At 73.1% G+C, this 115,343-nt stretch carries 97 protein-coding genes, 2 tRNA genes and 1 riboswitch (2 of these 100 only partly in view); of the genes, 31 read left to right on the plus strand and 68 right to left on the minus strand.

Going from position 1 to position 115,343, the window contains the following annotated elements; genetic code table 11:
- Both Q6349_RS09935 and Q6349_RS09940 read right to left on the minus strand, forming a co-directional pair.
- Positions 1–981, minus strand: the 5' portion of a protein-coding gene (locus tag Q6349_RS09935) for an NAD(P)/FAD-dependent oxidoreductase (protein ID WP_304603953.1). Its footprint begins 141 nt before the window's first position; 981 of the gene's 1,122 nt are visible here — the first part of the coding sequence; the start codon lies at positions 979–981; its stop codon lies beyond the left edge, outside the window.
- A gap of 93 nt (positions 982–1,074) precedes the next feature.
- Complete coding sequence (locus tag Q6349_RS09940) at positions 1,075–1,443, minus strand: DUF2200 domain-containing protein (RefSeq protein WP_304603954.1); 369 nt, start codon at positions 1,441–1,443, stop codon at positions 1,075–1,077.
- 161 nt (positions 1,444–1,604) lie between these two features.
- On the opposite strand from Q6349_RS09940, the gene Q6349_RS09945 reads away from it, so the two are divergent.
- Positions 1,605–2,573, plus strand: a complete 969-nt coding sequence (locus Q6349_RS09945; protein WP_304604449.1) for a peptidoglycan-binding protein — start codon at positions 1,605–1,607, stop codon at positions 2,571–2,573.
- Between the two features lie 3 nt (positions 2,574–2,576).
- A complete protein-coding gene (locus Q6349_RS09950) occupies positions 2,577–2,951 on the plus strand; it encodes a hypothetical protein (RefSeq protein WP_304603955.1) in 375 nt (124 codons plus the stop codon).
- On the opposite strand, the gene Q6349_RS09955 is transcribed toward Q6349_RS09950, so the two are convergent.
- On the minus strand, positions 2,931–3,719 hold the full coding sequence (locus Q6349_RS09955; protein WP_304603956.1) for a BTAD domain-containing putative transcriptional regulator: 789 nt from the start codon (positions 3,717–3,719) through the stop codon (positions 2,931–2,933). The two genes, Q6349_RS09950 and Q6349_RS09955, sit on opposite strands and share 21 nt — an antisense overlap.
- Before the next feature lie 199 nt (positions 3,720–3,918).
- Between Q6349_RS09955 and Q6349_RS09960 the strand changes: the two genes are divergently transcribed.
- Genes Q6349_RS09960 through Q6349_RS10020 form a run of 13 tightly spaced genes read left to right on the plus strand, consistent with a single transcriptional unit; the run spans position 3,919 to position 22,033 of the window.
- The gene (locus tag Q6349_RS09960; protein WP_304603957.1) at positions 3,919–4,563 is read left to right on the plus strand and encodes a hypothetical protein; all 645 of its coding nucleotides are present in this window, start codon (positions 3,919–3,921) and stop codon (positions 4,561–4,563) included.
- 1 nt (position 4,564) lies between these two features.
- Positions 4,565–4,861, plus strand: a complete 297-nt coding sequence (locus tag Q6349_RS09965; protein WP_304603958.1) for a hypothetical protein — start codon at positions 4,565–4,567, stop codon at positions 4,859–4,861.
- Positions 4,858–6,009, plus strand: a complete 1,152-nt coding sequence (locus Q6349_RS09970) for a hypothetical protein (protein ID WP_304603959.1) — start codon at positions 4,858–4,860, stop codon at positions 6,007–6,009. The genes Q6349_RS09965 and Q6349_RS09970 overlap by 4 nt, the downstream gene beginning before the upstream one ends.
- Positions 6,006–6,524: a phage baseplate assembly protein V gene (locus tag Q6349_RS09975; protein WP_304603960.1), complete on the plus strand. Its 519-nt coding sequence runs from the start codon at positions 6,006–6,008 to the stop codon at positions 6,522–6,524. Before Q6349_RS09970 ends, Q6349_RS09975 begins: the two co-directional genes overlap by 4 nt.
- A complete protein-coding gene (locus tag Q6349_RS09980) occupies positions 6,524–6,847 on the plus strand; it encodes a hypothetical protein (RefSeq protein ID WP_304603961.1) in 324 nt (107 codons plus the stop codon). The genes Q6349_RS09975 and Q6349_RS09980 overlap by 1 nt, the downstream gene beginning before the upstream one ends.
- Positions 6,844–7,248: a GPW/gp25 family protein gene (locus Q6349_RS09985; protein WP_304603962.1), complete on the plus strand. Its 405-nt coding sequence runs from the start codon at positions 6,844–6,846 to the stop codon at positions 7,246–7,248. Before Q6349_RS09980 ends, Q6349_RS09985 begins: the two co-directional genes overlap by 4 nt.
- Positions 7,245–9,797: a hypothetical protein gene (locus tag Q6349_RS09990; RefSeq protein WP_304603963.1), complete on the plus strand. Its 2,553-nt coding sequence runs from the start codon at positions 7,245–7,247 to the stop codon at positions 9,795–9,797. Before Q6349_RS09985 ends, Q6349_RS09990 begins: the two co-directional genes overlap by 4 nt.
- On the plus strand, positions 9,794–12,244 hold the full coding sequence (locus Q6349_RS09995; RefSeq protein ID WP_304603964.1) for a baseplate J/gp47 family protein: 2,451 nt from the start codon (positions 9,794–9,796) through the stop codon (positions 12,242–12,244). Before Q6349_RS09990 ends, Q6349_RS09995 begins: the two co-directional genes overlap by 4 nt.
- Positions 12,241–14,469 (plus strand): phage tail protein, encoded by a 2,229-nt coding sequence (locus tag Q6349_RS10000; protein ID WP_304603965.1) that lies wholly within the window; start codon positions 12,241–12,243, stop codon positions 14,467–14,469. Before Q6349_RS09995 ends, Q6349_RS10000 begins: the two co-directional genes overlap by 4 nt.
- Before the next feature lies 1 nt (position 14,470).
- Positions 14,471–17,458, plus strand: coding sequence for a DUF6519 domain-containing protein (locus tag Q6349_RS10005; protein WP_304603966.1), 2,988 nt, complete (start codon positions 14,471–14,473; stop codon positions 17,456–17,458).
- Positions 17,459–17,465: 7 nt separating this feature from the next.
- A complete protein-coding gene (locus tag Q6349_RS10010) occupies positions 17,466–18,836 on the plus strand; it encodes a DUF4157 domain-containing protein (protein ID WP_304603967.1) in 1,371 nt (456 codons plus the stop codon).
- Positions 18,837–18,845: 9 nt separating this feature from the next.
- Positions 18,846–20,033, plus strand: a complete 1,188-nt coding sequence (locus tag Q6349_RS10015; protein WP_304603968.1) for a DUF4157 domain-containing protein — start codon at positions 18,846–18,848, stop codon at positions 20,031–20,033.
- The gene (locus tag Q6349_RS10020; RefSeq protein ID WP_304603969.1) at positions 20,030–22,033 is read left to right on the plus strand and encodes a DUF4157 domain-containing protein; all 2,004 of its coding nucleotides are present in this window, start codon (positions 20,030–20,032) and stop codon (positions 22,031–22,033) included. Before Q6349_RS10015 ends, Q6349_RS10020 begins: the two co-directional genes overlap by 4 nt.
- Positions 22,034–22,075: 42 nt before the next feature.
- Here Q6349_RS10020 and Q6349_RS10025 read toward each other — a convergent pair whose 3' ends face one another.
- Genes Q6349_RS10025 through Q6349_RS10050 form a run of 6 tightly spaced genes read right to left on the minus strand, consistent with a single transcriptional unit; the run spans position 22,076 to position 29,086 of the window.
- On the minus strand, positions 22,076–23,992 hold the full coding sequence (locus Q6349_RS10025) for an ATP-binding protein (RefSeq protein WP_304603970.1): 1,917 nt from the start codon (positions 23,990–23,992) through the stop codon (positions 22,076–22,078).
- Positions 23,989–25,248: a DUF4255 domain-containing protein gene (locus tag Q6349_RS10030; protein ID WP_304603971.1), complete on the minus strand. Its 1,260-nt coding sequence runs from the start codon at positions 25,246–25,248 to the stop codon at positions 23,989–23,991. Before Q6349_RS10030 ends, Q6349_RS10025 begins: the two co-directional genes overlap by 4 nt.
- Positions 25,245–26,255, minus strand: coding sequence for a hypothetical protein (locus tag Q6349_RS10035; RefSeq protein WP_304603972.1), 1,011 nt, complete (start codon positions 26,253–26,255; stop codon positions 25,245–25,247). Before Q6349_RS10035 ends, Q6349_RS10030 begins: the two co-directional genes overlap by 4 nt.
- 6 nt (positions 26,256–26,261) lie before the next feature.
- Complete coding sequence (locus tag Q6349_RS10040) at positions 26,262–26,999, minus strand: hypothetical protein (RefSeq protein ID WP_304603973.1); 738 nt, start codon at positions 26,997–26,999, stop codon at positions 26,262–26,264.
- Positions 27,000–27,006: 7 nt separating this feature from the next.
- The gene (locus tag Q6349_RS10045; RefSeq protein WP_304603974.1) at positions 27,007–27,528 is read right to left on the minus strand and encodes a phage tail protein; all 522 of its coding nucleotides are present in this window, start codon (positions 27,526–27,528) and stop codon (positions 27,007–27,009) included.
- A 28-nt stretch (positions 27,529–27,556) separates the two neighbouring features.
- Entirely contained in the window at positions 27,557–29,086 is a 1,530-nt protein-coding gene (locus tag Q6349_RS10050; RefSeq protein WP_304603975.1) for a phage tail sheath subtilisin-like domain-containing protein, read from the minus strand.
- A gap of 197 nt (positions 29,087–29,283) precedes the next feature.
- On the opposite strand from Q6349_RS10050, the gene Q6349_RS10055 reads away from it, so the two are divergent.
- Together Q6349_RS10055 and Q6349_RS10060 are read left to right on the plus strand one after the other, a co-directional pair.
- A complete protein-coding gene (locus Q6349_RS10055; protein WP_304603976.1) occupies positions 29,284–29,697 on the plus strand; it encodes a hypothetical protein in 414 nt (137 codons plus the stop codon).
- A 44-nt stretch (positions 29,698–29,741) separates the two neighbouring features.
- Entirely contained in the window at positions 29,742–30,311 is a 570-nt protein-coding gene (locus Q6349_RS10060; RefSeq protein WP_304603977.1) for a dienelactone hydrolase family protein, read from the plus strand.
- Positions 30,312–30,348: 37 nt separating this feature from the next.
- Here Q6349_RS10060 and Q6349_RS10065 read toward each other — a convergent pair whose 3' ends face one another.
- The 3 genes from Q6349_RS10065 to Q6349_RS10075 all read right to left on the minus strand — a co-directional run bounded on the left by Q6349_RS10065 (position 30,349) and on the right by Q6349_RS10075 (position 32,066).
- Positions 30,349–30,639, minus strand: coding sequence for a DUF1905 domain-containing protein (locus Q6349_RS10065; RefSeq protein WP_304603978.1), 291 nt, complete (start codon positions 30,637–30,639; stop codon positions 30,349–30,351).
- Between the two features lie 74 nt (positions 30,640–30,713).
- The gene (locus Q6349_RS10070) at positions 30,714–31,388 is read right to left on the minus strand and encodes an SDR family oxidoreductase (protein WP_304603979.1); all 675 of its coding nucleotides are present in this window, start codon (positions 31,386–31,388) and stop codon (positions 30,714–30,716) included.
- Between the two features lie 195 nt (positions 31,389–31,583).
- Positions 31,584–32,066 carry an SRPBCC family protein gene (locus Q6349_RS10075; protein WP_304603980.1) on the minus strand — a complete coding sequence of 161 codons (483 nt, stop codon included), beginning with the start codon at positions 32,064–32,066 and terminating at the stop codon, positions 31,584–31,586.
- A gap of 291 nt (positions 32,067–32,357) precedes the next feature.
- Here Q6349_RS10075 and Q6349_RS10080 point away from each other — a divergent pair, with 291 nt between their 5' ends.
- From Q6349_RS10080 to Q6349_RS10090, 3 genes are all read left to right on the plus strand, one after another.
- A complete protein-coding gene (locus tag Q6349_RS10080; protein ID WP_304603981.1) occupies positions 32,358–32,825 on the plus strand; it encodes a hypothetical protein in 468 nt (155 codons plus the stop codon).
- A gap of 237 nt (positions 32,826–33,062) precedes the next feature.
- Positions 33,063–35,615 carry a VCBS repeat-containing protein gene (locus tag Q6349_RS10085; protein ID WP_304603982.1) on the plus strand — a complete coding sequence of 851 codons (2,553 nt, stop codon included), beginning with the start codon at positions 33,063–33,065 and terminating at the stop codon, positions 35,613–35,615.
- A 182-nt stretch (positions 35,616–35,797) separates the two neighbouring features.
- Entirely contained in the window at positions 35,798–36,478 is a 681-nt protein-coding gene (locus Q6349_RS10090) for an HNH endonuclease family protein (RefSeq protein ID WP_304603983.1), read from the plus strand.
- Positions 36,479–37,483: 1,005 nt separating this feature from the next.
- On the opposite strand, the gene Q6349_RS10095 is transcribed toward Q6349_RS10090, so the two are convergent.
- From Q6349_RS10095 to Q6349_RS10175, 17 genes are all read right to left on the minus strand, one after another.
- Complete coding sequence (locus Q6349_RS10095; protein WP_304603984.1) at positions 37,484–38,281, minus strand: hypothetical protein; 798 nt, start codon at positions 38,279–38,281, stop codon at positions 37,484–37,486.
- A gap of 211 nt (positions 38,282–38,492) precedes the next feature.
- Complete coding sequence (locus tag Q6349_RS10100) at positions 38,493–40,697, minus strand: hypothetical protein (protein WP_304603985.1); 2,205 nt, start codon at positions 40,695–40,697, stop codon at positions 38,493–38,495.
- Between the two features lie 200 nt (positions 40,698–40,897).
- Positions 40,898–41,596 (minus strand): DUF6308 family protein, encoded by a 699-nt coding sequence (locus tag Q6349_RS10105; RefSeq protein ID WP_304603986.1) that lies wholly within the window; start codon positions 41,594–41,596, stop codon positions 40,898–40,900.
- A 199-nt stretch (positions 41,597–41,795) separates the two neighbouring features.
- Positions 41,796–42,848: a hypothetical protein gene (locus Q6349_RS10110; protein WP_304603987.1), complete on the minus strand. Its 1,053-nt coding sequence runs from the start codon at positions 42,846–42,848 to the stop codon at positions 41,796–41,798.
- Positions 42,849–43,182: 334 nt separating this feature from the next.
- Positions 43,183–43,256 (minus strand) — tRNA-Pro (locus tag Q6349_RS10115).
- A 131-nt stretch (positions 43,257–43,387) separates the two neighbouring features.
- A complete protein-coding gene (gene ribH / locus Q6349_RS10120) occupies positions 43,388–43,882 on the minus strand; it encodes a 6,7-dimethyl-8-ribityllumazine synthase (protein ID WP_304603988.1) in 495 nt (164 codons plus the stop codon).
- Positions 43,879–45,213, minus strand: coding sequence for a bifunctional 3,4-dihydroxy-2-butanone-4-phosphate synthase/GTP cyclohydrolase II (locus Q6349_RS10125; RefSeq protein ID WP_304603989.1), 1,335 nt, complete (start codon positions 45,211–45,213; stop codon positions 43,879–43,881). Before Q6349_RS10125 ends, ribH begins: the two co-directional genes overlap by 4 nt.
- The gene (locus tag Q6349_RS10130) at positions 45,210–45,848 is read right to left on the minus strand and encodes a riboflavin synthase (protein WP_304603990.1); all 639 of its coding nucleotides are present in this window, start codon (positions 45,846–45,848) and stop codon (positions 45,210–45,212) included. The genes Q6349_RS10125 and Q6349_RS10130 overlap by 4 nt, the downstream gene beginning before the upstream one ends.
- Entirely contained in the window at positions 45,848–46,960 is a 1,113-nt protein-coding gene (gene ribD, locus Q6349_RS10135) for a bifunctional diaminohydroxyphosphoribosylaminopyrimidine deaminase/5-amino-6-(5-phosphoribosylamino)uracil reductase RibD (protein ID WP_304603991.1), read from the minus strand. The genes Q6349_RS10130 and ribD overlap by 1 nt, the downstream gene beginning before the upstream one ends.
- A gap of 130 nt (positions 46,961–47,090) precedes the next feature.
- Positions 47,091–47,221: riboswitch (FMN riboswitch) on the minus strand.
- A 76-nt stretch (positions 47,222–47,297) separates the two neighbouring features.
- The gene (der, locus tag Q6349_RS10140) at positions 47,298–48,857 is read right to left on the minus strand and encodes a ribosome biogenesis GTPase Der (RefSeq protein ID WP_304603992.1); all 1,560 of its coding nucleotides are present in this window, start codon (positions 48,855–48,857) and stop codon (positions 47,298–47,300) included.
- Positions 48,854–49,552: a (d)CMP kinase gene (cmk, locus tag Q6349_RS10145; RefSeq protein WP_304603993.1), complete on the minus strand. Its 699-nt coding sequence runs from the start codon at positions 49,550–49,552 to the stop codon at positions 48,854–48,856. The genes der and cmk overlap by 4 nt, the downstream gene beginning before the upstream one ends.
- A 50-nt stretch (positions 49,553–49,602) precedes the next feature.
- On the minus strand, positions 49,603–50,412 hold the full coding sequence (locus Q6349_RS10150) for a pseudouridine synthase (RefSeq protein ID WP_171245711.1): 810 nt from the start codon (positions 50,410–50,412) through the stop codon (positions 49,603–49,605).
- 38 nt (positions 50,413–50,450) lie between these two features.
- Positions 50,451–51,110 (minus strand): SMC-Scp complex subunit ScpB, encoded by a 660-nt coding sequence (gene scpB, locus Q6349_RS10155; protein WP_304603994.1) that lies wholly within the window; start codon positions 51,108–51,110, stop codon positions 50,451–50,453.
- Positions 51,107–51,988: a ScpA family protein gene (locus tag Q6349_RS10160; RefSeq protein ID WP_304603995.1), complete on the minus strand. Its 882-nt coding sequence runs from the start codon at positions 51,986–51,988 to the stop codon at positions 51,107–51,109. Before Q6349_RS10160 ends, scpB begins: the two co-directional genes overlap by 4 nt.
- Positions 51,972–52,883 carry a ParA family protein gene (locus Q6349_RS10165; RefSeq protein WP_304603996.1) on the minus strand — a complete coding sequence of 304 codons (912 nt, stop codon included), beginning with the start codon at positions 52,881–52,883 and terminating at the stop codon, positions 51,972–51,974. The genes Q6349_RS10160 and Q6349_RS10165 overlap by 17 nt, the downstream gene beginning before the upstream one ends.
- A gap of 109 nt (positions 52,884–52,992) precedes the next feature.
- Positions 52,993–53,949, minus strand: a complete 957-nt coding sequence (xerD, locus tag Q6349_RS10170) for a site-specific tyrosine recombinase XerD (protein WP_304603997.1) — start codon at positions 53,947–53,949, stop codon at positions 52,993–52,995.
- A gap of 91 nt (positions 53,950–54,040) precedes the next feature.
- The gene (locus Q6349_RS10175; RefSeq protein WP_304604451.1) at positions 54,041–54,955 is read right to left on the minus strand and encodes a heme o synthase; all 915 of its coding nucleotides are present in this window, start codon (positions 54,953–54,955) and stop codon (positions 54,041–54,043) included.
- 403 nt (positions 54,956–55,358) lie between these two features.
- On the opposite strand from Q6349_RS10175, the gene tkt reads away from it, so the two are divergent.
- The 5 genes from tkt (at position 55,359) to pgl (ending at position 62,011) form a co-directional block, all read left to right on the plus strand.
- Positions 55,359–57,530 (plus strand): transketolase, encoded by a 2,172-nt coding sequence (gene tkt / locus Q6349_RS10180; RefSeq protein ID WP_304603998.1) that lies wholly within the window; start codon positions 55,359–55,361, stop codon positions 57,528–57,530.
- 34 nt (positions 57,531–57,564) lie between these two features.
- Positions 57,565–58,686: a transaldolase gene (gene tal, locus Q6349_RS10185; RefSeq protein ID WP_304603999.1), complete on the plus strand. Its 1,122-nt coding sequence runs from the start codon at positions 57,565–57,567 to the stop codon at positions 58,684–58,686.
- A gap of 61 nt (positions 58,687–58,747) precedes the next feature.
- The gene (gene zwf / locus Q6349_RS10190; protein ID WP_304604000.1) at positions 58,748–60,289 is read left to right on the plus strand and encodes a glucose-6-phosphate dehydrogenase; all 1,542 of its coding nucleotides are present in this window, start codon (positions 58,748–58,750) and stop codon (positions 60,287–60,289) included.
- Positions 60,290–60,317: 28 nt separating this feature from the next.
- A complete protein-coding gene (gene opcA / locus Q6349_RS10195) occupies positions 60,318–61,253 on the plus strand; it encodes a glucose-6-phosphate dehydrogenase assembly protein OpcA (RefSeq protein ID WP_304604001.1) in 936 nt (311 codons plus the stop codon).
- The gene (pgl, locus tag Q6349_RS10200; RefSeq protein WP_304604002.1) at positions 61,250–62,011 is read left to right on the plus strand and encodes a 6-phosphogluconolactonase; all 762 of its coding nucleotides are present in this window, start codon (positions 61,250–61,252) and stop codon (positions 62,009–62,011) included. Before opcA ends, pgl begins: the two co-directional genes overlap by 4 nt.
- 87 nt (positions 62,012–62,098) lie before the next feature.
- Here the strand turns inward: pgl and Q6349_RS10205 are convergent, their stop codons facing one another.
- From Q6349_RS10205 to uvrA, 11 genes are all read right to left on the minus strand, one after another.
- Entirely contained in the window at positions 62,099–62,464 is a 366-nt protein-coding gene (locus Q6349_RS10205; RefSeq protein ID WP_171245701.1) for an RNA polymerase-binding protein RbpA, read from the minus strand.
- A 106-nt stretch (positions 62,465–62,570) separates the two neighbouring features.
- On the minus strand, positions 62,571–62,816 hold the full coding sequence (secG, locus tag Q6349_RS10210; RefSeq protein WP_171245700.1) for a preprotein translocase subunit SecG: 246 nt from the start codon (positions 62,814–62,816) through the stop codon (positions 62,571–62,573).
- A 169-nt stretch (positions 62,817–62,985) separates the two neighbouring features.
- On the minus strand, positions 62,986–63,753 hold the full coding sequence (gene tpiA / locus Q6349_RS10215) for a triose-phosphate isomerase (protein ID WP_304604452.1): 768 nt from the start codon (positions 63,751–63,753) through the stop codon (positions 62,986–62,988).
- Between the two features lie 88 nt (positions 63,754–63,841).
- Positions 63,842–65,041, minus strand: coding sequence for a phosphoglycerate kinase (gene pgk / locus Q6349_RS10220; RefSeq protein ID WP_304604003.1), 1,200 nt, complete (start codon positions 65,039–65,041; stop codon positions 63,842–63,844).
- Between the two features lie 140 nt (positions 65,042–65,181).
- Positions 65,182–66,186 carry a type I glyceraldehyde-3-phosphate dehydrogenase gene (gene gap / locus Q6349_RS10225; protein ID WP_171245697.1) on the minus strand — a complete coding sequence of 335 codons (1,005 nt, stop codon included), beginning with the start codon at positions 66,184–66,186 and terminating at the stop codon, positions 65,182–65,184.
- Positions 66,187–66,428: 242 nt separating this feature from the next.
- Positions 66,429–67,409, minus strand: a complete 981-nt coding sequence (whiA, locus tag Q6349_RS10230; protein ID WP_304604004.1) for a DNA-binding protein WhiA — start codon at positions 67,407–67,409, stop codon at positions 66,429–66,431.
- Positions 67,410–67,413: 4 nt separating this feature from the next.
- The gene (gene yvcK / locus Q6349_RS10235; RefSeq protein ID WP_304604005.1) at positions 67,414–68,373 is read right to left on the minus strand and encodes a uridine diphosphate-N-acetylglucosamine-binding protein YvcK; all 960 of its coding nucleotides are present in this window, start codon (positions 68,371–68,373) and stop codon (positions 67,414–67,416) included.
- Positions 68,374–68,403: 30 nt separating this feature from the next.
- Positions 68,404–69,339 carry an RNase adapter RapZ gene (gene rapZ / locus Q6349_RS10240; RefSeq protein WP_171245694.1) on the minus strand — a complete coding sequence of 312 codons (936 nt, stop codon included), beginning with the start codon at positions 69,337–69,339 and terminating at the stop codon, positions 68,404–68,406.
- Between the two features lie 16 nt (positions 69,340–69,355).
- Entirely contained in the window at positions 69,356–71,377 is a 2,022-nt protein-coding gene (uvrC, locus tag Q6349_RS10245) for an excinuclease ABC subunit UvrC (protein WP_304604006.1), read from the minus strand.
- Between the two features lie 34 nt (positions 71,378–71,411).
- The gene (locus Q6349_RS10250) at positions 71,412–71,921 is read right to left on the minus strand and encodes an OsmC family protein (protein WP_171245692.1); all 510 of its coding nucleotides are present in this window, start codon (positions 71,919–71,921) and stop codon (positions 71,412–71,414) included.
- Positions 71,922–71,938: 17 nt separating this feature from the next.
- Positions 71,939–74,887: an excinuclease ABC subunit UvrA gene (gene uvrA / locus Q6349_RS10255; protein ID WP_304604007.1), complete on the minus strand. Its 2,949-nt coding sequence runs from the start codon at positions 74,885–74,887 to the stop codon at positions 71,939–71,941.
- A gap of 82 nt (positions 74,888–74,969) precedes the next feature.
- On the opposite strand from uvrA, the gene Q6349_RS10260 reads away from it, so the two are divergent.
- Complete coding sequence (locus Q6349_RS10260; protein ID WP_304604008.1) at positions 74,970–75,599, plus strand: MBL fold metallo-hydrolase; 630 nt, start codon at positions 74,970–74,972, stop codon at positions 75,597–75,599.
- A gap of 53 nt (positions 75,600–75,652) precedes the next feature.
- A complete protein-coding gene (locus Q6349_RS10265) occupies positions 75,653–75,946 on the plus strand; it encodes a YciI family protein (protein ID WP_304604009.1) in 294 nt (97 codons plus the stop codon).
- 38 nt (positions 75,947–75,984) lie between these two features.
- Here the strand turns inward: Q6349_RS10265 and Q6349_RS10270 are convergent, their stop codons facing one another.
- From Q6349_RS10270 to coaE, 5 genes are all read right to left on the minus strand, one after another.
- Positions 75,985–76,998 carry a TerC family protein gene (locus Q6349_RS10270; RefSeq protein ID WP_370375612.1) on the minus strand — a complete coding sequence of 338 codons (1,014 nt, stop codon included), beginning with the start codon at positions 76,996–76,998 and terminating at the stop codon, positions 75,985–75,987.
- Complete coding sequence (locus tag Q6349_RS10275) at positions 76,995–77,996, minus strand: TerC family protein (protein ID WP_304604010.1); 1,002 nt, start codon at positions 77,994–77,996, stop codon at positions 76,995–76,997. Before Q6349_RS10275 ends, Q6349_RS10270 begins: the two co-directional genes overlap by 4 nt.
- Before the next feature lie 188 nt (positions 77,997–78,184).
- Positions 78,185–80,296 (minus strand): excinuclease ABC subunit UvrB, encoded by a 2,112-nt coding sequence (gene uvrB, locus Q6349_RS10280; RefSeq protein ID WP_304604011.1) that lies wholly within the window; start codon positions 80,294–80,296, stop codon positions 78,185–78,187.
- A gap of 45 nt (positions 80,297–80,341) precedes the next feature.
- Complete coding sequence (locus tag Q6349_RS10285) at positions 80,342–80,974, minus strand: pyroglutamyl-peptidase I (RefSeq protein WP_304604012.1); 633 nt, start codon at positions 80,972–80,974, stop codon at positions 80,342–80,344.
- Between the two features lie 43 nt (positions 80,975–81,017).
- Complete coding sequence (gene coaE / locus Q6349_RS10290; protein WP_304604013.1) at positions 81,018–81,653, minus strand: dephospho-CoA kinase; 636 nt, start codon at positions 81,651–81,653, stop codon at positions 81,018–81,020.
- A 35-nt stretch (positions 81,654–81,688) separates the two neighbouring features.
- On the opposite strand from coaE, the gene Q6349_RS10295 reads away from it, so the two are divergent.
- Positions 81,689–83,608 carry an ABC transporter ATP-binding protein gene (locus tag Q6349_RS10295; protein WP_304604014.1) on the plus strand — a complete coding sequence of 640 codons (1,920 nt, stop codon included), beginning with the start codon at positions 81,689–81,691 and terminating at the stop codon, positions 83,606–83,608.
- A 160-nt stretch (positions 83,609–83,768) separates the two neighbouring features.
- Here the strand turns inward: Q6349_RS10295 and rpsA are convergent, their stop codons facing one another.
- Together rpsA and Q6349_RS10305 are read right to left on the minus strand one after the other, a co-directional pair.
- Complete coding sequence (gene rpsA, locus Q6349_RS10300; protein ID WP_304604015.1) at positions 83,769–85,253, minus strand: 30S ribosomal protein S1; 1,485 nt, start codon at positions 85,251–85,253, stop codon at positions 83,769–83,771.
- Positions 85,254–85,486: 233 nt separating this feature from the next.
- Positions 85,487–86,512, minus strand: a complete 1,026-nt coding sequence (locus tag Q6349_RS10305; RefSeq protein WP_171245682.1) for a 6-phosphofructokinase — start codon at positions 86,510–86,512, stop codon at positions 85,487–85,489.
- Between the two features lie 87 nt (positions 86,513–86,599).
- Here Q6349_RS10305 and Q6349_RS10310 point away from each other — a divergent pair, with 87 nt between their 5' ends.
- Complete coding sequence (locus Q6349_RS10310; RefSeq protein WP_370375384.1) at positions 86,600–87,388, plus strand: class I SAM-dependent methyltransferase; 789 nt, start codon at positions 86,600–86,602, stop codon at positions 87,386–87,388.
- A 28-nt stretch (positions 87,389–87,416) separates the two neighbouring features.
- Here Q6349_RS10310 and polA read toward each other — a convergent pair whose 3' ends face one another.
- Complete coding sequence (polA, locus tag Q6349_RS10315; protein WP_304604017.1) at positions 87,417–90,134, minus strand: DNA polymerase I; 2,718 nt, start codon at positions 90,132–90,134, stop codon at positions 87,417–87,419.
- Here polA and Q6349_RS10320 point away from each other — a divergent pair.
- Positions 90,133–90,552 carry a PaaI family thioesterase gene (locus Q6349_RS10320; RefSeq protein ID WP_304604018.1) on the plus strand — a complete coding sequence of 140 codons (420 nt, stop codon included), beginning with the start codon at positions 90,133–90,135 and terminating at the stop codon, positions 90,550–90,552. The two genes, polA and Q6349_RS10320, sit on opposite strands and share 2 nt — an antisense overlap.
- A gap of 1 nt (position 90,553) precedes the next feature.
- Here Q6349_RS10320 and Q6349_RS10325 read toward each other — a convergent pair whose 3' ends face one another.
- Both Q6349_RS10325 and Q6349_RS10330 read right to left on the minus strand, forming a co-directional pair.
- Complete coding sequence (locus Q6349_RS10325; RefSeq protein WP_304604019.1) at positions 90,554–91,252, minus strand: GNAT family N-acetyltransferase; 699 nt, start codon at positions 91,250–91,252, stop codon at positions 90,554–90,556.
- A 106-nt stretch (positions 91,253–91,358) separates the two neighbouring features.
- Positions 91,359–91,988, minus strand: coding sequence for an ANTAR domain-containing response regulator (locus tag Q6349_RS10330; protein WP_246246285.1), 630 nt, complete (start codon positions 91,986–91,988; stop codon positions 91,359–91,361).
- A 178-nt stretch (positions 91,989–92,166) separates the two neighbouring features.
- On the opposite strand from Q6349_RS10330, the gene Q6349_RS10335 reads away from it, so the two are divergent.
- Positions 92,167–92,240 (plus strand) — tRNA-Leu (locus tag Q6349_RS10335).
- A 60-nt stretch (positions 92,241–92,300) separates the two neighbouring features.
- Here Q6349_RS10335 and pyk read toward each other — a convergent pair.
- From pyk to prcB, 18 genes are all read right to left on the minus strand, one after another.
- Positions 92,301–93,740, minus strand: coding sequence for a pyruvate kinase (pyk, locus tag Q6349_RS10340; RefSeq protein WP_171248301.1), 1,440 nt, complete (start codon positions 93,738–93,740; stop codon positions 92,301–92,303).
- Positions 93,741–93,817: 77 nt separating this feature from the next.
- A complete protein-coding gene (locus Q6349_RS10345) occupies positions 93,818–95,284 on the minus strand; it encodes a glutamate synthase subunit beta (RefSeq protein WP_304604020.1) in 1,467 nt (488 codons plus the stop codon).
- A complete protein-coding gene (gltB, locus tag Q6349_RS10350) occupies positions 95,277–99,845 on the minus strand; it encodes a glutamate synthase large subunit (protein WP_304604021.1) in 4,569 nt (1,522 codons plus the stop codon). Before gltB ends, Q6349_RS10345 begins: the two co-directional genes overlap by 8 nt.
- A 123-nt stretch (positions 99,846–99,968) precedes the next feature.
- Positions 99,969–100,991 carry a prolipoprotein diacylglyceryl transferase gene (gene lgt / locus Q6349_RS10355; protein ID WP_304604022.1) on the minus strand — a complete coding sequence of 341 codons (1,023 nt, stop codon included), beginning with the start codon at positions 100,989–100,991 and terminating at the stop codon, positions 99,969–99,971.
- On the minus strand, positions 100,988–101,833 hold the full coding sequence (gene trpA / locus Q6349_RS10360; RefSeq protein WP_304604023.1) for a tryptophan synthase subunit alpha: 846 nt from the start codon (positions 101,831–101,833) through the stop codon (positions 100,988–100,990). The genes lgt and trpA overlap by 4 nt, the downstream gene beginning before the upstream one ends.
- On the minus strand, positions 101,830–103,098 hold the full coding sequence (gene trpB / locus Q6349_RS10365) for a tryptophan synthase subunit beta (protein WP_216077834.1): 1,269 nt from the start codon (positions 103,096–103,098) through the stop codon (positions 101,830–101,832). The genes trpA and trpB overlap by 4 nt, the downstream gene beginning before the upstream one ends.
- Positions 103,099–103,196: 98 nt before the next feature.
- A complete protein-coding gene (gene trpC, locus Q6349_RS10370; RefSeq protein ID WP_171248296.1) occupies positions 103,197–104,021 on the minus strand; it encodes an indole-3-glycerol phosphate synthase TrpC in 825 nt (274 codons plus the stop codon).
- A gap of 237 nt (positions 104,022–104,258) precedes the next feature.
- Positions 104,259–104,537, minus strand: coding sequence for an HGxxPAAW family protein (locus tag Q6349_RS10375; protein WP_304604024.1), 279 nt, complete (start codon positions 104,535–104,537; stop codon positions 104,259–104,261).
- A gap of 40 nt (positions 104,538–104,577) precedes the next feature.
- The gene (locus Q6349_RS10380; RefSeq protein ID WP_304604025.1) at positions 104,578–105,177 is read right to left on the minus strand and encodes a Trp biosynthesis-associated membrane protein; all 600 of its coding nucleotides are present in this window, start codon (positions 105,175–105,177) and stop codon (positions 104,578–104,580) included.
- Positions 105,174–106,775, minus strand: a complete 1,602-nt coding sequence (locus tag Q6349_RS10385) for an anthranilate synthase component I (protein ID WP_304604026.1) — start codon at positions 106,773–106,775, stop codon at positions 105,174–105,176. Before Q6349_RS10385 ends, Q6349_RS10380 begins: the two co-directional genes overlap by 4 nt.
- Entirely contained in the window at positions 106,772–107,167 is a 396-nt protein-coding gene (gene hisI, locus Q6349_RS10390; protein ID WP_171248292.1) for a phosphoribosyl-AMP cyclohydrolase, read from the minus strand. The genes Q6349_RS10385 and hisI overlap by 4 nt, the downstream gene beginning before the upstream one ends.
- Positions 107,168–107,210: 43 nt before the next feature.
- On the minus strand, positions 107,211–109,010 hold the full coding sequence (locus Q6349_RS10395) for an ABC transporter ATP-binding protein (protein WP_304604027.1): 1,800 nt from the start codon (positions 109,008–109,010) through the stop codon (positions 107,211–107,213).
- A complete protein-coding gene (locus Q6349_RS10400; RefSeq protein ID WP_304604028.1) occupies positions 109,007–110,905 on the minus strand; it encodes an ABC transporter ATP-binding protein in 1,899 nt (632 codons plus the stop codon). Before Q6349_RS10400 ends, Q6349_RS10395 begins: the two co-directional genes overlap by 4 nt.
- Before the next feature lie 92 nt (positions 110,906–110,997).
- Positions 110,998–111,768: an imidazole glycerol phosphate synthase subunit HisF gene (gene hisF, locus Q6349_RS10405; protein ID WP_304604029.1), complete on the minus strand. Its 771-nt coding sequence runs from the start codon at positions 111,766–111,768 to the stop codon at positions 110,998–111,000.
- A 7-nt stretch (positions 111,769–111,775) separates the two neighbouring features.
- Positions 111,776–112,765 (minus strand): FKBP-type peptidyl-prolyl cis-trans isomerase, encoded by a 990-nt coding sequence (locus Q6349_RS10410; protein WP_304604030.1) that lies wholly within the window; start codon positions 112,763–112,765, stop codon positions 111,776–111,778.
- 63 nt (positions 112,766–112,828) lie between these two features.
- The gene (gene pafA / locus Q6349_RS10415) at positions 112,829–114,190 is read right to left on the minus strand and encodes a Pup--protein ligase (protein WP_171248288.1); all 1,362 of its coding nucleotides are present in this window, start codon (positions 114,188–114,190) and stop codon (positions 112,829–112,831) included.
- 10 nt (positions 114,191–114,200) lie between these two features.
- Positions 114,201–114,920: a proteasome subunit alpha gene (gene prcA / locus Q6349_RS10420; RefSeq protein ID WP_171248287.1), complete on the minus strand. Its 720-nt coding sequence runs from the start codon at positions 114,918–114,920 to the stop codon at positions 114,201–114,203.
- A protein-coding gene (gene prcB / locus Q6349_RS10425; RefSeq protein WP_304604031.1) for a proteasome subunit beta crosses the window boundary here: on the minus strand, positions 114,917–115,343 show its 3' portion. 425 nt of this gene lie beyond the right edge of the window; only the last 427 of its 852 coding nucleotides appear in the window; its start codon lies off the right edge, out of view; its stop codon occupies positions 114,917–114,919. Before prcB ends, prcA begins: the two co-directional genes overlap by 4 nt.

Here is a 115,343-nt window from a genome sequence, read left to right on the forward strand (position 1 = left end):
GCCCGGGACGTCGTGCGCGACGCCACGGTACTCCCGAGGCCATCCGTCGTCGCCGAGGACCGGCAGCTCGATCCAGGAGTGGTCCAGCGCGTAGCCGGTGCACCACACGACCGTCTCGACGTCCACCGCGGTGCCGTCGGCGAGCAGCGGCCGGCCGTCAGCGGTGACGTCCTCGACGCGTTCCTCGATCCAGGTCACGCCGCGCTCGGCGAGCTCGCGCCGCGTGATGCGCGCCGTCGGCAGGCCGTGGTGCGGTCCGCGCAGGCGCCGCATGAGGGCCCGCCCCGGCGGGGTGCGGCGGGTCAGGACGTGCCGGGCCACGAGGACGAGAAGGGGCGTCCCGATCCGGTCCCAGCGCGACCCCGGCCGCACCGGTTCCCGGCCGGTGAACCGGCCGCACAGCGTCACCGGGACGTGCGCGGCGAGCTCGTAGGCGATCTCGCAGCCGCTGTGCGACGTGCCGACCACCAGGGTGGGGCCGCTCACGGACGCCGGCGACCGGTACTCGCTCGAGTGGAGCTGGCGGACGGAGGGGTCCAGCCGCCGGGCGACGTCGGGGACGGCCGGTGTGCGCCCGCGGGTGCCGGTGGCGACCACGACGTCGTCACAGGCGATCGCCTCGTCGCCCACGTGGGCGAGGAACCCGCCATCGGGTGCCGCGGTCAGCCCGTCGACCCGGGTGCGCAGCCGCACGGGCAGGCCCGTCTCGAGGGCGTACTGCTCGAGGTAGTCGGCGACGTCGTCCTTGCCGGGGTAGGACCACGGGTCGCCCGGGAACGGCAGGCCCGGCAGCCCGTCGTAGCGGACGGGCGTGAACAGGCGCAACGAGTCCCAGTGGCAGCGCCAGTTGTCGCCGAGCCGGGCGTTGCCGTCCACGACGAGGACCTGGACACCTCGTTCCTGCAGCTCGTGGGCGGTGGCCAGGCCGGCCTGGCCCGCGCCGATGACGAGGGTCTGCACGTGCTGACGGTGCGGGTTCATGTCCTCGACGCTAGGTCGCGGTGCGGGGACCCGGCATCGGACGAACGACCCATCTCCGTCTCGGGCCGGATGGGTCGGACGTCGCGGGGCCGCTCAGGGTGCCGTCGCCGTGGGCTGACGCAGGATGGACGACATCTTCTTGCCGCGAGCCACCTCGTCGACGAGCTTGTCGAGGTACCGGATCCGCTGCATCAGGGGGTCCTCGATCTCCTCGACGCGATACCCGCAGATCACGCCCGTGATGAGCGAGGCGTGCGGGTTCATCCGCGGTGCCCGCTCGAAGAACGTGGCCATGTCGACCTCGTCGTCCAGCACCCGCTGCAGCCCGGCCTCGTCGTAGCCGGTCAGCCAGGTGATGACCTGGTGGAGCTCGTCGACGGTGTGCCCCTTGCGCTCGACCTTGGCCACGTAGTGCGGATAGATGCTCGCGAAGCTCGTGCTGAAGATGCGGTGGCCCGCCATCGTCCGCCTCCTGGTCGCCGTCCGGCCGGTCGACGTCATCGTCGCACGGCGGGCGTGACATGCGCGTGACACGGCGGTGACGAGCCCCGACGAGCATCGGCGGGAGGGCGGACCGACCGGTCGCGCCGTGGAGCGAGTCGAGGGGCGACATCGTGACGACCATGCGATTCGGAGGCAGGACCTTCAGCAACGGCGACCTGCCGTCCGCGGTGCTGAGCGAGCTCTCCCCGCGGGGCGTGCACGGCACCTCGGGGCGCTCCCGCGCGTACCTGCGCAAGGATGCGGCGCGCTCGTGGAACCGCGCGATCCGGCAGGTCCGGTCCGAGACCGGCCTCGACCTGACGGTCCGCGGATGGAACCGCTCGCGGGCGGAGCAGGAGCTCTTCTTCTTCCAGCGCTACCGCCGCGGTGCCAGCAGCCCGTTCCGCGACTACCGGTTCTACCGGGGCGTGAAGTACGGGCGCGTGTCGGGTGCAGCCGCCGCCGTCCCCGGGTTCTCCAACCACGGCTGGGGGCTGGCGGTCGACGTCAACGACTTCGGTGGCGTCGGCGAGTTCGGCAACGCCCGGCGGGTCAAGGCCTACCCGATCCTCAAGACCTACGGGTGGACCGAGACCGAGGGGCGCCGGGTCAGCGAGCCCTGGCACCTCGTCTACGACCCGGCCGCCGACCGCGCGAAGGGCGGCGGCAAGCCCCGCGCCAAGAAGGCTCCCCGACGCAAGCCGGCGCGACCGCCGACGATCAAGCGTCGCAGCAGGCAGCGTGCCTGGGTCGCGCTGTGGCGTGAGTTCCTCACGGCGGAGAAGGGCTCCGACCCCGGCACCGGCACGGCGTTCGACGGGACCCTCCACGACGCGACCACGCAGTGGCAGAAGCGCCACGGCCTCGAGCCGGACGGCGTCGTCGGGCCGAAGACCTGGTACGCCGCCACCAGCGGCGTCCGGACCGGGAGCCGGGGCAGCGCCGTCCAGATCGCCCAGCGCATCGGCGGGTTGCGCGGGTCCGCCGTCGACGGCGTCGCGGGGTCGGTGTTCGCGAGCCGGTGGAAGCAGATCCAACGGTGGCTGGGGGTCGAGGCCGACGCCGTCATCGGGCCGAAGACCGTCGCCGCGCTCATCGCGAAGGGTTGACCCATGATCCCGGACCTGTCCCACCTCGCCCTGCGCACCACGACCGCCGCGCTGGCCGGAGGCACGATCGCCCGGCTCGTCCGCCGGGACGCCGACGACGCGGGACCCGACGTCGTCGCCACCGCGGTCGCCGCGGGCGCCTACGCCGTCCTGGTGACGGTGCTGGCCGAACGCGTCCACCCGGCCTTCGGCCTCGCCCTCGGCGACGTCGGCGTGCTGCGACCGGCGCGGGACGTCGTGGAACCCACCCCGGACTACGAGGCCGAGAACGAGGCGCTCGTCATGGCCGCCGGGCCGGTGGACGACGAGCCGACCCCTGAGGATCTGGGTGACCCGAGCCCGGAGGAGCTGCGGGGCTCAACGCCCGGGGACGGATAGCCGTCGGGGCGACGGTTGCGCGCCTTGGGGCGGGGCCGCGACGGCGCCCAGCAGTCCCGACACGGTGGGCGACGGTTCGATGCCGAGCTCGGTGCGCAACGTCGTGCAGCAGGCGTCGTACGCCCGGCAGGCCTCGCCCACGTTGCCCTCGGCCAGGTGGATCGAGATCACCGTGCGGTGCGCGCTCTCGCGCAGCTCGTCGGCACGCAGGGCGGCGAGTGCCGCCTCCAGCGCGAGGCCGAACCTCCCGGCCGCGGCCAGCCGCGCCGCCGTGGCCTCCAGGACGTGCAGCCGCAGCTGGTGCAGCCGCTCCCGCTCGGTCTCGAGCCACGGGTCGTCCCAGTCGGGCAGGAGCTCGTCGCCGCCCAGCTCGGGCGCGCCCTCGTCGGCCTGCACCCGCGCGTCCGGATCTCCCAGCAGGGTGCGCGACGCCGCGATGAGCCGGTCGACGTCGACGTCCGGACCCAGCCCGAGCTCGACCACGCCGTGGGCGGCGGCCACGAGGCCAGGCGCCGCCTGATTGACGCGCCAGATCCCCGTGCGCAGGCTCGCGAGGGCCCGTTGCTCCTGGGTGTCCGGCCAGAGCATCCCCGCCAGCCGGCTGCGACCCAGCCGGCCGCGCAGGGCCAGCATGGCGACCAGGCGCTGCGCTCCCACGGGGAGCGAGACGGGTTTCCCGTCGACGTCGATGCCGAACGGGCCGAGCAGGCTGATCGCGACGACGGGGGCAGGGCGCGACGGCGAGCGGGTCCTCTTCTGCTGCGACACGCGTCACCCCCGGGGGCGGGTAGGCGGCCCGTGGGGCCGCCGGCGAACGTCCACGACACCAAGAAGGAGCCGGTGCCCTCCGTCCATGATACGAACGTCCCTCCCGCTCACCGGCGCGGACCTCCATTTCACCCCGCCCGCGTCCGCCGTGACGGCGGGGTGATGGGGCGGTGACGTCGCACCGCGCAGGATCGGCCCCATGAGCACCTTCCCGGGCAGCCCCCGCACGGTCCCCGGCGCCGTCGTGGCCGTCGAACCGCTCGGTGCGCTCTCCCGCGTGGCCGTGTTCCAGTACAACCCCGACCAGGTGCGCCGGACGCTGCGCCGTCGGACCCCCGAGGGCAGGACGGGCTCCTCGGACCGTGACCGGATCTGGGGTGCCCCCACCCAGCGGATCTCCCTGCGCATCGAGCTGGACGCCGCGGACGAGATGGAGGTCGGGAACCCGGCGTCGAGCCCCTCCGGGGTCGCGGCCGGGCTCGCCGTGCTGGAGATGCTCCTGTACCCGGCGGTGGCGTCGGTCGTGGCGAACGTCGCGCTGCTCGCCGCCGGCACGATCGAGGTCGTGCCCCCGCGAGCGCGGCTCGCCGTGCTCGCCTGGGGCCCCGGGCTCGTCGTCCCGGTCACCGTCCAGGAGCTCGACGTGACCGAGGAGACGTTCGACCCCACGACCCTCCTGCCCACCCGCGCGACCGCGGAGCTCACGCTGGACGTCCTCACCTACGACGACCTCGCCCCGACCGACCCGGGGTTCGCCGTGTTCCTCGCCCACCAGGTGGCCAAGGAGGCGCTGGCGACGCTCGGCGGGGCCCACGGGGTCGCGGCCCTGGCCGGGGGTGCCTGAGATGTCCCGGTACGCCGACGTGCCCACCACGACCCTGGAGGTCGTCGCCGACGACGGGAGCCGTCGACAGGTGCGCTACCTGCGGCGACGTTTCCCTCCCGAGGCACCGCCGTCGCCGGCCCGGCACACGGTCGTCCCCGGGGACCGCCTCGACCTGCTCAGCGCCCGGCTCACCGGCGACCCGCTCGGCTTCTGGCGGCTCTGCGACGCCAACACCGCGCTCGACCCGGACTCCCTGGTCGACGCCGAGGCCGCGGGCACCCGCATCGTCGTGCCGCTCCCGGGGACGGCGCGATGACCGGCGACCTCGGCTGCCACGTCACCCTCCTCGCCGGCGCCACCGTGCCGGTGCCCCTGCCGCCGGACCTGACCGCGCGGGTGGTGTCGGTGACGGTCACCGAGTCCGACCACGACCGGTCCGCCTTCACCGTCGTCCTCGACGCCGGGCGCTCCGGCCCCCTCGGCGCCCTCGACACCCCCGTCCTGGGGCCGACGTCGCCGCTGCGTCCCGGCTCGCGCGTGGTCGTGGTGCTGACCACCGGCGTCGTCCCGCACGTCCTCGCCGACGGCATCGTCACCGAGACCGAGCTCACGCCAGGGAGCACCGCGTCGGCCGCGGAGCTGCGGGTCACGGGTCACGACCTGTCGGTGCTGCTGGACCGCCGGGAGCGCTCGGCCGAGCACGTCGCCCTCGAGGACTCCCTCCAGGCCCTGGCGATCGCCGCCGGGTACGCGGTGCACGGCGTCGCCCCGCTCGTCGTCCCGCCGGCCGACCTCGACCCGCCGCTGCCGATCGAGCGCACCCCCACGCAGCAGGGCACCGACTGGTCCCACCTGCAGCTCCTCGCCCGGCGCCACGGGTACGTGTGCTGCATGGTGCCGGGCCCGTTCCCCGGTCTCTCGACCCTGTACTGGGGCCCGCCGGTCCGCGAGGGACTGCCGCAACCGGCGCTCGCGGTCGACTGCGGGCCCGCGACCAACGTCATCGGCGCGCTCCGCTTCCGGGAGGACGCCCTGACGCCCGAGGTCCAGGAGGGGCGGGTCATGGACCGGCGCACCGGCGTCACCCTCCCCGTGCGGACCGTGGCGCCGCTGCGCGTCCCGCAGACGGCCATGCCGACCTGGGCGACCCACGCCGGCGACGTGCGCGTCCGCCAGTTCCGCGACTCCGGCGTGGGCGCCGTGACGGCCTTCGCCCGCGCGCAGGCGACCACCGATCGCGCCGCCGACGCCGTGACGTGCGACGGCATGCTCGACGGGGCGGTGTACGGAGACGTGCTGCGGCCGCGTGCCCTCGTCGGGCTGCGCGGCGCCGGCTGGTCGCACGACGGGCTCTGGTACGTGCGCCGGGTCGTGCACCAGGTGCGGCCGGGCGCATGGACGGCCGACTTCTCGCTGACCCGCGACGGGCTCGGCTCGACGGTGCCGGTGGTGAGGGTGCGATGAGCGAACCGTCCGGCGAGCCCCGCCGGTTCTACGGCAAGTACCGCGGCACGGTCGAGAACGACCTCGACCCGATGCAGCTCGGACGCGTCCAGGTCTCGGTGCCGGCGGTCCTCGGCGAGGGCACGCTGAGCTGGGCGATGCCCTGCACGCCGTACGCCGGAGACCAGGTCGGGCTCTTCCTCGTCCCGCCCCGCGGGGCGCGCGTGTGGGTCGAGTTCGAGGCGGGCGACCCCGACCAGCCGATCCTCGCCGGCTGCTTCTGGGGCCTCGGGGAGGTGCCGGCGAGCCCGGCGGTCCCCCAGCTCAAGGTGCTGCGGACCGAGGCGGTGACCGTCGAGGTCAGCGACGTGCCGGGGGCCGGGGGCGTGCGGATCAGCGTCGACCCGCCGGCGGTCGCGGTCCCGATCGCCGTGGAGGCCACCGCGTCGGGGGTCGAGATCTCCGTCGGGGCCAGCAAGATCGCGCTCACCGCCGCTTCCGTGTCGATCAACGACGGTGCGCTGGAGGTGACCTGATGCCCGGGTTCCTCCTCACCACCGCCTCCTCCGTCGCGTGCGCGCACCAGGGCGCGGCCACGGCCGTCGTGCCGGCGGCACGGGTGCGCCTCGGTGGGACCCCGGCCGTGCTCCTGTCCTCGCCCTGGACGGTGGCCGGCTGCACGTTCCCTCCGCCCAGCGCCGGCAACGGCCCGTGCGTGACGGGGACGTTCACCACGGGGAGCGTCCGCGTGACGTCGACCGGGCAGCCGCTCGCCCTCCATCATGCGCCCGGGCAGTGCGTGCCCACGGGCACACCCCTGATCGTGCGCCAGACCCAGCCGCGGGTGCGTGCGACGTGACCGACGACGTGCCCCGCCGCGCGTGGGCCCCCAGGCACCTCGCGTTCCCGCTGCGGCTCGACGGCCGGGGCCGCACGGCCATGGCCGACGACGCCGAGTACGTCCGCGGGCTCGTCGAGCAGGTGCTGTTCACGGCGCCGGGCGAACGCGTCAACCGGCCGGACTTCGGCAGCGGCGTCGGCCGACTGGTGTTCGCCCCGACCGACGACGCACTCGCCCACTCCACCCAGGCCCTGGTGCACGGCGCCCTCCAGCGTTGGCTCGGTGATCTCCTGCAGGTCGAGGAGGTCCGGGTGACGTCCGTCGACTCGCGGCTCGAGGTGGTCGTGGAGTACCTCCCGCTGTCCGCCACGGCACCCGAGGAGCGCCGCACCGTCACCGTCTCGGGAGGCGCCCCGTGAGCGCCGGGGGGTTCCTCGCCGCGGTCGACCAGGAGTCGCGCCGTGCGCAGGTGCGCGGGGTGCCGGGCCTCGACGGCGTCGACTTCGTCGAGGTGCTCTCCAACCACCGGGGGTCGGCCGGGTACGTGCCGTCGGCCCCCCAGCAGCGCACCCTGCTGGTGCACCTGGTCAACGGCCCCGTCCCCGCCGACTGGGGCGCCGACCGCGTCGAGGTGCTCGGCGGGGTGCGTTCCGACCCGGCCCTCAACCCGGTCGCCGTCGAGTGGGCCTACCCGGCCGAACGGGTCCTCGACCCGACCGTGCCTCTTCCGGACCCGGCGCTGCCGCACGTCGGCGCCGGTGACCGCGAGCTCGTCGACCGGGCGCTCCGGGACCCGGCCGGCCAGCCCGACACGGAGGCCCGTGCGCGCGCGTTCGTCGTGCGCACCTCGTCCCCGGGCGACTGGTCGACGTACACGCTGCGGCTCGTGGACTCCGCCGACGCCGCGGGCTCCGCCCCTCCCCCGGGGTTCGACGTCGCGCTGGCCACCGCGCCGTTCACCTTCACCGTGGACTGCCCCACGGACCTCGACTGCGCGCCCGGGACCCCCGGCGCACCGACGGACGAGGACCTGCTGCCCGGGGACTACCTCGCCCGTGACTACGAGGGCCTGCGCACGCGGCTGCTGGACCGGGTCGCGACCCTGCTGCCGGGGTGGACGGACGACGGGCCCGCGGACCCCGCCGTCATGCTGGTCGAGCTGTTCGCCGCTGTCGGCGACCGCCTGGCCGCCTGGCAGGACGCCGTCGCCGTCGAGGCGTACCTCGGCACGGCACGGCGCCGCACCTCCGTGCGACGGCACGCCCGCCTCCTCGGCTACACGGTGCACGAGGGATGCTCGGCACGTGCCCTGCTGGCCTTCACGACCCCCTCCGGCCAGGACGTCGTCGAGGTCCCTGCCGGCACTCCCGTCACGGACCTGCCGGGCCGCGTCGAGGCCGGGTCGCCGCTCGACGCGGCGGACCAGGGCGCCACCGTGTACGAGACGATGACGCGCCTCACCGTGCGGGCCGTCCGCGACGCGCTGCCGCTGTACGCGTGGGGCGGATCCGACCACCGCCTGCCGGCCGGGACCACCGCGGCGTTCGTGGCGACCGGCCTCACCGAGGATCCCCGGCTGCGGCGCGGTGACCTCCTCGTGCTGGCCGAGCAGCCCGCCGACGGGACGCCCGGCGCCGGGCCGCCGGACCGGCGTTACGCGGTGCGGCTCGTGCGCGACGCCGAACGGTTCGAGGACGAGCTCCACGGCGTCGCGGTGTGGCAGCTCGTCTGGTCCCGGGACGACGCGCTGCGCGGCCCGCTCCAGGTCCGCGCCGGGGATCCCGCCGCCGTGCGGGCGGTCGCGCTCGCGAACGTCGTCGTGGCGGACCACGGCGCGACGGTCGTGGGCGAGCCGCTCGTCCCCCCGTCCGTGCCGGCGTCCCGCGCGTACCGCCCGCGCCTGCGCAGACCGGGGCTCGCCCCGGTGGACCCGCGGCTGCCCGAGGCCGCCTCCGCGAGCGCCCTGCTCTCCCCCGACCCGACCCGTGCGGGCGCGGCGATGTCGCTGTGGGACGGGCGCCGCGAGTGGATCCCCCGGCCGGACCTGGTGGGCAGCGGGCGGCTCGCGGCGCACGTCGTGGTCGAGCCGGAGCCCGGTGGCGTCTCCCGGCTGCGGTTCGGCGACGGGCTGAACGGTCGCCGTCCGACGCCCGGCAGCGAGCTGCGCGCCACCTACCGGATCGGGGGCGGCCCGGAGGGGCGGGTCGGCGCCGGGCGCCTGGTCAGGGTGCTGCCCGCGGCGCGCCCCGACGCGGTGCTCACCGGTCCCCCGCCCGTGGTGTGGAACCCGCTGCCGTCCTCGGGCGGGGCGGCCCCGGAGTCGCTCGAGCAGGTGCGCCAGCTCGCGCCGGCGGCCTTCCGGACCCAGCGCCGGGCGGTCACCTCGCGCGACTACGCCGTGGTCGCCGAGCTCGACCCCGGCACGCAGCGGGCGGTCTCGCGACGCCGGTGGACCGGTTCGTGGTACGCCCAGGAGGTCACGCTCGACCCCCTGGCGGGCGCCGACGACGAGTCCCTGCGCGCGGCGGTGACGGCCGAGCTCGAGGTGCGCCGGACGGCGGGCGTGGACGTCGAGCTCGAGCGACCGGTGCACGTGCCGCTCGACCTCGTGCTCACCGGCTGCGTCCGGCCCGGCTATCCGCGCGAGGACGTCGAGCAGCGGCTGCGCGAGGTGTTCTCGTCGGGGGTGGGGACCGACGGACGGCGCGGTTTCTTCCACCCCGACCGCTTCACCTTCGGCGACCCCCTGCGGCTGTCGGACGTCGTCGCCACCGCCACGGCGGTCGACGGGGTGGCGTGGGTCGAGCCGGACCGGTTCACCCGTGCCGGTGCCACCCGGGCGCAGGCGGCCGCCGACCTGGCCGCCGGCGTGATCGTGATGCAGCCCCGCGAGCTCCTGCGCTGCGACAGCGACGTCAACGAGCCGGAGGCCGGGCGCGTCGTGGTCCACCTGGGAGGTGGGTCATGACGTGCGACTGCCAGGGCCCGGGCTGCTGCTGCGGGGACGAGGAGCCGGTCACCAACGCGCCGGGGCTCAGCGCCCTGCGCTGGCGTGTCGCCCCGCACGGCGCGGCCCTGCGACGGATGCGCCGGACCCTGCCCGCACCGGGCGCGGACGACCCGGCGGCCGTGCTCCTGGACGCGTGGGCCGTCGTCACCGACGTCGTGTCGTTCTACACCGAGCGCATCGCGCAGGAAGGGTTCCTGCGCACCGCCACCGAGGGGCTCTCGGTGCGCGAGCTGGCCCGCACCATCGGCTACGAGACGCGGCCCGGCGTCGCCGCCCGGACCGAGCTCGCGCTCGACGTCGAGGAGGCGCCGGGGGCACCGGCCACGGTGCACGTCCCGGCGGGCTCTCCGGTGCGGACGATCCCGGCCCCGGACGCCCTGCCGCAGGTCTTCGAGACCTCGGCCGAGCTCGAGGCGGTCGCCGCGTGGAACGCGGTGCCCGCGCTCGCCACGGTCCCCCAGCCGCTGGGCTGGAGCGTGACCGACGTCTGGCTGCCCACCCTGACCCCCGGCGTCCAGGTGGACGACCGCCTGCTGGTCGTCGGGGCCGAGCGCGCGGGCGTCGGACCGGGAGACCCGCACGGCCCGGACACCGAGCGGTGGGACCTGCGCCGGGTGACCGCCGTCGAGGTGGCACCCGCCGCCCACCCCGGCTGGACGAGGATCCGGCTCGACCGCCGGATCGGTTTCCGCGCCTCCACCCCGCTCGTCGCCGAGGACGACGTGCAGGTCTTCCGCCTGGCACGCCGTCTCGCCCTGTTCGGTCACGACGCGCCCGACCCGCAGATGTTCAGCGCGGACTTCCGGCCGCCCCGGGTACCGTCCGGCGACGACTGGTCCGGTCTCGCGGCGAACTCCGTGGGCCCGCGGCTCGTGGAGCTCGCCGGCGACCACCCGGACGTCGTGCCCGGGTCCTGGCTGGTGCTGGAGCAGCCAGGGCTCACCGAGGCCTACCGGGTGGAGGACGCCACCCCCGACGGGGACAAGCGTTTCGGCCTGTCGGGGCGGATCACCCGGCTGCGGCTCGACATCGACGAGAACCTGGCGGGCTTCGACCGTCGGCAGACCGTCGTCCACGCGGTCTCCCGGCCCCTGTCGGCGGCCGTCATGCCGCGGTTCGACTCCGTCGGCGCCGCACCCGGGAGCTCCGCGACGGTGCTGGACGTCGCGGGCACCACGCCGCCGCTGCCGGCGGGACGGCTGGTCGCCGTCACCGGCCGGACCACCACCGGCGCCCCGGGCGTGGAGACCGCCGTCGTCGTCGCCTCCACGGCGCTCCCGGGCGGCGGCCAGCGGCTCGTCCTCGACCCCGCCCTGACCCAGGCCTACGACGCCGGGACCGTGGTGGTGCGGGCCAACCTCGTCCCCGCCACCCACGGCGAGACCGTGCACCAGGTGCTCGGCAGCGGCGACGGCCGCGTCGCGTTCCCCCGGTTCCGCCTGCGTCGCGGGCCGCTGACCCACGTCCGCTCGACGACGGCGGCGGACGGGGCGGTGGCCGACCTCACCGTCCTCGTGGAGGACGTCGCCTGGCGCGAGGTCCCGTCCCTGCTCGACGCGGGTCCGCACGACCAGGTCTACGTGCTGCGGCTGGACGCGGAGGGACTCGGCACGGTGACGTTCGGGGACGGCGCCCACGGGGCACGGCTGCCCTCCGGCACGGAGAACGTGCGTGCCGTCTACCGCGTCGGGATCGGTCCCGACGGCGCGGCCGGGACGGGTCAGGTCTCGCTGCCGGTCCGGCGTCCCCGCGGCATCGGCACGGTCGCCAACCTCGCCCCCGCGCGCGACTGGGCGGGCCCGGAGGACCTCGGGCAGGCGCGGGTCAACGCCCCGCAGCGGATCCGGACGCTCGACCGGGCGGTCTCGGTGGCCGACCACGCCGACTTCGCCCGCGCGTACTCGGGTGTCGGACGGGCGCGCGCGGACCTCGTCTGGGACGGGAGGGCGGACCGGGTGGTGGTGTCCGTCCTGGCCGCCGACGGCGGTCCGGCGTCGGGTGCGCTGATCACGGACCTGCGCTCCACGCTGGAGGACGCCCGTGACCGCCGGACGCCGTGGACCGTCGTGGCGGGCGAGGTCGTCGACGTGGCCGCGAAGCTCACCCTCGACGTGGACCCCCGGCACGAGCGCGACGCCGTCCGCGACGCCGTGACGGCCGCGCTCCTGGACACGTTCGGCGGGCTCGACCTGGGCGCGCCGCTGGCGGCGTCCGCGGTCCTGGTCGCGGCGACCTCCGTGGACGGGGTGCTCTCGGCGACGATGCCCGTGCTCCGGGGACCGGTCGGGGACGACGCCCTGCTCACCGCCGAGCCGGCCCGCTGGGACACGGGGACCCGCACGGTGCGGCCCGCCCGGGCGCTGCGGCTCGTGCCCGGCCTGCTCGACGTGGGGGTGCGGACATGACCGTCGACGACGCACGCCGCGACGAGCGCACCGACTACCTCGCGGCGCTGCTGCCCGCCCACGTCATGGAGCGCGACGCCGAGACCGGCGGGCTGGTCCGCGCCCTGCTCGGCGCCGTCGCGGGCGAGCTCGCCCGGGTCGAGGACGACCTCGACGCGCTGTACGACGCCTGGTTCGTGGAGACGGCACCCGAGTGGGTGGTGCCCTACCTCGCCGACCTCGTGGGGCTCGACTCGCTGCCCGGCGACCTCGGCACCGGCAGCGGCGCCGGCGTGAGCCGTCGGGCCGTCGTCGCCAACACCGTCGCCTACCGGCAGCGCAAGGGCACGGTCGCCGTGCTGGAGCAGGTGGTCCGCGACGTCACCGGCTGGCCCGCACGGGCCGTCGAGTTCTACCGGCTCCTGGCCACGACGGCGCACGTCAACCACGTGCGTCCCGACCGGCCGGCGCTGGCGTCCCTGCGGCACGCCGGCGGCGTCGAGCTCGAGGCGGACGGGCTCGCCCACGGCGCTCTCACCACCCGCGCGCACACCGCGGAGGTGCGCCGGGTGGACCCCGGTCCGACGGGAGGCCGAGGCCGCTACGGCATCCCGCACATCGGCGTGTTCGTGTTCCCGTCGCAGGTGTACGAGGTGACCGGGACCCGCGCGCACCCGGTCGGCACGGACCTCCTCACCCACCCGCTCGACCGCCCGTGCCCGTGGTTCTTCCCGCCGGCGACCGAGGACACGATCGAGCACCTGGCCGGTGAACCAGACCTTCCGGTCCCGCTGCGCCCGCGACGGCTCCTCGCCCTGCTGCGGGGCGCGCGGCAGGGCACGGCCACCCCGGGGACCCTGCCCGTGACGGTCCGGGTCGACGACGGTGACGCCCTGCCGCCCGTCCGCCTCCGCGTCTGCGGTCTGGAGGGCCTCGCCCGCCGGGGCGACGACACCGCCGACACCGGGGACGACGACCCGACGCAGGCGCTCGACGGCTGGCAGGTGGTGGTGGACCCGGTCGCCGGGCGCATCCAGCCGTACCTCGACGGCGACCCGTACGACCCCGCCGTGCACGGCGTGCACGTCTTCGACGTGGACCACGCCGCGGGGGCCGTCGCCGACGTCGGTGCGGGGACGTACGACCGGTCCGCGGCCCACGACGACGCGCTCGACGGCGACCCGTTCGTCGCGGTCGAGGACCGCCGCGACCGCGTCGACGCCCAGGCCGGCGTGCCGGGCGGCCCGGCCGCGCCGGACGTCGTCACCATCGCCGACGCCGTCGCCGCCGTCGCGGACGGCTGGGCCGCGGACGCGGCGTCGCACCCCGGTGGCACCCGCGTCGTCTCCGTGGCCGACCCGACCGACCACGTCGGCGACGTCGACCTCGCCGTGCCGGCCGACTCGCGACTCGTCGTGGTGGCCGCCGCGTGGGAGGCGCGCACCCTGCTGTCCGGCGACGTGGCGGCGCCCGTCCCGGGCGTCTACGCGCCGACCGGTCTGCGACCGCGCGTCGTCGGGGACGTCCTGGTGACCGGCGCGGAGGGCAGCGCGCTGCTGCTGGACGGGCTGGTGGTGCTCGGTGACGTGCGCGTCCGGCCCGGGAACCTGACCTCCCTCACGGTGAGCCAGTGCACCGTGGCGGGCCGGGTGCTCGTCGAGGGAACCGCCGGCGACGCGAACCGGGCGCTGCAGGTCACGGTCGTGCGCAGCATGGTCGGCGGCGTCGAGCTCGTCGGCACGGTGCCGGGGCTGCGGCTCGCGGACAGCGTGGTCGACCCGGGCCTGGCCGTCCTGGCCGGAGGGTCGGCCGGCCCCGCCGTCCGGGCCGACGGCGCGCACACGAGGATCGACGGCTCGACGCTGCGCGGAGAGGTCGGGTGCCGCCTGCTCGACGTCACCTCCAGCATCTGCGACGGCGTCGTGACCGTGGAGGACCGTCAGCGCGGCTGCGCGCGGTTCTCCTACCTCGGCCCGGGGTCGCGCACCCCCCGCCGGTTCCGGTGCGTGCCGTCCGCGGACGCGGACGGTGCGCCCGGGCCCGCCTACGCGTCCCTCGACCCTGCCTCGCCGTCCTACCCCGCCCTCTCCGCGACCGCACCGGTGGCGATCCGCCGGGGCGGCGAGGGCGGCGCCGAGATGGGCGTCCACCACCACCTGCGGCGTCCCCTGCGGACGGACGCCGCCCGCCGTCTCGTCGAGCCGTACGTGCCGGCGGGTATGCAGATCGGGATCTTCGGGAGCTGACATGCACGCAGACCTCACCCGCTGGACGTTCGACCCCGCGAAGGGCTACCGCTCGGTGCTGCTGCAGCAGGGCCGCGTGCTGCTGGACGCCGAGTGGAACGAGCAGGCCTCGATCGCGGCTCACCACGACGAGACGCGCACCGCGGACGTGGTCGGCGCGGACGGCGGCCCGGCCCCGCACGACGGAGGGCCCGGGCCGTTCGCGGTCGTCGACGACTCCACGGGCCTCGCGCCGTCGGGCACCGCGTGGGGCGACCTCGCGGTGACGGGGGGCCGCTACTACGTCGACGGCGTGCTGGTGGAGTCGGCGGCGACGGTGCCCCTGGGTGACCAGCCGTACCTCGAACCCGGCGAACCCGGGACCGGGCGCTGGGCCGTCCGCCTCGACGTGCTCGACCGCCTCGTCACCCCCGACGAGCGGCCCGAGCTGCTGGAGTCGGCGCTCGGCGGCCCGGACACCGCGCTGCGCACGCAGACCGTCTGGCAGGTGCGGCTCGACGCCGCCGCGCCGGGCCAGGTGTGCTCGGACGTGGCGGGCGCCGGCGCGCGGACCCCGCGCAAGCTGAGGGTGCGACTGCAGCAGGCCGCCGCGACCGACGACCCCTGCTCGATCACCTCCGGCGGAGGCTTCACCCGTCTGGAGAACCAGCTCTACCGTGTCGAGGTCCACGACGTGGTCGGCGGCACGGCACGCTGGGTGTGGTCCCGCGAGAACGGGTCCGTGGTCGCCGGGCTCGACAAGCTCGAGGACTCGCCGCTGAACGGCACGCTGGCGCAGCTCACCGTCGACCGCACCGGACGCGACGACGAGCTGTCGATCGGCCAGGACGACTGGGTCGAGGTCACGAGCCCGCAGCGCCAGGTGCGCGGGCTGCCCGGGTGGATGGCGCAGGTCACCGACCAGTTCGACACCGAGCTGCACGTCGACTGGCTCGACGGCTCCCACCCGGCCTCGCTCGCGGAGGTCGGCGGGACCCCGCTCGTCCGACGCTGGGAGGGTCCGCCGACCGACGTCAAGACCACCTACGCGGCGCTCGAGGCGGGGATCGAGGTGTCCTTCCCGGCGGGCGGGGAGCCGGCCGTCGGGGACTACTGGCTGGTGCCGGCCCGCACCTCGCGCCTGGCCTACGGCGTCGTGGCCACGCACGGCACCGTCGAGTGGCCGTGGTCGGGCGCGGGCTCCGTCGCGCTGCCGCCGCTGGGGCCGGTGCGGCACTCCGCCGCGCTGGCGGTGCTGGACCGCACCTCGGCCGGGTGGACGCTCGTGGGCGACTGCCGCCACCTGTTCCCCGCCCTGACGGAGATGGTCTCGATCGACCTCGTCGGCGGCGACGGCCAGGAGGCGCTGCCCGGTTCCGAGCTGGCGCAGCCCGTGCGTCTCGTGGTGCGCAACGGCGGTCTGCCCGTCGTCGGCGCGCCCGTGCACGTCTCGGCGCCCGACGGCGGCATGCTGCGGGACCCGGACGAGCCGACGCCCGCCACGACGCCGCTGACCGTCCGCACCGACGCCGACGGGGTGGCCGAGGTCTGGTGGACGCTCCTCGCCGGCACCGGTGCGCCCACGACGCAGACCCTCGTGGCGCACCGCGAGGACGACCACGGCGCCGCCGTCGGCGTGGACGTGGTGGTCACCGGCCGGCTCAGCGTGGCCAAGGAGGTCGCCTGGACGCCGCCGTGCCCGGCATTCGGTGCGACCGGCACCGTGCAGGAGGCGTTGGACCAGCTGGCCACGACGCCGTCGCTCCGGCTGCTCGGCGGCGACGGCCAGGAGGTGGCTGAGCCCGGGGCCACCGTGCCGCGGGCGGTGCGGGTGGCGGTCGACAGCCCGTGCGGCCCCGTCGTCGGGGCCCGCGTGACGGCGACGGCGAGCAAGGGCGCCCTCGTGCTCGTCGTGCCCGGCGACGGTGCGGTGCCGGGCAAGCTCTCGGGTACGGCGGGTGCGGCGGCGTCCGCGACCGCCACGACGGACAAGGCCGGCGTCGCGGCCTTCGCATGGCAGCCCTCGTTCTCCTCGGCGGCGCCCGGGTCGCCGGCGAGCGACGTGCTGTCCCTGGCCCTCCCCGACAGCGACGAAGCCACGGTCCGGGTCACGGCACAGCTCGACCCGCCCGGGTCACGGGTCGGCGGTGTCCACGTGCAGGAGGTCACGTTCTTCACCGGCACGGAGCTGGTCAACGACCACACCTACGACTTCGCGGACATCGGCACCCAGACGTCCGGGATCGCCGTGGGGCTGGACGCACCGGTGCAGCAGGCCAGCGTCCAGGGCAAGCCCGTGGCACGCCTCCTGCTGGACCTGCCCTGGCCCGCCGGGCCCGAGACGGAGATGTTCGGTGCGCCGGCGTGGGCGCGGCGCACCGTCGAGATCGCGGGCGAGACCAACGCCGACGGGCCGCTCATCGTGTGGTGGTCCGTCCGTCCCCTCAGCGCCGTGCTCGCCGACGTGCTCCAACGGCTGCGCGAGCTCAAGGAGGCCGGCCAGCTGGCCGAGCCGGTGGTGCCGCTGCTGCTGCGGTTCCAGCTCGACGGATGGGCCGTCCTCGGGGAGGACGACGGGACGCACCTCAACGGCCACACCGACACCGTCCTGGACGACAAGGGCCGGACCCGGCTGGTCCTGCCCAGCACCGACGCCGTGACCGGCGGCCGGTTCGAGACGTGGTTCTGGTTCAGCGACGAGGGGACGCAAGCGGTCGGCCCCTCGTCCGGACGGCTGGACCTGACACGGTTCGGCACCGAGACCGGCCGGCTGCTGACCCGCCTGTCGGAGCGACGGGGCGTCACGCGGCTGCCCCTGGACGACCTCCCGGGCCGCACCCTCGGTTTCGTGGAGCGCCGGGCCGTCGACGCCGGCGTGACCCTCGACGTGGTCGAGGAGGACGCACCGGACGTGCGCCGCAACACCGTGCTGGGCACGGAGCTGCTCTCGGACGACGTGCTCCGCGTCCGGGTCTCGCGGGGGGCCGCGAGTTCTGCGACGGAGAGGTAAGGCGCCGATGCATCGGACGAAGACGCCACCCGGACGCGAGGGGCGACCGACGCCGTCGGCCCCCTCGAAGGACGCCACCGCGGCCAGCGGTCCTCGGTCGCTCCCGGACCACGACCTGTCCCACGTCCAGCCGCACCGCGACCCTGTCCCAGGGCCCGGCAACGCCCTCGACCGGGCGACACGGTCCGCGATGGAGCGCAGCTTCGGCGACGACTTCGCCGACGTCCGCATCCACGTCGACACCGCGGCCGAGGTCGCGGCGCGCACTTTCGGCGCACGTGCCTACACGGTCGGTTCGCACATCGTGTTCGGCAAGGGCACCTACGACCCGCAGTCCGGCGACGGGAGGCGGACCCTCGCGCACGAGCTGACCCACGTCGTCCAACAACGCACCGGCGCCGTGGACGACCACGGCCGCTCCGGCGGCCTGTCGATCGGCGGCGCTCGTGACCCTTCGGAGCACGTCGCACGGGCGGCGGGGTCGCGCGTCGCGGCGGGGCTGCCCGCCGCCGTGCACCACGGTGGGGTGGGGGCAGGGCCGGCGGCGAGCACGCGGACGATGCAACGTGACGGCCTGCCGGTGGAACGGTTCAGTCCCGCCCTCGGCCTCCTCATCGACCGGAACGGCAGCACGATCCGGATCTTCGGCACGATGGAGGTGTCCGGCCCGGAGGCGACGGCGGCGCGCGCCGCGCAGATCCAGCAGTCGATCAACCAGATGTGGACCGTCGCGTTCCCCGACGGCTCGTCGGTGGTCACCCAGGTCGTCGTGCGGTACCGGGCCCCCGGGACGCCCGCGGCCGACGTCACCCAGATCACGATCCAGCAGATGGCCGGTCCCTCGAACGTGAGCGGCGGCGCGATGACCCTCAACGCATCCAGCGCGAACGTGTACACCTGGGTCGCTCCGCACGAGTTCGGGCACGTCATCGGGCTGGCCGACCGCTACTCGGAGGGATTGATCAGCAAGATCATGGGTCGCTTCGGCGGCGATCGGACGACGGCCGTGGACCCCGGCTACGAGAGCAACATCATGGCCAGGCACGGGGGCACCCTCGAGAGCCGGAACCTGACGGACCTGGCCGCGGAGAACGCGGTCAGCAGCTACGGGTTCGACGACGACGACCGCGTACGCTCCTGGGTGGGAAGCCACTCGGCGGCCGAGATCGCGCGGCTCCCGCTCGCCGACAAGCTCACCGCCATCCGCACGCTGATGGGCGGGTGGGTCTCGGACGACGACATCGTGGCGATCGTGGCGATCGTCCGGAGCGCCCGCTCGCCCGCGGAGGGAACCGCGATCCGGGCCATCGACTGGACCGAGCTCACCAGCATCGGCCAGCGGACGCAGGTCCGCGTGGCCATGACACGGATGCCCTAGCGAGCGACCATGCCGACCCCCTCTCCCGTACCGGCCCCGCGTTCGCCACAGCGGGCACCGGCACGCCCCGTGCCGGCGGGCGCCGCCCTGACCCCGTCGACACGCCGGACCATGGAGAGCGGTCTCGGCCATGACTTCTCGGCCGTACGCATCCACACCGACGCGCGCGCGGGCGCCGCGGCGCGCGCTCGCGGGGTGCGGGCGTACACGCTGGGGACCGACATCACCTTTGCCCCCGGCACCTATGCGCCCGGGACGGCAACGGGCGACCGCCTCCTCGCGCACGAGCTCGCGCACGTCGTCCAGCAGGGTGGGCGCGTGCCGTCGGGGACGACGCCGGACCGGGGCGGCGAGCACGCCGCCCACGCCGCCGCGGCCCGGGTCGCGGCGGGAGGGCGTGCACACGTCGCCCCGCGTGCGGCGTCGGGCCCCCAGCTCGACGACGGCACCACCCCGCCCGAGACCCCGACGAAGGACGAGGACGCGCTGGCCGGCGGGCTCAGGACCGTCGGCAAGGAGCTGCTCAAGAACGAGAAGGTGAAGAAGGAGCTCGTCGAGCCCGTCACCGACGCCGTCGGCTCCCGGGCGAAGCGCGAGTGGGGCTCGCTGTCCACGGGCGAGAAGGCTGGACTGATCACGTTCGGGGCCGGCGCGGTCGGTCTGGCGGGCGGCGCGATGCTGAGCGATCCGGCCGGCCGCAAGGCGCTGTCCGGCGTCAACCTGGCGGCGCCCGCCGGGCTCATCCCCTACGCGACGTTGCACACGTTCAGCTACACCATGCCCGACGCGACGTCGCCGCGGTGGACGTTCAGGACCGGGTTCGACCTGACCGACGTGCTCGAGCTCGGTGGCGACAAGGTCGGCTGGAAGGGACTGAGCCTGACCGCGGACCTCACGTGGGACTACGACCCCGCGACGCGGTCGCTTCGTCTCGTCGGAGGGACCGGCAGGCTCGGCCTGCTCCCCGGGCTCAGCATCGGGGGCGGCACCTACCCGGGCCTGCTGAAAGCACCCCGACTGTTCCCGACCGACACCGGGTTCGTGGAGTCCCGGCAGTCCCTGCCCGGGGGGCCGAAGGTCCCGGGTGTCGCCGACGTCCGGGTGATGGTGACGTTCGACGTGCTGGCATTCGCGCGGTCAGGAGTGGTCCCGGGACTCGCCGAGGCCTTCGGGCACCCCCGGAGGCGCACGAGGTGAGCGTCGACCACGAGCTCGCTCCCGAGCCACCCGAGAGGGACCTCGCACCCGAAACCCCGACCCGTGGCGTGGCGTTGCCTGCGGCGATAGCTGCGACCTACGGGGCGCTGTACGGTCACGACTTCTCCGCGGTCCGGGTCCACGCGGACGCGGCGGCGGAGGTCGGGCCACGTGCTCAGGCCGTCACGCGGGGCCACGACATCTTCTTCGCGCCGGGGCGCTATGCACCGCACACGATCGAGGGGCAGCGTCTCCTCGCGCACGAGCTGGCGCACGTGGCGCAGCAGGGACCGGGAACCGCCGCCGCGACCACCGCCGGAGCGCCAGGAGGTGTTCAGCAGCAGACCCACGGCGCGCAGGCACCCGTCCAGTCCGCACCGGTGCCGGCATCGGCACCGACGCCGCCGACGCCCCAGGAGCTCGCCGACGAGGCCGGGAACAACGTCCGCGACGCGGTGCGCGCGGCGGCCGCACCCCTCGTCGGCACCACGGACGCCACCGACCTCGTGGACCGGTTGACCCGACAGATCATCAAGCGCCGCACGCACCGCCGGCCGCGTGCCGGAGACCCGAGACAGCCGCTGCACGACACGCTGTACGGCACCGCCGTCACCGCAGACCTGACGACGATCGACACGGAGCTGCGCAACCCGCGGAACCGTCGCGACAAGAGCGCAGCGAACGCCGTCCGCCGCCGCGTGCTGCAGGAGATCCTCGACGGGCTCGTGACCGACGCTCGTCCGCACACCGCCGTCGCCGCGCCAGGAGCGGCCGTGGACCGCGCACAGCAGATCGCCGCCGAACGAACGCTCGTCCCGCACGTCCTGTCGATGATCGACTCCGGACGCACGTGGGACGACGTGCGTCTCGGCATCATCACCGAGTTCGGCGGCCTCGTCGCCGGGACCCGGACGGCGTTGGCCCGCGCCGACGCGTACTTCACGGCGCTGCAGCCGGCGAGCTTCCGTAACGTCACGCGCAACACCAAGGTCCATCCCGACCTGAACGCCGCCTTCGCCCGCGCGGACACCTGGCTCACCGCTCAGCTCACCGCTCTGCCCGTGGCGCAGCGGACCGCCACGACGGACGCCATCCGGACGGTGCTCGGGCGCAGCACCTGGGCGGCCAACGTCCGGGAGAACCGCAACGCGACGCACCGCCTGTCCGACCACAGCTTCGGGTTCGCGATCGACATCGACTCCCCGCGGAACCCGAACATCTCCCGTCGCGGCGGACTGGACGCCGTGGCCGACGTGACCGGCGTCAACCCGCGGCCGGGGACGACCGTCGGGCGGACCGCGGCGCAGGTCACGACGACAGCCAGGTCCCTCCGGGCGGCGAGCGACGCCTACGTGGCAGCCATGACGGACGACGCCTCGCTGGCCCCGGTCCTGCTCCGCCTGGCCAACGCCGCGCGCGCCGCGGCGAGGCCGGCGCTGCCCGCCCTCCCCAGCGGGGACCCGCTGGTGGCGGCGCTCGTGCTCACCCGCGAGCGCCCTCGGGCCGCGGCGCTCCGGACGGCGGTCTGGCCCGAGGCGTCGACACCCGTCGCAGGTGCCCACCCACCGGCGCCGCCGGCACCGATCACCGCGGTCGAGGAGGCGCTCGAACGGATCGGCACCGCATACCGCGCGACGTTCAGGAACGTGCGCACCCGCACCGCCACCGGGCACGTCAGGGCGACGTCGGAGGGCACCCGGGGCTCGGTGGCCGCTCACGGGTTCCTGAACCTCCCTCCCCTCCTGGTCGCCGCGCTCACGGGGAGCGACGCCGGCAACCTGAAGTGGCTCGGCACGGCGAACCAGGACTTCATGCACTTCGAGCTGAACCCCCGGCCCCCGCTGTTCACGACCGGTACCGGTGCCGTGGCCGATCCCTCCCCGCCTCCGGACCCCGGAGCGGTCCCGACCACCGGCGACACGGTGTCGGCAACGGGCGGCATCGGGAGCACCCCCGCCGCGGTACCGGCGGATCCGGACCACGGTGCCGGCGCCCCCTGACACAGCCCGACGGCGCCGACCGAGCGGGTGCGTCGTCGGCGCTCAGCGGACAGGTGAGGCCACCCGTCCCGTCTTGGCCAGCTCCCAGCGCACCGCCTGCCCGAGGTGGTCCATGGTCACCACCCCGCCGTCGGCGGCAGCGAGGTAGGCGGCCTGCAGCGCCGCCGCCGCGATGGCCCCGCCGGTCAGGTCGGCGTCGGCCAGCCGCGCGAGCGACACGTCCGCTCGGGGCAGTGCTGCGGGCAGGCTCAGGTCCCACATGCGCTCGCGGGACGCCCGGTCCGGCGAGGGGAAGTCGACGACGACAGCCAGTCGCCGCGTGAACGCCGGGTCCAGGGCGGAACGGGCGTTCGTCGTCAGGACGGCGAGCCCGCCGAACGCCTCGAGCCGCTGGAGCAGGTAGCCGACCTCGACGTTCGCGTACCGGTCGTGGCTGTCCTTGACCTCCGACCGCTTCCCGAACAACGCGTCGGCCTCGTCGAACAGCAGCACCATGCCGCCGTCCTCGGCGGCGTCGAAGAGCCGCGCCAGCCGCTTCTCCGTCTCCCCCAGGTACTTGTCCACCACCTGCGACAGGTCCACGTGCACGAGGTCGAGGTCCAGGTCGTGGGCGATCACCTCGGCGGCGAAGGTCTTGCCCGTGCCGCTGCCGCCGGCGAACAGTGCGGCCGTGCCGCGGCCCCGCCCCGACCGGGCCCCGAGTCCCCAGTCGTCGAGCACGCGCGCCCGGTGCCGCACGGTCGCGGCCAGCGCCCGGAGCTGGTCGAGCTGCCGCTCGGGGAGCACGAGCTCGTCCCACCCGGCGCGCGTCGTCCGGACGCGGGCCAGGGTGCCGACGCCCGCCCGGGGACGGCGCCGGCACGCCTCCCACAGGCCCACCCGCGCCGTCTCCTCGGCGACGGGACCGAGGTCCGGCAGCGCGAGGTCGAACGCCCCGGCGGCTCGGTCGACCTCGGCGGGGGCGACGCCGACCCGGGCTCGCCCCAGGGCGTCGGTCAGCAGGTCGCGGCGCTCCCCCGGCCCCAGCCGCGGGACCTCCACCACGCTCGTCCCGAGCGCCTCGGCGACGCCGTCGGGACGGTTCGACGACACGAGCAGCACGGGCGCCGTCGTCCCGGTGAGGAGCGGGCCCAGCACGCGCGCCGTCGCGACCGGCAGGTCGTCGACGTCCAGCACCCACCCGACCCGTCCGAGCACGGACTCACGGACCAGCCGCCGCACCGTCGCCGGCACCGGGGCGTCGGCGAACACGTCGGCACCCAGCAGACGCGGCCGCACGCCGGCGGCGAGGCACGCGGCGGCCGCGAGCGCCCTCGCGCTCCGCGGTTGCGGCCCGCGCAGGAGCACCGGTCCGGCGCGTCGCCGGGAGACGACGTCGGCGACGACCCGGGCCGGCGTCGCGGTGAGGTGCACCGGGGCCTCCAGCGGACTGCTGGCGAGCTCGAGGCGCTCGTCGAGGACGTCGAGGCCGACCAGGTGGTGCACGACGCGCTCGTCGGGGACGAGGGGCCCGGCCACCACGCTGTCCGGGTCGGCGAGGCGGACCAGGTGCCAGCGCCGCAGCGGACCGCGGTGGGTCACGGCGTCCCAGTGGGCGCCGGGCAGGAGCTCGAGCGCGGTGCCGAACGTCGCGCGGGGTGACCCGAAGCGCTCGGCGAGCTCGCGGCCGACGGCGCCGACCAGCTCGGGTCCGCAGGCGAGCAGCAACGTGGCCCGCTCGAACGGCGAGAGGCCGAGGCCCTGGGCGATCTCGTCGAGCGGTGCGGTCGCGTGGCTGCCTCTCCGGAGCGCGGCGAGCGCACGGCCCGCCGGGGTGGGGTCGGTGCCGGTGAGGTGCGCGCGCACCACGGCCAGCTCGGCGACGGTGAGGTCCCGGCGGGCTCCGTCGTCGTCCGGCGGGTCAGGCGCCGATCCCTGCGCGGCGGCTCCCGGGTCGGTGTCGTCCGGCGCGAGGGTCACGGGATCGTCACCGCCGGGGCGTCGTAGGTTCCTTCCGTGCCCAGGGTCGGCACGGAGTCCACGCCGTCGACGGTGACCCGGACCAGCCAGTCACCGGCCACGAGCCCGTCGTCGGGCACGTCCAGCGCCGTGAGCGCCGGTCCGGGCGGCACAGGAGCGAGCGTGAACGAGACCACCGGCTGGTCCTGGTCCGGCGGGTCGGCCGGGTCGACCAACCGGCCGAGCGCCACGACGGGGCGCTGGCCCTCGACCAGCGGCGGCTGCACCGGCACGTGGACCTCACCGGCGCCGGCCGTCACCGCTCCGACGGTGGGCACGACGACCAGCGGCACGGCGGCCGAGCGTGCGAGCGTGCGCTCGGGCTCGCCGGTCGCCGGGTCGGCGGGCCGGGTGTGAACCACGCGCAGGGGCTGGACGCCGGCGGGGACGTCGGCGGGCAGCGTGACCGTCATGCGCGCGGCGGTCGAGGTCGGGTCGGGGGTGAGCCGGACGCCGCCGACCTCCACGTGGGCACGGGCGGAGGCCAGCCCGGAGCCCTCGACCACCAGCACGGACCCGGTGACCGCAGGGCCGCCGTCGGCCGTCGTGACCGCGACGACCCGGGGCCGGGCGACGGGCCGGGCGTCGATCTGGCGGGTACGGACGGGCAGCGCGCGGCGGCGGGGCGCCTCGGCCTCGAGGACCACGACCGTCGCGGTGTAGGTCTGGGAGAGCAGGTAGGGGGTACCGAGCACGCCCCACAGCTTCGAGAGCTCCTCGAGCGAGAGCGGCGTCGGGCTGAGCTTGACGGCCTCGGCCTGGTCCGCGAGGTCGGCGCGCTGCAGGAACGTCGTGCCGGTCTCGCCGCCGTAGAGCGCCGTGGCGTCCTCCACGACGTCGCGGGTCAGCACGGGGTTGGCCGCCAGCGCCAGCTCGGCGCGGGCGAGGTAGCGCTCCGGCTCCAGCGCCGCCTCGTCACCGTAGGCGGTGATCAGGTAGGACAGGTCGAGCGCCGCGACCGGAGGCTGCACGACGGCGCCCCCGCGGCTGCGGGTCGGCAGGTCGGTGAGGTTCCACGCATGGTTGGGCGTGACCTGGTAGAGGAAGACGTTCAGCCCGCTGGCGGGGTTCGTCTCGGTCCCGAGCTCACCGAGCCGCGCGGGGCTCAGGGTGGTGACCTTGCGCCCGGCGACGGGGTCGGGCTCGGCGTCGACGGCCTGCTGGAGCAGGTAGCGCACGGTCGAGGTGACGGCGGCGATCGCGTGGGTGTTGCTCATGACCATCGCCGCCGCTGCCGGGCGAGGTAGTCCGCGTGGTCGATCGGGCGGGGTTCCGCCGCGCCCGAGATGGGGGCGGGCGCGGGCGACGGCCGGCGGACCTCGACGCGGTCGATGTGCACGTGCACCTCGCCGGACGGCACCTGCGGCAGCTCGCTCGTGCCCGGGACCAGCCGGGCGGCCTCGTCGGACGTCAGGGTTCCTCGCGCCACCAGTGCGGGCGCCACGTGGTCGCGCAGGAGCTCCTCGGGATCGAGCGGCCGCCCCGGCGGAGCGGCCGTCTCGACCCGGCGACGGCGGGCGGGACGCGGGGTCGGGCTCTGGTCGGGACCCGTACCGGAAGAACGCGTATCCGGCCGGCGCACGGCTGCCGGCAGCGCGTCGTGGGACCGGGTGGATGGCGGTGGCACAACACCGGCAGGCGGGCGGGGCGCCTCGGGCGGTCGGGACGGCACCTCGACCGCGGGACGTGCCGCCGCGGCGCTCGCGGCGGCGACGGCCGCGCCCACGGACGGGGGCGGACCGCCCGGTGCCGGGTCGACGGGTGGCGCCGGGACGGGGGGTGACCCGCCGTCGTGCGGCGGCGCACCGGATGGCGTGACGAGGGCCGGTGCGGGCCGGGCAGCAGGGACGTCGGAGGGCGGGGCCTCGACCGGATCGGGCGAGCGCGGGTCTGGATCGTCCGCCACCGGCATGGCGCCGCGCCCCCGCCGTGCCGCCGGGGGTGTGCCGTGGCGCGTCGCCGGGGCCGGGCCGCCCTCGTCCTCGTCCTCGTGCTCGTCCTCGTGCGGTCGCTGCTCCGGCGTCGCGGGCCAGGTCGCGGGCCGACCCTCCTCGGCCGCGGGCCACGTCCGCGACTCCTCCGCGCCCCGGGACGGCGGCGGATCGGGCGAGACAGCGACGTCGGCGAACGACAGGGGCCGGCGCAGCCGCACGGACCCCGCACGGGACGGCGGACCGGGCGAGACCGCTGCTCGCCCGGCGATCCGGTCGAAGACGTCGGTCATGGCCGGTCACACCCGGGTGCGTGCCAGGTCGAGGTAGGCGTCGAACCGTGCCGGCGAGAGCTCGAGGACGTCGTGCTCCGACCACCCGAACGCCCCGCAGAGCGTCGCGACCTCGGCCAGGGTCGCTCGCGCCTGGTCCGTCACCCGGTCAGTGAGCAGCCGGACGACGTCGACGTCGGCGAGCACGTCCTCGCCGCACTCCGGGCATCCCAGCCGCACGGACGCCCCGGCCGCACCCGCCAGCCGCTCGGCCGTCGCCGCCACCCGGACCGCCAGGTCCGCGTCGTCGTCGGGCCCCGTGCCGGCGGGCCAGGACACGCACCGCCGGCGCAGCGTCGCCGCGGGGTCCGGCGCGTCGAGCGCGGCCAGCACGTCCGCGGTCGTCGGCCCGCGCACCTCCACCGCACCGACCCGGACGGCGGACGGGGTGACGTCGGCGTCGGCCAGCACGTCGTCGAGCGGCAGGGGCACGTCGAGCAGCGCCTCGCAGGCCGGACACGTCAGCACGGTGTCCAGCACGGGCCCGACCCGGTCCCGCAGGTCGGCCAGCGCGGCGCGCGCCGCCACCGCGAGCGGCACGTCGCAGGCCGCCCCCAGGTCCGGGGCGAGCCCACGGGCCACCAGCACCGCCGCGCCACGGGCCGGCGGCGCGGTGGCCGACAGCAGCTCCCACAGCGCGAGCGTCGCGGCCCGCGTCACGGGACGGTCCGCCGACACCAGCCGGTCCGCCGCGACCGACGGCATGGTCTAGTCACTGCCCGGCGAACGACGGCTCCGTGGGTTCGACGACGGCCTCGTCGCGCTCCCAGCCCTCGTTCTCGAGCTTGATGGTCTGGATGGCCACGCCGTTGGCGTTCGCGTCGAGCTCGGGCAGCGGCTGGTACTCCGAGACCCAGGCGCGGTACACCTTGTACGAGAGCACCACCTGCCCGGCCTCGTTGTAGACCTCGATGATGAGGTCCTTGCGGAAGTCGCGCAGCGAGACCTCCGACCCGAGGCCCGCGCCGTAGTTCCAGACCTTGTTCGCCCACTGCTCGAACTCGGGGTCGTGGGTCACGCCGCGTTCCAGCGTGATGGGCTCGTACTCGGTGCGTCCGGGCGACTTGCGGCTCGACGAGACGTCGCCGCCGTGCCGGTGCTTGACCACCTCGGTGGTCTTCTTCAGCGCACTGACCTTGGACACGCCCGCCACGTACCTGCCGTCCCACTTCACCCGGAACTTGAAGTTCTTGTACGGGTCGAAGCGGGTGGCGTTGACCGAGAACTCAGCCATCGGGACTCCTTCACGAGTTGGTGCGGCGCTAGCGCGCGGCAGCCGTCTTCTGCTGGATCGAGACGATCACGAACTCGGCCGGCTTCAGCGGGGCGAACCCCACCTGGATGTTCACCACGCCCCGGTCGATGTCGTACTGGCTCGTGGTCTCGCCGTCGCACCGCACGAAGAACGCGTCGCGCGCGCTGGTGCCCTGGAACGCGCCGCGCCGGAACAGGTCCTGCATGAACGCGCCGACACCGAGCCGGATCTGGGACCACAGCGGCTCGTCGTTCGGCTCGAACACGACCCACTGCGTCCCGCGGTAGAGGCTCTCCTCGAGGAACAGGGCCAGCCGCCGCACCGGGACGTACTTGTAGTCGTCGCTCAGCACGTCGGCGCCCCGCAGGGTCCGGGCCCCCCACACGACCGACCCGGCGTCGCGGAACGTCCGCAGCGCGTTGTAGCCGGCGGGGTTGAGCTGCCCGTTCTGGTCGTTCGTCAGCGTCGACTCCAGCGCGACGACACCGGTGAGCCCCGCCTCCAGGCCCGCGGGCGCCTTCCACACGCCTCGGGCCGCGTCGGTCCGGGCGTACACGCCGGCGACGGCGCCACCCGGCGCGAACGTGTCGACCTGGCCCCCGCGCAGCGGGTCGGCGTGGCGCACGCGCGGGAAGTAGACCGCGGCGTTGCGGGCCACCTCACCCGTCACACCGAGACCGTCGGCCCAGGCCGCGAAGCCCTCGACCGTCTGCCCCGGCTTCGGGTCCACGACGAGGAACGCCCTGCGGGACGCCGCGTACTGGGCCGCGAGCGGCCAGACCGAGTCGTGCAGCGACCCCGACGGCGTCGGTGGCGGCAGGACGACGATGTTGACCAGGTCGACCGTGTCGAGGGCGTGGAAGCCGCGGCCGTCGTCCGTGTAGTCGTCGGGTTCGACGGCCGCGCCGTCGGTTCCCTCGTCCCCGGTGGCGACCGTGTAGGTGTCCTCCCCCGGTGCCGACGTCGACGACGCCGACACCTGCCTCACGAGGCGGGAGGACTCGAGGAGGTTGGCCAGTCGCGCCGGCCCGTCACCGACGGTGACGTTGCGGTACACCTCGGTCTCCTCGCCGAGGCTCAGGGTGAGCGTGAACAGGTCGTCCGGGTCCACCCCCTGGGCCGCGCCGATGTCGGCGGCGTCCGCGGTCGCGGGGTGGGTGACGACCCCGACGAGGTCGTTCGCCCACTCCCCCGGGCCGTGGGCCTCCAGCGTCACGTCGCCGACCACGAGCTGGGCCGCCGCGGCGTCGTGCGTGGGGTCCGCGTCGCCCTGGCGCGCGACGCGGACCACGTAGGCCGGCCCGCCCCCGTTGAGGTAGAAGTCGCGCACGGCGTAGCCGAGCCCGCTGGAACGCACCAGCCCGCCGAAGGCCCGCTCGAAGTCGGTGAAGCTGCCGATCCGGACGGGGGTGTCGACGGGACCACGCCGCGCGGTGCCCACGAACGCCGTGATCGACGTGGCCACACCCGTCACGGTGCGGTTCCCGCTCGGTACCTCGGTGACGTACACGCCCGGGTACGGGGTGGAGATGCTCATGAGGACTCCTTCGACGCTGCGGCGTGGCCCTGCCCCGACGACGTTCCACCGCGCGCGTCAACCACCCGTCACCGGGCTGTCACACGGACCCCGCCCCGTCATGACGGCGACGTGACCGGGCGGTGACGGCTCCCGGGCACGATGGTGCCCGTCCCGGAGCCGGTCCCACCGGCCGACAGGGTCCAGGGGGTGTCGAGATGGTGAGCATTTCGGTGGTCGAGCGCGTCAGCGTCGCCGACGGGCCGTCGTGGACGCTCGACGTCGACCTGGAACCGGACGCCTACGTGGTCTCCGAGGCCACGCTCGCGCGGCACGGGCAGGCCGGTGACCGCGTCGAGGTCACGCTCGTTCCCGCGGGCGTCTCCGTGACGCTGCTGGCGGTCTCGGCGGTCGACGAGACCGGGCGGCCGGCGGTGGTCCGGGTGACCCCCCGCGGCGACGTGGACGGCGCGCCGCTGGCGGTGCACGGCGCGCTGCTCCTCGCCAACGCGGACGTCGTCGGCGGACTGGTCCCGGTGGGCGGGCCCGTCCAGGTCCTCGACCTGGTCAACGACGGCACGGCGGCGATCAGTGTGCGGGTCCTGGCCGCGTTCGACGAGCTCGACGGCTAGAGCCCTCCGTGTCCGTGTCGGGGGGCCGTCGTAGCGTGTTCCGCATGGCAGAGATCGTGCTCTTCCACCACGCGGGGGGCCTGACCGACGGCGTCCGTTCCTTCGCGCAGCAGCTCCGCGACGCCGGGCACACCGTGCACACGCCCGACCTCTTCGAGGGGCGGACCTTCGCCGACGTCACCGACGGCGTCGCGTTCGCCCAGGCCGCGGGCGAGGGCACGTTCGCACGCCGAGCGGCCGCCGTCGTCGCGGACCTCCCGACGGACGTGGTCTACGGCGGCATGTCGATGGGGATCGCGCGCGCCACGGAGTGCGTCCTGGAGCGGCCCGGCGCCCGGGGGGCGTTCTTCCTCTACGGCGCCGTCGACCCCGCCTGGTGGGACGCGACGTGGCCGGCCGACGTCCCGTCCCAGGCGCACGTCACCGAGGACGACCCGTGGCGCGAGCCGGAGGCCGAGGAGGCATACCTGGCGGCCGTGGCCGGCGGAGAGTTCTTCGCCTACCCGGACGGCGGGCACCTGTTCGCCGAGCCGGGACATCCCGACCACGATGCGCGCACCGCCTCCCTGGCGACGCAGCGGGTCCTCGATCTCCTGGCCCGCCTCTCGCGCTGACGAGGCGGAGGAGCCGTGGACCCGACTCCGCCGTGTCCTAGCTCAACCGCCGCGACAGGTGCACCGTGACCGTGTCACCGACATCCTTGCCCAGCTGCTTCCGCAGCTTCGCGTTGAGCGACAGCATGAGCTCGCCCCGGCCGGTCGGCATGAGGCCGACGTTCTCCAGGGCGACGCCGTCGACCGTGGCGTCGACACGGACCGAGCGGCCGGTGCCGAGCAGCTCGGTGGCGCCGGGGAGCTCGACGCAGGGCCAGACGTCTCCCTTGACGTCGACGCCGACGGGCGCGGTGACGGTGTGGTCGAGGTCGGTGGGCGGCGTGGTCATGGGTCTCCTCCTGTCGTCGGACAACTGTCCAGGGGGTGACGCCACGGCCCGGCAATACTCATCGGTCGGTGCCGCTACTCGCGGCCCTCCTCGAGCGGGATGAGCATGGTCCGGAAGTCGCCCGGGGTGCTCGCCAGCTCCCAGACCCGCTCGGCGACGTCCTCGATGCCGTTCTCGAGCTGCAGCTTCGGGATCGCGCCGGGGATGACGAGCTGGGCGACACGGATGCCCTCGTCCGCCAGCGCGTCGTGCAGCATCTCGCCGTAGGCGCTCTCGGCGGGGAACGCCACCGAGGTGCCGGCGAACCCCGCACGGGCCTTCACCGAGGTGCCGCCGTTGATCAGCACGATGCTCCCCTCCCCCTGCTCGCGCATGCCCGGCAGCACCGTACGCACGGCGGTGACGAGTCCCAGCGCCGAGAACTTCAGCGCGTCCAGGGCGAGGTCCGGCGTGAGGTCCAGGACCGGCTTCAGGTACTCGCGGGCGGGCAGCGGGCTGTACTGCAGCGCCGTGATCGGGCCGAGGTCCGCGGCCGCTCGCCCGAGGGCCACCTCGAGCGAGGCGCCGTCCCGCACGTCCGCCGCGTAGCCGCGGGCCGTCACGCCGTGCTCGCCCAGCTCCTCGGCCAGCGCGTCCAGCTTGGCCAGGTCCCGCGAGATCAGCGCGACCGCATACCCCTCGCGGCCGAACCTGCGTGCGACCGCGGCTCCCAGGTTCGGTCCGGCTCCGATGATGGCCAAGGTCGGCATCGAGGTCTCCTTCTGTCGTCGGTCCCTCTCGCCCGGACGCTACCCGCGAGAGCACCACCGGGCACGACGAGGCACGGCCGCTCCGCGCGAGCGGCACCTCCCGCAGACCCCGGGCACCGAGCCGTCGACGATGACCAGGCAAACGGTCGGACCGTCGTCCGTCGGCCCGCCCGTGCGTGCTCCCGCACCGCGCCCCTACGCGGTCGCCGTGCCGCTCTCGACCGCTTCCTTGATCCGCTGCAGGCGGTCGTGCACCAGCCTGTCGGGTCCCCGGCCCTCGAACCGGTCGATCAGGCGTTCGTACAGCGGCGGGTCGTGCACCATGACCGTCAGGGTCATCCGCGTGCCGCCGCGCTCCGGCTCGAAGACGTGCGACAGGGTGTACAGCGCGGTCTCGTGCCGCGGGTGCTCCCACCGGCTGAACGACATCGTGGGCTGCATGGCGATGTCGATCCGCTCGTCGGGCACGACCTCGACGTACTCCAGACGATCGTCCTCCTCCATCACTCCTGCGCTGCGCGAGAGGCGTGCCGTCGTGCCCACGCCGTCCGGGGACGTCGAGGACTCCACGACGTGCTTGGGGTCGCCGGCGAACAGCTGCTCGGGATCGAGGCAGTAGGCGTACACGCGGCCGGGCGTCGCGTCGATGTGGATGGACTGCTGGACCCTGGTCCTCACGTCAGTCATCTTTCTCACCCCCTCTCGCACCTCGCGAGGTGGGATCTCCACACCTCCAGGCTACGGCGGGCACCACTCGCACGCTCGGGTCGCCGGGCGCCCGCCGGGCCCTCTCGGTCTCCCGATGAACTGGTGGTCGGTGCGGGTGAACTTGCCCCCGGCAACCCCGGTTCACCCGCCTCCGCACTGCGTTCTCCGGGGCATGTCGGCCACGATGGAGCAGTTCCGTCACGTCATGGTTCGCGAACGGTCCCGAACCGGCAAACGACGTCACCGAGAGAAGGATGTCCCATGAAGATCCAGCGCATCGCCGCCGGCACCGCCGCCGTCGCCCTCGCCACCCTCGGCGTCGCGGGCACCGCCCACGCCGCCGACCACAGCACCACTGTCCCGGGCCACCAGGGTCGCGACGGCACCGTCGTCGGCCACTACACCTCGCTGTACGCCGAGGACGACGCGGGCGACTGGTACTGGGACCTCGGGGACGGGCGCGTCATGGGCAGCGTCGACGGCGTCGGCGACCTCGACCCGGACACCGTCGTCACCTGCGACTACCAGGTGATCTACCGCGGTGACTTCGGCGACGACCCGAGCCTCGACGACGGCTGGATCAAGAACAACATCCGCTGCGACGACGGCACGACCTACAACAGCACCTACGTCAGCTCCGAGGACCCCCGCTACACGGGTGAGCACCCCATCTGGGGAACGTGGGACATCGTGGTCAGCACCGTGTCCGGCCAGGGCAACACCGTCTGACCGAGGCCCCGGCCGCGAACGATGAACGGCCCGGGTCCACGCCCGTGGACCCGGGCCGTTCCGGCTCTCGTCGAGAGATGCACCCGGACCGGGACCGGTACGCCGCGGCGGGGGCACCGCAGCAGGCGAGGGGGTGAAACACGACGGGTCCTGCCGCCGGGGTCGCATGCCGGGCTGCCTCAGCGGATCCTTGGAGCATCAACGCCCGAGCACGGGGGGCCCACCGTGAAGGTTCGCATGGCTGTCGCAGGCATCGTCGCCTTCCTCCTGGCTCTCGCCCTCGGGCTGGTCTCCCCCGCCGTGACGGCTGTGGCAGCCCCCGGGGACCCCGACCGTCCGGGCCCCCGGACATCGTCGGGCCAGAGCTCCGGCGGCCCGCGGACGACGCCGCTGTCCCGGCCGTCGAGCTCGCTCCGGGCCCCCGGCTCCACCACCGCCGCGGCGACGGCATCCTCGCCGTACGCGACCCCGGGCCTGGCGATCCCCGCCTGGGGCGACGCGCAGTGGAAGCACCCCGACACCTTCCAGACCATCGAGCTCGCCGACCTGGACGGCGACGGGCGGGACGAGATCTACGGACGGTTGCCGGCCGGCCTGGAGGTCTACGACTTCCGCGTCGACTCCGGCCAGTGGGCCCCCACCTACGTCACCGGCACGCTGCCCTTCGCCGACGCCCCGCGGACACCGGTGGGCTGGCTGCCGCCCTACTACTACGCCACCATCCAGACCGCCGACGTCGACGGCGACGGCAGCGAGGAGGTCGTCGGTCGCGGCCCGACCGGCCTGCAGATCCACTCCTTCGAACCGGCGGCGACCGCCGGGGAGTCGACGTGGTGCACGCTCTCGGCCCAGGGCCCCTTCACCGACGCGGGGCCGTGGGCGCAGGACGCCGCCTACTACTCGACGATCCAGGCCGCCGACCTCGACGGTGACGGCCTCGAGAACGAGTTCTTCGGACGGGGCACGGACGGGATCGAGGCGTGGCGATTCACCGCCGGGGACGACTGCTCCACCGCGGGGTCGTCGTGGACGAAGCTGCCGACCCTCCCGCACTTCAGCGACACCACCGCCGGCCCGGGCGTCGCCGACCGCTACGCCACGATCCAGGCCGCCGACCTCGACGGCGACGGCACGGACGACGTCCTCGGCCGGGCCGGAAACGGGATCTACGCCTACAGCCTGGCGACCGGTGCGTGGACCGACCTGCCGGTGCTCCACGAGTTCACCGACAACCAGGGCTTCACCCAGGCCGGCCAGTACAGCACGATCCAGACCGGCGACCTCGACGGCGAGGGTGGCCTCGAGGTCTTCGGGCGGAACGCCGACGGGATCGTCGGCTACCGGCTGGAGAGCGGCACCTGGCAGACGCTCAAGGCGCTGACCAAGGACTTCGGCAACTCGAGCAGCGTCGACTGGGGCAGCGCCCCGGGCTACTACCGCACGATCCAGGCGGCCGACATCGACGGCGACGACCGCGACGAGGTCGTCGGTCGCAGCGTGGACGGGATCCACGCGTGGGAGCTGCTCGCCTCCGACAACTGGCACGAGGTCTCGACCGGCGGACCGTTCGCCGACGCCGACGGCTGGTCGCAGGACTGGAGCCGGTTCGCCACCATCCAGCTCGGCGACATCGACGGGACGGTGCCGCTCAACGCACCGACGACCAACGGCGGCGACCGCGCCGAGATCATCGGCCGCGGCCCGACCGGTGTCCAGACCTATGCCTGGGACGACGTCAAGAACACCTGGGTCTCGCCCTCGGCCACCTTCCCGGACTACTCGACCGGGACGGCGAAGGCTGCCTATCAGGCCGTCAATGCGACGATCGCGACCCAGCTCGGGTACACCAACCCCGACTTCGACCTGCGTTCAACCTATGGTTCCGAGACGGGCTACAACCTCGGGACGAAGTACCCCGAACTGGTGGCCGCCGCGACCCAGCCGTCCAACGTCCCCGACGCTGTGTGGGAGTCGGTCACCACCCAGCTCACGAACGAGCTGTCGGCGGCGGCGAGCGTCGAGGCGTACTTCGCCGGTGTGCAGGGGGCGCTGCAGCAGGACGAGATCACCGACCTGGCGCAGGACGGGCCGCAGATCGCCGAGCAGCTCGACTACAACATCAAGTCGTCGCACGCGCTCGAGGCCGACCTCTTCGGCCTCGCCGCCGGCGTGGCGGAGGCGCTGGCCAACCTGGCCACCACCGAGACCGGCGTACCGGTGGGCAGCGTGGTCGGCGGCCTGTTCTCCGCGGGATGGGCCACGGGAGCGCGGGTGAGCGAGGGTTCCGGCAACTCGACGCTGCACAAGGAGCTGCAGAAGATCCTGGACGACTCGGCCGGGATGATCACCGCGGCGGCCGACGCGATCCCTGTCGCTCGGGAGGCGGTCGCCACCGACTACGGCATGTTGTGGGAGGTGGGCGCACTGACCGGCAACGACACGTGGGTCCCCCCGACGAACGACTCCACCGCGGCACGCACCGCCCAGGCGTTCAACGTGTGGGTCTGGCAGGTCGTGCTCAACGACCAGGCCCACATCGAGCACAAGGACAAGGCGAACGCCGCGTGGAGCTACGACGGTTTCCACTACGGCCTGAAGGTCGGCGACGCCTCCGACATCGAGGGTCAGCTCTTCGGCAAGACCTCGACCGGGTGCCTCGCGAGCTTCGACCCGTCATGCCACCTCGGGGTGCCGCCGGACTTCGTGTTCGAGGGTCTCTACGGCTGGGACATCCCGTGCGGCTTCTTCACCATGTGCCAGCCCACGGGCGCCTGGCTTCCTCCGGAATGAGAACGAGGCCGCCCCACCCGGGTCTCCCCCGGCCGGACGGCCTCTCGCTGCCGGCTGACGGTGCCGGGGACGCTCTCCGCGCACGCGGGTGAAAACCTGGGGAGCTCCCGGGGCAGGGGATCCATCCGAGTGTTGCCTCAGTAGACTGATGGAGCACAACCGCCCGAGCTCAGGGGGCAACGGTGAAGCTCCGCATCGCCATCGCCGGCATCGTCGCCTGCGTGCTGACTCTTGGCCTCGGGCTCGTGGCCCCCGTCGTGACGGCTCCACCGGCAGAGGCGGTCACCAAGATCTCGGCCCGCAAGCTCCTGCGCCAGCTCCCGGTGGCCTCCGAGACCAACAAGGGCTACGACCGGTCGAAGTTCCCGCACTGGATCGACACCGCCGACAAGGACGTCTGCGACACCCGCGAGGAGGTCCTCATCCAGGAGGCGATCCGCGCCCCGCGAGTGACGGCGTCGACGTGCGTGATCTCGGGCGGCACGTGGCGCTCGAAGTACGACCGCGTGATCACGACGAACAAGTCGACGTTCGACATCGACCACGTCGTACCTCTCCAGGAGGCCTGGGCCTCCGGGGCCAAGAGATGGACGAAGAGCACGCGCAAGCAGTTCGCCAACGACCTCGGCTACCGCGCGACGCTCATCGCGGTGTCCGCGTCGTCGAACCGGTCGAAGGGCGCGCGTGAACCCCACCAGTGGATGCCGCCCAACCGGGCGTACCACTGCACCTACGTCAAGCAGTGGATCGCCATCAAGTGGCGTTGGTCGCTCAAGGTCAACCCGAAGGAGAAGACCTACCTGCGCCGCCAGCTCGACGCGTGCGACAGCGTCCTGGTGAACAAGCCCCGGCGAGCCACGTAGCGGTCCGCCCGGACATCCGCGGTCAAGGACCCTGCGTCGAGGCAGGAGCCGCCGATACCGGCACGGTGCGTTCATCACACGACCCTGCTACGGAGTGCCTCGATCCTCGTGATTCCCGAAGATGCCCGCCGGAGGCATCAGGGAAGCGCCATCGCCTCCATGGCACTGAGTGTGGGCCGATCAGGTGGTTCAGCACGTGCCGGAGGGCCTGGGGACGAGGGGCGCTCAGCCTGTGGTCAAGGCGTTTGGAGAAAGAACCTCACGATCTCACCGACACCGGGTGACAACAAACAGGCCGCCCACCAGGGTGACCCCTGGTGAACGGCCTCTCGCTGGCGGGCTGACAGGATTTGAACCTGCGACCCCCTGACCCCATCCGGGAGCCTGGCCTGAATGCGCGCAACAGCCACCAAAGCACCGGTCGATCACTCTGACCTGGAATGACGCACGACGGGGTCAACTACCCCCCTGCCTCGAGGTCCCGCTGGCTCTCGCCCTCGTGTCCCTCCAATGTCCCTCCGGATCGGACTCGAGTTGCCGGTGCAGGCGGCATCGGTAAGGCGGTTAGCGCCGGTCACGACGCGACTCCGAGGGACCGCAGCTGAGCGTTGATGCGCTCGCGGCGGTCACTAGCTCGAGGACACGCTGGCGGGGTGTGGCCACAGGTCGAACACGGTCGTGACGGGGTGCGGGATGTTGCTGGCGGCGGGCTTCGGTCCGGTGTCGGGGTCTGCAACGGCGGTCGGTGTTGGGCTGTTGTGGGAGATCGGCGACTCCTTCGCGTCGTCCGTACGGCTCGGCCGGTGACCTCAAGGAGGCGGGCGCGGCACAGCTCGATCGTTTCGGGGCTGTGAGCGCGGATCTGCTCGAGCAGATCCCGGGGAGTCGGTCGCTGCTTGAGATCGGCGAGCTCACGGGCAGTACGCAGACCCCGGTGCGCCACAGCCTGGACCGGTCAGAAGTGTCATGCCGGGGCCGAGGCGCGCGTCCGCTCGACGACTGAGGTCAGGCGGAGCCTGGCCTCAAGTCTGACCACTCGGGGCCGAGATCTTCGTCCGCGAACGACGGCAGAGGCGTGCCGGGCTCGGCGACTCGCACGACGGCATCCTCCGTCAGGCGTCGTGGCGTGACGACGACGTCCTCGGACAGCACGGCGCTGTTGATCTCAAGCAGACCGTCGCGGCGCATCGCGAGAACACTTTCGAGCAGCCGCATGGTGAACAGCATCGCGACCGTCACCAAGGAAGCAGCGCATCGGTATCGCTCGTTGACCCCGAAAGCCTTCGCTGTCGCACGCACATCGGTGTCGTGGTGGATGACGTCGCCGTAGACCCAAGCAAGACCGAGGCGTACCTGATCCATCCGCGCACTGCTGGCGTTGGACGCGTCGGAGACGAGTACGTCCGGGACCTTGTCGGGGTCGACGCTGTCCGGCCGCACACGTTCGTCCCACCTCTGACGCACCGCCTTGATGTTGGCGCGTACCTCTGGGTGGTCGACGAGTCGGGAGATCGCCTTGAGGACGCTGCGGTAGTAGCAGTCTTCCTGCTCAAGCAGGATCGGCCGGACCCTGGCGGCCGCCGACTCGACGACCTCCTCGGGAGGCAGGCGCAGGTCGATCTCGGTCTTGCCGGTCTCGGGATTGTGGGTGAGGTGCAGCGTGCCCATCGCGAGGCGACGGAGGTTTGACCGATCCTGCGCGAGGGAGTGAGCAGCGACGCGACGTGCACGGAGCACGAACTCCTCGATGCGGGCTCGAGCTTGTTCGTCGAGGTCTTCCGGACTCGGGGCGGTTCGGCCCATGTCGTAGTCACCTCTTCGTCGGGACCGTGCTCGGGGCGGCCCAGCATAGGCCGCGGCCCCGACATCGCCCGGGTCAGCTCTACTCGCAGCCGACGCCGACGCCACCGCGGTCGAGGTGGCTGTCGGAGCCGGGGTCGTCGCAGCCGAGCCACGCGCCGTCGTCGCTACCACCGGCGTCGGCACTCTTGGACGGATCCGGTACAACGCTCGGCTAGAGCCCGACCATAAGCTCGACGACAGGGCTCGGGACGCCTTTGAAGGTGTAGTCGAGTGCGCGCTCAAGTTCCTCAGTGTCAGCTGCAGGCCATTCCGTTTGGTCTGTCGCCAGGATCACACGCTCGGCGCGGACCGTTCGCGCGACCGTAGCGATCTTGTTTACCTGCCTCCGGCGTGCCTTGCCGTTGCCGAACGTCGCGCCAGCCTTGGCCTCGACGACGGCGACCTTTCCGCCCACGTGGGCGACGAGGTCGATCTCTGCGATGCTGCTGCCGTCCCGGATGAACTCGACTTCTGAGCAGTCGCCGTAGGCGTTCGGCGACGGCTCGGACAATCGCGCGGCAGCACGGATCGGGAGGTCGCCGCGTTGGGAGGCGATCTGCCGTAGAGCAGTGTGGAGGTCGTAGAACCAGACAGGTTCGGCGTGCGGCTTCTTCCACCGTGCGGCAGACAGGTTGTTGTCTGCTGCGCATAACGGGCAGCGGAACCGTTGTCCCAGGTCGTCGATGCCGTAGAACGATGGCCGGCCGCAGTCGTCACAGCCAAGGATGAGGCCCATGCGTGCGAGCCCAACGGACTGCAGCGCATCGAGGTTCTCGCGCAGCGGTTCCGCGGCGTTCGAGCTCTGGCCACCAACGGTGGAGTTGATCATGGCGTCGAAGGTCAGGTAAGGGTTGAGACCGAGGACTACCGCTCCGCTCGTCTCGCCCGGTTCCGCACCTACTCGTCGTGAACGCTCCTCGTTGGAGGTCTGATCGTCGGCGTACTTGAGGAGAATGCGCTGGAAGTCGCCGGCGATCAGGTCGATAACAGCCCGCCTCGAACCCAGACGGCGCGCTACCAGCTGTACGGCGCGGCCTGCCTGGGAATAGCGCACACCGAGACCTCGCTGCTGGGCCATTGCGCCGACCCACGAGCGGACACCCAACGTGATCAGCGTCGGGTGGGACAGCTTAGCCGATTCAACCGCTCCCGCCGGGACGAACCCGTATGAGGCAGTCACGACGCTCAGCCCATCAGCCCCGCTGCGCACCATGTCAACATGCTTGCTGGTCTTGAGCGCCTCGTCGACGAGCCCGCGCCCAGTCGGCATGATCGAACCGTGGAACTGGATGTCGACATACCAGTACGCCCGGTCATTGAGACGCGACTGCTGGGGGGCTGGCGGGGTGAAGGGAGTCAGCATCGTGAGCGTGCCATCGTCGTGCCGCTCGACCGGCACAGACCTACTCTCGCCTACCCCCTCAGAAATCACCTTTCGGACCAACCCACGACGCAAGTCCGGCCATTCACCAGGGGCGAGGTGCTCGCGGTCTTCCGACGCAGGTACCAACCGGAAGACATCACCGTCGATGCGCTGTGCGACCGCTTCCAGGTCCGTATACGACATTGACACTGAGACGCACGGGATCCTGCCGACCTCTTCATGGGCGTCCTCAAGCCATTGACGCGCGACGGGTACGACGCCCGTCTTTCGCACGGAGTCGGAGTCGAGCATCTGGTTGCTGACCCACAGTCCACGCCCGAGCAGTAGGCGGTATGCCATGGCGAGGGAGAAGTCCTCGGCGGCATCACCGATCACGATCGCGCCCATGTCGTCGGAGAGGCCGGCCCTCACGCCACGTACCGCGGCATCGAGGAGTTGGCTGCGTCGACGCAACTCTTCGCCAGGAGTGCCGCACCAGAGATCGGCAGTTGGGACGTCCCCCAGCTCCCCTTGGAGACCGAACCGCAGTAGTGCATCGTCGGCTACCTTCTGGGGCGTGCCCTCGGCACCGTCGTGCCGGAAACCAATGATGCTTCCGACCTGCAGTGCCACATCACCGTGCCACGTGCGCGGAACAGCGACGTGCGGCGTCGTGAATGTTAGCTCCGGCATGACGGTGAGGCCCGAAGAACCGGTGGACGTGATCGACGTGTGGAGTTGGAGCTTCTTGCCCTGATCGGCAAGCCGGATGAACGGCGTCAGCCATTCCACGAGAAACTCCCGCGCCGTGCCCCCGGCCGGGTCGTGCAGGCCCTGCGGTGGAGCGTCGCGGATCGCCTTCTCGCGTGCGCTGCCTGTCAGCGGCTTGCCGTCGTTGCCCTGGATATTCAAGGTCCCCGGCCGGATGGCCTCGTGCTCTTGGGCCGATGCTTTGAAGAGCAGGATGTGGTCCGGGTCGAAGGCCTCCAGGACCGGAAGCAGCCTCTCGTCCACGCTCCCTTGGTCGCCATACGGCACAAGGAGATGGCCCCCGCCGGCCCAGGTCCGCTGTGCCGCGCCAAGTGCCAGTCGAGCCCACTGTCGCCACTGATCGTCACCGCGGAAGAGCACGACAGCGCGAGGAGGCCTCATCACCGTCGTAACTGCGATGTGGTCGATCATCCCCGTACGCTCTCCCAAGCCTGAGATTGTCATCATGGCTTCCCTACGGCGTGCATCCAGAGGGCGGCATCGAGGATTCGCAGGGGCTCGTCGTCGAACACACAGGCCCGGTCGTCCAACCGTCCTCTTTCACGGGCGGCTTCGACGGCCCAGTCGAGGGCGTCGGTGACCTCGGCGTCGGTGACCAAGGCACGCAGGGCCTGGATCTCCAACCGACCGTCACGATGCGTCGCCAGACCGAGGAGTGCGCGCACCTTCGTGTCCCGCACCGGGAGGAGATGTGGTCGCTTGCGTGCGACGAGCTTGGCCGCGGTCACCCAGGGGTCGGACGCGGGCACCTTCGGGTCAGCCAGCGCGTCCTTCGCCGTGGTGTAAAGGCTCCAGGCGTTGGCGAGGTCGGTGGGGGCCGCGTCCGCTAGGGGGATGTTCGGGTCGAGTTCGGCGAGGGCCTCGAGCAGGTCCCTTCGCGGTTTGCCGTCGTCCAGGACGCGACGCGTGGCCCCGGGACCGACCCTGACCGACAGCATCGTAAGTGCGTGCAGGTCCGCGCCGGTGACGTCATAGGGGTCGTTCGGCGAGATCGAAGCGAATGTCGCGCCGGCGTAGTCGCCACGGGTGTCGTAGTAGCGCTCCAGACTCGCCGTCCCCAGAGCTTCCAACGCAGTGGCCTTCGCTCTGGCCTCGGCAGCGGGCTCGAGGGCCGGCCATCCTTCGGGCAGTTCGCGCGTCATGATTGCGACCCTAGGAGCAGGTGGGTACGGGTTGCACAGCGCCTCGCGCTGCAGGCGTCGGGGCCAGCGGGTGAAATCCGCAGCGTGAGTCAGGGGCGGGGAGCTTGCTTCGGAAGTAGCCAAGCTTCACCGGCCCGGTACTCTTCCTCGACCGCGACGACGACGAAGTCGGCGGCGGTCGTCGGGCTGGTGCGGACCATCAGGACCAATAGTTCCCAAGTCGAAGGTTCGCAGCGCTACGAACCTCGAAGTCATGGTCCTGCGCCAGCCTTGTGAGCGTCTCAGTCGGAGTGTTCGGGTTGGCCGCCACAGCTTCGCGTGCCCACCACCGCTCGTCGCTAGCCAGCGCCACGAGCAGATCGGGTGGTGTGCTCGGGTTCGCGGCGACGCCTACACCTTCCCCCGACACGACGAGCGTTCTCAGAGTCCCCACGGGGGTCCGCGGGTTGCGTGCCACGGCATCCAAGATCTGATCACGCAGCGTCGACCCACCGTCCTCCCGAGGAGTCTCAGGCATGCTGATGGCTCTGCGCGCCAACTCGGTGAGCATCCAGGCTGGCGCACCGGGGTTCGCAGCGACTCCGCTCGCCCAATGGGTGGTGCTGAGGGCCTCCAGCGTCGCATGGGGCGTGCTGGCGTGCCTCGCAACGGCGTAGATCATCGAGTCGACAATCAACTCGCTCGCGGCCGCTTTTCTATGTGACCTACCCATATAGGAGCTGTCCTCGAACATCAGGGTGTCCTTGTGACTCCTCGCAAGTCGGGCTAGGGCTGCGGGCGGAGCGTCCTCGCGTCTTGCGACACCGTCTCGCACTACGGCGTACTCGTCCTGCGCCAGTGCCATGAGTGCCTCGCTCGGCGTGCGGGGATGGCCCGCCACTAGCCGGCGAACCGGATGCCAGCGTGAGTGCGCAAGCAGCAGCATGAGCGACCGCTCGGTCGCGGTGTCCTGCGCCACGTCGGGAGGCAGCGGCATCGTCTCAAGGGCGGCGGAGAGGGGATCCGCCGCCGATGCAAGCCGAAAGGCCGTCTTGCCGAAAACGGTCGATCCCAGTCGCGAACGCCACTGGGGTGGGACATGCTTGAGGATCAACGCCAGCTGGAGCCAGGAGAGGTCGGGCCGTCGTACCGCGAGAACGTCAACGACGTCACGGTCGACCTGCACAAGCGCGATCAGTGTCGACATCGGTGTCGAACGCTTCGATGCTAGCCTCCGGCGCTGCCACCCGAAGGCCGGAACCTGCTCAGCCATGCGGCACCCCACACTCCTCTTAACAGTCGGGAGCATAGCGACATCGCGCACCACAGTTACCCACCGCTCCATCGCTGCGGGGGGCCATCGTGACTGGCGACACGAGGCGATGACGCTCCGTCCGCGATCACTCGCGGCGGGTCCGCCTCATAGGTCGTGCGGGCATCGGTCAGAAACCCTCGGGCACGTTAGCCCCGTGCCCTTGGGTCTCTTCGGCTACCCCACGACCTCAAAGGTGTGGCTGAGGTCACTCCGATGCCCCTCCTGGCCGTGCGCACGACGCGACGACAAAAGGCCGCCCACCAGGATCTCCCTGGTGGACGGCCTCTCGCGGTCGGGCTGACAGGATTTGAACCTGCGACCCCCTGACCCCCAGTCAGGTGCGCTACCAAGCTGCGCCACAGCCCGTCCGGCCCGACCTGTGCCGAAGCACCGGGAACGGACCGGTTCGGCCCCGCAGGGCCGACCGAAATACTACCCCAGACCGGGCGTCGCTCGTCCACTCCGCACCGGGGGTGTGTCCGGGGTCACCGGGACGGTCAGCGAGCCTCCGCCGTGGTCGCCGGCCGCACCGCCCGCAGGACGTGCGCGGTCGCCAGCGCGGCGGCCGTCGCCTCGTACCCCTTGTCCTCGTGCGAGCCCTCGAGCCCGGCGCGGTCGAGGGCCTGCGCCTCGTCGTCGCACGTGAGCAGACCGAAGCCGACCGGCACGGTGTGGTCCAGCGCGACCCGGTTGAGCCCGTCGGTGGCCGCGGCGCACACGTAGTCGAAGTGCGGGGTGCCGCCCCGGATGACGACACCGAGAGCGACGACGGCGTCGTACCCCGCCGCCGCGCAGGCCTGGGCCGCCACCGGCAGCTCGAAGGACCCGGGCACCCGCAGCACGTCCGGCTCGACGGAGTGGTCGGCACACGCACGCCGGGCGCCGTCGAGCAGCCCGTCCATGACGGTCTCGTGCCACGAGGCGGCGATCACGGCCACCCGCAGGTCCGAGCTGTCCACGGCGTGCGTGGTGGGCGCCCCCGCCCCGCTCATCGCAGCACCTCGCGCGCCGTCGTCATGCCGTTCATCGGGCCTCCTTCAGGTTCGACTCGAGGGTGAGGGTCGGTCCCCGGGCGAGGTTCGACCTCGGGTTCAAGGTTGGGCAGGTCGTGGCCCATGCGGTCGCGCTTGGTGCGCAGGTAGGCCACGTTGTCGGGCGCCGGGTGGATCGCCAGCGGCACTCGTTCGGCCACGGTCACTCCCCCGGCCTGCAGGCCGTCGACCTTGGCAGGGTTGTTGGTCAGCAGGCGGACGGACCCCACGCCGAGGTCGCGCAGCACGTGCGCGGCGGCCGTGTACTCACGGGAGTCCACGGGCAGCCCCTGCGCCAGGTTCGCGTCGATCGTGTCCTGGCCGCCGTCCTGCAGGCTGTACGCCGTCAGCTTGGCGACCAGGCCGATGCCGCGGCCCTCGTGGCCGCGCATGTAGACGACGACGCCGCGGCCGGCCTCCTGCACCGCACGCAGCGCGGAGTCCAGCTGCGGCCCGCAGTCGCAGCGCAGCGAGCCGAAGGCGTCCCCGGTCAGGCACTCCGAGTGCACACGGGTCAGCACCGGTCCGCCCGCGTCCAGGTCGGCGAGCGCCCCGGCCACCAGGGCGACGTGCTCGTCGCCGGTGACCCGGTCCCGGTACCCGACGGCCGTGAACTCACCGTGCCGGGTGGGCAGCCGGGTGACGGCAAGCCGGTCCACGGTCGACTCGGTGACGCGGCGGTAGGCGACCAGGTCGGCGACGCTGACGAGCTCCAGCCCGTGCTCGGCGGCGAACTCGCGCAGCGCGGGACGACGCATCATGGTGCCGTCGTCGTGCGTGATCTCGGCGAGCACCCCGGCGGTACCGCGGCCGGCGAGGCGGGCCAGGTCGACGGCGGCCTCGGTGTGCCCGGTGCGCTCGAGCACGCCACCGGCGCGAGCACGCAGCGGCAGCACGTGGCCCGGACGGGTCAGGTCGGCCGCCGTCGCGTCCGGGTCGGCGAGAACCCTCGCGGTGCGGGCACGGTCGGCGCCCGAGATGCCCGTGGTCACGCCCTCGGCGGCGTCCACGGTGATCGTGTACGCCGTGCGGAACGCGTCCCGGTTCTCGGCGACCATCAGCGGCAGCCGGAGCCGGTCGAGCGTGTCGCCGTCCGCGGCGACGCAGATCAGCCCGCTGGTGTGCCGCACGGTGAAGCCCATGAGCTCCGGCGTGGCCGCCTCCGCGGCGAAGATGAGGTCACCCTCGTTCTCCCGGCTCTCGTCGTCGACCACGACGACGGCGTGGCCGGCGGCCACCGCCGCGACGGCTCGTTCGACGCGCTCCCGCAGTCCGGGGTCCACGGTGCTCATCGGGCCACCTCCGCGATCTCGGCCGGCGGCACCGCCGGCCCGGCGAAACGTCCGTCCAGGAGCCGCTCGACGTGCCGGGCGAGCACGTCGGTCTCCAGGTTGACCTGCTCCCCCACCGCCCGGGCACCGAGCGTGGTGCGCGCGAGGGTCTCGGGGATGAGGCTGACCGTGAACCGGTCGGTGCCTGCCTCCACGACGGTCAGGGAGACGCCGTCGACCGCCACGGACCCCTTGCCGACCACGTACCGGGCGAGGTCGGCCGGCAGCGAGATCTCCACGACCTCCCACCGCTCACCGGGCGTGCGGGACAGGACGGTGCCGACACCGTCGACGTGCCCCTGCACGATGTGGCCGCCGAGGCGCTCCCCCACGGCCAGCGCCGGCTCGACGTTGACCCGGTCCCCGGCGCGCAGCGCGCCGAGGGACGTGGCGTCGAGGGTCTCGGCCATGAGGTCGGCCGTCCAGGTCGCCGCGTCGTGCTCGGCGACCGTCAGGCAGCACCCGTTGACGGCGATCGAGTCGCCGGTGCGCACGCCGTCGAGCACGCCGGGCGACCGGACGGTGAGGCGGGCGGCGTCGGCACTCTTCTCCAGGGCCTCCACGGTGCCGAGCTCGGACACGATGCCGGTGAACATCAGGACTCCTTCCGCGGCCGCAGGGTGAGCCGCACGTTCGTGGCGGCCAGGCCGGAGGCGGGGCCGTCGGGGGTGGAGAGGTCGTCGGTGGTGGGCTCGAGGACGGTCGCGTCGACCAGGTCGAACCGTGCGGCGTCGGCGATCGTCGTGACGCCCAGGTCGCCGACGGCGGGAGGCCCGGCACCGAGCAGGGCCGGGGCGACGTAGGCGACGATCTCGTCGACGAGGCCGGCGCGCAGGAACGCCGCGGCCAGCGTCCCGCCGCCCTCGAGCAGCACGTGCCGCCGGTCGAGACGCCACAGCTCGGCGAGCGCCTCGTGCGGGTCGTGGGTGCGCAGGTGGCACGTCTCCACGCCGTCCGGGCCCGGAGCGGCGAGGCGGGAGGTCGCAGGCAGATCGCGCCGTCCCATGACGGCCCGCAGCGGCTGAGGGCCGTCGGCGTCGCGGACGGTCAGCGCCGGGTCGTCGTCGAGCACGGTGCCGGTCCCCACCAGCACGGTGTCGACCTCGGCGCGCAGCCGGTGCACGTCGCGCCGCGCGGCCGCCGACGTGATCCACCGGGAGGTGCCGTCGACGGCGGCGGTCCGCCCGTCCAGGGTGGTGGCGACCTTCCAGGTCACGACCGGGCGGCCGAGCTCGACCGCGGTCGACCACACCCGGTTGAGCTCGCGCGCGTCCTCGGCGCCGACGCCACCGACGACGTCGACCCCGACGGCGACCAGGACGCCTGCTCCCCCGGCGGCCGTGGGGTTGGGATCAGCCTGGGCGTAGACCACGCGTGCCACGCCGGCGTCGCGCAGCGCGTCGGCGCACGGACCCGTCCGGCCGGTGTGGGCGCAGGGTTCGAGCGTCACCACGGCGGTGGCGCCCCGTGCGGCGTCGTCGCCGTGGGCGTGCCGGGCGTTGGTCAGGGCGACCACCTCGGCGTGCGGGCTGCCCGCACCCCGGTGGAACCCCTCGGCGAGCGTGGCGCCGCCGGGGTCGAGCAGGACGCAGCCGACGCGTGGGTTGGGTCCCAGGTCGAGTCCCGGCGTGGCGGCCAGCGTCAGGGCTCGCTGCATCGCGGCCTGCTCGGCCGGGGTCACCGTGGGTGCCGCCGCGGCGGTGGTCATGTCCTGGCCCCTCGTCGTCCGGTCGCGGACCCCGGGGGCTCGGCGGCATGGTCGCCCGCCGGTCCTCGCGGGACGCCGGAGCGTCCGCGGGGCGTGGACGTGCCACGCCGTCGGCGAGCGAGCGGTGCCGTCGCGTGCGTCTTCCCATCCGGACTTTGACCGTCGGTCCAGGAGTTCCACCTGGTCAACCGGTCACTGGCTGTGACCGGGTCGCGGACTGTTACCGCCGGTTCGGAGTTTCACCGACCCCAGAGCACGCGAGCTGTTGCTCGTTCACCACGAGACTATCGCACCGCGCCCCGCGGACGTACGACGCACGTCACAGCTGCCCCGCCGGTCAGCGCCGGCGGCGCTTCTCCCGCACCCGGACGCTGATCCGGATCGGCGAGCCCTCGAACCCGAACTCCTCACGCAGCCGGCGCTCGATGAACCGGCGGTAGCCGGCCTCGATGAAGCCGGTGGCGAAGATGACGAACCGGGGCGGCCGGGTGGACGCCTGGGTGGCGAACAGGATGCGGGGCTGCTTGCCCCCGCGCACCGGGTGCGGGTGCGCCGAGACCAGCTCGCCGAGGAACCCGTTCAGGCGCCCGGTCGGGATCCGGGTGTCCCAGGACGCGAGCGACGTCTCCAGCGCCCGGACCAGCCGGTCGGTGTGCCAGCCGGTGCGCGCCGAGACGTTGACGCGCGGCGCCCACGTGACCTGCACGAGCTCCTTGTCGATCTCCCGCTCGAGGAAGTGCCGGCGGTCCTCGTCCATCAGGTCCCACTTGTTGTAGGCGATGACCAGGGCGCGGCCGGCGTCGACCGTCTGGGAGATGACCCGCAGGTCCTGCTCGGTGAGCGGCGTCGAGGAGTCGATGAGGACGACGGCGATCTCGGCCTTCTCGATGGCGGCCTGGGTGCGCAGCGACGCGTAGAAGTCGGCCCCGCGGGTCTGGTGCACCCGCCGACGGATGCCCGCGGTGTCGACGAACCAGTACGGGATGCCCTTGATCTCGACCAGCTCGTCCACCGGGTCACGGGTCGTCCCCGCGGTCTCGTCCACGACGACGCGCTCGGCGCCGGCCAGCTTGTTGAGCAGCGAGGACTTGCCGACGTTCGGGCGCCCCACCAGGGCGACCCGGCGCGGGCCCTCGGGACGCAGCTCGCCGCGGGCGGACTCGTCCGGCAGCACCTCCAGGACGGCGTCGAGCATCTCGCCCAGACCCCGACCGTGCAGGGCCGAGACCGGCATCGGCTCGCCGAGACCCAGCGACCAGAGGTAGGCGGCGTCGGCCTCGCCGGACGGCCCGTCGACCTTGTTGGCGCACAGGATCACCGGCTTGCCCGAGCGGCGCAGCAGCTCCACGACGCGCTCGTCGGTGGCCGTGGCACCCACCTGGGCGTCCACGACGAAGACGACCGCGTCGGCGAGGTCGATGGCGACCTCGGCCTGCTCGGCCACCTTGGACTCCATGCCCGCGACGTCGACCTCCCAGCCGCCGGTGTCCACCAGCGTGAAGTCCTTGCCCGCCCACTCGGCGGCGTAGGTCACGCGGTCGCGGGTGACCCCGGGCGTGTCCTCGACGACGGCCTCGCGGCGACCCAGGATCCGGTTGACGAGGGTCGACTTGCCGACGTTCGGCCGGCCGACGACGGCCAGCACCGGCAGCGGCGCCTCGGCCGGTGCGGCCTCGAGGTCCTCCCACCCGGTCTCCAGCAGCTCGCGGTCGGCCTCGTCGAGCTCGAAGTCCTCGAGACCGGCGCGCAGCGCGCGCTCGCGGGCCTCGTCGTCGTCGAAGCGGGTGACGAGGGCTCCGTGGTCCTCGACCAGGACCTCGGCGGTGTCGACCGGCGCGTCCGTGGTGTCGACGGAGTCAGCGGGCAGGGGCTCGGGACCGTCGGCGGGAGTGCTCATGCCTGCCATTGTCCCAGGCGCTCGACGGCCGTGAGGACCGCGGCGACGGTCTGGTCCAGGTCCAGCTCGCTGGAGTCCACCGTCACCACGCCGTCGGCGGCGGTGAGGAACTGGCTCACGGTCGAGTCGTCGCGGTCGCGGCGCAGCACCTGGTCACGCGTGGCGTCGACGGCCGCGGCGTCGGCGGCTCCGTGCACCTCCAGGGAACGCCGACGCAGCCGGGCCTCCTCGCTGGCCGTCAGCAAGATGCGCGCGTCGGCGTCCGGGGCCACGACGGTGGTGATGTCGCGCCCCTCGGCGACGATGCCGCGGCCGCCGGAGAACCCGTCGGTCGCCTCGACGTCGATGATGGCCCGCTGACGGCGCTTCATCTCGGCGCGGACCTCGAGGTTGGTCGCGACCTGCGACACGGCCGAGGACACCTCGGTGGTGCGGATCGCGGCGGCGACGTCGTCGCCGTCCAGCACGACGCCGGGGGCGGCCGGGTCGACGCCCATCTCCAGCGGCATGTCGCGCACGGCCCGGGCCACGGCGTCGGCGTCACCGAGGGCCACGTCGGTGCGCACGCACCACAGGGTGGCGGCCCGGTACATGGCGCCGGTGTCGAGGTAGGCCAGGCCGAGGCGGCTCGCGACGGCCTTGGAGACGCTGGACTTGCCGGAACCGGACGGGCCGTCGACGGCGATGGTGACCACAGGTGTTCGCTCTCTTGTCGGGGGACGGGGCAGATCGTTCGGGGGTGGACTCAGAGGTCCACGGCACGCATCAGGGTGCCGAGCTCGGTGCGGCCGAGCACGCGCGTGCGGCCGGCCTTGAGGTCGCCGAGCGTGATCGGGCCGATCCGGGTGCGCACGAGGCGGGTGACCGGGAAGCCGATCGCGTCGAACATCCGGCGCACGATCCGGTTGCGACCCTCGTGCAGGACCACCTCGATCATGGTGCGGCCGGGCACGGAGTCCACGACCCGGACCTTGTCCATGCGGGCCGGGCCGTCGTCGAGCTCCACGCCCGCGGTCAGCTCCTTGGCGTGGCGCGGGTAGAACTCGGCGCCCTCGACCGTGACGAGGTAGGTCTTCGGGATCTCGTAGCTCGGGTGCGACAGCCGGTTGCCGAGCTCGCCGTCGTTGGTCAGCAGCAGCAGGCCCTCGGAGTCGGCGTCCAGGCGGCCCACGTGGAAGAGCCGCTCCGGGCGGTCCTGCACGAGCTCTGCCACCGTGGGCCGGCCCTCGGGGTCGCTCATCGAGGAGAGCATGCCGAGCGGCTTGTTGACGGCCACGGTGATCTTGGACTCGTCGAGCTGGACGCGCAGGCCGTCGACGTGCACGACCGCGGTGGCCGGGTCGACGCGCACGCCGAGCTCGGCCACGACCTGGCCGTCGACCTCGACCCGCCCCTGGGCGATGAGCTGCTCGCAGGCGCGTCGTGAGCCGACGCCGGCCTGGGCGAGAACCTTCTGCAGCCGGACGCCGTCGGGCACGTGGACGTCGACGGGCGGGTTCGCGGGGGCGTGGCGGCGCGAGGAGCGGCGGCTCCCGCCGCGGCGTGAGGTGGGCATGGCCCCTATTGTCGCAGTACGCCGGAGCGGGGCCGACCTCAGTCGATGCCGAGGCCCTCCAGGCCGCCGAGCGCCTCCACGCCGGGCAGGTGCGGCGCCAGCGGCGGCAGCTCGTCGAGCGAGGTCCAGCCCATCCGGTCCAGGAACTCCCCGGTGGTGCCGAACAGCACCGCGCCGGTGGTCGGGTCCTGCCCGACCTCCGCCACCAGGTTGCGTGCCAGCAGGGTGCGCACCACCCCGTCGACGTTCACCCCGCGCACCGCCGAGACCTGGCCCCGGGTGACGGGCTGTCGGTAGGCCACGACGGCGAGGGTCTCCAGGGCGGCCTGGCTCAGCCGGGAGGACTGGCCCTCGAGCACGAACCGCGCGACGACGTCGGTCAGGTCGCGATGGGAGTAGATGCGCCAGCCCTCGGCCCCGCGGCGCAGCTCGAAACCCCGCGGCCGGGCCCCGTCGGCCCCCTGGTACTCCTCGGCGAGCGCCGCCAGCGCCGCGTGCACCTCGACCGTGGGACGGGCGACGGCCGCGGCGAGACGTTCGGCGGGGACCGGCGACTCGGCGACCATGAGGATCGCCTCCAGGGCGGCCGGCAGACCCCCGGGCAGGTCGTCGACGTCGACCGGTGCCGGACTGTCTCCCGACGCCGCCGGGCCCGGGGCGACCGCTGTCCCTGCGGTCGCGGGAACGTGCTCGCTCATGCTGCTCCTTCCACGGCGCCGTCGAACTCCTCGACGTCGCCCACGTCGTCGTCGGCCCCGCCGGTCCACCGCACGGTCAGCTCTCCCAGGGCGGTGACCTGCTCGAAGCCCACCTGGCCGCTGCGGAACAGCTCCAGCAGCGCCAGGAAACGCGCCACGACCACGAGGCGTTCCACCCCTGTGGTCAGGGCGCGGAACGTCGCCGTCCCCTCGCGCCGCAGCTGGTCGGCGACCAGGAGCGCCTCCTCGCGCACGCTCACGGCGGCGCCGTGCAGATGGCTCAGGCCCACCACCGGCGGGACCTTGGGTTCGAGCGCCCGCGCGGCGAGCTCGGCCAGCCGGTCGCCGTCGAGGGTCCACACGAGGTCGGGGAGCATCGCGGTCAGGTGCTCCTCCATCGGGACCGACCGGGGCACCCGGCGGCCGGTGTCGGCGAGGCGGTCGGCGAACACGGCCGAGATCTCCTTGTACGCCCGGTACTGCAGGAGACGGGCGAACAGCAGGTCGCGGGCCTCCAGCAGCTCGAGGTCCTCGGCGTCCTCCTCGACGACACCGGGCAGCAGCCGGGCCGCCTTGAGGTCCAGCAGCGTGGCCGCCACGACGAGGAACTCGCTCGCCGCCCCCAGGTCCCACGAGGGGTGCTGCTCGCCGCGGTCGGCGGCGTCGCGGGCGGCGGACTCGGCGGCGCGCAGGTGGGCGACGAAGTCGTCCGTCACCTCCGCCAGCGCCACCTCGGTCAGGTCCAGCTCACGGGCGTTGATCAGGGACAGCAGCAGGTCGAACGGCCCGTCGAAGTTGTCGAGATGGACCTCGAACGCCCCGGCGCGGGCCTGTCCCGCAGGTGCCTCCGCCGGGGTCCGCTCAGGTGGCGCTGCCACGAGCGACGAGCTCACGGGCCAGGTGCCGGTAGGCCGCCGCGCCGGCGTGGGACGGCGCGTGCGAGGTGATGGGCTCGGCGGCCACCGAGGCGTCGGGGAACTTCACGGTCCGACCGATGACGGTGTGCAGCAGCGTGTCTCCGAACGCCTCGTGGACCCGCTGGACGACCTCGCGCGAGTGCAGGGTGCGCGCGTCGTACATGGTGGCCAGGATGCCGTCCACGGCGAGGTCCGGGTTGAGCCGGTCGCGCACCTTGTCGATCGTCTCCACGAGCAGCGCGACGCCCCGCAGGGCGAAGAACTCGCACTCCAGCGGGATGAGGACGCCGTCGGCGGCGGTCAGCGCGTTGACGGTGAGCAGCCCCAGGGAGGGCTGGCAGTCGATGAGCACGACGTCGTAGACGTCCAGCGCCGGGCGCAGCGCGCGGGAGAGGACGGACTCGCGCGCAACCTCGCCGACGAGCTGGACCTCGGCGGCGGACAGGTCGATGTTCGCCGGTACGACGTCGAGCCCCTCGATCGCCGTGGGACGGACGACGTCCTCGAGGGTCACGTCACGTTCCATGACGAGGTTGTAGACGCTGAGCTCCAGCTCGTGCGGGCTGACACCCACGCCGACGGACGCGGCGCCCTGGGGGTCGAAGTCCACCAGGAGCACCTTGCGGCCGTACTCGGCCAGCGTGGCTCCGAGATTGATGGTCGTGGTCGTCTTGCCCACGCCGCCCTTCTGGTTGCACATCGCCACGATCCGGGCCGGACCGTGCGAGTCCCGCGGTGCGGGGACGGGGAACTCGGGCAGCGGGCGGCCGACGACGTCCGTGGGCGGACCGTCCTCGTTCGCCGCGGTACCCGGGATCCCGGGCAGGGTGTTCTCGGCAGTCGCCGGCTGCGTCATCGTCTCACTCCCCCGGGTGCCTCGGTCACGCTGTCACGCTACACCGCGCCACGGGCCCGGACCGGGCGCTCGCGCGGCGCGCCGCGCGGAACCGCGGGGGCACGGCCGGTCACCCGAGCGCCCGCGGGTGGGCCGCGGCGTAGACCTCGCGCAGCGCCTCCGGGGTGACCATCGTGTAGATCTGCGTCGTGGTGACCGAGGCGTGCCCGAGCAGCTCCTGCACCACCCGCACGTCCGCTCCTCCGGCCAGCAGGTGGGTGGCGAAGGAGTGGCGCAGGGTGTGCGGCGACACGTGCTCCGCGATCCCGGCCCGGTCCGCCGCGCGCTGCAGCACGGCCCACGCGCTCTGCCTCGAGAGCCGGGTGCCGCGGGCGTTGAGGAACAGCGCCGGGGTGCTCCGGCCGCGCACGGACCCCGCCTCGACCAGTGCCGGCCGGGCACGGACCAGGTAGGCGTCGATCGCGTCGCGGGCGTACGACCCGACGGGCACGACGCGCTCCTTGCCGCCCTTGCCGAACAGACGCACGGCGTCCTCGGTCCCGACGTCGTCGACGTCGAGCCCGACCACCTCGCTGATGCGCCCTCCCGTGGAGTACAGCAGCTCCAGCAGCGCCCGGTCCCGCAGACCGGTGGCCCCGTCGCCCGCCGAGGCCGCGGCCAGGAGGCGGGCCACGGCGTCGACGCTCAGGGCGTGCGGCAGCCGACGCGTCTTGGTGGGTGCCGCGACGTCGGCGCTCGGGTCCGTGTCGGCGTCGCCCTCGGCGAGGGCGAACCGGTGCCAGCCCCGCAGCGCCGCCAGGGCCCGCGCCGTGGAGGACGCCGACAGGGGACGCCCGCCGTCGTCCCCCGCCCGCACGGCGTCGAGATAGGCCTCGACGTCCGCCTCGGTGACCTCGGCCGGTGCGGTCCGGCCGCGGACGCCGAGGAAGTCCGCGTACCGGGTCAGGTCCCGGCGGTAGGCCTGCACGGTGTTGGTGGACAGCCCGCGTTCGACCCGGAGGTGGGCGAGGTAGTCGCGCAGCCCCGACTCGAGGGCGGCGGGCAGGTCCGTGGGCGTCGAGGTCACCCGGCCATCATGCCCCCGGGCAACGGTCGTCGAGCGGCAGCCCGGGCAGCGCGTCGAGCACCCCGTCGAGGCGCTCGTCGGGCGCCGGCGGTCAGAACGGCAGGAACACGTCGACCGCGACGGCCACGAAGAGCAGGGTCAGGTAGGTGATGGAGGCGTGGAACACCTTCATCGCCCCGGGGCCGTTGCGGGTCCGGCCCTGGGCCTTGCGCAGCATGGCGACCGTCAACCAGAGGAACCATCCGCCCAGCCCGACCGCGACCACGGTGTACACCCAGGTCATCCCGGCCAGCGGCACGAGCGCCAGCGAGGAGAGGATCATCGCGATCGTGTGACCGAGCATCTCGCCGGCGACCCGGCGGTCGGTGGCCACGACGGGGAGCATCGGCACCCCGGCGGTGGCGTAGTCCTGCTTGAACTTCACCGACAGCGGCCAGTAGTGCGGGGGCGTCCAGAAGAAGATGACGCCGAACAGCGCCACGGCCGCCCAGCTGAGCCCGCCGGTGACGGCCGCCCAGCCGATGAACACCGGCATGCATCCGGCGATGCCACCCCACACGATGTTCTGCGGGGTGCGGCGCTTGAGGATCATCGTGTAGCCGACGACGTAGATCGCGATCGCCGCGAAGGTCAGCCAGGCGGCGGCGACGTTGACGAGCCAGGCGAACCAGACCAGGGCCACCACGCCGAGCGCCGTGGCGAAGATCAGCGCGTTGCGCGGGCGGATCTCCCCCGTGACGAGCGGACGCCGCTTGGTGCGGTTCATCATCTCGTCGATGTCGCGGTCGAGGTAGCAGTTGAACGCGTTGGCCGAGCCGGCCGCGAGCGCCCCGCCGACCAGCGTCGCCACGACGAGCCAGAGGTCGGGCAGCCCGCCCTCGGCGAGGATCATCGTGGGCACCGTGGTCACGAGCAGCAGCTCGATGATGCGGGGCTTGGTCAGGGCGACGTAGGCGCCCACCCGGTCACGCCAGCCGGCCGAGCGCCGCGTGGCCGACCCGTGCACGGCAGCGCGTGTCGGGGTCGACGAGGAGTCCGTCGGGCGGCTGATGGTGCTCACGCGCGCAGTGTTCCGTTCGCGAGGGTGTTCCGGGCGGTCCCATCGTACGCGCCACGCGGAGGTCGGTCGCCCCCGCGGGGTGCGGGTGACCTGTGAGATTCCTCCGGCCGCGCGGTGCGTGTCGCCGGGGCGCTCACATGGTGGGACGGTCGGCGGCGCCGAACGCGGCCCACGGCACTCCCCGCTAGTGTGGAGACGCACAACGCAGGGCATCGGTGCCGTCGTGCGCACCGGGTCGACCGCTGCGCACGGCGCCAGGCCCCCGCCTCCTGAGGGGTGGAGCCGCCGCGCCCGGCACCGGTACAGCAGAGCAACCCGGGGCAGCGCCTCGGGCAGGAAAGAGGCATTCGTGAACGCGTTCGATCCCGCACCGGCCCCCCTCGAGTGGAACGACCTGGACGAGCGGGCCGTCAAGTCCATCAAGGCTCTGGCCGCCGACGCCGTGGAGAAGTGCGGCAGCGGTCACCCCGGCACGGCCATGTCGCTGGCCCCGGCCGCGTACCTGCTGTTCCAGAAGACGATGCGGCACGACCCCACCGACCCCACCTGGGTGGGCCGCGACCGGTTCGTGCTCTCGGCCGGGCACTCGTCGCTCACGCTGTACCTGCAGCTGTTCCTGGCCGGGTACGGCATGGAGATGGACGACCTCGCCGCGCTGCGCACGTTCAACTCCCAGACCCCGGGCCACCCCGAGTACGGCCACACCCCGGGCGTGGAGATCACCACCGGCCCGCTGGGCCAGGGTCTCGCCTCCGCCGTCGGCATGGCCTACGCCTCGCGCCGCGAGCGGGCGCTGCTCGACCCCGAGGCCGCCCCCGGCACCTCGCCCTTCGACCACCACGTGTACGTCATCGCCTCCGACGGCGACCTGCAGGAGGGTGTCACCTCCGAGGCCTCGTCCCTGGCCGGCACCCAGCAGCTAGGCAACCTCGTGGTGATCTGGGACGACAACAAGATCTCGATCGAGGACGACACCGAGATCGCGTTCACCGAGGACGTGCTGGCCCGCTACGCGGCCTACGGCTGGCACACGCAGCGCGTGGACTGGACCGACGGCGGCACCGGCTACGCCGAGGACACCGACGCGCTGGCCGCCGCCCTGGACGCCGCGAAGAACGAGACCGGCAAGCCGTCGATCATCGCGCTGCGCACGATCATCGGCTGGCCCTCCCCCACGAAGCAGAACACGGGCGGGATCCACGGCTCCGCGCTCGGCGCCGAGGAGGTCGCAGGCCTGAAGAAGGCGCTGGGCCTCGACCCCGAGGCGACCTTCACCATCGACGACGACGTGCTCAAGCACACCCGGTCCGTCGCCGAGCGCCACAGCTCCGGCCGGGCCGCGTGGGACACCGCGTTCGAGGCCTGGAAGACCGCCAACCCCTCGGGGGCCGAGCTGCTGGAGCGGCTCAGCGCCCGCGAGCTGCCCGCCGGCTGGACGGACGCCCTGCCCGAGTTCGAGGCGTCGGAGAAGGGCGTCGCCACCCGCGCCGCCTCCGGCAAGGTGCTGTCGGCGCTGGCCGACGTGCTGCCCGAGCTGTGGGGCGGGTCCGCCGACCTCGCCGGCTCCAACAACACCACGATGGACGGCGAGCCGTCCTTCATCCCGTTCGAGCACGCGACGAAGAAGTTCCCGGGCAACCCGCAGGGCCGCACGCTGCACTTCGGCATCCGCGAGCACGCCATGGGCGCGATCCTCAACGGGATCGTGCTGCACGGCCTGACGCGCCCCTACGGCGGGACGTTCCTGCAGTTCTCGGACTACATGCGGGCCGCGGTCCGCCTGTCCGCGCTCATGGAGATCCCCTCGACGTTCGTGTGGACCCACGACTCCATCGGCCTGGGAGAGGACGGCCCCACCCACCAGCCCGTCGAGCACCTCGCCGCCCTGCGCGCCATCCCGGGCCTGGACGTCGTCCGCCCGGCGGACGCGAACGAGACCTCCTGGGCCTGGCGAGGCATCCTCGAGAACACCTCGAACCCGGCCGGACTCGTGCTCACCCGGCAGGGCGTGCCGACCTTCCCGCGGGGCGAGGACGGCTTCGCGGCGGCCGAGGGCACGCTCCGCGGCGGCTACACGCTCCTGGACACCGACGGCACGCCGGACGTGATCCTCGTGGGCACCGGGTCAGAGGTCCAGCTCGCCGTCGAGGCGCGCGAGCAGCTCGCCGCCGACGGGATCGCCGCCCGCGTGGTGTCGATGCCGAGCCTCGAGTGGTTCGACCGTCAGGACGCCGAGTACCGCGAGTCGGTGCTGCCCGCCGCGGTCCGGGCCCGGGTCTCGGTGGAGGCCGGCATCGCGCTGAGCTGGCGCGGGATCGTCGGCGACGCCGGCCGGTCCGTCTCGCTCGAGCACTACGGCGCGTCCGCGGACTACCAGACGCTCTACCGCGAGTTCGGCATCACGGCCGACGCCGTGGCCACGGCCGCGCGCGAGTCGCGGGGCGCCCGCCCCGGCGCGGGCACCCACCCACCGCGGGGGGGGGGGGGGGCGCGCCCCCCCCCCCGCCGTCGGTCACGATGAGAGCTGCGACAGCGACACGACCGAGGAGAAGCACGTGCCCGAGACGAACCGACCCACCGAACGACTCTCCGCCGCCGGGGTCTCGATCTGGCTCGACGACCTGTCGCGCGAGCGGCTCGACACCGGCAACCTCGCCGGGCTCGTCGACTCCCACGACGTGGTCGGCGTGACGACCAACCCCACGATCTTCGCCGGCGCGCTGTCCGAAGGCGACGCCTACGACGCTGCCCTCGCCGACCTCGCGGGCACCGACGTCGAGGCCGCCGTCGAGCGGATCACGACCGACGACGTGCGCGCCGCCGCCGACGTGCTGCGGGGCGTCTACGACCGCACCGGCACGGTCGACGGCCGGGTCTCGATCGAGGTGGACCCCCGCCTGGCGCGGGACACCGCCGCGACGGTCGACACGGCGAAGCGGTTGTGGCGCACGGTCGACCGTCCCAACGTGTTGATCAAGATCCCCGCCACCGTCGAGGGGCTGCCGGCCATCACCGAGACCCTCGCCGCCGGGATCAGCGTCAACGTCACCCTCATCTTCTCCATCGAGCGCTACCGCGCCGTCATGGACGCCTTCCTCGCCGGGCTGGAGCAGGCCCGCGAGAACGGTCACGACCTGTCGGTCATCGGCTCGGTCGCCTCGTTCTTCGTCTCCCGGGTCGACTCCGCGGTCGACGACGCCCTGGAGCGGGTCGGCACCGACGAGGCGCGGGCGCTGCAGGGCACCGCCGCGATCGCCAACGCCCGCCTCGCCTACGCCGCCTACCAGGAGGTCTTCGAGGCGGACTCCACCGGCCGGTGGACGGCGCTGCGCCAGGCCGGCGCCCACCCCCAGCGACCGCTGTGGGCCTCGACCGGGGTGAAGAACCCCGACTACCCGGACACCCTCTACGTCACCGAGCTCGTGGCGCCCGGCGTGGTGAACACCATGCCGCAGGCGACCCTCGACGCCGTGGCGGACCACGGCGAGATCCCGGAGGACACGGTCACCGGGACCGCTGACGCCGCCGCCGCGACGATCGCCGCCATCGAGGCCCAGGGCGTCTCCATGGACGAGGTGACCGCGCAGCTGGAGGCCGAGGGCGTGACCAAGTTCGAGAAGAGCTGGGACGAGCTGCTCACCACCACCAAGACCGGACTGGACGCGGCGGGCTCCTGACCCCGTCGCGCCGCCACCGCGCCCCCACCGCACCATCGGCCCACGAGAGGGACGGGACACCGTGAGACCCGCCAAGATCACCGCTGAGCACAACCCGCTGCGCGATCCGCTCGACCTCAGACTTCCCCGGATCGCCGGCCCGTGCGGGCTCGTGATCTTCGGCGTCACCGGCGACCTGTCGCGCAAGAAGCTCATGCCGGCCGTGTACGACCTCGCCAACCGGGGCCTGCTGCCGCCCGGCTTCGCGCTGACCGGGTTCGCCCGCCGCGACTGGGAGGACGAGGACTTCGCCCAGATCGTGCACGACGCCGTCAAGGAGCACGCCCGCACGCCGTTCCGTGAGGACACCTGGCGACAGCTCTCCGAGGGCATCCGGTTCGTGCAGGGCAGCTTCGACGACCCCGAGGCGTTCGAGGAGCTGCGCCGGACGGTCGAGTCGCTCGACGCCGAACGGGGTACCGGCGGCAACCACGCGTTCTATCTGTCGGTCCCGCCCAGCGCGTTCCCCCTCGTGTGCGAGCAGCTGTCCCGGTCCGGGCTGTCCGAGTCCGCCGAGGACGCCTGGCGTCGGGTGGTGATCGAGAAGCCGTTCGGTCACGACCTGGCCTCCGCCCAGGAGCTCGAGTCGGTCGTCTCCCAGGTGTTCGAGCAGGAGTCGGTGTTCCGCATCGACCACTACCTGGGCAAGGAGACGGTCCAGAACATCCTGGCGCTGCGGTTCGCCAACCAGCTCTTCGAGCCGCTGTGGAGCTCCAACTACGTCGACCACGTGCAGATCACGATGGCCGAGGACATCGGCATCGGCGGCCGGGCCGGCTACTACGACGGGGTCGGCGCGGCCCGCGACGTCATCCAGAACCACCTGCTGCAGCTCCTGGCCCTGGTGGCCATGGAGGAGCCGGTGAACTTCGACGCGGGGGCGCTGCGGGCCGAGAAGATCAAGGCCCTGTCCTCGGTCCGGCTGCCGCAGGACCTGTCCCAGCACACCGCCCGGGGCCAGTACGCCTCCGCCTGGCAGGGCGGGGAGAAGGTCCGCGGGTTCCTCGAGGAGGAGGGGTTCAACCCCGAGTCCACGACCGAGACCTACGCGGCGGTCCGTCTGGACATCGACAACCGCCGGTGGGCCGGCGTGCCGTTCTACCTGCGCACCGGCAAGCGTCTCGGCCGCCGGGTGACCGAGGTCGCGGTGGTGTTCAAGAAGGCGCCGCACCTGCCGTTCGAGTCCTCGCTGACCTCGGACCTGGGGTCCAACGCGCTCGTGATCCGCGTCCAGCCCGACGAGGGCGTGACCCTCCGGTTCGGCGCGAAGGTGCCCGGCACGGCCATGGAGGTCCGCGACGTCACGATGGACTTCGGCTACGGCCACGCCTTCACCGAGTCCTCCCCCGAGGCCTACGAGCGACTCATCCTCGACGTCCTCCTCGGGGACCCGCCGCTGTTCCCCACCCGCGAGGAGGTCGAGCTCTCCTGGAAGATCCTCGACCCGGTGATCGAGCACTGGGCGGGCCAGGGCAAGCCCGACACCTACCCCGCCGGGTCGTGGGGGCCGCCGTCGGCCGACGCCATGATGGCCCGCGACGGGCGCACGTGGCGTCGACCCTGACCTGCCGGCCGGACCAAGGAGCGAACCGATGATCATCGACATGCCGGACACCAGCACGAACGCGGTCGGCAAGCGGCTCGACAGCCTGCGCGAGGAGGGCGGCGCGGTCGCGCTGGGCCGTGTGCTCACCCTCGTCGTCGTCGCCGAGGAGGTGGACATCGAGTCCGCCGTCGAGGCCGCCAACGAGGCCAGCCACGAGCACCCCTGCCGCGTGGTGGTCATCGCACCGCTGGAGGCCCCCGGCCACGACGGCCGGGTCGACGCCGAGATCCGCGTCGGCGGGGACGCCGGGGCGTCGGAGGTGATCGTGCTGCGGTGCTCCACCACCCTGCGCGAACACCCCGACACCCTGGTGATGCCGCTGCTGCTGCCCGACGCCCCCATCGTCGTGTGGTGGCCGGCCGGCGGCCCCGACGCCCCGGCCGAGGACCCGCTGGGCGCCATGGCGCAGCGTCGCATCACCGACACCACGACGGCCGACGACCCCTGCGACATGCTGGGTCGCCTCGCCGCGTCGTTCACCGAGGGTGACACCGACCTCGCCTGGGCCCGCGTCACCCTGTGGCGCGGCCTCATCGCCGCCGCCGTCGACCAGCCGCCGTACGAGCCCGTGACGGCGGTACGCGTCGAGGGCCAGCGTCAGCACACGTCCCTGGACCTGCTGGCGTCGTGGCTCGGCGCCAAGCTGCAGTGCCCCGCGAACGTGGTGCACACCGGCGACGACCACGCCATCACCCGCGTGGTGCTGGAACGCGAGAGCGGCCCGATCGTCCTGGACCGTCCGGACGGCGGTGTCGTGACGATCACCCAGCCGGGCACACCGGAGCGGCGGGTCGCCCTGCCGATCCGGTCGCTGTCCGAGGCACTCATCGAAGAGCTGCGGCGCCTCGACCCGGACGAGGTCTACGGCCAGGTGCTGCACGCTCTGGACCAGGTCGAGACCACGGAGGAGACCGCAGCATGAGCACCCGACTCGTCGTCGTCCACCCCGACCCCGACGTCCTGGCGGAGGCCGCCGCGGCGCGGCTGCTCACCCGCCTGCTGGACGTCCAGTCGGTGCGCCGCCCGGCGCACGTCGTCCTCACCGGCGGCACCGTCGGCATCCAGACGCTCCGCGCCGCGGCGGCCAGCCCGCTGCGGGCGGCCGTGGACTGGTCCGGCGTGCACGTGTGGTGGGGCGACGAGAGGTTCCTGCCGGCCGGGGACGCCGACCGCAACGAGACGCAGGCGCGCGAGGCGCTGCTCGACGACCTCGTGGCGAGCAGCGGGCTGCGCGAGGAGAACGTCCACGCCGTCCCCGCCCGCGGCGACGGGCCCGGCGAGGCCGCCACGCCGGAGGACGCCGCGACCGCCTACGCGGCCGAGCTCGCCGCCCACGCCGAGGAGGACGGGACCCCGCACTTCGACGTGCTGCTGCTCGGCATGGGACCCGACGGGCACGTCGCCTCGCTGTTCCCGGAGCACCACGCCCTCGAGGCGCCCGGGTACACGGTCGGCGTCCACGGCTCGCCCAAGCCGCCCGCCGAGCGGGTGTCGCTGACCTTCGCCGCGATCGGCCGGGCCGAGGAGGTCTGGGTCGTCGCCGCCGGCAGCGAGAAGGCGGAGCAGGCCGCGGCGGCGCTGGCCGACGGCCCGATGACCCAGGTCCCCGCCGTGCGTGCCGTGGGACACCACCGCACGCTGTGGCTGCTCGACGCCGCGGCGGCCTCCGCGCGCGGCTGACGGGCAGGCGGGCGGGATCGGCGAACGGTCACGTCGCCGGACCCGCCCGCCGCTTGTCAGCGGCGACGACCGCGCCGCGGGCGGTCGTCAGTTCCGTGACGCGCTCGTCTCCCGGCGGGCGCGAAGGGTCTCCAGCGCCTCCTCGAGCAGCGCCGCCCCGTCCTCGTCCGACCGGCGCTCCTTCACGTAGGCCAGGTGCGTCTTGTAGGGCTCGTTGCGCAACGGCGCCGGCGGGTTCGCGGGGTCCTGACCCGCCGGGAACCCGCAGCGGGGGCAGTCCCACTGCTCCGGCGGCTCGATGTCCTCCAGCGCCGCGAAGCTCGGTCGCGTCTCGTGCCCGTTGAGGCACCAGTACGAGACCTGGTTCCGGGGCGCGGGGACGCCGCGCTCCTGCTCTCCCATCGGTCCTGCGCCGACCCGCGAACCGCGGATGGCATGTCCGGCAGATGCCACGTGTCGTCCTCACCTTCGAGTCTGCGGGGCCGATCCCCGCGGACGATCCTCGTGCCCGGCGGCACCCCCGTACCCGCCCGGCGCCGCTCCCCCGGCGGTCCGACCGTCAGCTCACGCGCGTGGCGACCCCGAGCAGGACCACGACCACCGACCACACGACGGCGATACCCACCGTGATGCGGTTCAGGTTGCGCTCGGCCACGCCGGAGCTGCCCGCCCCGCTGGAGATCCCGCCCCCGAACATGTCGGACAGTCCCCCGCCCTTCCCCTTGTGCATGAGGATGAGCAGGATCAGGAAGGCGCTGGTGAGCACCAGCAGCACGTTCAGGAAGATCGTCAACGCTGCGAACATCGTGTCCTCGGCTCTCGGCCGCCTCTCGGCGGGCTGTCGGCGCCGGGATTGCCCGGCGCGGTCAAGACTAGGTGACGAACGCCTCCCGTGGCGAACCCCGGTCTTGACCGGGGCACGACCGCCACGGGAGGCGCGGCCCGCACAGGACCCACGGTCCCGTGCCGGCGGGTCAGGCGACGTGCGACTGGTACCGCACGATCTTGGCGAACTCCTCGGCGTCCAGGCTGGCACCGCCGACGAGCGCGCCGTCGACGTCCGGCTGGGCCATGATCTGCGCGACGTTGCCCGACTTCACCGAGCCGCCGTACAGCACGCGCACGCCGCCGGCGAGCTCGGCGTCGTACAGCTCCGCGAGCCGGCCGCGGATGGCACCGCAGACCTCCTGGGCGTCCTCCGGCGTGGCGACCTTGCCGGTGCCGATCGCCCACACCGGCTCGTAGGCGACGACGACGTCCTTCGCCTGCTCGGCCGGGACACCCTCGAGGGCCGCGTCGACCTGCGCCAGGGTGTACGAGACCTGGTCGCCCGCCTCGCGCACGTCCAGCCCCTCGCCGACGCACAGCACGGGGGTGATCTGCTGGGCGAAGGCCGCCTTGACCTTGGCGTTGACGAGCGCGTCGTCCTCGCCGTGGTGCTCGCGGCGCTCGGAGTGGCCGATCGCCACGTACGTGCACCCAAGGCGCTTGAGCATCGGACCCGACACGTCACCCGTGTAGGCGCCCTTCTCGTGCGGGGAGAGGTCCTGGGCGCCGTAGCGCACGTCCAGCTTGTCGGCGTCGACGAGCGTCTGCACCGACCGCAGGTCGGTGAACGGCGCGAGCACCGCCACCTCCACCGCGGAGTAGTCGTGCCCGGCGTCCTTGAGGGTCCAGGCGAGCTTCTGGACCGCGGCGATCGCCTCGGCGTGGTCCAGGTTCATCTTCCAGTTGCCCGCCATCAGCGGCGTGCGGTTCGTGGCCACAGTCGTGTCCTTCTGTCGTGCGGATGGGGTCGGGCGGCTCGCGCCGCCAGGAGGTCGACGCGGTTCAGTCGGCCAGGACGGTCAGACCGGGCAGCTGCTTGCCCTCGAGAAGCTCGAGGCTCGCGCCGCCGCCGGTGGAGATGTGGCTGAAGCCGGCCTCGTCGAAACCGAGCTTGCGCACGGCGGCCGCCGAGTCACCGCCCCCGACGATCGAGAACGCGCCCTGTGCGGTCGCGTCCACGATCCCCTGCGCCACCGCGCGGGTGCCGCCGGAGAACGCCTCGAACTCGAAGACGCCCATCGGGCCGTTCCAGGCGATGGTCCGGGCGTCCGCCAGCTTGGCGGCGAACAGCTCGCCCGACGCCGGGCCGATGTCCAGGCCCATCTTGCCGTCCGGGATCGCATCGGCCTCCACCGTGACGTGCGGCGCGTCGGCCGCGAACGAGTCGGCCGCCACGATGTCGGTCGGCAGCACGATCTCGACGCCGTTGGCCTCCGCCTGGGCCAGGTACTCCTTGACCGTGTCGATCTGGTCGCTCTCCAGCAGCGAGGAACCGACCGAGTGCCCCTGGGCCGCGAGGAAGGTGAACACCATGCCGCCGCCGATGAGCAGCCGGTCGGCCTTCGTCAGCAGGTTCGCGATGACGCCCAGCTTGTCCGACACCTTGGACCCGCCGAGCACGACCGCGTACGGACGCTCCGGGTCCGTCGTGGCGCGGGAGAGCGACTCCACCTCGGTGAGGACGAGCTCGCCGGCGCCGGCCGGCAGGCGCTCGGCGATGTCGTAGACCGACGCCTGCTTGCGGTGCACGACCCCGAAGCCGTCGGAGACGAAGGCGTCACCCAGCTCGGCCAGCTCGCCGGCCAGCTCCTGGCGCTCGGCGTCGACCTTGGAGGTCTCGCGCGCGTCGAAGCGGACGTTCTCGAGCAGCGCGACCTGGCCGTCGGCCAGGCCCTCCACGGTCGACCGGGCGGACTCCCCGACCAGGTCGCCCGCCAGGGCGACGTCCTGGCCGAGCAGCTCCCCGAGCCGCGCGGCCACGGGAGCGAGGGAGAACGCCGGGTCCGGCGCGCCCTGGGGACGGCCCAGGTGGGCCATGACGACCACGCGCGCACCGGCGTCGACCAGGCGCTTCAGCGTCGGGAGCGCGGCACGGATGCGGCCGTCGTCGGTGATGGTCGTGCCGTCCAGCGGCACGTTGAAGTCGGAACGGACCAGGACGCGCCGGCCGCGCAGGTCGCCGAGCGAATCGATCGTCTTCATGAGCTCACCTCGTGATCAGGTCGGGGGTCGGGAGGAGGGTGGTGACACGACGACGTCCGCGGGTCCGCGGGCCCGGCCGTCCTGGGACGGCGGGCCGCGCACCCGCGGACGTCGTGGTCACCTCGGGGTGGTGCGGCTCGTCAGAGCTTCCCGCCGACCAGCTCGGTCAGCGAGACGAGCGAGTTGGAGTAGCCCCACTCGTTGTCGTACCAGGAGACGACCTTGACCTGGTTGCCGATCACCTTGGTGAGCTTGGCGTCGAAGATGCTCTGGTGCGGGTCCGTGACGATGTCCGAGGAGACGATGTCGTCCTCGACGTAGGACAGCACACCCTTGAGCGGGCCCTCGGCGGCAGCCTTGACCGCGGCGTTGACCTCCTCGACCGAGACCTCCTTGGGGGTCTCGAAGGTGAGGTCGGTCGCCGAACCGGTGATCGTGGGCACGCGCAGCGCGTAGCCGTCCAGCTTGCCCTTGAGCTCCGGCAGGACCAGGGCGACGGCCTTGGCGGCGCCCGTCGTGGTCGGCACGATGTTCTGCGCGGCCGCACGGGCACGACGCAGGTCCTTGTGCGGACCGTCCTGGAGGTTCTGGTCACCGGTGTAGGCGTGGATCGTGGTCATGAGGCCACGCTCGATGCCGATCGAGTCGTTGAGGGCCTTGGCCAGCGGCGCGAGGCAGTTCGTCGTGCACGAGGCGTTCGAGATCACGTGGTGCGCGGCCGGGTCGTACTGGTCGCTGTTGACGCCCATGACGAAGGTCGCGTCCTCGTTCTTCGCCGGGGCGGAGATGATGACCTTCTTCGCGCCGCCGTCGATGTGCGCCTTCGCCTTGGTGGCGTCGGTGAAGAAGCCGGTGGACTCGATGACGATGTCCGCACCCAGCTCGCCCCACGGCAGGTTCGCCGGGTCGCGCTCCGCCAGAGCACGGATCTTGGTGCCGCCGACGATGATGTGGTCGTCGTCGAACTCGACCGTCTTGCCGAACCGGCCCAGCACGGTGTCGTACTTGAGCAGGTGGGCGAGCGTCTTGTTGTCGGTGAGGTCGTTGACGCCGACGACCTCGATGTCTGCACCCGACTCCACGAGAGCCCGGTAGTAGTTACGTCCGATGCGGCCGAAGCCGTTGATGCCGACGCGGATGGTCACGTTAGCCCTCCTCAGGGCGCGCCGGATCTGGACCGGCGCACACGGTAGATGCCAATCACTGGCGCGCACATGGCGCGCTGATGAGTTCGGTGCCACCCCGGGGGTCCCGCGACGCGTCGTCCCAGGAGCACAGTTCCAGGGTCACACCGTCGTCACCTGACGGCTCCGAGCCTATACCCATCCGTTGCCGGACGCCGACCTCGGTGCAGCGTGAGACAGGTGGGCCGACCACCTGGCCGGCGTCACAGGTCCAGCAGGTCCGCGCTCAGCCCGGCCTCGGTGTCGGGGATGCCCAGCTCCATGGCGCGCTTGTCCGCCGTGGACAGCAGCCGGCGGATACGGCCCGCCACCGCGTCCTTGGAGAGCTGGGGCTCCGCGAGCCGGCCCAGCTCCTCCAGCGAGGCCTGCTTGTGCGACAGCCGCAGCTCGCCGGCCTGGCGCAGGTGGTCGGGCACCTCGTCGCCGAGGATCTCGAAGGCACGCTCCACCCGGGCCCCGGCCGCCACCGCCGCCCGGGCGGAACGTCGCAGGTTCGCGTCGTCGAAGTTCGCCAGCCGGTTGGCCGTCCCCCGGACCTCCCGTCGGGCGCGGCGGTCCTCCCACACGTCCCGGGTCGCGGGCGCTCCCATGCGCCGCAGCATCTCCCCGATCGCCTCGCCGTCGCGCACCACGACCCGGTCGATGCCGCGGACCTCGCGGGACTTCGCCTGGATGCCCAGGCGCCGCGCGGCACCCACCAGGGCGAGCGCGGCCTCCGGGCCGGGACAGGTGACCTCGAGCGCCATCGACCGGCCCGGCTCGGTCAGCGAGCCGTGCGCGAGGAACGCTCCCCGCCAGACGGCCTCGGCCTCGTCGGTCCCGCTGGAGACGACCTCGGGCGCCAGACCGCGGACCGGACGGCCCCGCGCGTCGAGCAGACCCGTCTGGCGCGCCAGGGACTCGCCGTCGCGCACCACCCGGACCACGAACCGGTCGTTCTTGCGCAGGCCGCCCGCCTTGACCACGATGAGCTCGCTCTGGTGTCCGTAGAGGTCCACGATCGCCCGGCGCAGCCGCGCCGCCACCATCTCGCCGTCGAGCTCCGCCTCGATGACGACCCGGCCGGAGATGATGTGCAGACCTCCGGAGAACCGGAGCATCGCCGACACCTCGGCCTTGCGGCACGACGTCCGCGTCACCCGGTGTCGTACCAGCTCGTCCTTCACCTCTGCCGTGAGCGCCATGGCGTCATCCTGCCACGCCCTCGAAGACGTCGTGGTAGGCCGCGGCCAGCCGCAACGGGTCGTGCCGCGAGGTGCCGTCACCCCGGCCGACCTGCCTGATCACCAGGCGGGCACCCAGGTCGGCGGCCGTCCGCTCCAGGTCGCCGCGGTCGTCCACCTGGGACGGGTCGGCCAGCACCGCGTCCACGCGCAGACCCGGGGCGTGCTTGCTCAGGGCCTCGAGATGCTGCGAGGCCGACAGCCCGTGGGTCTCGCCGCGCTCGGCGCTGAGGTTCAGCGTCACGCAGCGCCGGGCCGTGGTCCTGTGCAGGGCCGCGGCGAGCTCGGGCACCAGCAGGTGCACGAGCACCGAGGAGTACCAGGAGCCCGGCCCCATGACGACCCAGTCGGCGTCCAGCACCGCACGGACGGCCTCCGGGCAGGCCGGAGGGTCGGAGGGGACGAGCCGGAGCTGTTCGACCAGCGCGTCCGTGACGGCGACCCGGCTCTGGCCGACGACCGTGGAGCACACGTCGCCGTCGGAGACGTCGGCCTCGACCACGAGCGGCACCGACGACATGGGCAGCACGCGGCCCCGCGCACCGAGCAGCCGGCCCACCCAGTCCAGGCCCTCCACGGTGTTCCCCAGGCGCTGCCACAGCGCCGCGATGAGCAGGTTGCCCATCGCGTGCCCGTCGAGCTCACCGTCGGAGGCGAACCGGTGCTGGAGCAGCCCGCTCCAGGTGCGGCCCCACTCGGAGTCGTCGCACAGGGCCGCGAGCGCCATCCGGAGATCGCCCGGTGGCACGACGCCGAGCTCCTGGCGCAACCGGCCGGAGGACCCGCCGTCGTCGGCCACCGTCACCACCGCCGTCAGGCGTTCGGTCAGCAGCCGCAGCGCACCCAGGCTCGCCGAGAGTCCGTGCCCCCCGCCGAGCGCCGTCACCGCGGGGCCGCCGGACGACTCCTCGCGGTCGGTCGTCACCGGCCGACCGTGCGTCGTGGAGGACAGGGTCTACTCCTTCCCGAGGTCACGGGTCGTGACCGTCACCCGCTGACCGTCCCGTCGCAGGCGGTCGGCGATCTCCCCGGCGATCGCGACCGACCGGTGCTTGCCACCTGTGCAGCCCACGGCGATCGTCACGTAGCGCTTCTCCTCGGCCAGGTAGCCCGCCAGCACCGGTTCCAGGGCGGCGACGTAGCGGTCGATGAACTCCTTCGCGCCGGGGCGGCCGAGCACGTACTGGCGCACCGCCTCGTCCTGACCGGTCAGGTGGCGCAGCTCGGTGATCCAGTACGGGTTCGCCAGGAAGCGCACGTCCACGACGTGGTCGGCGTCCAGCGGCAGGCCGTACTTGAAGCCGAACGCCACGACGTTCACCCGGAGCGAGTCGGCGGCGCCCGCCGCCACCGTGTCGCGGACCTCCTTGGCCAGGTCGTGCACCGACAGCTCGGAGGTGTCCACGACGACGTCGGCGCGTTCGGCCAGCGAGGCCAGGATCCGGCGCTCGGCCTCGATACCGTCGAGGATGCGGCCGTCGCCCTGGAGCGGGTGCGGCCGCCGCACGCTCTCGTAGCGGCGCACGAGCACGTCGTCACGGGCGTCGAGGAAGAGGATCCGGTGCGTCACGCCGCTGTCGTGGAGGTGCTGCAGCGCCTGGGCGAGCTCGCCGAAGTACTCCCGGCCCCGGACGTCGACGACGACCGCCAGACGCTCCACGGACGAACCGGCCTTGGTCATCATGTCCACCAGCGGCACGATCATCATCGGCGGCAGGTTGTCCACGACGAACCAGTCCAGGTCCTCCAGGACTCCGGCGGCCCGGGTGCGCCCGGCGCCGGACATGCCGGTGATGATCAGCACCTCCGGGTCGGCGCGCTTCGGCGCCGGGGTCGCGGCCTCGATCTCGGGGATGCCCTGCGGGACGGTGATGGGCGACGGTTCGCTCATGGACACAGCATGCCAGTCATGACACCGGTGCGGCGTCCGGACTCTCCGCCGCGGACGGCGGCGTGGCGTCGGCGGCACCGCCGGCCAGGGCCTCGACGACCGCGCGGGCGGTCGCCGGTCCCATCCCCTTGACCTCGGCGACCTGCTCGACGGTGGCGGCCCGCAGGCGCTTGACCGACCCGAAGGCGTCCAGCAGCGCCTGCTGCCGCGCCGGACCGAGCCCGGGCACCTCGTCCAGCACCGAGGACACCATCCCCTTGCTGCGGCGCTTGCGGTGCTGCGCGATCGCGAACCGGTGGGCCTCGTCGCGCACGCGTTGCAGCAGGTAGAGCCCCTGGGAGGCGCGCTCGAGGATCACCGGGTAGTCGTCGCCGGGCACCCAGACCTCCTCGAGCCGCTTGGCCAGACCGCACAGCGCCACGTCGGTCACCCCCAGCTCCTCCAGGGCCCGGGCCGCGGCCGCCACCTGGGGCGGGCCGCCGTCGACGACCACGAGGTTGGGCGGGTAGGCGAACCGTCGGCGCTCCTCGGGGTCAGTCTCGGCACCGACCGGGCCGGAGCCGTCGGCCTCCCCGGACGCGTGCCGGTCGGCGAGGTAGCGCCTGAAGCGCCGGCTGATCACCTCGTGCATCGCCGCGGTGTCGTCGGCGGCGCCGTCCCCGGACGGGCCGCGCACGGAGAAGGTGCGGTACTCGCTCTTGCGGGGCAGCCCGTCCTCGAAGACGACCATCGAGGCGGACTGGTAGCTGCCCTGGGTGTGGGACACGTCGTAGCACTCGATGCGCAGCGGCGCCTCGTCCAGGCCGAGCGCGTCCTGGAGCTCGGCGAGGGCCTGGCTGCGCGTGGTCAGGTCCCCGGCCCGTCGGGTGCGGTGCAGCGCCAGCGCCTGCTCGGCGTTCGTGCGCACCGTCGCGGCGAGCTCCCGCTTGTCCCCGCGCTGGGGCACCCGGACGTCCACCTTGGCCCCACGCAGCCCGGACAACCAGGTCGTCACCTCGTCCAGGTCGGGCGGCAGGACCGGGACCAGGACCTCGCGCGGGACCGCGTCCCGGGTGGCGGCGCGTGCCTGCTCCGGCTCCAGGTCACGGTCGCGGACGTCGTCCACGACGCCGTAGACCTGCTGCAGCAGGTGCTCGACGAGCTCGCCGTCGGTCACGTCCTCGACCTTCTCGACGACCCAGCCACGCTGCCCGCGGATGCGGCCCCCGCGGACGTGGAACACCTGCACGGCGGCCTCGAGCTCGTCGCCGACCAGGGCGAACACGTCGGCGTCGGTGGCGTCGGAGAGCACGACGGCGTTCTTCTCCGTGACGCGCCGCAGCGCCGCCAGGTCGTCCCGCAGCCGGGCGGCCTGCTCGTACTCGAGGTCCTGGGCCGCCCGGGCCATCTCCTTCTCCAGGCGGCGGACGAACCGGCCGGTGTCACCGGCCATGAAGTCGCACAGGTCGCGGGCCAGGTCGCGGTGGTCCTCCGGGCTGATCCGGCCGACGCACGGGGCCGAGCACTTGTCGATGTAGCCGAGCAGGCACGGGCGACCCGACTGCTGGGCACGGCGGTACACCCCCGACGAGCAGGTGCGGACCGGGAAGACGCGCAGCAGCAGGTCGAGGGTCTCGCGGATCGCCCAGGCGTGGCCGTAGGGGCCGAAGTAGCGCGTGCCGCGCCGCTTGGTGCCGCGCATGACCTGGGCCCGGGGGATCTCCTCCCCCATCGTGACGGCCAGGTAGGGGTAGGACTTGTCGTCGCGGTACTTGACGTTGAACCGGGGGTCGTACTCCTTGATCCACGAGTACTCCAGGGCGAGCGCCTCGACCTCGGTGCCGACGACCGTCCACTCGACGGACGCCGCGGTCGTCACCATCCGCTGGGTGCGGTGGTGCAGGTTGGCGACGTCCTGGAAGTAGCTCGACAGCCGCTGACGCAGGTTCTTCGCCTTGCCGACGTAGATCACGCGGCCGTGCGGGTCCCGGAAGCGGTACACCCCCGGGGAGGTCGGGATCTCGCCCGCACGCGGGCGGTAGGTCGCTGGGTCGGCCATGGGCCCAGACTAGGTCAGGGCACCGACGCGGCCCTCAGGCCGCGGGGTCGACCACGTGCAGGGGCGTCGGCTCGACCAGCACCGGGAAGTTCACGCTGCGGGACAGGAAGCACAGCGCGTGCGCCCGCTGGTGCAGCTCCGCGACGACCTCCTCGGTGGCACTCCCGCCCGGGGCGGCCACGACGCGCGGGTGCAGGGTCACGTCGGTGAACTGCCCCTCGCCGCGCGACTCGACGCGCATCGTCCCGGTCGCCGCGTCGCTGTACTCGTGCACGACGACCCCCCGTTCGGCCGCCAGGTGCAGGAACCACAGCATGTGGCACTGCGACAGGCTCGCCACGAACAGGTCCTCCGGCCCGTAGCGGGCGGGGTCGCCCCGGAACGAGGGATCGGCGCTGCCCGGCAGCACGGGCCGCCCCGGCAGCGCGACGTCGTGGTCGCGCGTGTAGGCGGCGTAGGACGTCGTCGCCCCGGCAGCACTGCCGGGTTCGACCCCCGTCGCGGGCCAGCGGACGGTCACGGAGTACTCGTGGTGGGCTCCCATGGCGACACGGTAGAGCCTCAGGCGGCGTCGTGCTTGGTCGCGCGCGCCTTGGTCGTCTTGCGTCGCCGACCGGCGGGCCGGGTCGCCGCCGGGACCTGCGCAGGTGGTTCGACCGGGACGTCGGGGTGCGCGTCGAGCACCTCCGCGAGGAAGCGTCCGGTGTGGCTCTCCTCGACCGCGGCGACCTGCTCCGGCGTGCCCTCGGCCACGACGAGGCCGCCGCCGGAGCCGCCCTCGGGCCCCATGTCGATGATCCAGTCCGCGCTCTTGACGACGTCGAGGTTGTGCTCGATGACCAGCACCGTGTTGCCCTTGTCGACGAGCGACTGCAGCACGGACAGCAGGCGCCGGATGTCCTCGAAGTGCAGGCCGGTGGTCGGCTCGTCGAGCACGTACACGGTGCGCCCCGTGGACCGCTTCTGCAGTTCGCTGGCGAGCTTGACCCGCTGGGCCTCCCCGCCCGAGAGCGTGGGCGCCGGCTGGCCCAGCCGCACGTAGCCGAGACCCACCTCGACGAGCGTGGTCAGGTGGCGCGAGATCGCCGGGAACGCGGCGAAGAACTCGGCGGCCTCCTCGATCGGCATGTCGAGGACGTCCGCGACCGTCTTCCCCTTGAAGTGCACCTCCAGCGTCTCGCGGTTGTACCGCGCGCCGTGGCAGACCTCGCACGGGACGTAGACGTCCGGCAGGAAGTTCATCTCGATCTTCAGCGTCCCGTCGCCGGAGCACGCCTCGCACCGCCCGCCCTTGACGTTGAAGGAGAACCGGCCCGGCCCGTACCCGCGGACCTTGGCCTCCTCGGTCTCGGCGAAGATCTTGCGGATCCGGTCCCAGACCCCGGTGTAGGTGGCCGGGTTCGACCGCGGGGTGCGGCCGATCGGCCCCTGGTCGACGTGCACGACCTTGTCCAGGTCGTCGGTGCCGGTGACCCGCGTGTGGCGGCCGGCGACCTGCCGGGCCCCGTTGAGCTCGTTCGCCAGCACCGTGTGCAGGATCGAGTTCACCAGCGTCGACTTGCCCGAACCCGAGACCCCGGTGATCGCGGTGAAGACACCCAGCGGGAAGCTCACGTCGATGTCGCGCAGGTTGTTCTCGCGGGCCCCGACGACGGTCAGCTGCCGCGCCGGGTCGACACCACGGCGCGTCGCCGGCAGCGCGATGGAACGCCGGCCGGACAGGTAGGCGCCCGTCATCGACGCCTCGGTCGCCAGCAGACCGGCGTAGTCGCCGGAGTGCACGACCTGACCACCGTGCTCCCCCGCGCCCGGACCGACGTCGACGATCCAGTCGGCCGAGCGGATGGTGTCCTCGTCGTGCTCCACCACGATCAGCGTGTTGCCCAGGTCCCGCAGCCGGGTGAGCGTGTCGATCAGCCGGCGGTTGTCGCGCTGGTGCAGCCCGATGCTCGGCTCGTCGAGCACGTAGAGCACCCCGACCAGGCCGGAGCCGATCTGGGTGGCCAGGCGGATCCGTTGCGCCTCGCCGCCGGAGAGCGTGCCGGCCGCCCGTTCGAGCGTGAGGTAGTGCAGACCGACGTCGAGCAGGAACCCGAGCCGGGCGTGGATCTCCTTGAGCACCTCGCCGGCGATGGCCCGCTCGCGCTCGCCCAGCTCGAGGGCGTCCAGGTACTCCTTCGCGTCCGCGATCGGCAGGCGGGACACGTCCCAGATCGACTTGGAGCCCACCCGGACGGCCAGCACCTCCGGCTTGAGACGGGCCCCCTGGCACGTGGGGCACGGCACCTGGCGCATGAAGGCCTCGTAGCGTTCCTTCGACCAGTCCGACTCGGTCTCGGAGTGTCGGCGTTCGATGAACGTGACGGCTCCCTCGAACCCGGTCGAGTACTGCCGCTCGCGCCCCCACCGGTTGCGGTACCGCACGTGCACCTTGTGGTTGCGCCCGTGCAGGACGGCCGTGCGGGCACGCTGCGGCAGGGCACGCCACGGCACGTCCAGGGAGAAGGCCATCTCCTCGGCGAGGGCCGCCAGGACCCGTTCGAAGTACTCCGACGACGTCTGGGCCCAGGGCACGACGGCGCCCTCGCGCAGGGTCTTCTCCGGGTCCGGGACGACCAGCTCGGGGTCCACCTCGAGCCGGAACCCGATGCCCGTGCACTCCGGGCAGGCGCCGTAGGGGGCGTTGAAGGAGAAGGTCCGCGGCTCGATCTCGTCGAGGCTCAGGGGGTGGTCGTTCGGGCACGCACGCTTCTCGGAGTACTTGCGGACGCGGTCCAGGTCGTCCACCTCCGCGTCGACGAGCTCGATCATGACGAGGCCGCCGGCCAGGCCGAGCGCGGTCTCCACGGAGTCCGTCAGGCGTCGCTGGACGCCGTCGCGCGCCACGAGGCGGTCGACGACCACCTCGATGTCGTGCTTGAGGTTCTTCTCCAGGCTCGGGGGCGTGGTGAGCTGCACGACCTCGCCGTCGACACGGGCCCGCGCGAAACCCTGGGCCTGCAGCTCGCCGAAGAGCTCGGTGTACTCGCCCTTGCGGCCGCGGACGACCGGCGCCAGCACCTGGTAGCGCGTCCCCTCGGGCAGCTCGAGGATCTTGTCCACGATCTGCTGCGGCGTCTGGGCCTGGACCGGCTCGTCGCACACCGGGCAGTGCTGCGTGCCGGCCCGGGCGAAGAGCAGCCGGAGGTAGTCGTAGACCTCCGTGATCGTCCCGACGGTCGACCGCGGGTTGCGGTTGGTGGACTTCTGGTCGATGGACACCGCCGGGCTGAGGCCCTCGATGAAGTCGACGTCGGGCTTGTCCATCTGGCCGAGGAACTGGCGCGCGTAGGCCGACAGGGACTCGACGTAGCGGCGCTGCCCCTCGGCGAAGATCGTGTCGAACGCGAGCGAGGACTTGCCCGACCCGCTCAGGCCCGTGAACACGATGAGCCGGTCGCGCGGCAGGTCGAGGTCGACGTTGCGCAGGTTGTGCTCACGGGCACCGGAGACGACGAGGTGATTGCTCACCGCAGCATCCTACGGCGCGCCGCTGACACTCGTACAGATGTTCCATGTCACCCTGCGGCGCCGGTTTGGCACAGTGGACCTCATGACTGCCCGCGACCAGCGCGCCGACGTCACCGCGGTGAGCGTCGGCCCGATGGACAACAACGCCTACCTCGTCACCTGCCGCGCGACCGGCTCCCGGCTGCTCGTCGACGCCGCCGCGGACGCACCCGCCCTGCTCGAGCTGCTCGACGGCCGGGGCCTCGACACGGTGGTCACGACGCACCGGCACCGGGACCACCTCGGGGCGCTCGCCGACGTCGTCGCCGCGACGGGGGCGCGCACCGCGGCCGGCGCCGACGACGCCGCCGCGATCACGGCCGCGACGGGCGTCGCGATCGACGAGCGGCTCCACCACGACGACACGGTGCGGGTCGGGGCTCTCGAGCTGGGCGTGCTGAACCTGCGGGGCCACACCCCCGGGTCGGTCGCGCTCGCCCTGGACGGGGCCGGCGGGCCGACCCGGTTGTTCACCGGGGACAGCCTCTTCCCCGGTGGCGTCGGCAACACCGATCACGATCCCGCCCGCTTCACGCAGCTCCTCGACGACGTCGTCACGCGGGTCTTCGCGGCGTTCGACGACGAGACGATCGTGCTGCCCGGCCACGGTGCGGCCACGACCCTGGGCGCCGAACGGCCCCACCTGGCCGCCTGGCGCGAGCGCGGCTGGTGACCATAGACGGCGGCGCGGGGCCCGCGCACCGCGGGGTCTGGTTCGATGAGGGCATGCCGACCTTCGTGGTGACCTACACCTACTCCCCCGACAGCGAGCGCCTCGACGCCGTGCGACCCGAGCACCGGGCGTTCCTCGGCGCGCTGCACGACGCCGGCTCCGTGGTCGTGTCCGGCCCGATGCCGGCGACCGAGGACGCCGCCGCCGGTGCGCTGATCGTCGTCGCGGCGGACGACGCGGCCGCGGCCGCGGCCCTGCTCGACGACGACCCGTTCCGCCGCAGCGGCCTCGTGACCAACCTGACGGTCCGCGAGTGGGTACCGGTGATCGGGACCCTCGGGGGCTGACCTGCGGGGCCGCCGTCCCCTCGCTCCCCGGTACCGGGTCAGTCCTGCTCCGCCTCCAGCCGCTCCCGGGCCGCCAGCGTCGCCAGGCGACGCGTGCGCCACAGGCTGGCCACGGTCGCGACGGCCAGCGCGCCGACGATGACCACCAGCGAGAGCCAGATGGGCACCTCGGGCGCCCACGGCACCGGCGCGCCACCGTTGATGAACGGCACCGTGTTGGCGTGCAGGGCCTCGAGCACCAGCTTGACGCCGATGAACCCCAGGACCACGGCCAGGGCGACCGGGAGGTAGACGAGCCGGTCGAGCAGGCCGCCGAGCAGGAAGTAGAGCTGGCGCAGCCCCATGAGCGCGAAGAGGTTCGTGGCGAACACGATGAAGGGGTCCTGGGTGAGGCCGAAGATCGCCGGGATCGAGTCGAAGGCGAAGAGCAGGTCGGTCGTCCCGATCGCCACGAACACGACGAGCATCGGGGTCCACACCCGGCGCCCCTCGACGACGGTCCGCACCTTGGCGCCGTCGTAGCCCGGGCTCAGCGGCAGCACCCGGCGCAGCGCGCGGACGGCGACGTTCTCCCGGAACTCCTCGTCCTCCTCGCCCCCGACGGCGAGCTTGACCGCCGTGTAGACCAGGAACGCACCGAACAGGTAGAAGAGCCAGGTGAACTGCTCCAGCAGCGCGGCACCGGCGAGGATGAACGCGCCGCGCAGCACGAGCGCGACGATGATGCCGACCATCAGCACGTGCTGCTGGTGCTGCCGGGGCACCGCGAACCGGGACATGATGAGCACGAAGACGAACAGGTTGTCGACGCTCAGCGAGTACTCCGTGACCCAGCCGGCGTAGAACTCCCCGGCGGGCTGCGCCCCGCCCACGACCCAGACGAGGAGTCCGTAGACCAGGGCCAGGCCGACGTAGAGGGTCACCCACGCCGCGGACTCGCGCATCGAGGGCACGTGCGGGCGCCGGGCGACGACGGCGAGGTCGACGATCAGCACCGTGCCCATCAGGGCGAGGGAGACCGCCTCGAACCAGACCGGCAGCTCGTGGATCACGCGTCGCTGCCCGGCGACGCACCCACCCGCTCCTCACGGCGACTCTTGTACAGCGAGGCGACGGTGGTGACCGCCAGGACCACCACGATGAACGACAGCGAGACGGCGGTCGGGATCTCGGGGATGGCCTCGACGTGCTCGCCACCGTTGACGAACGGCAGCTCGTTGGTGTGCAGCGCGTGGATCACGAGCTTGACGCCGATGAAGCCGAGGATCGCGGCCAGCCCGTAGTTGAGGAAGACCAGGCGGTCCAGCAGGCCGTCGACGAGGAAGTAGAGCTGGCGCAGACCCAGCAGGGAGAAGGCGTTCGCCGCGAAGACGAGGTACGTCTCCTGGGTGAGCCCGAAGATGGCGGGGATGGAGTCGACGGCGAAGAGCAGGTCGGCGCTGCCGATCGCGATCATCACGATGAGCATCGGCGTGATGTACCGCTTGCCGTCGATCGTCGTCGTCAGCCGGTGCTCGACGTAGTCGTCCGTCGTCGGGAAGATCTTGCGGGTCAGCCGCAGCACGGCGTTCTCGCTGTACTCGTCGTCGTGGTCGGTCCCCGCGCGGGCCTGCGCGATCGCCGTCCAGATGAGGAAGGCACCGAAGACGTAGAAGATCCAGGCGAAGTTCGCGATGAGCGCGGCGCCGGCGAGGATGAAGATCGTGCGCAGCACCAGGGCGATGGTGATGCCGATGAGCAGGACCCGCTGCTGGTGCTCACGCGGCACCCGGAAGCTGGTCATGATCAGCACGAACACGAACAGGTTGTCCACGCTGAGCGACTTCTCGGTGATGTAGCCGGCGAAGTACTCCCCGCCGTACGTCGGCCCCCAGGCGACCAGGACGACCACCCCGAAGAGCAGCGCGACGGCCACGTAGGCCAGCGACCACCAGGCCGACTCCTTCAGCGTCGGAGCGTGCGGGGTGCGCACGTGACCCACGTAGTCGATGGCGAGCATGGCCAGGATCGCAGCGACGGTGACGATCCAGGCCCAGACGGGCACGTCCACGGGTTGACCTCCGGTACGTAGGACGGGGCACCGGAGGTCTCTCTCACCCGGCGACAGCCGTCACGGGCGGGCGGGCCGAACCGGCGTCAGAGCCGGCCGTGATGACGACCTCACCGCTTGGGAGATACTCCCCTCCTCGGTCCGCCCAGCATACGGCACGGCGTCGTGACGACCACCGGGGTCCGTCGTCAGGCGGTGGCCTCGCGCATCTGGCGGAGCTCCTTCTTCAGGCCGCCGATCTCGTCACGCAGGCGTGCGGCGACCTCGAACTGCAGCTCCCCCGCCGCGGTGTGCATCTGGTCACTGAGCTCCTGGATGAGCTCGGCGAGCTCGTTCGCGGCCAAGCCGGCGAGCCGGTTGCCGGACGTCGCACCCTCCTTCGGCGCACCCGGCACGGGTGCCCCGCCCCGGTCTCCGCGGTCCGGCGCCTTGCGGTAGCCACCCGCCAGCAGCTGGGCCGTGTCGATGTCCTCACGGGCGAGCATGTCCGTGACGTCGGCGATCTTCTTGCGCAGCGGCTGCGGGTCGATGCCGTGCTCGGCGTTGAAGGCGAGCTGCTTGTCCCGCCGGCGGTTCGTCTCGTCCAGGGCGAACTGCATCGCGGGCGTGACCTTGTCCGCGTACATGTGCACCTGGCCGGTGACGTTGCGCGCCGCACGACCGATGGTCTGGATGAGGGAGCGCTCGGAGCGCAGGAACCCCTCCTTGTCGGCGTCGAGGATCGCGACGAGCGACACCTCCGGCAGGTCGAGGCCCTCGCGCAGCAGGTTGATGCCGACCAGGACGTCGTACTCGCCGAGGCGCAGCTCGCGCAGCAGCTCCACGCGCCGCAGCGTGTCCACCTCGGAGTGCAGGTAGCGCACCCGCACGTCCTTGCCGAGGAGGTAGTCCGTGAGGTCCTCGGCCATCTTCTTCGTCAGGGTGGTGACCAGGACGCGCTCGTCGCGGTCCACCCGGTCGCGGATCTCGCCGAGCAGGTCGTCGATCTGGCCGGTCGTCGGCTTGACGAGGACCTCCGGGTCGACGAGCCCGGTGGGACGGATGATCTGCTCCACGACGCCGTCGGACATGGACAGCTCGTAGTCGCCCGGGGTGGCCGAGAGGTAGACCGTCTGCCCGATCCGCTCGACGAACTCCTCCCAGCGCAGCGGCCGGTTGTCCGTCGCGCTGGGCAGGCGAAAGCCGTGGTCGACCAGGGAGCGCTTGCGCGACATGTCGCCCTCGAACATGGCGCCGATCTGCGGCACCGTCACGTGCGACTCGTCGATGACGAGCAGGAAGTCCTCGGGGAAGTAGTCGAGCAGCGTGTTCGGCGGCGAACCGGCCTCGCGGCCGTCGATGTGCCGCGAGTAGTTCTCGATGCCGTTGCACGTCCCGATCGAGCGCATCATCTCGATGTCGTAGGTGGTGCGCATGCGCAGCCGCTGGGCCTCGAGCAGCTTGTTCTGCTTCTCCAGGTCGGCGAGCCGCTCGGCGAGCTCGGCCTCGATGGAGGCGACCGCTCGCTCCATGCGTTCCGGACCGGCGACGTAGTGCGTCGCGGGGAACAGGTAGATGCTCTGCTCGTCCCGGACCACCTCGCCGGAGATCGGGTGCAGCGTCTGGATCGACTCGATCTCGTCGCCGAACATCTCGATGCGTACGGCGAGCTCCTCGTACACCGGGATGATCTCCACGGTGTCGCCGCGCACCCGGAAGGTGCCGCGGGTGAAGGACATGTCGTTGCGGGTGTACTGCATCTGCACGAACTGGCGCAGCAGGTCGTCACGGTCGACGACGTCGCCGACGGCGAGACGCACCATGCGGTCGACGTACTCCTGCGGCGTGCCCAGCCCGTAGATGCACGAGACCGACGCCACGACGACGGTGTCCCGTCGCGTCAGCAGCGACGACGTCGCCGAGTGCCGCAGCCGCTCGACCTCGTCGTTGATCGAGGAGTCCTTCTCGATGTAGGTGTCGGTCTGCGCGATGTACGCCTCGGGCTGGTAGTAGTCGTAGTACGAGACGAAGTACTCGACGGCGTTGTTCGGCAGCAGCTCGCGGAACTCGGTGGCGAGCTGGGCGGCGAGCGTCTTGTTGGGCGCCATGATGAGCGTCGGACGCTGGAGCTGCTCGATCAACCAGGCGGTCGTGGCGCTCTTGCCGGTACCGGTGGCGCCGAGCAGGACGGTGTCCTTCTCCCCCGCACGGATCCGTTCGGTGAGCTCGGCGATGGCGGTGGGCTGGTCGCCGCTGGGCCGGTACTCCGAGACCACCTCGAACGGGGCCACGGTCCGCTGCAGGTCGGTCACGGGTCGCATGGCACCACGGTACGGCCCGCTGCCGACATCGACCGACCGCGCGGGTCAGTGCTCGGCGCCCGCCGCGACCCGCGGCTCGGAGAGCTGCCCCCGCACGGCGGCCGCCGCGGTGAGGACGACGGTTCGCAGCACCCGCGCCGACGCGGCCGGGTCGAGCTGCGCCGCCCGCGGGACGTGCACGAACCCGGATCGCACCTCCGGCCGGTCGGCCACCGCGTGCTGCAGGGCGTAGAACACCGCGTTGCACACGTACGTGCCCGCCGTGTGGCTGGCGACCGTCGGCACCTCGACGCGCTCCGCCGCGCGCAGCGACGCCTTGATCGGCAGCGTCGAGAAGTAGGCGGCCGGGCCGCCGGGGACCACCGCCTCGTCGATCGGCTGCGAGGCGGCGTTGTCCGGGATCCGCGCGTCCACGAGGTTGATCGCGACGCGCTCCAGACGCACGGCCGGTGTCCCGGCCGCCAGCCCCGTGGCCACCACCACGGCCGGCTCGACCTCGCGCACCAGCCGGACCAGGGCGCCGGGCCCGTCGGTGAACGTCACCGGGAGCCGCGCCGTGACCAGCTCGGCGCCGTCGCGCTCCGCGCGCCAGCCGTCGGCCAGCGCCGTCACGGCCTGCCACGACTCGTTGACGGCGTCACCGCCGAACGGCTCGAAACCCGTCACCAGCACGCGCACACGTCCACCTCCGATCCGGCAGCAGACTACCGGGTGACGGACGTCAGCCTCCCAGCTCCTCGGCCTCCAGCTCCTCGGACACCTCCTGGCGCACGCGCGCCCACAGCTCGTCGACCTGCCGGCGGAGGTCGTCCGGGGACCCGGTCCCGTCCAGGAGCACGTCCGCCTGCGCCCGGCGCTCCCCGTCCCCGGCCTGCGCCGCCACGCGCTCGCGGGCCTCGGTCTCGGGCAGCCCGCGCGTCTCCACCAGGCGCGCCACCCGCTGCTCCGCCGGGGTGTCCACCACCACCAGCAGGTGGAACCGGTCCGACTGCCCCGTCTCGACCAGCAGCGGGATGTCGTGCACGACGACCGCCTTCGGGTCGGCCGCCCCGGCCGCGGCCTCGTGCTCGGCGGCCAGGCGACGGACCTCGGGGTGGATGATCCCCTCCAGCCGACGGCGCTTCTCATCGTCGGCGAAGACCAGCCGCCCGAGGGCCGGCCGGTCCAGCGATCCGTCGGCCGCCAGGACGCCCGGGCCGAACACGTCGACGACCTCGGCCAGCCCCACGGACCCGGGCGCCACGGCGTCGCGCGCCAGCAGGTCGTGGTCGATCACGACCGCCCCCAGGTCGGCCAGCCGCTGCGCGGCCACCGACTTCCCGGCCGCGATCCCTCCTGTGAGCCCCATCCGAAACATGAGGACCATCCTGCCCGGACCGTAGGCTTCCCGCCATGAGTGCGAACGGACCCGGCCCGGGCACGGCGCGACCGACCGGGGGCCCCGGCGCCGGCCCGATGCGTTCCTTCCTGCAGGACCGGTCGGTCACCGACCGTCGGCTGTCCCGGCCGACGGTGCGCCGCATCCTGGCGTTCGCCCGCCCCTATCGCCGCCACCTGGCGGGGCTCGTGGCCCTGCTGGCCCTGAGCTCCGCGGCGGGGGCCGTCACGCCGCTGCTGTTCCGCCGCATCATCGACGACGGGATCGCCGAGGGCGACCGGCAGCTCGTCGTCGTGCTCGCGGCGGCCACGGTGGGGCTCGCGCTCGCCGGCGCCGGGCTCTCGCTCGCCGAGCGGTGGGTTGCCGCCGTCGTCGGCGAGGGCCTCATCGTGGACCTGCGCACCGCCGTGTTCGACCACGTCCAGCGCATGCCGCTCGCGTTCTTCGCCCGCGCCCGCACCGGCGCGCTCGTGCAGCGTCTCAACGGCGACGTGCTCGGGGCCCAGCAGGCGTTCACCGCGACGTTGCAGTCGGTCGTCTCCAACGGGCTCACGGTGGCGTTCACGCTGGCCGCGATGCTCGTCATGTCCTGGCAGCTGACCCTGCTCGCGCTGCTCCTGGTCCCGGGGTTCGTGCTGCCGGCGCGCTGGTTCGGACGGCGCCTGGCGTCCCTGACCCGCACGACCTACGAGCTGAACGCGGACGTCGGGCAGACGATGAACGAACGCTTCAACGTCGCCGGGGCCCAGCTCGCCAAGGTGTTCGGCGAGCCCGACCGCGAGTCCGCGGCCTACGCCGACCAGGTCCGGCTGCTGCGCGACGTCGGTGTCCGCCGCGCCGTCTACGCGACGTGGTTCCGGGTCGGCCTGACGACGCTCGCCTCCGTCGCCATCGCCCTGGTGTACGGGGTCGGCGGGCTGCAGGCGATCGCCGGGGAGCTCACCGTCGGCACGCTCGTGGCGCTGACGGCCTACCTCGGCCGGCTGTACGCCCCGTTGTCGGCGCTGTCGAACGTGCAGGTCGACGTCATGACGGCGCTGGTGAGCTTCGAGCGGGTCCTGGAGGTCCTCGACCTGCGGCCGGCGCTGACCGAGGCGCCGGACGCCGTGGACCTGCGCGAGTCCGTGCGTGCGCAGGGCGCACGCATCGAGCTGGACGGCGTGACGTTCCGCTATCCCCGGGCCGACGAGGTCTCGCTGGCCTCCCTGGAGTCGGTGGCCGCGGCGCGCAAGGACCCCGAGGAGGACACCCTGCGGGACGTGTCGTTCGAGGTCCCGGCCGGCGCGATGGTCGCGCTGGTGGGTCCGTCGGGCGCGGGGAAGACGACGCTGTCCCAGCTCGTCAGCCGGCTGTACGACCCGACCTCGGGCAGCATCCGGATCGCGGGGACGGACCTGCGCCGGGCCTCGTTCGCCTCGTTGCGCCGCACCGTGGGCGTCGTGTCGCAGGAGGCGCACCTCTTCCACGACACCGTGGCCGCCAACCTGCGCTACGCCCGGCCCGACGCCTCGGACGCCGATCTCGAGCAGGCGCTGCGGGCGGCGCACCTGTGGCGCCTCGTCGAGGACATGCCCGACGGTCTGGAGACCGTGGTCGGCGACCGCGGCTACCGCCTCTCCGGCGGGGAGCGCCAGCGGCTCGCGATCGCGAGGGTCCTGCTCAAGGGGCCGGACGTCATCGTGCTCGACGAGGCCACCGCGCACCTCGACACCGAGTCGGAGGCCGCCGTCCAGGCCGCGCTCGACGTCGCGCTGGCAGGACGCACCGCGCTCGTCATCGCCCACCGGCTCTCGACGGTGCGGCACGCCGACCGGATCGTCGTGCTCGACGACGGGCGCGTGGTCGAGCAGGGCACGCACGTGGACCTGCTCGCGGCGGGCGGGCGCTACGCCGACGTCTACCGCGCGCAGTTCGCGGACCGCGAGAGCTCCTGACCGTCGCCTCAACAGTTGTGGGCATGAATTCTGCAGTGGGACGCACCTTTCCCACTGCAGAATTCATGCCCACAACACAGCGACGGCCCGTCGTCCCCCAGCGGGGACGACGGGCCGTCGATCAGGCACCCGGGGGTCGTGCGACTCCCGGGACGCCGGATCAGTTGCCGGTCAGCTTCTCGCGCAGCGCGGCGAGAGCCTCGTCGGACGCCAGCGTGCCGCCGGTGTCCTCCTCCGGGGCCGGGGCAGCCGAGGAGTAGGACGAGGAGGACGAGGACGAACCGCCGGAGACGACGTCGCCGGCCGCGGCGTCGGCGTCGGCCGAGAGGGCCGCACGCACCTGCTCGCGGTGCGCCTCCCAGCGGGAGTGCGCCTTGGCGTACTCGGCCTCCCAGGCCTCACGCTGGGTCTCGAAGCCCTCGAGCCACTCGTTCGTCTCGGGGTCGAAGCCCTCGGGGTACTTGTACTCGCCGTTCTCGTCGTACTCGGCAGCCATGCCGTAGAGCGCCGGGTCGAAGTCCTCGGACTCCGGGTCCATGCCCTCGTTGGCCTGCTTGAGCGACAGCGAGATGCGGCGACGCTCGAGGTCGATGTCGATGACCTTGACGAAGACCTCGGCACCCACCTGGACGACCTGCTCGGGCAGCTCGACGTGGCGGACCGCCAGCTCGGAGATGTGCACCAGACCCTCGATGCCGTCCTCGACACGGACGAACGCACCGAACGGCACCAGCTTGGTGACCTTGCCCGGCACGACCTGGCCGATGGCGTGGGTACGGGCGAAGGTCTGCCACGGGTCCTCCTGCGTCGCCTTCAGCGACAGGGAGACGCGCTCGCGGTCGAAGTCGACGTCGAGCACCTCGACCGTGACCTCCTGGCCGACCTCGACGACCTCGGACGGGTGGTCGATGTGCTTCCAGGACAGCTCGGAGACGTGCACCAGGCCGTCGACCCCACCGAGGTCGACGAACGCACCGAAGTTGACGATCGAGGAGACGACACCCGGGCGCACCTGACCCTTCTGCAGCGTCTGCAGGAAGGTGGAACGGACCTCGGACTGCGTCTGCTCGAGCCAGGCGCGGCGGGACAGGACCACGTTGTTGCGGTTCTTGTCCAGCTCGATGATCTTGGCCTCGATCTCGCGGCCGACGTACGGCGCGAGGTCGCGGACGCGACGCATCTCGACGAGCGAGGCCGGCAGGAAGCCCCGCAGGCCGATGTCGAGGATGAGGCCGCCCTTGACGACCTCGATGACGGTGCCGGTGACGACGCCGTCGTCCTCCTTGATCTGCTCGATCGTGCCCCAGGCGCGCTCGTACTGTGCGCGCTTCTTGGACAGGATCAGACGGCCTTCCTTGTCCTCCTTCTGGAGGAGGAGGGCCTCGACGGCGTCGCCGACGGCGACAACCTCGCCCGGGTCCACGTCGTGCTTGATGGACAGCTCACGAGACGGGATCACGCCCTCCGTCTTGTAGCCGATGTCGAGGAGGACCTCGTCGCGGTCGACCTTGACGATCGTGCCTTCGACGATGTCACCATCGTTGAAGTACTTGATGGTGGAGTCGACGGCGGCAAGGAAGTCCTCTTCGGTGCCGATGTCGTTGACGGCGACCTGCGGGGCGGACTTCGTGGTGGAGATGGTCATTGAGTGGTAGCTCCGATGCGGACAGGGCGTAGTACGGACATGGTCGTGGTGCAGCTGTCCCCAGCGGCGCCGTCCCCGTCACGACGTCCGGGTCACGAGGCCCGGATCAGCGGGTCGACACACGCGCTCAGGCGCACTGCACCACCGGCAATCTTATCCGGGCCACCTGAGGGGGTCAACGCCGGGCAGACGGCGGGCACGGAGAGTCCCGTCACCCCCCCACGGCGCCCAGCTCACGCCAGGGCGCGCGCGACCTCGAGCATCTCGGCAGGGACCTGCTTGACCTTCCCGGCGATCTCCGACAGCGGGACCAGCACGACGTCGTCACCGCGCAGCGCCGTCATGACGCCGGACTCCCCCGCCGAGACCGCGTCGATCGCCGCGACACCCATCCGCGAGCCGAGGATCCGGTCCGCCGGCGTCGGGGTCCCGCCCCGCTGGACGTGACCCAGGATCGTCACCCGGGTGTCGAAGCCGGTGCGCGCGGCGATCTCGGCACCGAGCCGTTCGCTGATCGCCCCGGCCACGATCTCCCCGAAGGGACCGAGCCGGGTCTCGTAGGTCATGGACGAGCCCTCCATCGGCACGGCGCCCTCCGCCACGACGATGATCGAGAAGCTGGCGTGGGCGCGGTGCCGGTGCTGCAGGAACCGCACGACCCGGTCGATGTCGAAGGGCTCCTCCGGCGCGAGCACCAGCTCGGCGCCGCCCGCGATGCCGGCGGTCGCGGCGATCCAGCCGGCGTGCCGACCCATGACCTCGACGATCATCACCCGGTTGTGGCTCTCGGCGGTGGTGTGGATCCTGTCGACCGCCTCGGTGGCGATGCTCACCGCGGTGTCGAAGCCGATGGACCGGTCCGTGCCCCAGACGTCGTTGTCGATCGTCTTGGGCACGGCCACGATCTTGACCCCGGACTCGGCGACCTTGCTCGCCGCGTGCAGCGTGCCGTCGCCGCCGATGCAGATCAACGCCTCGATCCGCTCCTCCTCCAGCGTCGCGCGGACGGCGTCCAGCCCCCCGTCGTCGGCGTGCGGGTGGTAGCGCGCGGTGCCCAGCAGCGTGCCGCCGGTGGGCAGCACGTTGCGGATGTGGGAGCGGGTCAGGGGCATCACGTCGCCGTCGGCGAGGCCGCGCCACCCGTGGCGGAAGCCCACGATGCTGTGACCGTGCTCGCCCTCGCCCCGCTTGACCACGGCCCTGATCACGGCGTTGAGGCCGGGGACGTCCCCGCCTCCGGTCAGCAGTCCTACGCGCACGGTCTTCTCCTCGGTGTCGTGGGGGCGGGCACCTCGAGATTATCCGGACCGTGTGTCGTCGAGGTGTCGGGTGACAGGATGTGGGACGTGAGCGACCCATGGTTCGGATACCGGCCCACCGACGACGACGGCACGGCCGCCCGCCGGTGGTGGGACGCCCACGCCGAGGAGTACCTGGGCGACCACGGCGACTTCCTCGGCGACGCCGGGTTCCGCTGGGGTCCCGAGGGCCTGACGGAGGGCGAGGCCACGCTGCTCGGGCCTCCCGCGGGGGCCCGTGTGCTCGAGGTCGGCGCCGGGGCGGCGCACTGCTCGCGATGGCTCGCCGCCCGCGGCGCGGACGTGGTCGCCACCGACGTCGCCCCGGCGATGCTGGAGGCGGCGGCCCGGATCTCGCGGCGCAGCGGCACCCCGGTACCGCTGGTCGAGGCCGACGCGCGGGACCTGCCCTTCGCCGACGGGACGTTCGACGTCGTGTTCACGTCGTTCGGGGCGATCCCGTTCGTCCCGGACGCCCACCGCGTGCACGCCGAGGCGGCACGGGTGCTGCGCGCCGGCGGCCGGTGGGTCTTCTCCGTCACACACCCGGTGCGCTGGGCCTTCCCGGACGACCCCACGCTCGCGGGCCTGACGGCGCACCGCTCCTACTTCGACCGCCGACCGTACGTCGAGACCGACGGCGGCCACGTCGTCTACGTCGAGTACCACCGCACCCTCGGGGACCACGTCCGCGACGTCGCGGCGGCCGGGCTGCGCCTGCGGGACGTCGTGGAGCCGGAGTGGCCGGCGTGGAACACGGCGTCCTGGGGCGGGTGGGGCCCCGAGCGCGGTCACTACCTGCCCGGCACCGCCGTGTTCGTCACGACGAAGGACTGAGCCGACCCGTCCCGGGCGGCGCGCCGGGTCAGTGGGCCGCGTCGTGCCACGTCTGGCCGGAGCCGACCGAGACGTCGAGCGGGACGTCGAGCTCGACGGCACCGCACATCTGGCGGCGCAGCACGTCCTCGACGACCTCCCGCTCCCCCGCGGCGACCTCGACGACGAGCTCGTCGTGGACCTGCAGCAGCAGCCGGGACCGCAGCTCCTTCTCGTCGAGCTCGCGCTGGACCCCGAGCATCGCGAGCTTGATGATGTCGGCGGCGCTGCCCTGGATCGGGGCGTTGAGCGCCATCCGCTCGGCCATCTGCCGCCGCTGGCGGTTGTCGCTGGTCAGGTCCGGCAGGTAGCGGCGGCGCCCGAGGATCGTGGCGGTGTAGCCGGTGGCCCGGGCCTCGTCGACGACCCCGGTGAGGTAGTCGCGCACCCCGCCGAAGCGGGTGAAGTAGTCGTCCATCAGCGCCTGCGCCTCGGCGGCGGGGACGGTCAGCTGCTGGGACAGGCCGAACGCGCTGAGCCCGTACGCGAGCCCGTAGCTCATCGCCTTGACCTTGGCGCGCATCTCGGGCGACACGTCCTCCGGCGCGACGTCGAAGACCCGCGAGCCGACGTACCGGTGCAGGTCCTCACCGGTGCGGAACGCCTCGATGAGCCCCTCGTCGCCGGACAGGTGCGCCATGATCCGCATCTCGATCTGGCTGTAGTCGGCGGTGACGAGCTCGGCGTACCCCTCGCCGACGGTGAACGCGCGCCGGATGCGCCGTCCGGCCTCGGTGCGGATCGGGATGTTCTGCAGGTTCGGGTCGGTCGAGCTGAGGCGCCCGGTCGCGGCGATGGTCTGCTGGAACGTGGTCCGGATACGCCCGTCGGGGTGCACCGCCTTGAGCAGGCCCTCGACCGTCGTGCGCAGCCTCGCCGCGTCACGGTGCGCGAGCAGGTGCGCGAGGAAGGGGTGCTCGGTCTTGGCGAAGAGGTCCTGCAGGGACGCCGCGTCCGTGGTGTACCCGGTCTTGATCTTCTTCGTCTTCGGCATGCCGAGCTGGTCGAAGAGCACCTCCTGGAGCTGCTTCGGGCTGCCGAGGTTCACCTCCCGGCCGATGACGTCGTACGCCTCGGCGGCCGAGGCCTCCACCCGGTCGGCGAAGAGCTGCTCGAGCTCGGTGAGGAAGGTCGTGTCCGCCGCGATCCCCGTCGCCTCCATCCGCGCGAGCACCGCGGACAGCGGCAGCTCGACGTCGTCGAGGAGGCCCCGCGCCCCGCGGTCGACGAGCCGCTCCCCCAGCGCTGCCGCGAGGTCCACGACGGCGACGGCGCGCGCGGCGGCGTCGGCCCCGGGCGGCCCCGCCTCCAGGTCCAGGTCCAGCGCCCCCTGGGCACCGCCCTCGTCGACGGCGAGCTCGCGACCCAGGTGCCGGACGACGAGGTCGCCCAGGTCGTAGCCGCGCTGGTCGGGGTAGCACAGGTACGCCGCGAGCTCGGTGTCCACCTGGACACCGACGAGGTCCGCGCCCCGCGAGGAGAGCATGTGCCAGGCCGCCTTGGCCCCGTGCACGGCCTTCGGGGCCCCGGGGTCGGCCAGCCACGCGAGCAGCGCCTGCTCGTCGGCCGCGTCGATCTCCGCCAGGTCGAGCACGACGGCCTCGGCGTGCCCGTCGGTGCCGGCGGTGCCGAGCGCGACCTGCCAGGCGTCGCCGGCGCCGGGGCGCCGGACGCCGGTGACGTCGATCCCGAGGAGCTGCTCCGAGCGCCCCGCCAACCAGTCCGCCAGCGCACCGACGTGCCGGTCGACCTGGATCCCCGCTGCCGGTGACGCGCTCGCGTCCTCCCCGGCGGGGTCGACGGCCAGGAGACGGTCGCGCAGCGCGCCGAACTCGAGGGTGTCGGACACACGGTGCACCGCCTCGCGGTCGAAACCCGCCACCGCCAGGTCGTCGATGCCGAGCGGGAGGTCGACGTCGGTCAGCAGCGCGTTGAGCTCGCGGTTCAGCCGGACCTGGTCGACGTGCTCCCGCAGAGCGTCGCCCCGCTTGCCGCCGACCTCGTCGCGCCGCTCGAGCAGGGAGTCCAGGTCACCGAACTCGGTGATCCACTTCGCCGCGACGCCGGGCCCGACGCCCGGGATGCCGGGGAGGTTGTCGCTGGTCTCCCCGACGAGCGCCGCCAGGTCGGGGTAGCGCTGCGGTGGCACCTTGTACTTGGCCTCGACCGCCTCCGGCGTCATCCGCGCCAGCTCCGAGACCCCCTTCTTCGGGTAGAGCACGGTGACGTCCTCGGTGACGAGCTGCAGCGTGTCGCGGTCCCCGGAGCAGACGAGCACCTCCATCCCCTGCTCCGTGCCGCGGCGCGCCAGGGTCGCCAGGATGTCGTCCGCCTCGATGCCCTCGCGCTGCAGCGCCGGGATGCGCAGCGACTCGAGCACCTCCCGGATCAGCGGCACCTGACCGCGGAAGACCTCGGGAGTGGCCTCGCGCTGCGCCTTGTACTCGGTGAACCGCTCGGTGCGGAACGTCACGCGGCCCGCGTCGAAGGCGACGGCCACGTGCGTCGGTTCCTCGTCGCGCAGGAGGTTCGTGAGCATCGAGGTGAAGCCGTAGACGGCGTTCGTGACCTGTCCGCTCGTCGTGGCCAGGGTGTCCGGCAGGGCGTAGAAGGCCCGGTAGGCCATCGAGTGCCCGTCGACGAGGAGCAGACGGGGGCGGCCGGCGGTTCGCGCTGAGGTCGTCACGGGTGCCAATCTATCTGCCATGTCTGACAGAGATTCCTTCCCGCAGGACCTGGCCGGCTGGCGCGGGGCCGCACACGGGACGCTGATCGAGCGCACCGGCATCGAGCTGCTGGAGGTGGGCGCCGAGGGCGCGTCGGCCAGCATGCCCGTGGCGGGCAACACCCAGCCGGCGGGGCTCCTGCACGGTGGCGCGACGGCCACCCTGGCCGAGACCCTCGGCTCCGTCGCCGCGCAGATGCACGCAGGCCCCGGGCGCGCGGCGGTGGGCACGGAGCTGAACATCACCCACCACCGGGGCGTGCGTGCCGGGACGGTGCACGCGGTCGCGACCGCGGTCCACCTCGGGCGCTCGACGGCGTCCTACGAGATCGAGATCACCGACGACGACGGCCGTCGGGTGGCCAGCGCGCGCCTCACGTGCCTGGTGCTCGACGCCTGAGTCAGGAGACGTGCGAGGTGGGGCCGACGGCACCGCCGGGGCCGCTCGGCGCGGTCGAGCGATGCTCCTGGACGGCGCTGAGGTCCAGAGGCCCGGTCGGCAGGCCGGCCTCGCGCGCACGGCGCCGCCGGGCGACGAGGTCCTCGATGGCGGCACGGGTCGCATCGCGCCGGGTGCGCGCCCCGTCACGGCGCAGGGCCGGGGTCGGTCCGGCGGCCGGCTCCTGCCCGAGCCACCGGGCCAGCGCCGCCACGGAGACGACCCGGTGCCCGGCCGCGGGGGCGAAGCCGACCCGCGCCAGGAAGCGCTGCACCTCCCGGGCGCCCGGGGCCGGTGCGCAGTAGACGTACTCCGCGCCGTCGTCGGTCGCCCGGCGCAGGGCCGCGGAGAGCAGCGCGCGCCCCACGCCCTGCCGGCGGGCCCCCGGGTCGACGAGGATCGCGTCGATGTACAGGCTGGGGGACGTCGCGTAGAGCTGGGGGGCGAGCGGGCGGGCCAGCAGGAACCCGACGACGCCGCGCTCGCTGTGCGCGACCAGCACCTCTCCGCCGGCGCTGACGAACACGCTCAGGTGCTCGCGCGCGCGTCGGGGGTCGGCACCGGCGCCGTTCGGCGTCTCCGGCCCGTGCGTGGCGGCCATCTCCGCCACGACCCACAGGTCGTCCTCGTCGGCGGACCGGACCTCGATCGCTCGACGCATCGGAACTCCCTCCCGACTCGAGGCGACCTCCACGCCCGGGAGGTCACGGAAACGTCACAACTCCCCAGTGACGATAGTCGTCACCGGGGAGTTGCACAAACGACGCTCAGGAGGCGCCGACCTGGTCGATCACCGCGTCGGCGACCTCACGCATGGTCAGGCGACGGTCCATCGACGTCTTCTGGATCCAGCGGAACGACTCCGGCTCGCTCAGGCCCATCTTGGTCATCAGCAGGCCCTTCGCCCGGTCCACCCGCTTGCGGGTCTCGAAGCGGTCCTGGAGGTCGGCGACCTCGGCCTCCAGCGCCCCGATCTGCTGGTAGCGGGAGATCGCGATCTCGACCGCGGGCAGCAGGTCGGCCGGGGTGAACGGCTTGACGACGTAGGCCATCGCGCCGGCGTCACGCGCGCGCTCGACGAGCTCGGTCTGGGAGAAGGCGGTGAGCAGCACGACAGGTGCGGCGTGGGCCTTGCCGATGCGCTCCGCGGCGGAGATGCCGTCCAGCTCGGGCATCTTGACGTCCATCACCACGACGTCGGGCTTGAGCTCGGTCGCCAGGTTGACGGCCGTCTCGCCGTCGCCGGCCTCCCCGACCACGTCGAAGCCGGCCTCCCGGAGCGTCTCGACGACGTCCATGCGGATGAGGGCCTCGTCCTCGGCCACGACGGCACGGCGCGCGGGCTTGCCCGTGGCGGGCGCCTGCTCCGGCGACGCGGCGGACTCCTGGTCGATCATCGGGGGCAGGTCGAGCGGCAGCTTCTCGTCGGTCACAGGGAACATCGTAATCCCCCGGGCCGCTGGTCGTGCACCCCGTGGGACGGACGCCACGTGTGACCGTGCGCACGGGCCCGGTCACCGCCGGGCGGATTGGGCCGGTGCGTGCCGGTGTGGTTCGATGGTGCGCAGCCTCCACGCCCCGGTAGCCCAACCGGCAGAGGCGTTCGGCTCAAACCCGATCCAGTGTGGGTTCGAATCCCACCCGGGGCACACGAAAGGGCCCGGACCGCGGCTGCGGTCCGGGCCCCTCGTCGTCTCAGCCTGAGCGCGTCACTCGGCGATCGCGTGGGCGTCGGTCTGGCTGCCGACCTTGTGCACGAGGATCGAGTTCGTCGTGCCCGGGACGCCCACCGGCGCTCCCGAGACGATGACGACGCGGTCGCCGACCTCGGCCAGGCCGTTGGCCTGGAGCGTCTGGTCGACCTGGCTGACCATCGCGTCGACCGAGCCGACCTTCGGCACCTGGTAGCTGACGGTGCCCCAGGTCAGGGCCAGGACGTTGCGGACCGACTCCTCCGGGGTGAAGGCCAGCAGCGGGATGCCCGACCGCAGGCGCGACATGCGCTTGGCCGAGTCGCCGGACTGGGTGAAGGTGACCAGGTACTTGGCCTCCAGCGAGGCACCGATCTCCGCCGCTGCGCGCGTGATGATGCCGCCGCGGGTGTGCGGCGTGGAGCCGAGCGGTGCGATGCGCTCGCGCCCCGCACCCTCCGTGGCCTCGATGATCGAGGCCATCGTCTTGACCGTGAGGATCGGGTAGTCGCCCACCGACGTCTCGCCGGAGAGCATGACCGCGTCGGCGCCGTCCAGCACCGCGTTCGCGCAGTCCGAGGCCTCGGCACGGGTCGGACGGGGGCTGGTGGTCATCGACTCCAGCACCTGCGTGGCGACGATGACGGGCTTGGCGTTGCGCCGCGCCATCTCGACGATCCGCTTCTGCACGAGCGGCACCTGCTCGAGGGGCATCTCGACGGCGAGGTCACCACGGGCGACCATGAATCCGTCGAACGCGGCGACGACCTCGTCGAGGTTGTCGACGGCCTGCGGCTTCTCGATCTTGGCGATGACCGGGACGACCCGGCCCTCCTCGTCCATGATCTTGCGGACGTCGTCGTAGTCGGCGGCGTTGCGCACGAAGGACAGCGCGATGAGGTCGGCGCCCATGCGCAGCGCCCAGCGCAGGTCGTCGGTGTCCTTCTCGCTCAGCGCGGGCACGGACACCGCCACGCCGGGCAGGTTGAGGCCCTTGTTGTTGGAGACCGGACCGGGCACCTCGACCGTGGTGACGACACGCGGACCCTCGACCGCGGTGACCCGCACGCGGACCTTGCCGTCGTCGATGAGGATCGGGTCGCCGACGCGGGCGTCCTGCGGCAGACCCTGGTGCGTGGTGGAGACGAGCTCACGGGTCCCCACGACGTCCTCGGTCGTGATCGTGAGGGTGTCGCCCTCGTTGAGGAAGTGCTTCTCGTCACCGTCGAACCGCCCGAGGCGGATCTTCGGGCCCTGCAGGTCGACGAGGACGGCGACGTTGCGTCCCGCCTCCTTCGCCGCCGTGCGCACCCCGTGGTACACGTTCTCGTGCTCCGACTGCTCACCGTGGCTCCGGTTGATCCGGGCCACGTCCATACCCGCGTCGACCAGCTCCCGGAGCTTCTCCGGGGACGCCGTCGCGGGTCCGATGGTGCACACGATCTTCGCTCTGCGCATGTCTCCAGCCTCGTCGTCGTACCGCCCCGCGCCTGCCGGGGCGTGCCCGGGCGCCACGGCGGCGCCCGGATCCGTTGTCATCCTCTCAGGGCGACGGTGCGGGGGCCCACCGGGGCCGGCAGCTCCGTGGTTCCCTGCAGGTACGCGTCGGCAGCCGCGGCCGCCGCCCGCCCCTCGGCGATCGCCCACACGATGAGCGACTGCCCTCGGCCGGCGTCGCCGGCCACGAACACGCCCGGCAGCGAGGACGCGTAGTCGTCCCGGCGCTGCACGAGACCGCGCGACGTCGTCTCCGCACCCGTCTGGTCGACCAGGTCGTCGACCTCCGGACCGGTGAAGCCCATCGCGATGAGCACCAGGTCGGCCGGGATCTCGTGCTCGGTACCCGGCTTCGGCACCCGTCGCCCGTCCTCGAGGTATTCCGTCTCGGCGACCTTGAGCGCCCGCACCGCCTTCTGGTCGTCCCCGAGGAACTCGACGGTGGACGCCAGGAACTGCCGCTCGCCGCCCTCCTCGTGCGAGCTCGAGACCTCGAACAGGATCGGGTCCGTGGGCCACGGCTGGTGCGGGGGCCGCTCGGTCGGCGGCTGCTTGCCGATCGCGAGGGTCGTCACGCTCGCGGCGCCCTGGCGCAGCGACGTCCCGACGCAGTCGGAACCGGTGTCACCGCCGCCGATGACCACGACGTGCTTGCCCTCGGCCGTCGGCGCACCCTTCACCGGGTGGCCGGCCACCGCCTTGTTCGACGGGGTGAGGAAGTCCATGGCGTACTCGACCCCGTCGAGCTCCCGGCCGGGGATCGCCAGGTCGCGCGGGACGGTGGCCCCCGTGGCGATGACCACGGAGTCGAACCGACGGCGCAGCGCGTCCCAGGTGAGGTCCCGGCCGATCTCGACGCCGGCGCGGAACCGGGTTCCCTCGGCCTCCATCTGCTCCATGCGCCGCTCGATGTGGTACTTCTCGAGCTTGAAGTCCGGGATGCCGTAGCGCAGCAGTCCGCCGATGGCGTCGTCGCGCTCGTACACCACGACGGTGTGCCCGGCCCGGGTCAGCTGCTGGGCCGCGGCCAGACCGGCCGGGCCCGAGCCGACGACGGCGACGGTCTTGCCCGTCAGCCGCTGCGGCACCTGCGGCACCACGAGCCCGCGCTCGAAGGCCTCGTCGATGATCGAGACCTCGATGTTCTTGATGGTCACCGCCGGCTGGTTGATGCCCAGCACACAGCTCGTCTCGCACGGCGCCGGGCACACACGACCGGTGAACTCCGGGAAGTTGTTCGTCGCGTGCAACCGCTCGATCGCGTCCGCCCACTGGTCGGTGCGCACGAGGTCGTTCCACTCCGGGATGAGGTTGCCCAGCGGGCACCCCTGGTGGCAGAACGGGATGCCGCAGTCCATGCAGCGTCCGGCCTGCTCCTTGAGGAACGGCTGGCCGTCCTCACGGACCGCGTGCGTGTCCTTCCAGTCCCGCAGGCGGACCTCGACGGGCCTGCTCGGCGGGAGCTCTCGCTCCCGCACCTTGAGGAATCCACGGGGATCAGCCACGAGCCACCTCCATGATGCGCTCCCACAGCGTCGGGTCGAAGTCGTCGCCCTCGCCGAGCGGCGTCCCCGCCGACTCGGCCTCGGCCAGCGCGACGCGCACGTTGGCCCATCCGGGCGGGAGGACGCGCGAGAACCGGGCCCGCGTGCCCTCGTCGGCCAGGAGCTCGGCCGCGACCGGCGAGCCGGTCTCGTCGAGGTGCCGCTGCAGCAGCACCGAGACCCGCTCCCAGTCCTCGTCCGAGAGCGCGCCGACGACGAGCTCTCCGGAGGCGACGGCGGCGGCGTTCATCGCCCCGTCGCGCAGGTCGAGCACGTACGCCATGCCACCGGACATGCCGGCACCGAAGTTGCGGCCGGTGGGGCCCAGCACGAGCACCTCACCGCCCGTCATGTACTCGCACCCGTGGTCGCCCACGCCCTCGACGACGAGCGACGCCCCCGAGTTGCGCACGCCGAAGCGCTCGCCCACCCGACCGCGCAGGTAGATCTCGCCCGAGGTGGCGCCGTAGCCGATGACGTTGCCGGCGATGACGTTCGCCGCACCCTCGAGCACGGCGGCCTTGTCCGGGCGGACGACCAGCAGACCGCCGGAGAGGCCCTTGCCGACGTAGTCGTTCGCGTCGCCGTACAGGCGCAGGGTCACACCGCGCGGCACGAACGCGCCGAACGACTGCCCGGCGGACCCGGTGAGGGTGACGTCGATCGTGCCGTCGGGCAGTCCGTCGCCGTGGTAGCGCTTGGTCACCTCGTGACCGAGCATCGTGCCGACCGTGCGGTTCACGTTCCGCACCGGCAGCTCGATCCGCACCGGCCGGCCGTCCTCCAGCGCGGGCTGCGCCTGGGCGATCAGCTGCTGATCCAGCGCCTTGTCCAGACCGTGGTCCTGGTCGTGGGTGCGGTGCAGGGAGGACCCCTCCACGGGCTCGACGCGCTCCAGCACCGGTCCCAGGTCCAGGCCCTGCGCCTTCCAGTGGTCGATCACGCGGCGCGTGTCCAGGCGCTGGACCTGGCCGACGGCCTCCTCGACGGACCGGAACCCGAGGGCGGCCAGGTGCTCACGCACCTCCTGGGCGATGTACTCGAAGAAGTTCACGACGAACTCCGCCTTGCCGGTGAACCGGCGGCGCAGCTCGGGGTTCTGCGTCGCGACGCCGACCGGGCAGGTGTCCAGGTGGCAGACGCGCATCATGATGCAGCCCGACACGACCATCGGGGCCGTCGCGAAGCCGAACTCCTCGGCGCCCAGCAGCGCCGCCACGACGACGTCGCGGCCGGTCTTCATCTGGCCGTCCACCTGCACCGTGATGCGGTCGCGCAGGTTGTTCAGCACGAGCGTCTGCTGGGTCTCGGCCAGGCCGATCTCCCACGGCGTCCCCGCGTGCTTGAGCGAGGTCAGCGGGCTCGCGCCCGTGCCGCCGTCGTGCCCGGAGATCAGCACGACGTCCGCGTGCGCCTTGGACACGCCCGTGGCCACGGTGCCGACGCCGAACTCGGAGACGAGCTTGACGTGCACCCGCGCGCTCGGGTTGGCGTTCTTGGCGTCGTGGATCAGCTGCGCCAGGTCCTCGATGGAGTAGATGTCGTGGTGCGGCGGCGGCGAGATCAGTCCGACGCCGGGCGTCGAGTGCCGGGTCTTGGCCACCCACGGGTACACCTTGGGCCCCGGGAGCTGCCCACCCTCGCCGGGCTTGGCGCCCTGGGCCAGCTTGAGCTGGATGTCGTCGGCCTGCGTGAGGTACTCGCTGGTGACGCCGAACCGGCCCGAGGCGATCTGCTTGACGCGGGAGCGGCGCTCCGGGTCGTACAGCCGCTCGGTGTCCTCGCCGCCCTCGCCCGAGTTCGACCGCCCGCCGAGCTGGTTCATCGCGATCGCCAGGGTCTCGTGCATCTCCTGGCTGATGGCGCCGTAGGACATCGCACCGGTGTTGAACCGCTTGACGATCTCGCTGACCGGCTCGACCTCGTCGATCGGCACGGGCTCGCGGTCACCGGTGAACTCCAGCAGACCGCGCAGCGTCATGAGCCGCTCGGACTGCTCGTCCACCCGTTGGGTGTACTGGCGGAAGATGTCCATCCGGCCCGTCCGGGTCGCGTGCTGCAACCGGAACACCGTCTCCGGGTCGAAGAGGTGCTCCTCGCCGTCGCGGCGCCACTGGTACTCGCCGCCGGTGGTCAGTCGCTGGTGCGGCGTGTGGTTCCCCGAGGCGGGGTAGGCCTCGGCGTGGCGCGCCGCGGTCTCGGCCGCGATCACGTCGAGCCCGATGCCGGCCAGGCGGCTGGTCGTGCCGGTGAAGTAGTCCTCGACGAGCTCGTGGGACAGGCCCACGGCCTCGAAGACCTGCGCCCCGCGGTAGGACATGATCGTCGAGATGCCCATCTTGGACATCACCTTGAGCACACCCTTGCCGAGCGCCGTGATGAGGTTGCGCACGGCGGCCTCGGGCGTCACCTGCAGGTAGCCGCGCCGGGCGAGGTCCTCCACGGTCTCCATGGCCAGGTACGGGTTGATCGCGGCGGCGCCGTAGCCGATGAGCAGCGCCACGTGGTGGACCTCGCGCACGTCGCCGGCCTCGACGACCAGCGAGATCTGGGTGCGGGTGTGCCGGCGCAGCAGGTGGTGGTGCACCGCGGAGGTGAGCAGCAGCGACGGGATCGGGGCCCGCTCGGCGTCGGAGTCGCGGTCGGACAGGACGATGTGCGTCGCCCCCGCCTCGATCTCGGCGTCGACCTGGGCGAAGATCTCCTCAAGACGGGCCTGCAGCGCGCGGCCACCGCCCGAGACGTCGTAGAGCCCCCGCACGATGACGGCCCGGAACTCGCCCTCGAGCCGCGGGTCGCGCTCGATGCGCACGATCTTGGCCAGCTCGTCGTTGTCGAGCACGGGGAACGGCAGCACGAGCTTGCGGGCGTGCAGCGGCGAGTCGTCGAGCAGGTTCGGCTCCGGGCCGATGGCGCTGCCGATGGAGGTCACCAGCTGCTCGCGGATCGAGTCCAACGGCGGGTTGGTGACCTGCGCGAACATCTGCGTGAAGTAGTCGAACAGCAGGCGCGGCCGGTTCGACAGCACCGCCACCGGGGTGTCCGAGCCCATGGCGCCCAGCGGCTCCGCCGACGTGTTGGCCATCGGGGTCAGGATGACCTTGAGCTCCTCGGACGTGTAGCCGAACGCGCGCTGGCGCCGCTGCACGGACGCCGGCGAGTGCGCGACGTGCTCGCGCTCCGGCAGGGAGTCCAGGGAGATCGAGTTCTGCTCGATCCACTCGCCGTAGGGGCGCTGCGAGGCGAGCTGGGACTTGATCTCGTCGTCCTCGACGATCCGCCCCTGCGCGGTGTCCACGAGGAACATCCGGCCCGGCTCCAGCCGGCCCTTGCGGACCACGGTGGCCGGGTCGAGGTCGAGCACGCCCGCCTCGGAGCTGAGCACGATGAGGCCGTCCTCGGTGACCCAGAAGCGGCCCGGGCGCAGACCGTTGCGGTCCAGCACGGCGCCGATGAGCGTGCCGTCGGTGAAGGTCAGGCAGGCCGGACCGTCCCACGGCTCGATGAGGTTGGCGTGGTACTGGTAGAACGCCCGCCGGGCGGGGTCCATCTCGTCGTGGTTCTCCCACGCCTCGGGGATCATCATCAGCACCGAGTGCGGCAGCGACCGGCCCGACAGGTGCAGCAGCTCCAGCACCTCGTCGAAGCTCGCCGAGTCGCTGGACCCCGGGCTGCACACCGGCAGCAGCGGGTCCAGGTCCCCCAGCGCCTCGCTGCCCAGCTGGCCCTCGCGGGCCGCCATCCAGTTGCGGTTGCCGCGCACGGTGTTGATCTCGCCGTTGTGGGCCACGAGGCGGAAGGGCTGCGCCAGCGGCCACGACGGGAACGTGTTGGTCGAGAACCGGGAGTGGACCAGCGCGATCTCGGAGGCGTAGCGCGGGTCGGACAGGTCCGGGAAGAAGGGCTCGAGCTGCGCCGTGGTCAGCATGCCCTTGTAGGTGATGGTGCGGGCCGACAGCGAGGCGAGGAAGAGCTCGAGCTCGTTCTCGGCACGCTTGCGCAGCCGGTAGGCGCGACGGTCGAGCTCGAGGTCCGCCAGCTCGCGCTGCGGGTCGGCGACGACCACCTGACGGAACGTCGGCATCGAGGCGCGGGCGGTCGGCCCGACGAGGTCGGCCGTGACCGGGACGTCACGCCAGGCGAGCACGTCGAGCTTCTCCTCGGCGGCGATCGCCTCGAAGCGGTGGGCCATCGCGTCCGCCGCCTCGGCGTCGCGGGGCAGGAAGGCCATCCCGATCGCGTACCGGCCCGCCGGGGGCAGCTCGGCGTCCACGACGTCGCGCAGGAACGCGTCCGGGATCTGGGTCAGGATGCCGGCGCCGTCACCGCTGTTCTCCTCGGCACCGACCGCTCCGCGGTGGTCGAGGTTGAGCAGGGCGGTGAGACCGGCGTCGACGATGTCGCGGCCGGGGGTTCCTCGCAGGGTCGCGACGAACGCGACACCACAGGCGTCGTGCTCGGTCGCCGGGTCGTAGAGGCCCTGCGCCTCGGGGGGCGCGACCCAGTGCTGCGGCGTGGTCATCAACACCGTCCTCCTGTGCGCCCGCACGCGGGCGCGTCTCGTGCATGGATGGGACGGGACGTCGTTGGCCCGTAGGGACTGCTGGGCGGGACCGGCCGGGGTGGTTCCCCTGCCGGCGCCGCCCTAGGTGCGTGGGGCCGGGTCCTGGTCGGTCCCGGCCGCCGACGCGTCCTGGTCGGTCGTACCTGTCGTCTCGGTGACCTCCTCGTCCGGGGCGGACTCGTCCGTCCCCGAGGGAGCGTCGTCGGTCTCGGTCGGTGCATCGGTGACCTGCCGTTCGCCGTCCTCACGACCGGGCAGGGCGACACCGTCCTCGCGACCGGGACGCAGCCGACCGATGACGACGAACGCGACGACGGCACCCAGGCCGACGATGATCGACGTCCACACGTTCAGCCGCAGCCCGAGCACCATCTCGGCGGTGTCGATGCGGAGCATCTCGATCCACACCCTACCGAGGGTGTAGATCGCGACGTAGGCCCAGAATACCCTCCCATGACCGAGTCTGTACCGGCGGTCGAGCCAGATGAGAAGCGCGGCGGCCGCCAGGTTCCACAGCATCTCGTAGAGGAAGGTCGGGTGGAACAGGGTTCCGGCGGCGTACTCCACCCCGGTGGCCGGGTCGACCGGGAGGTACTCCGCGTCGATCTCGAGCCCCCAGGGCAGCTCGGTCGGGGCGCCGAAGAGCTCCTGGTTGAACCAGTTGCCGAGGCGCCCGATCGCCTGGGCGACGAGCAGGCCGGGGGCCAGGGCGTCGGCGAACGTGCTCAGTCGCACTCCCTGGCGGCGGCAGCCGATCCACGCACCGACGGCCCCGAGCGCGACGGCGCCCCAGATGCCCAGACCGCCCTCCCAGATGTAGAGCGCCCGGACGGGGTCGCCGTTCTCCCCCCAGTACGCGTCGGGCGAGGAGATGACGTGGTAGATGCGGCCGCCGATGATGCCGAAGGGAACGGCCCAGAAGGCGATCTCCAGCACGTCGTCGGGGTCGCCACCCCGGTCCTTCCACCGGCGCATGGTCATCCAGACGGCCACGACGATGCCGGCCAGGATCGCCAGCGCGTAGGCGCGCAACGGCAACGGTCCCAGGTACCACGTGTGCTCGGGCGGGCTCGGGATCGCGGTCACGAGACGGTCGACGGTCATGCGTCACCCCCGCCGGTGCGGGCGCGGGCCACGCCGTCGGCCAGGTCACGCGTGACCTCGGCCAGCGCGGTCAGACGGTCGGACCAGGGCTCCTCGCCCAGCAGGGTCCGGACGAAGGCCGAGCCGACGATCACGCCGTCGGCGTAGCGCCCCACCTCGGCGGCCTGGTCGCCGGTCGAGACGCCCAGGCCCACGCACACGTGGGACGCCCCGGCGGCACGGGTGTCGGCCACGAGCTGCTCGGCCCGGCGACCCACCGAGGCGCGCGCACCCGTGACGCCCATCGTCGAGGCGGCGTAGACGAACCCGCGCGAGGCCTTCGCCGTCAGCCGCAGGCGTTCCGGGGTCGAGCTCGGCGCGACGAGGTAGACCTTGTCCAGGCCGTGCTCGTCCGCGGCGGCGTTCCAGGCGTCCCCCTCGTCGGGGATGAGGTCCGGCGTGATCATGCCGGCGCCGCCCGCGGCCGCGAGGTCCCGGGCGAACGCGGCCACGCCGTAGCGCAGCACCGGGTTGTAGTACGACATCACCAGCGCCGGGACCTGACCGCCGGAACGCTCCGCCACGGCCTCCACGACACGCAGCACGTCCCGCACCCGGGCACCGCCGCGCAGGGCCGCCTCGGCGGCCTCCTGGATCACCGGGCCGTCCATGACCGGGTCCGAGTAGGGCACCCCGATCTCCACGACGTCCACCCCGGCGTCGACCATGGTCGTCACGGCCTCCACCGAGCGCTCCACGTCGGGGTAGCCGACGGGCAGGTAGCCCACCAGGGCGGGCCGACCCTGCGCGCGCAGCGCGTCGAGGCGGGCCGCCGTCGCCGACGTCGTCACGGTTCCGGTCACTGGTCCCCCTCGGTCGCCGGCTCCTCGTGCAGCAGGCCGAACCAGCGCGCCGCCGTGGCCACGTCCTTGTCCCCCCGTCCGGAGAGGTTCACCAGGATCACCTGGTCCCGCAGGCCGGCGTCGGCCATCCGGCGGCCGACCCTCAGCACGCCGGCGAGGGCGTGCGCGGACTCGATCGCGGGGATGATGCCCTCGGTCCGGCACAGCAGGCGGAACGCCTCCATCGCCTCGTCGTCGGTCACGGGTTCGTAGGTCGCCCGGCCGATGTCGTGCAGCCACGAGTGCGCCGGGCCGACGCTGGGATAGTCCAGGCCCGCCGAGACGGAATGGCTCGGGCGGGTCTGGCCGTCGTCGTCCTGCAGCAGGTACGAGCGCGCCCCGTGCAGCACCCCCGGCGCACCACCGGAGAACCGGGCCGCGTGCCGACCGGACTCGATGCCCTCGCCGCCGGCCTCGAACCCGTAGAGCGCGACGCCGTCGTCGTCCAGGAAGGCGTTGAAGATCCCCAGGGCGTTCGAGCCGCCGCCGACGCAGGCCGCCACGGCGTCCGGCAGCCTCCCGACGCGCTCGAGCACCTGCTCGCGCGCCTCGGTGCCGATGATGCGGTGGAACTCGCGCACCATCTCGGGGAACGGGTGCGGCCCGGTGACGGTCCCGAGCAGGTAGTGCGTCGAGTCGACGTTGGTGACCCAGTCGCGCAGGGCCTCGTTGATGGCGTCCTTGAGGGTCCGGGTGCCGAGGGCGACCGGGACGACGGTCGCGCCCAGCAGCTCCATCCGCGCCACGTTGAGCGCCTGGCGCCGCGTGTCCTCCTCGCCCATGTAGACGACGCACTCCAGGCCCATGAGGGCCGCGGCCGTCGCGGTCGCGACGCCGTGCTGGCCGGCACCCGTCTCGGCGATCACCCGGGACTTGCCCATGCGCTTGACCAGCAGCGCCTGGCCGAGCACGTTGTTGATCTTGTGCGAGCCGGTGTGGTTCAGGTCCTCCCGCTTGAGGAACACGCGCACGGCGTCACCGCCGGCGTGCTCGGCGAAGCGCGGCACCTCGGTCAGCGGCGACGGACGGCCGGTGTACTCGCGGTGCAGCCGGCTCAGGTCCGCCGCGAACCCGGGGTCCTGCTGCGCCTTGCGGAACTCGGCCTCCAGCTCGTCGAGGGCGGCGATCAGGGCCTCGGGGACGTAGCGGCCGCCGAACTCGCCGAAGTACGGGCCGTGGACGTCGGCGAGCCGACCGGCGTCCTGGTCGGCCAGGGTCTCGGTCAGCGCGTCGCGCACGGGCTGGTCGGACTGCTCGGGCACAGGCGCTCCTTCATGACGGACGGGACGGATGGTGGGTCGGGTGCGGGGTGGGCGGCCGGCCCTCAGGGCTGGACGGCGGGGCGTACCGACCACAGCGAGGGGTGCTGCCCGGCCGCGACGAGGTCGGCGACGGACCGGCGCGGTTCGCCGTCGGTCACCAGGGCCTCCCCCACCAGCACGGCGTGCGCACCGGACCGCGCGTACTCCATGACGTCGTGCGGGCCCCGGACGCCGGACTCGGCGACGCGGACGACGTCGTCGGGGATCAGCGGTGCGAGCTGGGCGAACGTGTCCCGGCGCACCTCGAGGGTCTTGAGGTCCCGGGCGTTGACGCCGATCACGCGGGCACCGGCGTCGAGGGCACGGTGCACCTCGTCGGCGGTGTGCACCTCGACCAGAGCGGTCATGCCCAGGGAGTGGACGCGTTCGATCAGCGACGTGAGCACGGTCTGCTCCAGGGCCGCGACGATCAGCAGCACCAGGTCGGCGCCGTGGGCCCGGGCCTCCCAGACCTGGTACGGGGTGACGACGAAGTCCTTGCGCAGCACGGGCACGTCGACGGTCGCACGCACGGCGTCCAGGTCGGCGAGGCTGCCGCCGAACCGGCGCTGCTCGGTCAGCACCGAGATCACGCTGGCGCCGCCGGCGGCGTACTCCTCGGCCAGGGCCGCCGGGTCGCTGATGGGGGCCAGGTCGCCCTTGGAGGGGCTCGACCGCTTGACCTCGGCGATCACGGCGACGCGGTCCTCGGAGCGAAGCATCGCGCAGCACTCCAGGGCCCCGGGAACCCGTGCAGCGCGCTGCTTGAGCTCCGCGAGCGAGGTCCGTGCCTGACGGTCCGCGAGGTCCGCCCGGACCCCGGCGACGATGTCCTCCAGGACTGTCATGCTTTCCCCTCCCCCGGATGTGTTCCTTGCCATGGTAGGCCGGTCACGCGGTGGTCAGGACCACCGACCGCTGGGCGAGACGCCCCGACGGCACCCTCACGCTGCTCCCGGCGGCCCGGAGGCCACATCGTTATCTCCTCGTGACGCGCGGCGCCGGGACGCCGACGCCCCCGGGTACGACGACGGCGCCCGGACCCGGGAGGGGGTCGGGGCGCCGTCGTGGCGGTCGGGGACGGGTCAGCTCGAGGCCGGCTCTTCCTGCGTCCGGGCGCCCTGTCGGGGCTGTCCGTAGCCCATGTTGCGCATGACCAGACCGACCAGGCAGGACACGACCACGACGCCCATCCCGACCCAGAAGAGCGCGAAGGGCACGCCCGGCAGGCAGCCGAGCGAGGCCAGCAGCGCACCGAGGATGACGCCGGTCATCGCGGTCCACGCGGCCAGGGTGTGACCGTGATTGGTGGGCGGGACCGCTTCCGGCAGGTACGTCGGCTCAGCGGTGCGGTGGTCGGTCATGGGTGGGGACAGCCTTTCGTCACGAAGTTCAGGGATCAGACTACCGGTCGGAGGACGGGTCGGTGCCGCGGGAGAGCGCGTCCCAGTCCGCCTGCGCGTCGGCGGCGTCGTCGTCCGTCCGGGGCTCCTCGCCACCGGCGGTCGCGACGGGGCCGCCCGCACGTTCGTGCCGACCCCCGGTGGCCGGCCAGGAACCGGCGCCGACCAGGCCGAGCACGGCCACGACGGCGATGCCCGCACCGGCGACGACCGCCAGCCAGGGCCAGGGCGTCAGCGACACGGGCGCCGTGAGCTCGGTCACCCCGGCCGCGTCGGCGGCGGCCGTCACGGCGGGCCCGACCGGGTCGCGCAGGACGGCCGCCGTCCCGCCGACGACGGCCAGTCCCGCCAGCACCGCCACGACCAGCGCCACCCGGCGCGCGACGCGACCGGCCAGGGTCGTCGCCAGGGCGCACGCCACGGTGACGAACGCGGCGGCGCTCACCACCGGTGCCGCCGAGGTGCCGGCGACCTCGACGGTCACCTCCGGCTGCAGCGCCGTCGCCACCGTGGTGCGCAGCCACACCGGCGCCGAGACCCCGAACGTCGCCGCGCCGAGCAGCAGCAGCAGCGCGACCGCCCGGCCGCGCGACCGGATCATGACGCCCGCCCGGCGGAGAGGTCCGCGAACTGTGCCGCGAGCTGCACGGCGCGCACCGCGGCGGCCGCCTTGTTGCGCGACTCGGCGTACTCCAGGGCGGGCACCGAGTCGGCGACGATGCCCCCGCCGGCCTGGACCGACGCCCGGCCCTCCCGCAGGAACGCCGTCCGGATCGCGATGGCCATGTCCATGTTGCCGCCGAAGTCCAGGTACCCGCAGGTCCCGCCGTAGATCCCGCGCGAGGCGGGTTCGAGCTCGTCGATCAGCGCGATCGCCCGTGGCTTGGGCGCCCCGGACAGCGTCCCCGCCGGGAAGGTCGCCCTGAACGTCTCCAGCGCGGTCGCCCCGGGGCGGAGGCGCCCCACGACGGTCGAGCACAGGTGCATGATGTGGCTGAACCGGCGCGTGACCATGAACTCCACGACCTCGACGCTCGTGGGCTCGCACACCTTGACCAGGTCGTTGCGGGACAGGTCCACGAGCATCAGGTGCTCGGCGCGCTCCTTGGGATCGGCGATGAGCTCCTCGGCCAGGGCGACGTCCTCCTCGACCGTCGCCCCGCGCGGCCGGGACCCGGCGATCGGATACGTCGTCACGTGGCCCGCGTCGACCTTCACCAGCGTCTCGGGGCTGGAACCGACGACGGCGAAGTCCCGCTCGCGGTGGTCACGGAGCTGGAAGTAGTACATGTACGGGCTGGGGTTGATGGTCCGCAGCGCCCGGTAGACGTCGAGCGGCGCGGCCGGGCAGTCGAGGTCGAGCCGCTGCGAGAGCACGACCTGGAAGACCTCGCCCTCGCGGATCGCCTCCTTGCCGGCCCGGACGGCGTCCTCGAACTCGTCCCGGGTGGACCGAAACTCCAGCTCGGGGCCCGCGACGTCCGGGTCCACGACGGTGCGCACCGGCGTCGTCGGCTCCGCGAGACCCGCCGCGAGCCGGTCCAGCCGCGACACCGCGTCGGCGTGCGCCTCGTCCACCCGCTCGTCGGTGCCGTCGGCGTTGATCGCGTTGGCGATGAGCCACACCGCACCGGAGTGGTGGTCGACGGCCACCAGGTCGGTCGCCAGGGACAGCGCGACCTCCGGCACGTCGAGCTCGTCCGGGGCCTCGGCGGGCAGCGTCGGCTCCCAGTGCCGGACCACGTCCCAGCCCATCGCCCCGACGAACCCGCCGGTCAGGGGCGGCAGCCCGTCGATCGGCTCCGTGCGCAACGCCTGCAGCGCGGCCTCGAGCACCTCCAGGACATCACCCTCGGTCGGGATCCCGGCCGGGACGTCGCCGTGCCAGACGGCGCGGCCGCCGTCCGACAGCAGGGTCGCCCGCGAGCGCACCCCGACGAACGACCAGCGGGCCCACGCGCCGCCGGCCTCGGCGGACTCCAGGACGAACGTGCCGGGCCGGTCCTGCGCCAGCGTGCGGTACAGCCCGACCGGCGTCACGTCGTCGGCCAGGACGCGACGCACCACCGGGATGACGCGGCGGTCCCGCGCCAGCTCGCGGAAGGCGCCCAGCCCCGGCCACGTGGCACCCCAGGTGAGCTCGTCGGCCGTCGGCGCGACGGCGGGAGCCTGGGCGGAGGGGGAGGCAGAGTTCGTCACCGGGTCTCCTCGGCGGTCTCGTCGGGACGGTGGCCGACGACGGCGGGCAGCTCGCCGCCGGCCTCGAAGCAGGTGCGCGTGCCCGTGTGGCAGGCGGCACCGACCTGGTCGACACGGACGAGCAGGGTGTCGCCGTCGCAGTCGAGCGCGACCGACCGCACGTACTGCCGGTGGCCCGAGGTGTCGCCCTTGCGCCAGTACTCCCCGCGGGAGCGGCTCCAGAACGTCACCCGGCCCGTCGTGAGCGTGCGGTGCAGGGCCTCGTCGTCCATCCAGCCGAGCATCAGCACCTCGAGGGTGTCGTGCTGCTGCACGACGGCGGCGACGAGCCCCTGCTCGTCGCGCTTGAGGCGGGCGGCCACGGCGGGGTCGAGGGAGTCCTGGTTGTGCACGCCAGCATCCTTTCACGTCGAGGGCGCCGGACGGGGCCGCGTCTCAGCGGGTCTGGGCCACCCACGAGGCGTGCATGCGGGCGTACACGCCCCCGGCCGCCGCCAGCTCCTCGTGCGGCCCGACCTCGACCACGTGCCCGTCGTCGACGACCACGACGAGGTCGCTGGCCTCGGCCGTGGACAGCCGGTGGGCGATCGTGATCGTCGAGCGGCCCGACGTCAGGGCGTCCAGCGCCCGCGCGATGCGCACCTCCGTGGCCGGGTCGACCGCGGACGTCGCCTCGTCGAGCACGAGCAGGTCGGGCGCCGCCAGGTAGGCGCGGGCGACGGCGACGAGCTGCCGCTCCCCCGCGGACAGGGCCTCGCCGCGCTGGCCCACGTCCGTGTCCAGCCCGGCGGGGAGACCGGCGACCCAGTCCGTCAGCCCCAGCGCCTCGAACGCGGCGGCGACGCGGGCACGCACCTCCGGGTCCTCGGGGGCGGCCTCGGGCAACCCGTAGGCGACGTTGCTCAGCACCGTGCCGTCGAACAGGAAACCCTCCTGCGGCACGAGGACCACGCGCTCGCGCAGCCGTGCCAGCGGGATGCGCCGCAGGTCCACGCCGTCGAGCTCGACCCGGCCGTCCGTGGGGTCCATGAGGCGGGCGACCAGCTTGGCGATGGTCGTCTTGCCCGAGCCGGTCTGCCCGACCACGGCGACCTTGCGCCGCGCGGGCAGCTCCAGGTCCACGCCGTGCAGGACCTCGGGCCCGTCCGGGTAGGCGTACCGCACGCCGCGCAGCGCCACGTGGGCGTCCCCGCGGGGGCTGTCCACCCCGTCGGCCCCGGCGTCGACGACGTCCAGCGGCGTCTCGACGACCGCCAGCACCCGCCGCCAGCCGGCCACGGCGTTCTGGAGCTCGTTGAGGATCTCCGTGGCCATCTGCACCGGCCCGGTGAAGAGCTGGACCAGGAACAGGAACGCGACGAGCTGCCCGGCCGTCAGTCCCCCGCCGATGCCGAGGTAGGAGCCGACGACCACGACGACGGCGAGCACCAGGGTCGCCATGAAGGTGCCCGAGGAGAACACGCTGGCCACCAGCAGCAGAGCCCGGCCCTGGGTCCGCCGCGCCTCGTCGATGGCGGCGTCGATGCGCCGACCCGTGCGGGCCTCGACGCCGTAGGCGCGGACGGTCTCGGCGCCGACGACGGACTCGGAGACGGCGGCGAGCATGGCGCCGACCTTCTCGCGCGAGCGCCCGAACGCCCGCCCCACCGACCGCTGGGCGTACCGCAGGATGACGAACAGCGGCACGAAGCACAGCCAGACCACGGCGGTCAGCGCCGGGGAGTAGACCGCCATGAGGGCGGTGGCGACCGCGATCTGGAGCGTGGAGACGAGCAGCATGATGCCGCCCCACTGCACGAAGTGGGAGATCTGGTCGACGTCGGTGGTGACCCGCGAGACGAGGGCGCCCCGACGCTCCGAGCCCTGCGAGAGCGTGGACAGGTCGTGCACGTGCCGGAAGGCCCGTACCCGCAGCGTCGCAAGCCCGGCCTCCGTCCGGCGGAACAGCCGCACGTTCACCACGGCGGTGCACAGCCCGGCCACGACGATCGCCCCGGCGGCCAGCAGGGTCAGCGTCAGGACCTGCGAGGCGTCCGGGCCGCCGTCGGCGAGGATGCCGTCGTCGACGGTGCGCTGGACCGCCAGCGGCACCACGACCCGTCCGGCCGCCGCCAGGACGGCCAGCGCGAGCGTGACCCACAGCCCCTGGACGATCTGCGGGGAGATCTCCAGCCCCCGGCGCAGCGTCGCGAGCACGCCCAGCTCGCTGGCCGACGCGATGCGCGAGTCGCTCATCGGACCTCCTCCGTCTCGGTCTCCCAGGGTTCGGGCACGTCCTCGCCGGCGGCCCGCTCGTCCGCCAGCTCGCGCTCGCGGCGGGCGGTCTCGACCTCGTAGGCGGTGGCGAGCTCGCGGTAGCCCGGGTCACGCGCCAGCAGCGCGTCGTGGGTGCCGACGTCCACGACACGCCCGCCGTCGAGGTGGACCACCAGGTCGGCCATCGCCACCGAGGACATCCGGTAGGCGACCATGACGACGGTCGTGGCGCGCCGGCCGTCGTCGGAGCGCGCGGCCAGCCCGGCGAGGATCTGCTGCTCGACGCGGGGGTCGACGGCGCTGGTGGCGTCGTCGAGCACGAGCAGCCGGGGACGCCGCACGAGCGCCCGGGCGATGGCGAGCCGCTGCCGCTGGCCCCCGGACAGGTTCGCTCCCCGCTCGCCCAGACGGGCGTCGAGGCCGTCCGGCAGGGCCCGCACGACGTCGTCGACCCGGGCCAGCGTGAGGGCGTCCCACACGGCGGCGTCGATCTCGGGGGTGACCTCGTCGGCGAGGGTGACGTTGGCGCGCACGGTGTCCTCGAAGACGAACGTCTGCTGCGCGACGAGGGACACCTGGGCCGGGATCTCGCCGTCGGCGACCCCGCGCAGGTCGGTGCCGTCCAGCAGCACGGTCCCGCGCGCGGGGTCGCTGAGCCGGCTGAGCAGCGAGACCAGCGTGGTCTTGCCCGCACCGGTGGCGCCCACCACGGCGACGGTGGTGCCGGCGGGGATGTCGAGGGTGACGTCGTCGAGCAGCCGGGCGGTGCGGCCGGCGGCCGGCACGTCGACCCCGACGCCCTCGAGGCGGACCGCGAGGCCGGCCTCCCCGGCCGGGAGCCGCCCGGTGCCGGGCGTCAGCTCGCCCCGCGCGTCGAGCACGCGGGTGATGCGGTCGTAGCCCACCAGGGCGCGCGGGATCTCGCCGAGCACCCAGCCGAAGGCCCGGACGGGCACGGCCATGATGGTGAGCAGGTACGCCGCGGTGACCACGTCGCCGACGTCGACGGCACCGGCCGCGGCGCGGGAGGCCCCGACGCCGAGGACGAGCAGCGTGCCGAGGTTGGGCAGCAGCTCGATGACCGGGTCGAAGACCGCACGCACGACGCCGACGCGGACGTTGGCGGTGCGCAGGTCGTCGGTCGTCCGGGCGAAACGCCGCTCCTCGCGGTCGGCCGTGCCGAGCGACTTCACCAGCAGCGCCGCCTCGAAGGACTCGTGCGCCACGTCCGCGACCTCCGCCCGCAGCTGCTGGGCGCGGGTCGCGGCCGGGGCCATGTACCGCTGGAAGACCAGGTTGGCGGCGACGGCGGCCGGGATCACCACCAGTGCCGCGAGGGCGAGCCAGGGATCGATGACGAAGAGCATCACCGTCGCGACGGCGATCATCACGACCACGCCGAGGGCGAAGGGCAGCGGGTTGAACACCCCGGTGGCGGCCTCGACGTCGGCGCTGGCGTTGGACAGCAGCTGGCCCGCCGGGTGCGCCCGGTGCCACGACATCGGCAGGCGCAGGTACTGGCGGGTCACCCCGCGCCGGTGCTGGGCCTGCAGGCCGACGTTGCCCCAGCCGGCCCAGATCCGCCGGCCGGCCACGGACAGCGCGAGCGTCAGGGCGACCAGGGCGAGCACTCCCCCGGCGAGCCAGATGTCCGCGCGCGCCGCGGCGTCGCCCGACAGCGCGGGCACGACGACGGCGTCGGTCGCCCAGCCCACGGCGCGGCTCACGGCGACCGTCGCGGCGCCGAACAGCGCCGAGGCGACCACGGCGCCCGTGAAGAGCCGTGGTTCGGCACGCAGACCTCGCCACAGCAGCAGGACGCTGCGGCGCAGCCGCGACCCGGTCAGGGTCGCCGGGCGGGCGGGTTCGGGCACGACGGGACCTCACAGGTGTCTCGGGGATCAGAGGTGATCCTAGCGCGCCCGGGGCAACTGCCCGCGGCCGCACGTCGCCGGTCCCGGCGGGTTCAGCGCACCTCGACCCCGGCGGCCCGCATCGCGTCCTTGACCTCGCCGACCGTCAGGGTGCCGAAGTGGAAGACGCTGGCGGCCAGCACGGCGTCGGCACCGGCCCGGGCCGCGGCGACGAAGTGCTCGGGGGTCCCGGCGCCGCCGGAGGCGACCAGCGGGACGTGGACGCGCTCGCGCACCGCACGCAGCATCTCCAGGTCGAACCCGCCGGTGGTGCCGTCGGCGTCCATCGAGTTCAGCAGGATCTCGCCGGCACCCAGCTCGGCGCCTCGTGCGGCCCACTCCACGGCGTCGATGCCGGTGCCGCGGCGGCCGCCGTGGGTGGTCACCTCGTAGCCCGACGGCGTCGTGGTGTCCCCGGTCACGCGGCGGGCGTCCACCGAGAGGGTGAGCACCTGGTTGCCGAAGCGGTCGGCGATCTCCGCGATCAGCTCGGGGCGGGCGATCGCCGCGGTGTTCACGCCGACCTTGTCCGCCCCGGCGCGCAGCAGCCGGTCGACGTCCTCGGCCGACCGGACACCCCCGCCGACCGTCAGGGGGACGAAGATCTCCTCCGCGGTGCGGCGCACCACGTCGATCATGGTCTCCCGGTCGCCGGAGGAGGCCGAGACGTCGAGGAACGTCACCTCGTCGGCACCCTCGGTGTCGTACCGGTCGGCGAGCTCCACCGGGTCGCCGGCGTCGCGCAGGTTGGTGAAGTTGACGCCCTTGACGACCCGTCCGGCGTCGACGTCGAGGCACGGGATCACCCGAACGGCCACGGTCATGCGGTCCTCATCCTTCGGTCGTGCCGGCGGACGACGCGCCGCCGCCCTGGGTGCCGGCCGCCTCGTCGGCCCCCTCGCCGTCCTCGTCCGGGACCGGCTCGTCCTGCGTGACCTGGAAGCGCGCGTCGAGGATGTCGATGACGTAGACGAGGGTCTCGTCGGCCAGCTCGCTGTTGGTGCCACCGTAGCCCAGGTGCGGGGGCACCACGAGCATCACCTGCGACCCGACGGACTGCTCGAGCAGTCCCTGGTCCCAGCCCTCCACCAGTCGGCCGATGCCGATCGTCGCGGACTGCGGGGCCACACCGTCGCCCCAGCTCGAGTCGACGACCCGGCCGTCGCTCCACCGCACCGCGACGTAGCGCGCGGTCACCATCTGCCCGACCTCGACCTGGGGGCCGTCCCCGCGGATCAGCGGTTGCACGACGAGCTCGCCCGGCGGCTCACCGCCCTCGACGAGGACCGTCGGGCTGCCGTCGGGGTCGCGGACCACCTGCGGCAGCCCCTCGACCGGCTCGACGACGTCCCCGGTGGCCCGGGTCGGCAGCACGTCCACGACGAGCACGACCGGGACGTCGTCGTCCTTCTCGACCACCAGGACGCGCGCCCCGACCCTCTTTCCCCGCAACGAGTCGTAGAGGTTCTGGCCCAACGAGTCCGGGTCGAACGTGTACCAGGCGGGAGCGTCCAGGTAGGTCGAGGAGATCACGCTGCCGTCGCGCCCGTCCTCGGCGTACATGTGCAGCAGGACGGGCTCGCCGGTCTCCAGCGGTTCCCCGCCCCCGGGGCGCAGCGTGCGCGACCCGGACTGGACGATCTGGTAGGGCTGCGGGTACTCGAGGGCCGGTGGCTGCCCCTCCGGACCGGTGACCTGCACCGGGACCTGGGAGGGCAGCGGGCTCGGGGTGACCCGGTCCCACACCGGCGTCCCGCAGCCGGTCAGCGTCAGCACGACGGCCAGGACGGCGACGAGCAGACGGGGACGGGCGGGGAGCACCGGGACAGTCTGCCACGTCGGCCCGGAGGCCCCGGAACGGCCGCCGGTCCAGGGGACGGCCTCCTACATGGACTCGATGAGCCGTTCGACGCGCTCGTCGACGTTGCGGAACGGGTCCTTGCACAGGACGGTGCGCTGGGCCTGGTCGTTGAGCTTGAGGTGCACCCAGTCGACCGTGTAGTCGCGTCGCGCGTCCTGGGCGGCCCGCACGAAGTCGCCGCGCAGCTTGGCCCGCGTCGTCTGGGGCGGGATCGCCGTGGACTCGAAGACCTCGAGGTCGGTCACCACCCGCTCGACCATCCCCCGCGCCGCGAGCAGGTTGTAGAGCCCCTCCGTGCGGGAGATGTCGTGGTAGGCCAGGTCCAGGCGCGCGACCCGGGGGTCGTCCATCGACAGGTCGTGCTTGGCCCGGTACCGCTCGATGAGCCGCCACTTGATGACCCAGTCGAGCTCGCGGTCCACCAGGGTCAGGTCGCCCGACTCCAGGGCGCGCAGGCCCCGCTCCCACAGGTCCAGCGTCTGCTTGACCTGCGGGGTGGGGTCCAGGTGGGCGTCGACGTGCTCGCGCACCCGCTGGTAGTACTCCCCCTGGACGTCGACCGCCGTCGCGGTCCGGCCGTTCGCGAGCTGGACCGGGTGCTTGCCCGAGGAGTCGTGACTGATCTCGCGGATCGCCCGGATCGGGTTCTCCAGGGAGAGGTCCCGCACCGGGACCCCGGCCTCGACCAGCCGCAGCACCAGGTCGGTGGCACCGACCTTGAGCAGCGTGGTCGTCTCCGACATCGAGGAGTCGCCGACGATGACGTGCAGGCGCCGGTAGTGCTCGGCGTCGGCGTGCGGCTCGTCGCGCGTGTTGATGATCGGCCGCGAGCGCGTCGTCGCGCTGGAGACGGCCTCCCAGATGTGGTCGGCCCGCTGGGACAGGCAGTACGTCGCCCCGCGGGGGGTGGCCAGGACCTTCCCGGCGCCGGTGAGCACCTGGCGCGTGATGAGGAACGGCACCAGCACGTCGCTGAGGCGGGAGAAGTCGCCCTGGCGGCGCACCAGGTAGTTCTCGTGGCAGCCGTAGGAGTTGCCCGCCGAGTCCGTGTTGTTCTTGAACAGGTGCACCTTGCCCGGCAGGCCCTCGTGCTCGAGACGCTGCTGGGCGTCGGCGACGAGCCCCTCGAGGATGCGCTCGCCGCCGCGGTCGTAGGCCACGAGCTGGCGGACGTCGTCGCACTCGGCGGTGGCGTACTCGGGGTGCGAGCCGACGTCCAGGTACAGCCGGGAGCCGTTGCGCAGGAACACGTTGGAGGAACGGCCCCAGGCCACGACCTTGCGGAACAGGTAGCGCGCGACCTCGTCCGCGCTCAGCCCCCGTCCGTCGTCGGCCGCGCACGTGACGCCGTACTCGGTCTCCAGCCCGAAGATCCTGCGGTCCATGTCCGCCCCCTCAGTCGTCCCCGCGCAGCAGCTCGGCCAGCGCGTCGCCCTGCCACCGGCGGAAGGCCCGCCGGGTGCGGCGGCGGTCCAGCACCGCCACCTCCAGCCCGCCCGCGGGGATCTCGCGTTCCTGACCCTCGGCGGCGATCGATCCGTCCGTGCTCACCGCGCCGAGCGTGCGCACGGCGAGACGCAGCACGGCGGCGAGGTCCATGCCCGGCTCCCAGCCCTCGCGCAGCCGGGAGGTGAGCTGGTCGGCCTGGCCGCCCATGACCACGAACCCGTGCTCGTCGGCCACCGAGCCGTCGTACGACAGCCGGTACAGCTGGTCGTCGGCCGGCGTGGCCCCCACCTCGGCGACGACGAGCTCGACCTCGAGCGGCTTGGACTCCGTGGTGAAGACCGTCCCGAGGGTCTGCGCGTAGGCGTTGGCGAGCCCGCGGGCCGTCACGTCGGTGCGGTCGTAGGAGTACCCGCGCAGGTCGGCGTACCGCACGCCCGCCACGCGCAGGTTCTCGAACTCGTTGTACTTGCCGACGGCGGCGAAGGCGATGCGGTCGTAGATCTCCGAGATCTTGTGCAGCGCCCGCGACGGGTTCTCCGTGGCGAAGGCGATGCCGTCGTCGTACGCGAGCACGACGACGGAGCGGCCGCGGCCGATGCCCTTGCGCGCGAAGTCCGCCCGGTCCTTCATCAGCTGCTCGGGCGAGACGTAGAACGGCATGTTCATGCGCGCGAACCCTCCTGACGACGATCGGCCACGATCTGCTCCACGACGGCCGCGAGGGCGTCGTCCGGGACCCGCCGGTACCCGTCGGCGGTCACGGTCGCCACCACCGGCCAGATGCGCCGGACCGTGTCGGGCCCGCCGGTGGCGCTGTCGTCGTCGGCCGCGTCGTAGAGCGCCTCCACGGCCACGGCGACGGCGGCGTCCGCGTCCAGACCCTGGCGCCAGCGCTTCTTCAGCGACCCCCGGGCGAAGACCGAGCCCGACCCCACCGAGTGGTGGTCGTGCTCCTCGTACCGCCCGCCGGTGACGTCGTAGCTGAACAGCCGGCCGGTGGACCGGTCGAGGTCGAAGCCGCCGAACAGCGGCACGACGGCCAGCCCCTGCATCGCCAGCGGCAGGTTGCCGCGGATGATCGCCGCGAGC

It is taken from the genome of Isoptericola sp. 178 (genome assembly GCF_030586525.1).
Classification (GTDB): domain Bacteria; phylum Actinomycetota; class Actinomycetes; order Actinomycetales; family Cellulomonadaceae; genus Isoptericola; species Isoptericola sediminis.

Coding starts and splice junctions, on each gene's coding strand:
- Q6349_RS09940 (WP_304603954.1), bottom strand. CDS start 1,443: ATGGCGGGCCACCGCATCTTCAGCACGAGCTTCGCGAGCATCTATCCG.
- Q6349_RS09945 (WP_304604449.1), top strand. CDS start 1,605: ATGCGATTCGGAGGCAGGACCTTCAGCAACGGCGACCTGCCGTCCGCG.
- Q6349_RS09950 (WP_304603955.1), top strand. CDS start 2,577: ATGATCCCGGACCTGTCCCACCTCGCCCTGCGCACCACGACCGCCGCG.
- Q6349_RS09960 (WP_304603957.1), top strand. CDS start 3,919: ATGAGCACCTTCCCGGGCAGCCCCCGCACGGTCCCCGGCGCCGTCGTG.
- Q6349_RS09965 (WP_304603958.1), top strand. CDS start 4,565: ATGTCCCGGTACGCCGACGTGCCCACCACGACCCTGGAGGTCGTCGCC.
- Q6349_RS09970 (WP_304603959.1), top strand. CDS start 4,858: ATGACCGGCGACCTCGGCTGCCACGTCACCCTCCTCGCCGGCGCCACC.
- Q6349_RS09975 (WP_304603960.1), top strand. CDS start 6,006: ATGAGCGAACCGTCCGGCGAGCCCCGCCGGTTCTACGGCAAGTACCGC.
- Q6349_RS09980 (WP_304603961.1), top strand. CDS start 6,524: ATGCCCGGGTTCCTCCTCACCACCGCCTCCTCCGTCGCGTGCGCGCAC.
- Q6349_RS09995 (WP_304603964.1), top strand. CDS start 9,794: ATGACGTGCGACTGCCAGGGCCCGGGCTGCTGCTGCGGGGACGAGGAG.
- Q6349_RS10000 (WP_304603965.1), top strand. CDS start 12,241: ATGACCGTCGACGACGCACGCCGCGACGAGCGCACCGACTACCTCGCG.
- Q6349_RS10005 (WP_304603966.1), top strand. CDS start 14,471: ATGCACGCAGACCTCACCCGCTGGACGTTCGACCCCGCGAAGGGCTAC.
- Q6349_RS10010 (WP_304603967.1), top strand. CDS start 17,466: ATGCATCGGACGAAGACGCCACCCGGACGCGAGGGGCGACCGACGCCG.
- Q6349_RS10015 (WP_304603968.1), top strand. CDS start 18,846: ATGCCGACCCCCTCTCCCGTACCGGCCCCGCGTTCGCCACAGCGGGCA.
- Q6349_RS10030 (WP_304603971.1), bottom strand. CDS start 25,248: ATGAGCAACACCCACGCGATCGCCGCCGTCACCTCGACCGTGCGCTAC.
- Q6349_RS10035 (WP_304603972.1), bottom strand. CDS start 26,255: ATGACCGACGTCTTCGACCGGATCGCCGGGCGAGCAGCGGTCTCGCCC.
- Q6349_RS10040 (WP_304603973.1), bottom strand. CDS start 26,999: ATGCCGTCGGTCGCGGCGGACCGGCTGGTGTCGGCGGACCGTCCCGTG.
- Q6349_RS10045 (WP_304603974.1), bottom strand. CDS start 27,528: ATGGCTGAGTTCTCGGTCAACGCCACCCGCTTCGACCCGTACAAGAAC.
- Q6349_RS10050 (WP_304603975.1), bottom strand. CDS start 29,086: ATGAGCATCTCCACCCCGTACCCGGGCGTGTACGTCACCGAGGTACCG.
- Q6349_RS10055 (WP_304603976.1), top strand. CDS start 29,284: ATGGTGAGCATTTCGGTGGTCGAGCGCGTCAGCGTCGCCGACGGGCCG.
- Q6349_RS10060 (WP_304603977.1), top strand. CDS start 29,742: ATGGCAGAGATCGTGCTCTTCCACCACGCGGGGGGCCTGACCGACGGC.
- Q6349_RS10065 (WP_304603978.1), bottom strand. CDS start 30,639: ATGACCACGCCGCCCACCGACCTCGACCACACCGTCACCGCGCCCGTC.
- Q6349_RS10070 (WP_304603979.1), bottom strand. CDS start 31,388: ATGCCGACCTTGGCCATCATCGGAGCCGGACCGAACCTGGGAGCCGCG.
- Q6349_RS10080 (WP_304603981.1), top strand. CDS start 32,358: ATGAAGATCCAGCGCATCGCCGCCGGCACCGCCGCCGTCGCCCTCGCC.
- Q6349_RS10085 (WP_304603982.1), top strand. CDS start 33,063: ATGGCTGTCGCAGGCATCGTCGCCTTCCTCCTGGCTCTCGCCCTCGGG.
- Q6349_RS10095 (WP_304603984.1), bottom strand. CDS start 38,281: ATGGGCCGAACCGCCCCGAGTCCGGAAGACCTCGACGAACAAGCTCGA.
- Q6349_RS10105 (WP_304603986.1), bottom strand. CDS start 41,596: ATGACGCGCGAACTGCCCGAAGGATGGCCGGCCCTCGAGCCCGCTGCC.
- Q6349_RS10110 (WP_304603987.1), bottom strand. CDS start 42,848: ATGGCTGAGCAGGTTCCGGCCTTCGGGTGGCAGCGCCGGAGGCTAGCA.
- ribH (WP_304603988.1), bottom strand. CDS start 43,882: ATGAGCGGGGCGGGGGCGCCCACCACGCACGCCGTGGACAGCTCGGAC.
- Q6349_RS10125 (WP_304603989.1), bottom strand. CDS start 45,213: ATGAGCACCGTGGACCCCGGACTGCGGGAGCGCGTCGAACGAGCCGTC.
- Q6349_RS10130 (WP_304603990.1), bottom strand. CDS start 45,848: ATGTTCACCGGCATCGTGTCCGAGCTCGGCACCGTGGAGGCCCTGGAG.
- ribD (WP_304603991.1), bottom strand. CDS start 46,960: ATGACCACCGCCGCGGCGGCACCCACGGTGACCCCGGCCGAGCAGGCC.
- der (WP_304603992.1), bottom strand. CDS start 48,857: ATGAGCACTCCCGCCGACGGTCCCGAGCCCCTGCCCGCTGACTCCGTC.
- Q6349_RS10150 (WP_171245711.1), bottom strand. CDS start 50,412: ATGCCCACCTCACGCCGCGGCGGGAGCCGCCGCTCCTCGCGCCGCCAC.
- scpB (WP_304603994.1), bottom strand. CDS start 51,110: ATGAGCGAGCACGTTCCCGCGACCGCAGGGACAGCGGTCGCCCCGGGC.
- Q6349_RS10165 (WP_304603996.1), bottom strand. CDS start 52,883: ATGACGCAGCCGGCGACTGCCGAGAACACCCTGCCCGGGATCCCGGGT.
- opcA (WP_304604001.1), top strand. CDS start 60,318: ATGATCATCGACATGCCGGACACCAGCACGAACGCGGTCGGCAAGCGG.
- pgl (WP_304604002.1), top strand. CDS start 61,250: ATGAGCACCCGACTCGTCGTCGTCCACCCCGACCCCGACGTCCTGGCG.
- secG (WP_171245700.1), bottom strand. CDS start 62,816: ATGTTCGCAGCGTTGACGATCTTCCTGAACGTGCTGCTGGTGCTCACC.
- tpiA (WP_304604452.1), bottom strand. CDS start 63,753: ATGGCGGGCAACTGGAAGATGAACCTGGACCACGCCGAGGCGATCGCC.
- pgk (WP_304604003.1), bottom strand. CDS start 65,041: ATGAAGACGATCGATTCGCTCGGCGACCTGCGCGGCCGGCGCGTCCTG.
- whiA (WP_304604004.1), bottom strand. CDS start 67,409: ATGGCGCTCACGGCAGAGGTGAAGGACGAGCTGGTACGACACCGGGTG.
- rapZ (WP_171245694.1), bottom strand. CDS start 69,339: ATGAGCGAACCGTCGCCCATCACCGTCCCGCAGGGCATCCCCGAGATC.
- uvrC (WP_304604006.1), bottom strand. CDS start 71,377: ATGGCCGACCCAGCGACCTACCGCCCGCGTGCGGGCGAGATCCCGACC.
- Q6349_RS10250 (WP_171245692.1), bottom strand. CDS start 71,921: ATGGGAGCCCACCACGAGTACTCCGTGACCGTCCGCTGGCCCGCGACG.
- Q6349_RS10260 (WP_304604008.1), top strand. CDS start 74,970: ATGACTGCCCGCGACCAGCGCGCCGACGTCACCGCGGTGAGCGTCGGC.
- Q6349_RS10265 (WP_304604009.1), top strand. CDS start 75,653: ATGCCGACCTTCGTGGTGACCTACACCTACTCCCCCGACAGCGAGCGC.
- uvrB (WP_304604011.1), bottom strand. CDS start 80,296: ATGCGACCCGTGACCGACCTGCAGCGGACCGTGGCCCCGTTCGAGGTG.
- coaE (WP_304604013.1), bottom strand. CDS start 81,653: ATGTTTCGGATGGGGCTCACAGGAGGGATCGCGGCCGGGAAGTCGGTG.
- Q6349_RS10295 (WP_304604014.1), top strand. CDS start 81,689: ATGAGTGCGAACGGACCCGGCCCGGGCACGGCGCGACCGACCGGGGGC.
- rpsA (WP_304604015.1), bottom strand. CDS start 85,253: ATGACCATCTCCACCACGAAGTCCGCCCCGCAGGTCGCCGTCAACGAC.
- Q6349_RS10320 (WP_304604018.1), top strand. CDS start 90,133: ATGTCTGACAGAGATTCCTTCCCGCAGGACCTGGCCGGCTGGCGCGGG.
- polA (WP_304604017.1), bottom strand. CDS start 90,134: ATGGCAGATAGATTGGCACCCGTGACGACCTCAGCGCGAACCGCCGGC.
- Q6349_RS10325 (WP_304604019.1), bottom strand. CDS start 91,252: ATGCGTCGAGCGATCGAGGTCCGGTCCGCCGACGAGGACGACCTGTGG.
- Q6349_RS10330 (WP_246246285.1), bottom strand. CDS start 91,988: ATGATCGACCAGGAGTCCGCCGCGTCGCCGGAGCAGGCGCCCGCCACG.
- pyk (WP_171248301.1), bottom strand. CDS start 93,740: ATGCGCAGAGCGAAGATCGTGTGCACCATCGGACCCGCGACGGCGTCC.
- gltB (WP_304604021.1), bottom strand. CDS start 99,845: ATGACCACGCCGCAGCACTGGGTCGCGCCCCCCGAGGCGCAGGGCCTC.
- lgt (WP_304604022.1), bottom strand. CDS start 100,991: ATGACCGTCGACCGTCTCGTGACCGCGATCCCGAGCCCGCCCGAGCAC.
- trpC (WP_171248296.1), bottom strand. CDS start 104,021: ATGACAGTCCTGGAGGACATCGTCGCCGGGGTCCGGGCGGACCTCGCG.
- Q6349_RS10375 (WP_304604024.1), bottom strand. CDS start 104,537: ATGACCGACCACCGCACCGCTGAGCCGACGTACCTGCCGGAAGCGGTC.
- Q6349_RS10380 (WP_304604025.1), bottom strand. CDS start 105,177: ATGATCCGGTCGCGCGGCCGGGCGGTCGCGCTGCTGCTGCTGCTCGGC.
- Q6349_RS10395 (WP_304604027.1), bottom strand. CDS start 109,010: ATGAGCGACTCGCGCATCGCGTCGGCCAGCGAGCTGGGCGTGCTCGCG.
- hisF (WP_304604029.1), bottom strand. CDS start 111,768: ATGACCGTGGCCGTTCGGGTGATCCCGTGCCTCGACGTCGACGCCGGA.
- pafA (WP_171248288.1), bottom strand. CDS start 114,190: ATGGACCGCAGGATCTTCGGGCTGGAGACCGAGTACGGCGTCACGTGC.
- prcA (WP_171248287.1), bottom strand. CDS start 114,920: ATGAACATGCCGTTCTACGTCTCGCCCGAGCAGCTGATGAAGGACCGG.